This window comes from Paenibacillus wynnii, assembly GCF_030812855.1.
GTDB classification, from domain to species: Bacteria; Bacillota; Bacilli; order Paenibacillales; family Paenibacillaceae; genus Paenibacillus_AQ; species Paenibacillus_AQ wynnii_A.
Genome location: NZ_JAUSTK010000015.1, coordinates 1 through 115,343, shown reverse-complemented (window position 1 = coordinate 115,343; position 115,343 = coordinate 1). Strand labels below are relative to the sequence as shown.

General features: G+C 44.3%; 104 protein-coding genes and 3 pseudogenes. 76 read left to right on the top strand and 31 right to left on the bottom strand.

What is annotated here, in order from left to right:
• Window positions 1-81: 81 nt before the first annotated feature.
• The 4 genes from J2T20_RS15675 to lexA form a co-directional block, all read right to left on the bottom strand.
• Entirely contained in the window at window positions 82-705 is a 624-nt protein-coding gene (locus J2T20_RS15675) for a hypothetical protein (protein ID WP_307589847.1), read from the bottom strand.
• Between the two features lie 139 nt (window positions 706-844).
• A complete protein-coding gene (locus J2T20_RS15670; protein WP_307589846.1) occupies window positions 845-1,084 on the bottom strand; it encodes a hypothetical protein in 240 nt (79 codons plus the stop codon).
• Window positions 1,085-1,188: 104 nt separating this feature from the next.
• Window positions 1,189-1,527 (bottom strand): L,D-transpeptidase, encoded by a 339-nt coding sequence (locus J2T20_RS15665; protein ID WP_307589844.1) that lies wholly within the window; start codon window positions 1,525-1,527, stop codon window positions 1,189-1,191.
• 166 nt (window positions 1,528-1,693) lie between these two features.
• Window positions 1,694-2,320 (bottom strand): transcriptional repressor LexA, encoded by a 627-nt coding sequence (gene lexA, locus J2T20_RS15660; protein WP_307589842.1) that lies wholly within the window; start codon window positions 2,318-2,320, stop codon window positions 1,694-1,696.
• Window positions 2,321-2,500: 180 nt separating this feature from the next.
• On the opposite strand from lexA, the gene J2T20_RS15655 reads away from it, so the two are divergent.
• The 17 genes from J2T20_RS15655 to J2T20_RS15575 all read left to right on the top strand — a co-directional run bounded on the left by J2T20_RS15655 (window position 2,501) and on the right by J2T20_RS15575 (window position 20,403).
• The gene (locus J2T20_RS15655; RefSeq protein WP_307589840.1) at window positions 2,501-2,893 is read left to right on the top strand and encodes a LysM peptidoglycan-binding domain-containing protein; all 393 of its coding nucleotides are present in this window, start codon (window positions 2,501-2,503) and stop codon (window positions 2,891-2,893) included.
• A gap of 109 nt (window positions 2,894-3,002) precedes the next feature.
• Window positions 3,003-3,212, top strand: a complete 210-nt coding sequence (locus tag J2T20_RS15650) for a DUF896 domain-containing protein (RefSeq protein WP_307589839.1) — start codon at window positions 3,003-3,005, stop codon at window positions 3,210-3,212.
• 49 nt (window positions 3,213-3,261) lie between these two features.
• The gene (locus J2T20_RS15645) at window positions 3,262-3,783 is read left to right on the top strand and encodes a hypothetical protein (protein WP_307589838.1); all 522 of its coding nucleotides are present in this window, start codon (window positions 3,262-3,264) and stop codon (window positions 3,781-3,783) included.
• 40 nt (window positions 3,784-3,823) lie between these two features.
• Entirely contained in the window at window positions 3,824-4,609 is a 786-nt protein-coding gene (locus J2T20_RS15640) for an HAD family hydrolase (RefSeq protein WP_307589837.1), read from the top strand.
• Between the two features lie 410 nt (window positions 4,610-5,019).
• Window positions 5,020-8,457, top strand: a complete 3,438-nt coding sequence (gene metH, locus J2T20_RS15635; RefSeq protein WP_307589836.1) for a methionine synthase — start codon at window positions 5,020-5,022, stop codon at window positions 8,455-8,457.
• Window positions 8,458-8,588: 131 nt separating this feature from the next.
• A complete protein-coding gene (rnz, locus tag J2T20_RS15630; protein WP_307589835.1) occupies window positions 8,589-9,515 on the top strand; it encodes a ribonuclease Z in 927 nt (308 codons plus the stop codon).
• A gap of 183 nt (window positions 9,516-9,698) precedes the next feature.
• Window positions 9,699-10,487: an HAD-IIA family hydrolase gene (locus tag J2T20_RS15625; RefSeq protein ID WP_307589834.1), complete on the top strand. Its 789-nt coding sequence runs from the start codon at window positions 9,699-9,701 to the stop codon at window positions 10,485-10,487.
• A 45-nt stretch (window positions 10,488-10,532) separates the two neighbouring features.
• Window positions 10,533-11,348, top strand: a complete 816-nt coding sequence (locus J2T20_RS15620) for an Fpg/Nei family DNA glycosylase (protein ID WP_307589833.1) — start codon at window positions 10,533-10,535, stop codon at window positions 11,346-11,348.
• Window positions 11,338-12,174 carry a deoxyribonuclease IV gene (locus J2T20_RS15615; protein WP_307589831.1) on the top strand — a complete coding sequence of 279 codons (837 nt, stop codon included), beginning with the start codon at window positions 11,338-11,340 and terminating at the stop codon, window positions 12,172-12,174. The genes J2T20_RS15620 and J2T20_RS15615 overlap by 11 nt, the downstream gene beginning before the upstream one ends.
• 19 nt (window positions 12,175-12,193) lie before the next feature.
• Window positions 12,194-12,538 carry a cyclic-phosphate processing receiver domain-containing protein gene (locus J2T20_RS15610; protein ID WP_307589829.1) on the top strand — a complete coding sequence of 115 codons (345 nt, stop codon included), beginning with the start codon at window positions 12,194-12,196 and terminating at the stop codon, window positions 12,536-12,538.
• On the top strand, window positions 12,535-12,858 hold the full coding sequence (locus J2T20_RS15605; protein ID WP_307589827.1) for a thioredoxin family protein: 324 nt from the start codon (window positions 12,535-12,537) through the stop codon (window positions 12,856-12,858). Before J2T20_RS15610 ends, J2T20_RS15605 begins: the two co-directional genes overlap by 4 nt.
• Window positions 12,858-13,640: an ABC transporter ATP-binding protein gene (locus J2T20_RS15600; protein ID WP_307589825.1), complete on the top strand. Its 783-nt coding sequence runs from the start codon at window positions 12,858-12,860 to the stop codon at window positions 13,638-13,640. Before J2T20_RS15605 ends, J2T20_RS15600 begins: the two co-directional genes overlap by 1 nt.
• On the top strand, window positions 13,637-14,704 hold the full coding sequence (locus J2T20_RS15595; protein ID WP_307589824.1) for an SAM-dependent methyltransferase: 1,068 nt from the start codon (window positions 13,637-13,639) through the stop codon (window positions 14,702-14,704). Before J2T20_RS15600 ends, J2T20_RS15595 begins: the two co-directional genes overlap by 4 nt.
• A gap of 527 nt (window positions 14,705-15,231) precedes the next feature.
• Complete coding sequence (locus J2T20_RS15590) at window positions 15,232-16,722, top strand: serine/threonine protein kinase (protein ID WP_307589823.1); 1,491 nt, start codon at window positions 15,232-15,234, stop codon at window positions 16,720-16,722.
• A 126-nt stretch (window positions 16,723-16,848) separates the two neighbouring features.
• Entirely contained in the window at window positions 16,849-18,402 is a 1,554-nt protein-coding gene (locus tag J2T20_RS15585) for an ABC-F family ATP-binding cassette domain-containing protein (protein ID WP_307589822.1), read from the top strand.
• A 72-nt stretch (window positions 18,403-18,474) separates the two neighbouring features.
• Window positions 18,475-19,560, top strand: coding sequence for a ThiF family adenylyltransferase (locus J2T20_RS15580; RefSeq protein WP_307589820.1), 1,086 nt, complete (start codon window positions 18,475-18,477; stop codon window positions 19,558-19,560).
• A gap of 123 nt (window positions 19,561-19,683) precedes the next feature.
• Entirely contained in the window at window positions 19,684-20,403 is a 720-nt protein-coding gene (locus J2T20_RS15575) for a response regulator transcription factor (RefSeq protein WP_307589819.1), read from the top strand.
• A gap of 43 nt (window positions 20,404-20,446) precedes the next feature.
• On the opposite strand, the gene J2T20_RS15570 is transcribed toward J2T20_RS15575, so the two are convergent.
• Window positions 20,447-20,956: a C40 family peptidase gene (locus J2T20_RS15570; RefSeq protein ID WP_307589818.1), complete on the bottom strand. Its 510-nt coding sequence runs from the start codon at window positions 20,954-20,956 to the stop codon at window positions 20,447-20,449.
• A gap of 286 nt (window positions 20,957-21,242) precedes the next feature.
• Complete coding sequence (locus J2T20_RS15565; RefSeq protein WP_307589817.1) at window positions 21,243-21,884, bottom strand: thiamine diphosphokinase; 642 nt, start codon at window positions 21,882-21,884, stop codon at window positions 21,243-21,245.
• 166 nt (window positions 21,885-22,050) lie between these two features.
• On the opposite strand from J2T20_RS15565, the gene J2T20_RS15560 reads away from it, so the two are divergent.
• Window positions 22,051-22,515 carry a low molecular weight protein-tyrosine-phosphatase gene (locus J2T20_RS15560; RefSeq protein WP_307589855.1) on the top strand — a complete coding sequence of 155 codons (465 nt, stop codon included), beginning with the start codon at window positions 22,051-22,053 and terminating at the stop codon, window positions 22,513-22,515.
• 175 nt (window positions 22,516-22,690) lie between these two features.
• Here the strand turns inward: J2T20_RS15560 and J2T20_RS15555 are convergent, their stop codons facing one another.
• Entirely contained in the window at window positions 22,691-23,422 is a 732-nt protein-coding gene (locus J2T20_RS15555; protein ID WP_307589816.1) for an alpha/beta hydrolase, read from the bottom strand.
• Between the two features lie 265 nt (window positions 23,423-23,687).
• Here J2T20_RS15555 and pdhA point away from each other — a divergent pair, with 265 nt between their 5' ends.
• The 4 genes from pdhA to lpdA are packed head-to-tail and all read left to right on the top strand — an operon-like array spanning window position 23,688 to window position 28,546.
• On the top strand, window positions 23,688-24,755 hold the full coding sequence (gene pdhA, locus J2T20_RS15550; RefSeq protein WP_036656023.1) for a pyruvate dehydrogenase (acetyl-transferring) E1 component subunit alpha: 1,068 nt from the start codon (window positions 23,688-23,690) through the stop codon (window positions 24,753-24,755).
• Between the two features lie 15 nt (window positions 24,756-24,770).
• Window positions 24,771-25,748 carry an alpha-ketoacid dehydrogenase subunit beta gene (locus J2T20_RS15545; RefSeq protein WP_307589814.1) on the top strand — a complete coding sequence of 326 codons (978 nt, stop codon included), beginning with the start codon at window positions 24,771-24,773 and terminating at the stop codon, window positions 25,746-25,748.
• A gap of 41 nt (window positions 25,749-25,789) precedes the next feature.
• Window positions 25,790-27,130 (top strand): dihydrolipoamide acetyltransferase family protein, encoded by a 1,341-nt coding sequence (locus J2T20_RS15540; RefSeq protein ID WP_307589812.1) that lies wholly within the window; start codon window positions 25,790-25,792, stop codon window positions 27,128-27,130.
• Between the two features lie 3 nt (window positions 27,131-27,133).
• A complete protein-coding gene (gene lpdA, locus J2T20_RS15535; RefSeq protein ID WP_307589811.1) occupies window positions 27,134-28,546 on the top strand; it encodes a dihydrolipoyl dehydrogenase in 1,413 nt (470 codons plus the stop codon).
• A gap of 187 nt (window positions 28,547-28,733) precedes the next feature.
• On the opposite strand, the gene J2T20_RS15530 is transcribed toward lpdA, so the two are convergent.
• The 3 genes from J2T20_RS15530 to J2T20_RS15520 are packed head-to-tail and all read right to left on the bottom strand — an operon-like array spanning window position 28,734 to window position 33,742.
• On the bottom strand, window positions 28,734-30,251 hold the full coding sequence (locus J2T20_RS15530; protein ID WP_307589809.1) for a glycosyltransferase: 1,518 nt from the start codon (window positions 30,249-30,251) through the stop codon (window positions 28,734-28,736).
• Complete coding sequence (locus J2T20_RS15525; protein ID WP_307589807.1) at window positions 30,244-31,794, bottom strand: glycosyltransferase; 1,551 nt, start codon at window positions 31,792-31,794, stop codon at window positions 30,244-30,246. Before J2T20_RS15525 ends, J2T20_RS15530 begins: the two co-directional genes overlap by 8 nt.
• On the bottom strand, window positions 31,784-33,742 hold the full coding sequence (locus J2T20_RS15520; RefSeq protein ID WP_307589806.1) for a TPR domain-containing glycosyltransferase: 1,959 nt from the start codon (window positions 33,740-33,742) through the stop codon (window positions 31,784-31,786). The genes J2T20_RS15525 and J2T20_RS15520 overlap by 11 nt, the downstream gene beginning before the upstream one ends.
• 193 nt (window positions 33,743-33,935) lie before the next feature.
• Here J2T20_RS15520 and J2T20_RS15515 point away from each other — a divergent pair, with 193 nt between their 5' ends.
• Window positions 33,936-34,634 carry a DUF6385 domain-containing protein gene (locus J2T20_RS15515; protein ID WP_307589854.1) on the top strand — a complete coding sequence of 233 codons (699 nt, stop codon included), beginning with the start codon at window positions 33,936-33,938 and terminating at the stop codon, window positions 34,632-34,634.
• A 172-nt stretch (window positions 34,635-34,806) separates the two neighbouring features.
• Here J2T20_RS15515 and J2T20_RS15510 read toward each other — a convergent pair whose 3' ends face one another.
• The 12 genes from J2T20_RS15510 to J2T20_RS15455 are packed head-to-tail and all read right to left on the bottom strand — an operon-like array spanning window position 34,807 to window position 46,069.
• Entirely contained in the window at window positions 34,807-35,634 is an 828-nt protein-coding gene (locus tag J2T20_RS15510; RefSeq protein ID WP_307589804.1) for a tetratricopeptide repeat protein, read from the bottom strand.
• Entirely contained in the window at window positions 35,631-37,529 is a 1,899-nt protein-coding gene (locus J2T20_RS15505) for a motility associated factor glycosyltransferase family protein (protein ID WP_307589802.1), read from the bottom strand. Before J2T20_RS15505 ends, J2T20_RS15510 begins: the two co-directional genes overlap by 4 nt.
• A complete protein-coding gene (locus J2T20_RS15500) occupies window positions 37,513-37,848 on the bottom strand; it encodes a hypothetical protein (RefSeq protein ID WP_307589801.1) in 336 nt (111 codons plus the stop codon). The genes J2T20_RS15505 and J2T20_RS15500 overlap by 17 nt, the downstream gene beginning before the upstream one ends.
• A complete protein-coding gene (locus J2T20_RS15495; RefSeq protein WP_307589800.1) occupies window positions 37,845-38,168 on the bottom strand; it encodes a hypothetical protein in 324 nt (107 codons plus the stop codon). Before J2T20_RS15495 ends, J2T20_RS15500 begins: the two co-directional genes overlap by 4 nt.
• Window positions 38,162-38,992 carry an SDR family oxidoreductase gene (locus J2T20_RS15490; RefSeq protein WP_307589799.1) on the bottom strand — a complete coding sequence of 277 codons (831 nt, stop codon included), beginning with the start codon at window positions 38,990-38,992 and terminating at the stop codon, window positions 38,162-38,164. The genes J2T20_RS15495 and J2T20_RS15490 overlap by 7 nt, the downstream gene beginning before the upstream one ends.
• Window positions 38,985-39,692: an acylneuraminate cytidylyltransferase family protein gene (locus tag J2T20_RS15485; protein WP_307589797.1), complete on the bottom strand. Its 708-nt coding sequence runs from the start codon at window positions 39,690-39,692 to the stop codon at window positions 38,985-38,987. Before J2T20_RS15485 ends, J2T20_RS15490 begins: the two co-directional genes overlap by 8 nt.
• Window positions 39,689-40,600 (bottom strand): Gfo/Idh/MocA family protein, encoded by a 912-nt coding sequence (locus J2T20_RS15480; protein ID WP_307589795.1) that lies wholly within the window; start codon window positions 40,598-40,600, stop codon window positions 39,689-39,691. Before J2T20_RS15480 ends, J2T20_RS15485 begins: the two co-directional genes overlap by 4 nt.
• A complete protein-coding gene (locus J2T20_RS15475) occupies window positions 40,597-41,625 on the bottom strand; it encodes a nucleotidyltransferase family protein (protein WP_307589792.1) in 1,029 nt (342 codons plus the stop codon). Before J2T20_RS15475 ends, J2T20_RS15480 begins: the two co-directional genes overlap by 4 nt.
• 26 nt (window positions 41,626-41,651) lie before the next feature.
• Window positions 41,652-42,731: an N-acetylneuraminate synthase gene (gene neuB, locus J2T20_RS15470; RefSeq protein WP_307589791.1), complete on the bottom strand. Its 1,080-nt coding sequence runs from the start codon at window positions 42,729-42,731 to the stop codon at window positions 41,652-41,654.
• Window positions 42,728-43,888 carry a UDP-N-acetylglucosamine 2-epimerase gene (gene neuC / locus J2T20_RS15465; RefSeq protein ID WP_307589790.1) on the bottom strand — a complete coding sequence of 387 codons (1,161 nt, stop codon included), beginning with the start codon at window positions 43,886-43,888 and terminating at the stop codon, window positions 42,728-42,730. Before neuC ends, neuB begins: the two co-directional genes overlap by 4 nt.
• Window positions 43,881-45,062, bottom strand: coding sequence for a LegC family aminotransferase (locus tag J2T20_RS15460; RefSeq protein WP_307589789.1), 1,182 nt, complete (start codon window positions 45,060-45,062; stop codon window positions 43,881-43,883). The genes neuC and J2T20_RS15460 overlap by 8 nt, the downstream gene beginning before the upstream one ends.
• Window positions 45,059-46,069: an NAD-dependent 4,6-dehydratase LegB gene (locus tag J2T20_RS15455; protein WP_307589787.1), complete on the bottom strand. Its 1,011-nt coding sequence runs from the start codon at window positions 46,067-46,069 to the stop codon at window positions 45,059-45,061. Before J2T20_RS15455 ends, J2T20_RS15460 begins: the two co-directional genes overlap by 4 nt.
• Window positions 46,070-46,257: 188 nt before the next feature.
• Between J2T20_RS15455 and J2T20_RS15450 the strand changes: the two genes are divergently transcribed.
• The 7 genes from J2T20_RS15450 to J2T20_RS15420 all read left to right on the top strand — a co-directional run bounded on the left by J2T20_RS15450 (window position 46,258) and on the right by J2T20_RS15420 (window position 55,765).
• Window positions 46,258-46,806 carry a DUF6385 domain-containing protein gene (locus tag J2T20_RS15450; RefSeq protein ID WP_307589785.1) on the top strand — a complete coding sequence of 183 codons (549 nt, stop codon included), beginning with the start codon at window positions 46,258-46,260 and terminating at the stop codon, window positions 46,804-46,806.
• Window positions 46,807-47,104: 298 nt separating this feature from the next.
• Entirely contained in the window at window positions 47,105-50,563 is a 3,459-nt protein-coding gene (locus J2T20_RS15445; protein WP_307589784.1) for a BadF/BadG/BcrA/BcrD ATPase family protein, read from the top strand.
• A 29-nt stretch (window positions 50,564-50,592) separates the two neighbouring features.
• Window positions 50,593-52,182 (top strand): 2-hydroxyglutaryl-CoA dehydratase, encoded by a 1,590-nt coding sequence (locus J2T20_RS15440; protein ID WP_307589782.1) that lies wholly within the window; start codon window positions 50,593-50,595, stop codon window positions 52,180-52,182.
• Window positions 52,183-52,298: 116 nt separating this feature from the next.
• Window positions 52,299-52,607 carry a PadR family transcriptional regulator gene (locus J2T20_RS15435; RefSeq protein ID WP_307589780.1) on the top strand — a complete coding sequence of 103 codons (309 nt, stop codon included), beginning with the start codon at window positions 52,299-52,301 and terminating at the stop codon, window positions 52,605-52,607.
• A 27-nt stretch (window positions 52,608-52,634) separates the two neighbouring features.
• On the top strand, window positions 52,635-53,291 hold the full coding sequence (locus J2T20_RS15430; RefSeq protein ID WP_307589779.1) for an ABC transporter ATP-binding protein: 657 nt from the start codon (window positions 52,635-52,637) through the stop codon (window positions 53,289-53,291).
• Window positions 53,275-54,078 (top strand): ABC transporter permease, encoded by an 804-nt coding sequence (locus J2T20_RS15425; protein WP_307589777.1) that lies wholly within the window; start codon window positions 53,275-53,277, stop codon window positions 54,076-54,078. The genes J2T20_RS15430 and J2T20_RS15425 overlap by 17 nt, the downstream gene beginning before the upstream one ends.
• 91 nt (window positions 54,079-54,169) lie before the next feature.
• Complete coding sequence (locus J2T20_RS15420) at window positions 54,170-55,765, top strand: alkaline phosphatase family protein (RefSeq protein ID WP_307589775.1); 1,596 nt, start codon at window positions 54,170-54,172, stop codon at window positions 55,763-55,765.
• A gap of 13 nt (window positions 55,766-55,778) precedes the next feature.
• Here the strand turns inward: J2T20_RS15420 and J2T20_RS15415 are convergent, their stop codons facing one another.
• A complete protein-coding gene (locus J2T20_RS15415; RefSeq protein WP_307589774.1) occupies window positions 55,779-56,555 on the bottom strand; it encodes an alpha/beta fold hydrolase in 777 nt (258 codons plus the stop codon).
• A gap of 58 nt (window positions 56,556-56,613) precedes the next feature.
• A complete protein-coding gene (locus J2T20_RS15410; protein ID WP_307589853.1) occupies window positions 56,614-56,727 on the bottom strand; it encodes a DUF3918 family protein in 114 nt (37 codons plus the stop codon).
• Window positions 56,728-56,972: 245 nt separating this feature from the next.
• Between J2T20_RS15410 and J2T20_RS15405 the strand changes: the two genes are divergently transcribed.
• From J2T20_RS15405 to J2T20_RS15365, 9 genes are all read left to right on the top strand, one after another.
• On the top strand, window positions 56,973-57,656 hold the full coding sequence (locus tag J2T20_RS15405; RefSeq protein ID WP_307589773.1) for a response regulator transcription factor: 684 nt from the start codon (window positions 56,973-56,975) through the stop codon (window positions 57,654-57,656).
• Between the two features lie 2 nt (window positions 57,657-57,658).
• Window positions 57,659-58,927, top strand: coding sequence for a HAMP domain-containing sensor histidine kinase (locus tag J2T20_RS15400; protein WP_307589771.1), 1,269 nt, complete (start codon window positions 57,659-57,661; stop codon window positions 58,925-58,927).
• Between the two features lie 143 nt (window positions 58,928-59,070).
• Entirely contained in the window at window positions 59,071-59,844 is a 774-nt protein-coding gene (locus J2T20_RS15395; protein ID WP_307589770.1) for an ABC transporter ATP-binding protein, read from the top strand.
• Window positions 59,845-59,846: 2 nt separating this feature from the next.
• A complete protein-coding gene (locus J2T20_RS15390) occupies window positions 59,847-62,189 on the top strand; it encodes an ABC transporter permease (protein ID WP_307589768.1) in 2,343 nt (780 codons plus the stop codon).
• 176 nt (window positions 62,190-62,365) lie between these two features.
• Window positions 62,366-63,160: a thymidylate synthase gene (gene thyA, locus J2T20_RS15385; RefSeq protein WP_307589765.1), complete on the top strand. Its 795-nt coding sequence runs from the start codon at window positions 62,366-62,368 to the stop codon at window positions 63,158-63,160.
• A 51-nt stretch (window positions 63,161-63,211) separates the two neighbouring features.
• On the top strand, window positions 63,212-63,703 hold the full coding sequence (locus J2T20_RS15380) for a dihydrofolate reductase (protein WP_307589764.1): 492 nt from the start codon (window positions 63,212-63,214) through the stop codon (window positions 63,701-63,703).
• A 233-nt stretch (window positions 63,704-63,936) separates the two neighbouring features.
• Window positions 63,937-65,424 (top strand): glutamate synthase subunit beta, encoded by a 1,488-nt coding sequence (locus tag J2T20_RS15375; RefSeq protein ID WP_307589762.1) that lies wholly within the window; start codon window positions 63,937-63,939, stop codon window positions 65,422-65,424.
• 417 nt (window positions 65,425-65,841) lie between these two features.
• The gene (locus J2T20_RS15370) at window positions 65,842-67,560 is read left to right on the top strand and encodes a proline--tRNA ligase (protein WP_307589761.1); all 1,719 of its coding nucleotides are present in this window, start codon (window positions 65,842-65,844) and stop codon (window positions 67,558-67,560) included.
• Window positions 67,561-68,178: 618 nt separating this feature from the next.
• On the top strand, window positions 68,179-70,476 hold the full coding sequence (locus tag J2T20_RS15365; protein ID WP_307589759.1) for a type IA DNA topoisomerase: 2,298 nt from the start codon (window positions 68,179-68,181) through the stop codon (window positions 70,474-70,476).
• 120 nt (window positions 70,477-70,596) lie between these two features.
• On the opposite strand, the gene J2T20_RS15360 is transcribed toward J2T20_RS15365, so the two are convergent.
• Window positions 70,597-71,730 carry an NADH-dependent flavin oxidoreductase gene (locus J2T20_RS15360; protein WP_307589757.1) on the bottom strand — a complete coding sequence of 378 codons (1,134 nt, stop codon included), beginning with the start codon at window positions 71,728-71,730 and terminating at the stop codon, window positions 70,597-70,599.
• Window positions 71,731-71,822: 92 nt separating this feature from the next.
• Here J2T20_RS15360 and J2T20_RS15355 point away from each other — a divergent pair, with 92 nt between their 5' ends.
• From J2T20_RS15355 to J2T20_RS15340, 4 genes and pseudogenes are all read left to right on the top strand, one after another.
• Complete coding sequence (locus J2T20_RS15355; RefSeq protein WP_307589755.1) at window positions 71,823-72,311, top strand: MerR family transcriptional regulator; 489 nt, start codon at window positions 71,823-71,825, stop codon at window positions 72,309-72,311.
• 97 nt (window positions 72,312-72,408) lie between these two features.
• Window positions 72,409-72,633 (top strand): annotated as a pseudogene (locus tag J2T20_RS15350) (chromosome condensation regulator); the annotation flags it as partial.
• Between the two features lie 220 nt (window positions 72,634-72,853).
• Window positions 72,854-73,204, top strand: coding sequence for a hypothetical protein (locus J2T20_RS15345; RefSeq protein WP_307589753.1), 351 nt, complete (start codon window positions 72,854-72,856; stop codon window positions 73,202-73,204).
• 31 nt (window positions 73,205-73,235) lie between these two features.
• Complete coding sequence (locus tag J2T20_RS15340) at window positions 73,236-73,991, top strand: class I SAM-dependent methyltransferase (protein WP_307589752.1); 756 nt, start codon at window positions 73,236-73,238, stop codon at window positions 73,989-73,991.
• Here J2T20_RS15340 and J2T20_RS15335 read toward each other — a convergent pair.
• Window positions 73,950-75,293: an MATE family efflux transporter gene (locus J2T20_RS15335; RefSeq protein WP_307589852.1), complete on the bottom strand. Its 1,344-nt coding sequence runs from the start codon at window positions 75,291-75,293 to the stop codon at window positions 73,950-73,952. The two genes, J2T20_RS15340 and J2T20_RS15335, sit on opposite strands and share 42 nt — an antisense overlap.
• Before the next feature lie 157 nt (window positions 75,294-75,450).
• Here J2T20_RS15335 and J2T20_RS15330 point away from each other — a divergent pair, with 157 nt between their 5' ends.
• Together J2T20_RS15330 and J2T20_RS15325 are read left to right on the top strand one after the other, a co-directional pair.
• A complete protein-coding gene (locus tag J2T20_RS15330) occupies window positions 75,451-76,131 on the top strand; it encodes a TetR/AcrR family transcriptional regulator (RefSeq protein ID WP_307589851.1) in 681 nt (226 codons plus the stop codon).
• A 79-nt stretch (window positions 76,132-76,210) separates the two neighbouring features.
• Complete coding sequence (locus J2T20_RS15325; protein ID WP_307589750.1) at window positions 76,211-76,534, top strand: DUF4180 domain-containing protein; 324 nt, start codon at window positions 76,211-76,213, stop codon at window positions 76,532-76,534.
• A gap of 6 nt (window positions 76,535-76,540) precedes the next feature.
• On the opposite strand, the gene J2T20_RS15320 is transcribed toward J2T20_RS15325, so the two are convergent.
• Window positions 76,541-77,353 carry a class I SAM-dependent methyltransferase gene (locus J2T20_RS15320; RefSeq protein ID WP_307589748.1) on the bottom strand — a complete coding sequence of 271 codons (813 nt, stop codon included), beginning with the start codon at window positions 77,351-77,353 and terminating at the stop codon, window positions 76,541-76,543.
• Window positions 77,354-77,664: 311 nt separating this feature from the next.
• On the opposite strand from J2T20_RS15320, the gene J2T20_RS15315 reads away from it, so the two are divergent.
• The 22 genes and pseudogenes from J2T20_RS15315 (at window position 77,665) to moaA (ending at window position 98,568) form a co-directional block, all read left to right on the top strand.
• Window positions 77,665-78,087, top strand: coding sequence for a GNAT family N-acetyltransferase (locus tag J2T20_RS15315; protein WP_307589747.1), 423 nt, complete (start codon window positions 77,665-77,667; stop codon window positions 78,085-78,087).
• Window positions 78,088-78,245: 158 nt separating this feature from the next.
• The gene (locus J2T20_RS15310; protein ID WP_307589745.1) at window positions 78,246-78,698 is read left to right on the top strand and encodes a MarR family winged helix-turn-helix transcriptional regulator; all 453 of its coding nucleotides are present in this window, start codon (window positions 78,246-78,248) and stop codon (window positions 78,696-78,698) included.
• A 24-nt stretch (window positions 78,699-78,722) separates the two neighbouring features.
• Window positions 78,723-79,186 (top strand): annotated as a pseudogene (locus J2T20_RS15305) (GNAT family N-acetyltransferase).
• 32 nt (window positions 79,187-79,218) lie between these two features.
• A pseudogene (locus J2T20_RS15300) lies at window positions 79,219-80,112 on the top strand (dihydrodipicolinate synthase family protein).
• 247 nt (window positions 80,113-80,359) lie between these two features.
• Window positions 80,360-80,863, top strand: a complete 504-nt coding sequence (locus tag J2T20_RS15295) for an RNA polymerase sigma factor (protein ID WP_307589743.1) — start codon at window positions 80,360-80,362, stop codon at window positions 80,861-80,863.
• On the top strand, window positions 80,856-81,884 hold the full coding sequence (locus J2T20_RS15290; protein ID WP_307589742.1) for a hypothetical protein: 1,029 nt from the start codon (window positions 80,856-80,858) through the stop codon (window positions 81,882-81,884). The genes J2T20_RS15295 and J2T20_RS15290 overlap by 8 nt, the downstream gene beginning before the upstream one ends.
• Window positions 81,885-82,430: 546 nt before the next feature.
• Window positions 82,431-82,736 (top strand): PadR family transcriptional regulator, encoded by a 306-nt coding sequence (locus tag J2T20_RS15285; RefSeq protein WP_307589850.1) that lies wholly within the window; start codon window positions 82,431-82,433, stop codon window positions 82,734-82,736.
• Entirely contained in the window at window positions 82,736-83,083 is a 348-nt protein-coding gene (locus tag J2T20_RS15280) for a DUF1048 domain-containing protein (protein ID WP_307589740.1), read from the top strand. The genes J2T20_RS15285 and J2T20_RS15280 overlap by 1 nt, the downstream gene beginning before the upstream one ends.
• 12 nt (window positions 83,084-83,095) lie before the next feature.
• Window positions 83,096-83,419: a DUF1048 domain-containing protein gene (locus tag J2T20_RS15275; protein WP_307589739.1), complete on the top strand. Its 324-nt coding sequence runs from the start codon at window positions 83,096-83,098 to the stop codon at window positions 83,417-83,419.
• Window positions 83,420-83,458: 39 nt separating this feature from the next.
• On the top strand, window positions 83,459-84,217 hold the full coding sequence (locus J2T20_RS15270) for an ABC transporter ATP-binding protein (protein WP_307589738.1): 759 nt from the start codon (window positions 83,459-83,461) through the stop codon (window positions 84,215-84,217).
• A 2-nt stretch (window positions 84,218-84,219) separates the two neighbouring features.
• Complete coding sequence (locus J2T20_RS15265) at window positions 84,220-84,981, top strand: ABC transporter permease (protein ID WP_307589736.1); 762 nt, start codon at window positions 84,220-84,222, stop codon at window positions 84,979-84,981.
• Between the two features lie 371 nt (window positions 84,982-85,352).
• Window positions 85,353-86,069, top strand: a complete 717-nt coding sequence (locus J2T20_RS15260; protein WP_307589734.1) for a M24 family metallopeptidase — start codon at window positions 85,353-85,355, stop codon at window positions 86,067-86,069.
• Window positions 86,070-86,270: 201 nt separating this feature from the next.
• On the top strand, window positions 86,271-87,002 hold the full coding sequence (locus J2T20_RS15255; RefSeq protein WP_307589732.1) for a YwiC-like family protein: 732 nt from the start codon (window positions 86,271-86,273) through the stop codon (window positions 87,000-87,002).
• Between the two features lie 181 nt (window positions 87,003-87,183).
• Window positions 87,184-90,858 (top strand): nitrate reductase subunit alpha, encoded by a 3,675-nt coding sequence (locus J2T20_RS15250; RefSeq protein ID WP_307589731.1) that lies wholly within the window; start codon window positions 87,184-87,186, stop codon window positions 90,856-90,858.
• Window positions 90,848-92,386 carry a nitrate reductase subunit beta gene (narH, locus tag J2T20_RS15245; RefSeq protein ID WP_307589729.1) on the top strand — a complete coding sequence of 513 codons (1,539 nt, stop codon included), beginning with the start codon at window positions 90,848-90,850 and terminating at the stop codon, window positions 92,384-92,386. The genes J2T20_RS15250 and narH overlap by 11 nt, the downstream gene beginning before the upstream one ends.
• Entirely contained in the window at window positions 92,379-92,954 is a 576-nt protein-coding gene (gene narJ / locus J2T20_RS15240) for a nitrate reductase molybdenum cofactor assembly chaperone (RefSeq protein ID WP_307589728.1), read from the top strand. Before narH ends, narJ begins: the two co-directional genes overlap by 8 nt.
• Window positions 92,941-93,630, top strand: a complete 690-nt coding sequence (narI, locus tag J2T20_RS15235) for a respiratory nitrate reductase subunit gamma (RefSeq protein WP_307589726.1) — start codon at window positions 92,941-92,943, stop codon at window positions 93,628-93,630. Before narJ ends, narI begins: the two co-directional genes overlap by 14 nt.
• A 57-nt stretch (window positions 93,631-93,687) precedes the next feature.
• Entirely contained in the window at window positions 93,688-94,152 is a 465-nt protein-coding gene (locus tag J2T20_RS15230; RefSeq protein WP_307589724.1) for a GAF domain-containing protein, read from the top strand.
• Entirely contained in the window at window positions 94,149-95,228 is a 1,080-nt protein-coding gene (locus J2T20_RS15225; protein WP_307589721.1) for a PAS domain-containing sensor histidine kinase, read from the top strand. Before J2T20_RS15230 ends, J2T20_RS15225 begins: the two co-directional genes overlap by 4 nt.
• Window positions 95,225-95,872: a response regulator transcription factor gene (locus J2T20_RS15220; RefSeq protein WP_307589719.1), complete on the top strand. Its 648-nt coding sequence runs from the start codon at window positions 95,225-95,227 to the stop codon at window positions 95,870-95,872. The genes J2T20_RS15225 and J2T20_RS15220 overlap by 4 nt, the downstream gene beginning before the upstream one ends.
• A gap of 129 nt (window positions 95,873-96,001) precedes the next feature.
• Window positions 96,002-97,504, top strand: coding sequence for a nitrate/nitrite transporter (locus J2T20_RS15215; RefSeq protein ID WP_307589717.1), 1,503 nt, complete (start codon window positions 96,002-96,004; stop codon window positions 97,502-97,504).
• Between the two features lie 47 nt (window positions 97,505-97,551).
• Window positions 97,552-98,568 (top strand): GTP 3',8-cyclase MoaA, encoded by a 1,017-nt coding sequence (moaA, locus tag J2T20_RS15210; RefSeq protein WP_373457809.1) that lies wholly within the window; start codon window positions 97,552-97,554, stop codon window positions 98,566-98,568.
• 883 nt (window positions 98,569-99,451) lie between these two features.
• On the opposite strand, the gene J2T20_RS15205 is transcribed toward moaA, so the two are convergent.
• The 3 genes from J2T20_RS15205 to J2T20_RS15195 all read right to left on the bottom strand — a co-directional run bounded on the left by J2T20_RS15205 (window position 99,452) and on the right by J2T20_RS15195 (window position 102,014).
• Window positions 99,452-100,189, bottom strand: a complete 738-nt coding sequence (locus tag J2T20_RS15205) for a DsbA family protein (RefSeq protein ID WP_307589716.1) — start codon at window positions 100,187-100,189, stop codon at window positions 99,452-99,454.
• Between the two features lie 99 nt (window positions 100,190-100,288).
• Window positions 100,289-101,047 (bottom strand): HAD family hydrolase, encoded by a 759-nt coding sequence (locus J2T20_RS15200; RefSeq protein WP_307589715.1) that lies wholly within the window; start codon window positions 101,045-101,047, stop codon window positions 100,289-100,291.
• 49 nt (window positions 101,048-101,096) lie between these two features.
• Complete coding sequence (locus tag J2T20_RS15195; protein WP_307589714.1) at window positions 101,097-102,014, bottom strand: ArsR/SmtB family transcription factor; 918 nt, start codon at window positions 102,012-102,014, stop codon at window positions 101,097-101,099.
• A 141-nt stretch (window positions 102,015-102,155) separates the two neighbouring features.
• Between J2T20_RS15195 and J2T20_RS15190 the strand changes: the two genes are divergently transcribed.
• The 6 genes from J2T20_RS15190 (at window position 102,156) to J2T20_RS15165 (ending at window position 108,696) form a co-directional block, all read left to right on the top strand.
• Window positions 102,156-103,334, top strand: a complete 1,179-nt coding sequence (locus tag J2T20_RS15190; RefSeq protein WP_307589712.1) for an MFS transporter — start codon at window positions 102,156-102,158, stop codon at window positions 103,332-103,334.
• A gap of 89 nt (window positions 103,335-103,423) precedes the next feature.
• Entirely contained in the window at window positions 103,424-104,149 is a 726-nt protein-coding gene (locus J2T20_RS15185) for a phosphonate ABC transporter ATP-binding protein (protein ID WP_307589710.1), read from the top strand.
• Between the two features lie 20 nt (window positions 104,150-104,169).
• On the top strand, window positions 104,170-105,474 hold the full coding sequence (locus tag J2T20_RS15180; protein WP_373457810.1) for a hypothetical protein: 1,305 nt from the start codon (window positions 104,170-104,172) through the stop codon (window positions 105,472-105,474).
• Window positions 105,467-106,165, top strand: a complete 699-nt coding sequence (locus J2T20_RS15175; RefSeq protein ID WP_307589706.1) for a response regulator transcription factor — start codon at window positions 105,467-105,469, stop codon at window positions 106,163-106,165. Before J2T20_RS15180 ends, J2T20_RS15175 begins: the two co-directional genes overlap by 8 nt.
• Window positions 106,162-107,577: a sensor histidine kinase gene (locus J2T20_RS15170; RefSeq protein WP_307589704.1), complete on the top strand. Its 1,416-nt coding sequence runs from the start codon at window positions 106,162-106,164 to the stop codon at window positions 107,575-107,577. Before J2T20_RS15175 ends, J2T20_RS15170 begins: the two co-directional genes overlap by 4 nt.
• Before the next feature lie 33 nt (window positions 107,578-107,610).
• Window positions 107,611-108,696, top strand: a complete 1,086-nt coding sequence (locus tag J2T20_RS15165; RefSeq protein ID WP_307589702.1) for a GNAT family N-acetyltransferase — start codon at window positions 107,611-107,613, stop codon at window positions 108,694-108,696.
• 183 nt (window positions 108,697-108,879) lie between these two features.
• Here J2T20_RS15165 and J2T20_RS15160 read toward each other — a convergent pair whose 3' ends face one another.
• The gene (locus tag J2T20_RS15160) at window positions 108,880-110,106 is read right to left on the bottom strand and encodes a glucose-1-phosphate adenylyltransferase (RefSeq protein WP_307589700.1); all 1,227 of its coding nucleotides are present in this window, start codon (window positions 110,104-110,106) and stop codon (window positions 108,880-108,882) included.
• Window positions 110,107-110,321: 215 nt separating this feature from the next.
• On the opposite strand from J2T20_RS15160, the gene glgB reads away from it, so the two are divergent.
• From glgB to J2T20_RS15145, 3 genes are all read left to right on the top strand, one after another.
• Window positions 110,322-112,259: a 1,4-alpha-glucan branching protein GlgB gene (glgB, locus tag J2T20_RS15155; RefSeq protein WP_307589698.1), complete on the top strand. Its 1,938-nt coding sequence runs from the start codon at window positions 110,322-110,324 to the stop codon at window positions 112,257-112,259.
• A 31-nt stretch (window positions 112,260-112,290) separates the two neighbouring features.
• The gene (gene glgA, locus J2T20_RS15150; RefSeq protein WP_307589697.1) at window positions 112,291-113,718 is read left to right on the top strand and encodes a glycogen synthase GlgA; all 1,428 of its coding nucleotides are present in this window, start codon (window positions 112,291-112,293) and stop codon (window positions 113,716-113,718) included.
• A gap of 721 nt (window positions 113,719-114,439) precedes the next feature.
• Window positions 114,440-114,901: a DIP1984 family protein gene (locus J2T20_RS15145; RefSeq protein ID WP_307589695.1), complete on the top strand. Its 462-nt coding sequence runs from the start codon at window positions 114,440-114,442 to the stop codon at window positions 114,899-114,901.
• The last annotated feature ends 442 nt before the right edge of the window (window positions 114,902-115,343 follow it).

Sequence of the window (115,343 nt, the reverse complement as noted above, 5' to 3'; positions counted from 1 at the left end):
AGATTTCCAGTATACGAAAATAGAAGGTCAGGAATTTTTCCTGCCTTCTGTTTTTATTAACGGCTGTATTTATTTAATAAATCAGTATATAAATCTTTTCAATTTAATCTTAGACTCAGAGTCGTCACTAAATTCAGTAAATGAAACGATCGATTTTAACGTTTGATACAGAAGAAGTGCTTCCGAATAGATTTGGGTATAACGGGAGTCCGATGGTTTGAGGGGTAACTGTTGTGGTAGGAGAGAGATTTGAAGTGGCTGTACGGTTAAGGCTTGGATGTAAATAATAAGTGTTAGCTCAGTTATATCTCCGGTATGAATTGTTGCTGGTTTAACCTCTGCACGATCTATAGCTCTACGGTTGATTAGACTTGTTTTAGACACCTTAGTAAGAGTTAAAGCGTTTTCAATAATTTCACAGCCAACAATCTGATCGAAAGAATAGAGGTTTGCTATGGCCTTTTTTTGCGAGCTGGAAAGAATGGTTCCAATGGCCACTTTTCTGGAATTCTCATTATATGCAACGATACAAGATTTGTTGGAAGCAATAAGTTGTCTAGGAAATTTCATTCTAAAAGATGAGACTGCAGCAATTAACTTATGGTGGTCAGTTAGCGGAAACATTAAGGTAAGCTTAATCATAGCGGCAATCATTAACAAAGAAGCTCCGATGAAAGTAAATAGGTACACTAGAAATATGAGCATATAATACCCTCCTAAATACTATTTTCAAAAGGAAACTCTGATCATAAGCTCACTATTAAAAGATATGTAACGCTTTCTTGAAAGATACACTATAAATAGAAAAAAACTCCCCTCAAGATAAGGAGAGTCTCAGAAGGCACTAGATTAAAGCAATGGCTAACAAAGTGAACAGGCTTAGCGTTAGAATTTGGTTACTATAAGGATTGCCATAGGGATAGGGATAAAAGGCCGAGGTCTGAACATTTCTGCCTTGCTCCGGTTTTAGATAAACATTATACCTGTCTACATCCATAATTACTCCTACATGATGATGGCCATCCACAGTTAAAATACGGACTTTTTTGTTCTTACAGTGTAAGCAATTGTAATAGGCTTCCATAAATTTAATCCGCCTCCTTTTCCTTATTAACTTATGGAGAATCAGATTGATGGTAACGGCAGAGTTACTCAAATTTAATTTAATGACTTTTAAGTCTAATTTCGTCAGTTCCTTATCGTAACTCTTGTACCTACATTTACCTTGCTTGCCAGTTCGAGCACGTCCACATTATACATACGAATACAACCTTGAGACACCCTTTTGCCGATAGAAGAGGGGTTATTAGTCCCGTGAATGCCGTAGTGCGGTTTGGATAGCCCCATCCAGAAAGCACCGAAAGGTCCGCCGGGATTAGCTTGTTTGTTGATAATTGTGTATTCACCTTCGGGAGATCGATTCAGTATAGTTCCAATTCCGACAGGGAATCCTCGAACGACTATATTATCTTCTAAAAGGTACAGCATACGTTGAGATAAATCGACGATGATACGGATAGTAGGCATAATCATCAGCACTCCTTTAGAAGTAGGATATGTTCCAACAGCCTAGGATGTTCAGCGATGAATACCGCAGCGAACAATGTAATATGGTTGTACATAAAAAAGGCTGACTTCGCAAAACGATGCGAATCAGCCTTTTTTGGGTAGTCTGAATTAATAAATAAGGGATTTAATGAATATCTCGGAACAATCCGATAACTCTGCCCAAAATCGTTACGCGGTTAAGGCGTAAGGGTTCATAGGCCGGGTTCTCAGGCTGCAGGCGAATATGATCGCGTTCTTTATAGAATGTCTTAACGGTTGCTTCATCTTCATCTGTCATGGCAACTACGATATCTCCGTTGTCAGCCGTTTGCTGCTGCCGAACGATAACATAGTCCCCATTCATAATGCCTGCTTCGACCATACTATCTCCGAGAACGGACAGCATAAATACTTTGTTATCCCCTACATAGTGTGAGGGAAGCGGAAAGTAATCCTCAATATTCTCTGTTGCTGTGATCGGTAGACCTGCAGTTACCTTACCTACAACCGGAACACGGGTGATCGTCTGTGCAAATTGATGAACGTTATCAGAATCTTCTTGACCCAGAAGTTCAATCGCGCGTGGCTTCGTGGGGTCACGGCGGATAAGTCCCTTCTTCTCAAGGCGGTCTAGATGACCATGAACCGTGGAACTGGATGCAAGTCCTACAGCTTCACCTATTTCACGAACGGAAGGTGGGTAACCCTTGCTGCGGACTTCGCTACGTATAAATTCCAGAATCGCCAATTGACGACTTGAAATCTTGGACATCGGAATCAACCCCATATAGTAATGTTTGGGAAAATTATAACATAGAACTGCCGTTCGTACAAACATAAGTTCTAAAACTTATAAAAAGGGAACAATTGTTCGAAAATAGTATTGATTCAAACACATGTTCGTGTTATATTATTTTTGGAAGTAAGAACAAGTGTTTGGAGGCTGATGAACATGTTAAAGTACAGTACATACCGCAGCATTTATGAAAAGACACCGAAGGTTGACCCTATAGAAAATCGTTATTCACCTGTTCGTATGATATCGTCCTTATTTACTAGCAAACGGTTCCGGCAGGCAAATCTGATTAAGCTCCTGATGATTCTTATGCTCGTAGTTTCCGGTTTTACAGTAGTAGGTAATGTCTTCGCCAGTTCTATTTCTCAAGTTAAACATCAGGAGAAAAGAGTTGTCGTTGTACGTGGTGATACGCTTTGGAGTATTGCAATGAAGAATAAGCCGTCTGACATGAGAACCGTCGTATATATAGAAGGAATTAAACAATACAGTGGATTAGAGAACAGTAGTATCCAGGCAGGAGATATCTTATCCCTTCCTATTTATTAAGATTTAATGAAGTGTGAATTACTTACCGAAGAGCTTGCAGGGGGCAGACCTTGACAAGCTCTTTTTCTCATGGCAAAGTTAGTATGAATTTATAAGGGAGGGAACAGCAGTGGATATCGATAAACTGGTCGCGCGGATTAACGAATTAGCACGCAAACAGAAGACCGTTGGCCTGAATGAAGAAGAACTTACAGAACGAGCAAAGCTTCGTGAAATCTATCTAAACAACATACGGAATAATTTCCGGGCTCAGTTGAACACTATTGAGATCGTTGATAATGATAAGCATGATGAAGGCAACAAGGGGCTGCTCCATTAATACCTGTTTCCTTTTCATAGATATTACAGAACGACTAGGGGGAAATCACATGGCCCGTTCTTGGGAAAGAATGGTTCAACGCAACTCGCAAAAAGTTAATCAGCAAAGAAAGAAAGCGGGCAAGGATTCCATTCATGCTTCCACTGTTTCTACAAAAAGCGGAGATGTGTATAGAGGACGTAATATTGTTCTGCCTGTAGTCCTGATAGGACTGGGAATTATGTACTGGATGGTAGGAACCTTAGATGAAGTAAAGGGCAACGGTTCTCTGATGAATTGGCTCGGAATCGTTCTTTATTTTGCTTTGGCAGCACTTCTTTTTTTCCGTCGTCCTTACCTCAAGGTGGAACGAGCAAGACTCTCGACCTTCAAGTTTAACCGTGAACGCTTTTTGGGGGCGGCAGATATTGAAAAAATCATTCTTTCCCGCGGTTCTGTAGTTATTAAGCATAAAGGCAAGCGGATGAAATGGATTTTCTCAAGATTAATTAACCGTTATGATACTGCAGTTATGGGAGAACGTTTGGAACAGTTTGCCAAAGCCAATAGCATTGTAGTGGAACACGAGTAGAATTGCTCATCACGATTATTGAGGAAGAGGGAGAAATCTAATGCCGATTACCGCCGTACTGTTTGATCTAGACGACACGCTGCTCTGGGATGAACGCAGCATTGAGGAAGCATTTGAATTTACTTGTAAAGCAGCTGGAGAATCCGTTAACCCTCAGGAACTGGAGGAAGCGGTGCGCAGGGAAGCAAGAGGTCTATACGAATCCTACGAGACCTTCCCTTTTACTCAGATGATCGGGATTAATCCTTTCGAAGCACTTTGGGGTAATTTTACCGCAGGAGAGCAAAATGAATTTCGTCAAATGGAAAAGCTGGCCCCACTGTACCGCAAGGAATCATGGCGCCGGGGACTCGCTGCTCTTGGCATCAATGATGAGGATCTGGCTCAGTCACTGTCTGAGACGTTTGCAGCCGAACGAAGAAGCAGACCTTATATTTATGAAGAGACCTTCCAGATTCTTGATCAACTTCGTGGAAAAGTAAAGCTGCTGCTTCTGACGAATGGCTGTCCGGCTCTTCAACAAGAAAAACTTGATGGAGTACCAGATTTAATACCCTATTTTGATCATGTAGTCATTTCGGGAAGTTTTGGCAAAGGGAAGCCGGATAAGGATATATTTTTACATGCTCTTAATCTGCTGGAAATTACTCCGGAACAGGGGGTAATGGTTGGAGACAAATTAACGACAGATATCCGCGGTGGACTCGCTGCCGGCCTTACCACGGTTTGGATTAACCGTACCGGCAAAGAACCAAATCCCGAGATACAGCCACATTTTGAAATAGAGCATCTGGCAGATCTTATTCCATTAGTAGAGTCCTTATAAGTTCTAAAAAGATAGAGGTGTCCTATCAACCATGAAGATGGTTGTTGGGGCATTTTTTTTAAATATAAGGAAGTACAAGTTTTCAGTATACTTTGCTTATATTTCTACGAGAAACGGATACCTGAAAGCGATACGGAGTATCGCTGCTTCGGAAGCATGGGCTCCAGTTCGGGACGGCAAAGCCGTTTCTTCTTGGATTTTGGACTAAAATGTGATATATGTCACAAAATTGTGAACATCATTCGACAAGTGGGGCGTAATGAAAGAATGTTTGTGTGTATAATAAGACTTATAGATATAAAAAACCTTACTATAAATGAATACTTATAATGCAGAGTGGAAAGGAAGGCTTTTCGAATTCCCTATATTCTGCTAAACTTACTCTAATGTTTTACTGGGGGGATTCTAAATTGGCTAAAATCACACTTGCTGAAAGCTTACAAAAACGAATATTAATTCTTGATGGCGCGATGGGTACTATGATCCAACAGGTCCCACTTACGGATGCAGATTTTGGCGGAGAGGAACTCGACGGATGTAATGAAATGTTGGTTCTAACTCGACCAGAGGTTATTCAGACCATACACGAGCAGTATCTCGAAGCAGGTGCTGATCTGATTGAGACCAATACATTTGGTGCAACCTCGGTTGTACTGGCGGAATATGATATACCTGAAAAAGCGCGCGAAATTAATCTGGTAGCCGCTGAGCTTGCCCGTAAAGCGGCAGACAAATATGATACGCCTGATCATCCACGTTATGTTGTAGGTGCAATGGGCCCGACGACAAAGACTTTATCAGTCACCGGGGGTGTAACGTTCAAGGGGCTTGTTGAGAGTTATGAAGAGCAGGCTATTGCTCTAATTGAAGGACATGTGGATGCACTGCTGCTTGAGACATCCCAGGACACTCTGAATGTTAAAGCTGGAAGTATTGGGATACGAAATGCTTTTGAGAAGACAGGGATTACTCTTCCGGTAATGATCTCAGGTACAATTGAGCCCATGGGAACAACACTCGCCGGACAGAATATCGAAGCCTTCTATATTTCGTTAGAGCATCTGAACCCGGTCTCGATTGGTTTGAACTGTGCGACTGGGCCGGAATTTATGCGGGATCATATTCGATCATTGTCAGCGATTTCCTCGGCGGCTGTAAGCTGCTATCCAAATGCCGGACTGCCTGATGAGAACGGCAACTATCACGAATCACCGGATTCATTAGCCCGCAAGATCGGTGCTTTTGCCGAAAAGGGCTGGTTGAATATCGCAGGGGGCTGCTGCGGTACCACACCTGAGCACATTCGTGCGATGGCTGCTGAATTGGCACAGTATCCACCGCGTCCATTAGAAGGAAATCATCCTCCGGCACTATCCGGAATTGAACCCATTTACATTGAGAATGAAAATCGTCCATACATGGTTGGGGAGCGGACGAATGTACTGGGCTCCCGGAAATTTAAGCGTCTAATAGTTGAAGGTAAATATGAGGAAGCCTCAGAAATCGCCCGTGCACAGGTCAAGAGTGGTGCTCAGGTCATCGATGTCTGCGTACAGGATCCTGATCGGGATGAGAGTGAGGATATCAAGCTTTTCCTGGAGCTGGTTGGCAAGAAGGTTAAAGTTCCCTTGATGATTGATACCACGGACCCTAAGGTTATAGATTTGGCACTTCAATACTGCCAGGGCAAGGCGATTATTAACTCCATTAATCTTGAAGATGGTGAAGAGAAATTCGAGCAGGTAACGCCGCTGATTCATAAGTATGGAGCTGCAATAGTGGTAGGAACTATTGATGAGACCGGACAGGCTATCCTTGCTTCCGATAAACTTGAGGTTGCCAAACGCTCCTATGATCTGCTCGTGAACAAGTACGGCCTGAACCCGGAGGATCTTATTTTTGATACATTAGTGTTTCCTGTGGGTACCGGAGATGAACAGTATATCGGCTCTGCCAAGGAAACCATTGACGGCATCCGTTTGATAAAAGAAGCACTTCCTGCGGTTCACACGATCCTGGGAATCAGTAATGTCTCTTTTGGACTTCCTGAAGCGGGACGTGAAGTGCTGAACTCCGTCTTTTTATATGAGTGTACAAAGGCCGGGCTAGATTATGCTATCGTTAACACAGAGAAGGTAGAGCGTTATGCTTCTATTCCCGAAGAAGAGCGGCACCTTGCCATGGAACTGATCTACAACACAAATGATGCGACGCTTTCCGCATTTGTTGCTGCCTTCCGAGAAAAGAAAGTAGAGAAGAAAGAGAAAATCTCCAATCTTTCGCTCGAAGAACGATTGGCTTCTTATGTGGTGGAAGGAACGAAGGAAGGCTTAATCCCCGATTTGAACGAAGCATTAACCAAAAGTGGTCCGCTTGAAATTATCAATGGACCTCTTATGGCAGGAATGTCAGAAGTCGGCCGGTTATTTAATAATAATGAACTGATTGTTGCGGAGGTTCTCCAAAGCGCCGAAGTGATGAAAGCCTCGGTAAATCATTTGGAGCAGTTTATGAAAAAGGATGAGACCTCTGTTAAGGGTAAAATCATGCTCGCTACCGTTAAAGGGGATGTGCATGACATCGGTAAAAACTTGGTGGAGATCATCCTGTCCAATAATGGTTACCAAATTATAAATTTGGGTATAAAAGTACCACCAGAGAACATTATTGAAGCGTTCCGCCGTGAAAAAGCGGATGCGATCGGACTGTCCGGGCTGCTCGTCAAATCTGCTCAGCAGATGGTTCTGACCGCACAAGATCTGCGTACGGCAGGAATCGATGTACCGATTCTAGTCGGAGGAGCTGCGTTGACACGCAAGTTCACCAAAACTCGTATCCGTCCTGAATATGACGGGATGGTGCTCTATGCCAAGGATGCGATGGATGGTTTGGATATCGCCAACCGGTTGATGAATCCGAATGAACGGGCTAAAATGCAGGAAGAAATCCGCACCGAAGCAGAAGCGGCAGTTGCTGTTGCTCCATCACCGGAGCTACCTAAGCTGACAAGAGCAGTCCGATCCCATATTTCACCGGATGCTCCAGTCTTTCTTCCTCCGGATTTGGACCGTCACGTCATTCGCAACTATCCGTTAGGTCATGTAATTCCTTATGTGAATATGCAAATGCTGTTAGGCCATCACTTAGGTCTGAAGGGTTCAGTCGAGGCTCAGCTTGCTGCGCGCGATCCGCGGACAGTAGAACTAAAAGAAACAGTGGACGATATCCTGCAGCAGGCGATTATGGATGGTACGATTACACCGCATGCCATTTATCAATTTTTCCCTGCTCAATCCCGCGGGAATGATATTCTCGTATATGATCCGCAGGATGTGAACAAGGTACTGCATACCTTTACCTTCCCCCGTCAGGCAGTTGAACCTTATCTGTGTCTAGCTGATTTTCTGAAGCCTGTAGACAGCGGGATAATGGATTATGTAGGTTTCTTGGTGGTAACTGCGGGACATGGCGTTAGAGAGCTCTCCACAGAGCTTAAAGATAAAGGTGATTATTTACGCTCACATGCACTTCAGGCGGTTGCGCTCGAGATTGCAGAAGGTCTGGCTGAGCGTGTTCATCATATGATGCGTGATATTTGGGGTTTTCCCGATAACGCAGATATGACGATGAAGCAAAGACATGGTGCCCGTTATCAGGGGATCCGAGTATCGTTTGGTTATCCTGCTTGCCCCGATCTGGAGGATCAAGGACCACTCTTCAAGCTGTTGCTGCCGGAGGACATCGGTGTTCACTTGACAGAAGGTTTCATGATGGAGCCTGAAGCCTCTGTATCCGCAATGGTATTTGCTCATCCTGAGGCACAGTATTTCAATGTTGAGAAGGCATAAAATTTTCATTTCAGCGGAACCTCCCGGTTACGGGAGGTTTTTTGCTGGGAATACTAGAACGATAAAACTCACAAAGAACGGCGCAGCTGTTTTGATTTTGAATACAGTATAGAAAAGATAGGAGGGCAGCTATGGAATTATATTTTTTAGGGACAAATGCCGGAATCCCCACATTACAGCGGAATGTAACTTCAATAGTCTTGCGTTTGCTTGAGGAACGCCGCAGCTACTGGATGTTTGATTGCGGGGAAGGTACTCAACACCAGGTGCTGAAGTCTCCGCTGCGGCTTGGTAAATTAGAGAAGTTATTTATTACCCATATGCATGGTGATCATCTGTTCGGCCTGCCAGGGCTTATTTCCAGTCGGGGTTATCAGGGAGGAACAAGTCCCCTTACGGTCTATGGACCTCCAGGTATCAAGGCTTATCTGGAAACCTCGCTTTCGCTGAGCCAGTCCCGTATCCCTTACAAGCTTGAAATCATAGAGCATACCGGGGGACTGATCTTTGAGGATGAAGGCTTTAGGGTGGAGGCCGGATTATTGGAGCACCGTATTGACAGTTATGGATACCGCATCGTTGAAAAAGACAGTCCAGGCAGTCTCGATACGGAGCTGCTTAAGGCCAAAGGACTGAAGCCGGGACCGTTATACGGAAAACTCAAAAAGGGTTTCGATGTTATGACGGAGGACGGTGAGACCATTCACGCTGTAGATGTACTGAGCCAGCCTAAGCGAGGTCGTGTCATCACTATTTTGGGCGATACAAGACCTTGTCCAGGAGCACTCCCCCTTTCCTTGGATGCCGATTTATTGCTGCATGAAGCTACCTTTGCTCAAGATCTGACGGATATGGCCCACCAGTATTATCACAGTACGGCACTTCAAGCTGCTGAGTGTGCCAAGGAAGCAGGAGCACACAAGCTTTTACTGACCCATTTCAGCTCCCGCTATAGCTCTTTTGACGAGCTCGTTCCACTGCTGGAGGAAGCGCGGTCGGTATTTCCGGAGACACAGCTTGCGGAGGAATTTACAGCCTTTCCGATCTATCGAAGGTAAGCGGGAAATAGATTATTTTCCGGGAAAGCGCAGGAAATGACAGGGCTGTGGCAAAAATCGCGGAAACTGCATCATCTTCGATTCTGTTCGACTTTCTTATAGAATTTAGAAGGATATCTTAAGTTTTATAGCATTAACTATTAATGATGTTAATTAATTATAAATGCCAAAAGAGGAGCCTATATGGACAATATAGAAGGAATTTTAATAGATCTGGATGGAACGCTGTATCATGGCCGACACAGGATTCCGGGCGCCGACGTTCTAATAAAGGGCTTGCGGGATGCGGAGATCCCTTTTCTATTCGTCACGAATAATTCTTCTCGGACACCAGAAAGTGTAGCTGAGCATCTTCGTGGTATGGGGATAGAAGCTAAGGCAGAAGAGGTATGCACTTCCTCTCTTGCAGCAGCGAGATATATTTCTGAAGAATCACCGGGAGCAACTGTAGCCATATTGGGGGAAGAAGGTTTACACCAGGCATGCATGGATGCTGGGCTTACACCTGTATCCGAAGCTCCGCAATATGTTGTCCAAGGGATAGATCGCTCTTTTACATATAACTCTTTGGCGCAAGCTTCTCGATGGATTATGGAAGGTGCCGTCTCCGTACTCACTAATCCTGACCTTATGTTACCGTCAGATGACGGTGTGATGCCTGGCGCGGGTACGATTGGTGCTGCTATTGAAGCTGCAAGCGGAGTTGCTCCGATTGTTATCGGCAAGCCGGAGAGACACTTGATGACTTACGCAACCTCATTACTTAACATTAATCCAAAGAATGCGATTGTAGTAGGTGACAATATGAGGACAGACATCGCTGCTGGTGCAGGGGCGGGTTGTCGTACGGTTCTTGTGCTGACAGGTTTAACTACAGAAGAAAACTTAGAGCACTATAAGACCGTTACCGGAATAACTCCGGATTATATTTGTGCTGATTTAACTGAACTAATGGCATTGCTCGGGTTATAATAGCAGAATCGCTATATTTCACCAACGTAGAAGGGAAGATGAGACATGCCGGAATTACCGGAAATGGAGAATTACAGGAGGCTGCTGAGCCAGCATATTATAAATGTGCCAATTACGGGAGTAACCGTGAACAGAGAAAAAACCATCAATGTAGAAACGAATGTCTTTACCGAAGCTTTGCTCGGGGCTCGGGTTGTCTTTGTTGAACGGAGAGCCAAATATATTTTGTTCCATCTTTACGATGGTCGACGTCTCTTGCTGCATCTGATGCTGGGCGGAATGCTGTTCTATGGTACAGAGGAGGAAAGACCAGAACGCAGTACGCAGGTGGAGCTGGCCTTTGGGGATCATATTTTGTATTTCATCGGATTGCGTCTTGGATATTTGCATCTGGTATCCGTCAAGGAAGGTGAAGCACTAATGGGTAAGCTTGGGCCCGAACTGTTGGATCGCCGGATGACTTTGGAACGCTTTGAGGGTTTGCTGAAAAAAAGACGCGGAGCACTTAAAACAACACTCGTGAATCAACAAGTCTTTGCAGGGATCGGTAATTGTTACGCGGATGAAATTGCCTATGAGGCAAAATTATTGCCAACGGTTCTAATTCAGACATTAACTAAGGACTCCATCGCCCGTCTGTATAAGGCAGTTCGTAAGGTTCTTACAGAGGCTACGGAGATCGGCGGATATATGGAAATCCCCTTTATGACGGGTGACATGGTGACCGGTTCCTACAATGATCAATGCAAGGTGTATGACCGGGAAGGCGAACCTTGCCTTCGGGGTGGGGGAACCATTGTGAAAGTAGAGCTGTCCGGGCGTAAAGTGTTCTATTGCCCAGACTGCCAACTTGAGCAGTAAACCTGCAATCGGAAGTCATGTCAGCATCCGTGGCGGTTTCGGGAAAGCAGCCCGGTACGCCTGGGAGAGCGGTGCGACAGGATTTCAGTATTTCCCTAAAAATCCGCGAAGCCTAAAAATCAAACCAGTGAATATGCGGGATGCAGAGGATTGCGCATATTTTTGCCGGGAAAAGGGGATGAAGTCCATTGCACACACCCCGTATCCGACCAATATGGGGGCGAATAGCAATAGCAGATCCATCACCGTATTATCACTGAGGAATGATCTTGAAATTGCGGAAGCGTGCGGTTCGCTTGGAATTGTAGTTCACTTTGGACATTTTCAGGGTACAGAGCCGTTACAAGGGTACCAAAATATTATACAATGTATGAATGAAACTCTAGATTCCTGGGAAGGCCGAGCGAAGCTGCTCATCGAGAATCAGGCTGGCACTAGCGGAGCGACAGGAACAACGCTGGAAGAACTGGTAAAGGTGCGTGAGCTTAGCCGTTATCCTGATAAAATCGGGTTTTGTTTCGATACTTGTCATGCATTTGCTGCAGGGATTTGGAATCCATCGGATACCGGGGAATTAATTAAGCGGGGACTGGCACTGGGCTACTGGGATGATCTTGAGGCTGTTCATTTGAATGATTCACTGCATCCGTTCGCCTCAGGGCGGGATCGCCATGCTGTAATCGGTAAGGGTTATATTGGTAATGAGGGATTGAGAAGTCTGTTGACCGCAGAACAGCTTCATCCTGAAATTATGGTTATGGAGACCGAAACAGGAGTGGATGGAACTTATCGCAACGAAATGGATACCGTGAATTCCTGGTATTGATTGATCGGAGGTTAGGATCATGATTAACGTTTATATGGATGATTTTAGGAAGGTGCCGCAAGGTTTCATGCTGGCTCGTACTACGGAGGAATGCCTTTTGCTGCTGCGTAATTATGAGGTTGGAGTTCTGTCACTCGACCATGATATGGGACCTGTTGACGATACTGGCAGCGAAGTAGCAAGGCTTATTGTACTGGAAGGACTTTTCCCGCAAGAAGTTTATTTTCATACCTCGAGCCTATGGGGCAGGAAAGAGATGTACGAGATGCTCTACGCCGCCAAACCGGAAGGGATGCTGCTGCACAACGGACCTATGCCTCAAGACAAGCTGCTGGCTATTGCTTCGGGAGACTCCAACGAATGATGGAAATGAAGGAAGAACAACTGCTGGAGGTATTGGAACAGCAAGGCAGACCTTTGGCTGTGTTTTTCTACACACCTCTTTGTGGAACGTGCAATGCCGCCCGGCGTATGCTGGAGGTTGCGGAACATATGCTCCCCCCCGATCTTATCGTGGCTTCCGCTAATGTTAATATGATGCCTGGCTTGGTCACCCAATATCGTATTTCCAGTGTGCCTGCCTTAATGGTGGCTTCTGCGGACCGAAACACAGACCCGGAAATTTATTATGCTATGGTCTCTGTAGAAAGAGTACTGGAGTACATAAGGAGTGTGACCTCATAATGATTTCATTACAGCATCTTACCCATCGCAGGGAAGAAAGTTTAATTCTCGATGACGTTTCACTTGAGATCGGACCCGGTGAGAATTGGGTTATACTCGGTCGTAATGGCTCCGGTAAAACAACCTTACTGGAGATGATGACCGGTTATCTTTTTCCAAGCAGTGGATCGATAGAGGTACTAGGCTATAAATATGGACAATGTGATGTGCGTGAGGTCCGTAAGGAAATCGGTTATATCAGCCCGAACTTGATGGAGAAGTTGTCACTTTCAGACCCGGTATGGGAAGTTGTAGCGACAGGGGCGTACGCTTATTTACGGTTCTATCAAACGATCCCCAATTCTGTGAAAGAGCGAGCCATTGAACTACTGGAGGAAATGAATCTGGGTTCACTGGCTTTTCATCCGCTGGGAACTTTATCGCAAGGTGAACGTAAAAAAGCGCTACTCGCCCGTTGCTTAATGGCTGATCCCAAGCTTCTCATCTTGGACGAGCCATGTGCGGGTCTTGATTTGTATGAACGGGAAAAGATGTTGGCAGAAGTGGATAGGCTGCGTCAACGAAACGTTGCGGTTGTGTATGTCACTCATCATGTCGAGGAAATTGTTCCACTGTTCACACATGTTGCTCTGATTCGCGGAGGAAAGCTTGCGGGCTCCGGCCGCAAGGAAGAAGTATTAACCAAGGAAATGCTTCTGGCTACCTACGATATTCCTATTGATGTTGAATGGGATGGAGGACGGCCTTGGATTAAAATAAGATCTGGAGGCTCAACCATTTGAACGATTTCATAGAAGACCCTGAGGGGCAAACTCCCCAAACGGAAGAACCAGTTAGTTCGCGTTATATATGTACGGCTAATCACGGCTTTGCACCCTTTGCACAAGAGGAGCTTCGCCGTCTGTTTGGCGCAGTAAAAAGCTCACTACTGGTGCCGGGAGAGATATTTCTAGCTACGCTGCAAGTCGAACCGGAAGAGGTGACACGACTTCTCTTGGGGAATTTGCCTATCTTTTTGCGTCACATTCAACCTGTACAGTTCCAGGATGAAGCTGGAATACCAGCACTTGGACGGTTGGCAACCTATTTAAATAGTCTGAGCCATCTTCAAGGACAAACTATTGCGTTGCATGTTCGTAAGGGTGGGAATTCATTCTGGCAGGAAAGCCCCGGAGAACTCAGGGAGTGGCTGCAGGAGGAATTAAAAGGTCTTGGAGCCGAATTCTCCGTGCATGAACCCGCTTGGGTAATCTCAGTTTACGCAGATGATAATGCACTATATGCAGGTGTATGCCGTCCGGAAGAGAACCTGTCCAGTTGGAACGGAGGAGCGATTCGCTTCCGTAAGGAAGACGGTCAAATTTCCAGGGCCAAATTCAAGCTTATCGAAGCGGAAAAAGAGTTCGGTATTCCCTTTAACAGCTTCCGACGGGGACTGGATATTGGGGCTGCACCGGGTGGGTGGACTTCATTTTTGCTGGAGAATGGTGTACAGGTGACAGCAGTTGATCCGGCCCACATGCATGAGTCACTTAAGAACTATCCGGGACTCAAGATCTTACGCAAGAACGCCAATGAGCTGAAATTCCGTGAAAATGAATTTGATGTAATTGTCTGTGATATGAGCTGGAGCCCTAAACTGATGGCGAAAATGGTTACAGGTTTACTGCACAGTCTTGTTCCGGGAGGAACTGCTGTTGTAACAGTGAAGCTGATGCACAAGAAACCGCTAGCCATGATAAAGGAGATTATTGAAATTTTCGAAGCGGAGCGGATGCAGGTCCAACGTGCCAAGCAATTGTTCCATAATCGTGATGAAATCACGCTGTATATGATAAAATACTAAACAAGCAGCAAGATAATGGCTCAACACTAATATCAGTTCTTGACAGGTGACGAGAAAGACAGAAATCCGTTACGCCCAATAGAGGCGTTTTCTCCCTCTATTTCTGCACCCGCTACCCCGTTTGGGCAATTAGAGGGAATTTCGCCCGCTAATTTTGAGGATATACCTCTTTGGGACGGTATGGGTAAGATTATAGGGATATTTTCCCTTTAATCTCATATTCATGGCGTTTCGGTCGGTATTAGCGGGCATTTTCCCCTCTAATTCACCGAAGGACGGGTCCGCAACCCGGATTCGCTACCTGTAAGACGTAGTTACCCCAAACCCGGTGAAACATCAGGCGAAGTTAAATCGAAATCGTTCCCGGCACAGTGACGTAAACGGAAAATCAAGCACTGATTTCGAGAAAGAGCCAAGATAATTATACGAAAAGTAGGGAAAGCATCCCGTTTTCAATGACCGGTAAGAGCCGGAGCGTTGAACGGGTATGCTTTCCTTTTTTTATATACATAAAGGAGGAGAATGGAATGCGTTATCAATCTAAACTGTCAGCCGGACAAATATGGGATGGACGGTATGCCATTTCACAGATTATCGGCTCCGGGGGTATGAGTCACGTTCATTTGGCTGAAGATTTGCGCCTGCCTGGAAAAAAATGGGCGATCAAAGAATGTGTTACCACGGGACTGACCTACGGCAGTTTGCAGGCTGAGGCTGAGTTGTTAATTTCATTGAACCACCGCAGATTGCCGCGGATTGTTGATTTTTACCCTCCGGACAATGACGGATATTCTTACCTGGTGATGGATTACATAGAAGGTATAACTCTGGGGAGTTACATGACTTCAAATGCAGGAGTGATATCGGGTACAACGATCTTAAGGTTTGCCAGACAACTGCTCGAAGTTCTGCAGTATTTACACGGTCATAATCCGCCTATTGTATATCGTGATCTGAAGCCGTCCAATATTATGGTCACTGCACAAAATGAATTAATGCTGATTGACTTCGGTATTGCCCGCAGCTATAGAAGCGGTGGGACAGAGGATACAGTGAAGCTGGGAACTGTTGGTTTTGCCGCCCCGGAGCAATACGGAGAAGGGCAGAGTGGACCGTTGTCTGACTTGTATGGACTGGGTGCTCTATTACTCTATATGGCAACCGGGGGTCGATATAGTCAATGGCAGGGTGGGATGGATCGTCATTTAAGCGGCGGTATTCCGACAGAACTAATTCCTGTGATTCAACGTTTGCTTCGTCAACATCCAGAGGATCGCTATCGTGATGCCCAGTCTGTATGGAGAGCACTAGAAGGTATTGATGATGATAGTAGAGTAACCAACATTAAGCTGGCATCCGACCGGAATAAACCTTGTGTAGTGACCGTATTGGGAGTAGCTAATGGGCTGGGAACCACCCATACATCCCTTGCCGTAAGCGGATATTTGTCTCGGCTTGGAGCAACAGCCTGGGTAGACTTAAGTGCGGAAGATTCTCCTGTGTATCATCGGATCCGCAGTATGGTAGAGGTAGATGAGGAATATGTACCGGGCCGGGAATCCGGGCCTATTTTTCAATGGAATGGAGTGGATTATGGAAAGCGTCCCGATCGCGGTGCTCTTGATAGGTTTCTTGATGGGGATTACCGTTATGTAGTCATGGATTTAGGAGTCGGACGTTTCGAGGGGGCAATGGAAGAGTTTGCTCGGAGTGATATTCCCATATTGATTGCTTCGGGAGCGGATTGGCGATTGGAGGAATTGGTGCTGTGGTTGCGCCGCAGTGGACTGCAGAACCAAGCGAAATGGAAGGTTGGCCTACCAATGGCAAGCAGAACTGCTGTGAAATTAGTTCAAAGCGTTTTTACAGAGGGTATGGTATATGGACTGCCATTGCAGTGCAATCCTTTTAAGCTTACAGGGGAATTTAAAGCTCTATTCGAGGATTGGGTTCATGGAATTCCCGAGAACGGCAGCAACTCAAAAAGTAAGAAATTTTTTCAAAAGAAAAAATCTTAGAATCTTTAATTTAATTTTTATAATAATATATTTCTGTGTGGCCTCTACTTGTGTTAAAATAAATTGTTGTAGGTTATCTTCAGATTTTAATGTTTTTATATATAGATAGGAGCTTGCGGAGAATTTATGAGTTTACTTACTGTAGAAGACGTTTCCCACAATTTTGGGGATCGGTTGTTGTTTAAGAACGTATCTTTCAGGCTGCTTGCCGGTGAACATGTGGGATTCGTAGGCGCAAACGGAGTCGGCAAATCGACATTAATGAATATTTTGACCGGAAAATTGCTTAAGGATAGCGGTAAAGTGGAGTGGACGCCAAGAGTTCGTTACGGCTATTTGGATCAGCACACGAAGCTTATTCCAGGCATGACCGTACGTGATGTATTGAAGGATGCCTTTCTTCCGCTGTTAGAGCTGGAGAAGGAAATGATGGGAATTACCGATAAAATGGGTGATGCAACACCGGAGGAACTTGAACTTCTGCTGGAGCAAATGGGTGATATCCAAGAACAGCTTGATATCGGCGACTTCTATTTGATTGATGTAAAAGTGGAGGAGATGAGCAACGGTCTGGGTTTGTCTGCGATTGGGCTGGATCGTGATGTAGCCAGTCTGAGCGGAGGTCAGCGGACCAAGATTCTGCTTGCGAAGCTGCTGCTAGAGAAACCCAACGTTCTGCTGTTGGATGAGCCTACCAACTATTTGGATGTAGAGCATATCGACTGGCTCACCAATTACTTAAAGCAGTATCCGTATGCGTTCATGCTGATTTCACATGATACGGAGTTCATGAACAATGTTGTTGATATTGTGTATCACTTGGAATTCGCGAAGCTTACCCGTTATACAGCGAACTACGAGAAATTCCTTGATATGGCTGACATGAATAAGAATCAGCATATTGATGCCTATGAGAAGCAGCAGGAATTCATCAAAAAGCAAGAAGACTTCATTCAACGCAATAAAGCACGTTATTCTACTTCAAGCCGCGCAAAAAGCCGGGAGAAGCAGCTTGACCGCATGGAACGTATCGATCGTCCTGAGGAAGCTGCTAAACCGACCTTCCAATTCAAAGAGAGTCGTGCAAGCGGTAAGACGGTATTCGAGGGAATCGATTTTGAAATCGGTTATGATCGTCCGCTCCTGCCCAAGCTGAACATGACGATTGAACGCGGGGATAAGATCGCGATTGTGGGTTGCAACGGTGTGGGTAAATCGACACTATTGAAGACCATCCTCGGTGTTATTCCTCCTTACAGCGGCAAGACCTATAAGGGTGATTTCTTGAATAGTGCCTATTTCCAACAGGAAATGAAGGGTGCTAAAATCACTCCAATCGACGATGTTTGGAATGAGTTCTCCAACCTTACACAAAATGAAGTACGGGGTCATCTGGCTCGTTGCGGCCTGAAGAATGATCATATCACTCGTCCGCTGAGCATGTTGAGCGGCGGTGAGCAAGCCAAGGTACGTTTGTGTAAGCTAATGATGCGTGAAAGTAACTGGATTCTGTTCGATGAGCCTACGAACCATCTGGATATTGTCGCTAAGGCTGAGCTCAAGCGTGCACTTCAGGAATATAAAGGTACAATTTTACTTGTCTCTCACGAACCGGATTTTTATGAAGATTGGGTTACGAAAACTTGGGATGTTGAGCAATGGTCAGGTCAAACCGTATAGTTGAATAACAGGACCGGGGATGAGTGGCTAAGCTGCTTGCTCCCGGCTTTTGAATATGGAGGACTGTTCAGGATGAGCCATAACGATAAAGGTAAGGACAAAGATCGTGTAATTACTGTTAACTCTGCGGAAGGGCGTGAGGGTCGCTACTCGCGTCAGGTTCGATTTGCGCCGTTCGGTGAGGAAGGCCAGATGCAGCTTGCCAAATCCAATGTATTGATTATTGGTGCCGGTGCTCTGGGCACTGGAATCGCGGAGACATTGACACGCTGCGGGGTAGGCCGAATTGTTATTGTAGATCGCGACTATGTAGAGTGGAGCAATCTGCAACGTCAGCAGCTTTATACCGAGTCGGACGCTGAGCAGCGTATGCCTAAGGCTGCCGCAGCCAAGGTCAGGCTGCAGCAGATTAACTCCGGGGTGACTGTAGAGGCTCACGTTATGGATGTCCGGGCCGAAGAGTTGGAAAGCTTGCTTCCAGGTATTGAACTCATTATGGATGGTACCGATAATTTTGATACCCGGTTGATTATCAATGACATGGCCCAAAAGCACGGTATTCCTTGGATTTATGGAGCCTGTGTGGGCAGCTATGGAATTACCTACACCATTCTGCCGGGTGAAACACCCTGTCTGAATTGTCTGATAGGATCAGTGCCGTTAGGCGGGGATACCTGCGACACAGCGGGTATACTTCCGCAAGCTGTTCAGTTGGTTACAGCAAACGCTACGGCGGAGGCACTGAAGCTACTTGGCGGACGGAGACAACATTTAAGAGGCAAGCTCCTAACCTTTGACGTGTGGCGTAATGAACATCAGGAAATTGGAGTTAAAGCGGCCAAAAAAGAGAATTGTCCTTCTTGTGGTACTCATCCCATATATCCCTATCTTACCGCGGCTAACACGGAGCGCAGTGATGTGCTGTGCGGCAGAGACACTGTACAGATCCGTCCGGCGCAGAGACAAAAACTTAATTTGGAGGAGACTGCCAATCGCTTATCGAGGCTTGGAAGCGGGAAGGTGGATCTGAATCCATATCTGGTGTCCTTTACAGAAGGTCCTTATCGTATGGTTGTCTTTGCAGATGGCCGGGCTTTAATTCACGGGACCAACGATATTGCTGCTGCCCGGAGCTTTTACCATCGGTATTTCGGTTAATAGCAGTTCATAAAGTGAAAGACCATTCCTGAATCAGGAATGGTCTTTTTGTATTGAGGGAATCCTAGGGTTACTCTGCGGCGGTTCTGCCGACGCAAGGCTAACTGGATGCGGGTGGTATGCGTGAATGAGCGATTAGTTTGGTTTACTCCCGGTTTAATGAAGAGGGATGAAGAAGAGAACAGAAATCAAATTCAGGTAGTGTTTGATATCGGACTTACAATTACGACATGTGAAAACATTGAGGATCTTCACGAGATACTATCACGTATTAAGCCGATATTGTTATTAGTTGAAGTGAATAATCCCAAAGGATGGACCGGATGGAACGTAATTTCTTCCTTGAGAAAACAAGGTGAAATTATTCCTGTAATGGTAATATCCGATGAAGGTTCCAGTATTAAAGCCGTTTGGACCTTTGAATCCGGGGGAAATGAATATATGTCAAAACCTCTGCATGTTGGCGAATTCAAGTGTAGAATACTTAACTTATTGGAGCTATCAGGGAAGCGTCGCGGCCTAGGAAATCTGCTTAAAATCGATAGTTTAATTCTCGATCCCAACCACCGGCACGTAAGCCGGGAAGGGAAGGAACTAAAAATGACACCCAAAGAATTTGAACTTCTCTATTACCTCGCTGTGAATCAAGAAAATATTTGTCCTCGTGACGAAATATTGAAGAAGGTTTGGGGTTACCATTTTGATACGAATACCAATGTTGTTGATGTATACATCAGGCATATACGAGCAAAAGTTGATAAAGGATATAGGAACAAGCTGATTCATACGGTACGGGGTACCGGTTATGTATTGAGGGCGCCGGTTAACGACGCCACATGCTGATCCCAATTCTCTATTATAGCTTAAACTCTATTGTTTAGAGCTGTTACAGTACACGGCGGGCTTTCAAATAAGTTCTGTTCCAGTTACCGGAGGTGAGACTAGAAATCGTTACTCCCGGTGATCCATAAGTGTGCAGAATTTTTCCATTACCAGCATAAACAGCTACGTGAGTTACATTACGACCAGTAGCTCTACTGCCGCTGGAGAAGAATACAAGATCGCCAGGACGAAGATTGGCTCTCGATACCGCTACACCTACTTTGGATTGTGCCACAGAAGTACGCGGCAGATATTTACCGTATTTACCGAAAATATATTTCGTGAATGATGAGCAGTCAAAATATCTGGTAGTAGAAGTCGAAGCTCCGAATACATATCTTACGCCCATATATTTTTTACCGAAGTTTACGATATTTTGACCTTTCGAGGTAGCGGATACGGATGCTGCTGCAACGGGTGATGTTCCTGCTCCAGTTGCCATAAGTGTGGTAAGTCCAATCGTGGTGCTCATTCCTATAATAATCGCTTGTTTGAACCACTGATGCTTTTTCATGTTGTAAAATACCTCCATGGTTTGTTTGTTAATCATGTTTGTTTGCTTGCCTGATTCGTAGTATAGCAGAATAACTATGCCCTAAATTTTGGTTGAGAGAGTTCAAATTCAGGCGCAGCAAGGGATGAAAGCGTTTTATTAAAAGTTCATTAAAAGTTACAAAAAATTAATATTTACAGATTGATATAAACTAAAAAAGGCCGAGAAACCCTCTAACATCAAGGGGTTTCCGGCATTTTTCTTCTGAATCAAAAGTTACAACCATGTCTTTAAATGACTATGTAATTTAGTCTTTACTCTGAATTATGAGCAGTAATCCACTCTCAATAGTGACCGTACCTATTGGAGCAGCCAGCCTATTACTAACACCTAGAGATTGTCCAAGTTTCAATGTGGCATTGGTTAGTGGGTATTGAAATCCCTCAAGTGTGATCCCGGTTACTTCAGGAGTCAAAGGCAGTAAAGATACATAAGTATAACCTCGTTCTTCTACAATGGCTTGAGATCCTGTGAGTGTAACATAGTTATTGCAATCCATAACGGAACAGCTGACCTGACGTTGAAGCGCTCTTGTCATCATTTGAATGCTGGCTAAAGTATGATCGATCCGTGTGCCAGTGACTCCCAATAACAAAATGTGCTCGGGTTGTGTGTTCAGGGCAAGATCGAGAGCCATTTCACTATCTGTCAAATCCTTATTGACGGCGTCACAAGTGATCGTTTCCTTGCTTCCTGCTTCAACCAGTTCCAGTGCCCCGGCAGGAATAGAATCGAAATCACCTACTGAGATATCGGGGGTTACCCCGTTGGTTATCAGGAAGAGAGCTCCGCTATCGGCGCCTATAATAAAATCTTCTTCATCTAATACACTTAAATATTCAGAGGAAAGCACTCCACCTGCAAATATTACGACTCTTTTGGATGGCATCAGAAGCCTCCCTTTCATTGAGGATTAAAGTTTGTAATCTTGTCCTAGTATAATGTCTTTTGAAAAGTTGTACAATTGCCTTGGACAGCGCTAAAATAAGAAGTGTGCGTCTCATCGTCGAGATTGCTGAATTAGATCAGGAAGTTACCCCTTGGAGGTGGAAGAGATCGTAAACGTTCTTTTTGTCTGTCTAGGAAATATTTGCCGTTCACCTATGGCTGAAGCTGTATTGCGTCATAAGGTCAGCGAGCAGGGTCTTTCCCAAAAAATTGTAGTTGATTCTGCAGGAACTGGAGATTGGCATATTGGTAAGGCTCCTCATGAGGGTACCCGCCAAATTCTAGATCAAAATGGAATCGGGTATGAGGGGATTGCAGCCCGTTTGGTAGACAATGATGATTTTGACAAGTTTGATTATATAGTTTGTATGGACAAGTCTAATGGAAGCAATGTTCGTAAGCTGCCCGGTGGGGAAGATGCAGAGTTGCTGTTTTTTATGGATCTCCTGCCTGAAGAGGAATTGAGAGAAGTGCCTGACCCTTATTTTACCGGTAATTTTGAGCAGGTTTATGATTTGATCGATGCTGGCTGTACCGTTTTGCTTAACAATATCATTAGGGAAAAGCTATAGCTTCTATAAAGGCTCCTTAAAAATAAAAGAAAGTATAAGCATTCACTCATACTTTCTTTTATTTACGGGAAAATGGGCTAGGTAGTGTTTTTCTAGACTCAGGCTGTAAACTCCTATCCATTATTACATACATAAAGTTCCTGAGTTGTTCACTTATTTTAAGTTCAAAGACGTTTTATTGGTTTAAAAAGTAGAGTAGTGATTCCGGAAGCTCCAGCTGCCAGAATCCCCAGAGATGCTTACCGTCTTTTTCACGGTAGGATACGGTTGCACCCCGCTGATCCAGCAATGCTTTGGTTTCCCTGTTCATTTCAACAAAGTCATAAACTCCTGTATCGGTCTTGAAGTCCGTTTCCTGGAGTCCTACTACCATGTTGATATTCAGCCATGACAGGTCTGTTTCTCCGGCTAGTATTTCCTGAGTCTCAGGGTAGAATGCACCGGAGAGACTGATTACTCGATGAAAGAGGGCTGGATAAGCAAGGGCTAGATGAAGTGATACACTACCGCCTAGGGAGTCACCTGCAATGATGCGTTCACTAGGTGTCCGGCGTACTGGATAATTGTGTTCAATGTAGGGAATAATCTCTTCGGCAAAGCAAGACAGATACTGCCTGAACCTGTTGCCAAATGGAGCATATTCTTGTGTTCTCACGGCGACATCAACTTCCACACCGACGATGATAAACGGCTCGACATCTTCTTCCAGGATTAGTCGTCCTGCCAGAGTGGCAATACGTCCGAAGTTAAAGAACTCCTCACCATCCTGGCAATAGATTACGGGGTAGCTGAGAATCTCATTGTATCCCGGAGGCAGATATATACGGAGCTTTCGGTTCTCCTGCAAATGCTCGCTCCAAAGGGTTTGCTTCATTATTGTACGTTTCAGAAAAACAGGTTCACTCAAAGTCGTCACGTCACCTTTCTTGTCGTATTTTGCAATAGTTACGGCATTACGTTAAAATTACCCATGAAGCAAATGTGCTAAATATCATTTACTTTTGGGAAAATGCCACATCTGTTATACAAATATATTAAACCTGTTATACATACAAAATTTATGAAAGTATAAATTTTATGCGTATTTCTTTGACGAAAGAGATAAAACAGGTGTATAATAATTCTATAACAGAGGCAGCTGATATTCAAATTTTTTTATTGAGGTGAAGATAATGAGTAAAGTTCCTTATGAAGTGTATACAGAGGACGTGGAGGCTCTTTCGGTACTTTCCCCGGATGGAGAAGTTATCAATAAAGATAAAATGCCAACACTTACCGACGATCAATTGAAAGAAATTATGTACCGCATGGTATTTACCCGTACTTGGGATGACCGTGCTGTAAATCTAGGCCGTCAAGGCCGTCTGGGCTTCTATGCACCGGTATCCGGTCAAGAAGCAACAATGATAGGCAGTGAATTTGCTCTTGAGAAAGAAGATTTCGTATGCCCGGGCTATCGTGATATTCCACAGCTAGTATGGCATGGGCTTCCTTTATACCAAGCATTTCTATATTCCCGTGGACACCAACATGGTGGACAAATTCCTGACGGTGTAAACGTATTGATGCCGCAGATCATCATTGGCGCTCAAATTCTACATGCCACTGGTATCGCGATGGGCTTCAAACTTAAAAAACAAAAGAGTGTTGCAATTACTTATACAGGTGACGGAGGTTCCTCCGAAGGAGACTTCTATGAAGGCTTGAACTTTGCAGGCCGCTTCAAACTGCCGGTTATATTCTTTGTACAAAACAACGGTTATGCGATCACAACTCCGTTTGCGAAGCAGACTGCAGCTAAATCGATTGCTCACAAAGCCATTGCAGCCGGTATCCCTGGGGTCAAGGTTGACGGAATGGACATCTTTGCTGTAATCCGCGCTGTACAAGAAGCCGCTGAACGCGGACGTAACGGCGAAGGCGCAACACTGATTGAAGCTGTAACTTATCGTTTCCGTCCACATTCCCTTTCAGACGATGCCAGTAAATATCGCTCTAAGGAAGAAGAAGGACAATGGAATGAGAAGGATCCAATCGCTCGTCTTGCCAAGTATTTGGAGAAGAAAGGCCTTTGGACCGAAGAAGATACACTGCGCGTGAGAGAAGAAGCGAAAGCTACAGTTAACGAGCAGATCAAAAAAGCAGAACAAACCGAAAAAATGACTATTTCAGGATTAATCGATACTATGTTTGAAGTAACACCTAAGCATTTGGAAGAGCAAAAAGCCGATTTTGAATAAGGGGGATAACAGGCAATGGCACAAATGAACATGAAAGAAGCGATCCGCGACGCCATGCGCGTCGAACTGAATCGTGATCCTAACGTCCTTATCTTCGGAGAGGATGTTGGTAATGTTGGCGGTGTTTTCCGTGTAACGGAAGGGCTGCAGAAGGATTTTGGCGAAGATCGTGTATTTGATACACCGCTGGCAGAATCCGCAATCGGCGGTTTGGCAGTAGGACTTGGTGTACAAGGCTTCCGTCCAATCGCAGAGATCCAATTCATTGGATTTATCTTTGAAGCACTAGATCAAATCGTTATTCAAGCCGCACGTCTTCGCTGGCGTTCAGGCGGTAAATATAATGCACCAATCGTTTTCCGTACTCCATTCGGCGGCGGCGTTAAAGCAGCTGAGCTTCACACTGATTCATTAGAAGGCTTGATCGCTCAAAGCCCTGGTATAAAAGTAGTCATCCCATCCAATCCTTACGATGCTAAAGGACTTCTTATTGCATCAATCCGTGATAACGATCCTGTATTTTTCATGGAGCATTTGAATCTGTACCATGCATTCCGTGCAGAAGTGCCGGAAGGTGAGTACACGGTTGAGCTGGGTAAAGCAAACGTGGTTCGTGAAGGTTCTGACGTAACCATCGTAACTTACGGCCTGATGGTACATACTGCTGTCAAAGCGGCCGAACAGCTTGAGAAGGAAGGCATTCAAGTAGAGGTCATCGATCTGCGTACAGTAAGTCCAATTGACATCGATACCGTTATGGAATCCGTGAAGAAGACCAATCGTGTTATCGTTTTGCAAGAAGCACAGAAGAGTGCGGGCGTAGCCGCTGAAGTTATCGCACAAATTAACGAAAAAGGCATTCTCCATCTGGAAGCGCCGGTGCTTCGTATTGCAGGTCCTGATACTGTATATCCATACGCTCAAATCGAAGATACATGGCTTCCTAACCCTGCACGTATTATTGCAGGCGTGAAGAAAGTTCTGGATTTTTAAATAGCTCTAGAGTATTAATTTCCAAATAGGAGGTTTTCGAAGTGGTAAAATTCGAGTACCGGTTCCCTGAACTGGGCGAAGGCCTGCATGAAGGCGAAATTATCAAAATGCATATTAAGGCCGGCGACAAAGTAACCGATGACGATATTGTTATGGAAGTACAGAATGACAAGGCAGTGGTAGAAGTACCATGTCCTGTTAATGGTACTGTTCTTGAAGTATTTACAAAAGATGGCCAGGTTTGCCGTGTTGGCGAAGTTGTAGCTATTATTGATGCAGAAGGAGACGTTCCTGAACAGGAAGGTCACGCTGAAGCACATGGATCCCAAGAGGCGGATGCAGCTAAGGGTAGTGCAGATACAACAACTTCCCCTGCAGCAACTAGTCCGGTGGCAGCTGGCGAAGGCGGAGGAGTAGCTGCAGTACCAGCTCCAGACCGTGATGTTTTGGCTACACCTAGTGTTCGTAAATTTGCCCGTGAGCAAAATGTGGACATCTCCAAGGTCAACGGTAGCGGCAAGGGCGGCAAGATTACTCGTGAAGACGTTGAAGCCTTCGTGAGTGGTGGTTCCGTAACCGCAGTAGCTCCAGCAACAACTGAAGTGGCAGCACCAGCAGCAACTGAAGCAGCAGCTCCAGCAGCGAAAGCAGCAGCAACTCCTGTAGCAGGCAACGTAAGCCTTGAAGAAGAACGCGTACCTTTCAAAGGTATCCGTAAAGCGATTGCTAATGCGATGGTTAAATCGGCTTACACTGCACCGCATGTAACGATTATGGATGAGGTTGACGTAACTGAGCTGGTAGCATTCCGCGCTCGTATGAAACCTGTCGCTGAGAAAAAAGGCGTGAAGGTAACTTACCTTCCGTTCATCGTCAAAGCACTGGTTGCGGCTTCCCGTCAATTCCCTGCTCTTAACGCCATGATTGATGAAGAAACTAACGAAATTGTATACAAGAAGTATTACAATATCGGTATTGCAACAGATACAGACAACGGCTTGATCGTTCCTGTTATCAAAGATGCAGACCGTAAGAGCATCTGGATGATCGCTAGCAGCATCAGCGACCTCGCATTGCGTGGACGCGAAGGTAAACTTGCTCCGAACGAAATGAAAGGCAGCACGATATCCATCAGTAACATTGGTTCTGCTGGCGGTATGTTCTTCACTCCAATCATTAACTTCCCTGAAGTGGCTATCCTCGGAACAGGCCGCATCACTGAGAAACCAGTAGTTAAGAATGGTGAAATCGTAGCAGCTCCAGTAATGGCTCTGTCCCTAAGTTTTGATCACCGTATTATTGATGGAGCAACAGCACAGAACTTCATGAATTACATTAAAATGCTGCTTGCTAACCCTGATATGCTAGTTATGGAGGTGTAATTAATGGTAGTGGGAGATGCTTCACTCGATATTGATACATTGGTAATTGGTGCTGGTCCCGGCGGATATGTAGCGGCCATTCGTGCCGCCCAGCTGGGCCAGAAGGTTTTGATCGTAGATAAATCGGAATTGGGAGGCGTATGTCTCAATCGCGGCTGTATTCCTTCCAAGGCGTTGATCGCTGCAGCTCATCAATATGAATCCGCACAGCATGGTGAAGCTTTCGGTGTTACCGCCGAAAACGTCAAGGTAGATTTCGCCAAAACTCAAGAGTTCAAAAACAGCGTAGTCAAGAAAATGACCAGCGGTGTGACGAGTCTCATGAAAGGCAACAAAATAGAAGTATTTAACGGTGAATGCATGTTCATAAGCGACACGGAAGCACGTGTGTTCAATGATCATGAATCTCCGCGTTACCGTTTCAAACACTGCATCATTGCAACAGGTTCCCGCCCGATTGAGCTGAAGCCTTTCCCATTCGGTGGACGTATTCTGTCCTCAACCGAAGCGCTTGAGCTTCCGGAAATTCCGAAGAGCATGATCGTTATCGGCGGTGGATATATTGGTGCTGAGCTAGGTCAAATGTATTCCAAATTCGGTACTAAAGTTACCATCATTGAAGGAATGGATACTGTTCTGCCTGGTTTTGACAAGGATATGACTCGTCTGGTTGCCAAGAATATGGCGAAGACAGGCATCGAAATCGTAACCAATGCAAAAGCGGAGAGCGCTGTTCAGAATGACAAGGAAGTTACGGTGAAGTACTCTGTTGGCGGAGAAGCCAAAGAAGTTACAGCGGAATACCTGCTTGTTACCGTAGGACGTCGTCCGAATACGGATGGTGAGTTGGGTCTGGATCTGATCGGTCTGGAGCTTGACGAACGTGGTTTGGTTAAGGTTGACCATCAAGGTCGTACGAATATCCCTAACATTTTCGCTATCGGCGATATCGTACCTGGTCTAGCATTGGCTCACAAAGCATCCTATGAAGGCAAAATCGCGGCCGAAGCGATCGCAGGACACAAATCCGTTGTTGACTACAAAGTCATTCCGGCTGTCGTGTTCACCGATCCTGAATGCTCCAGCGTTGGCTTGACGGAAAAAGAAGCGAAGGACAAAGGCTACAAAGTGAAGAGCGGTAAATTCCCGTTCGCCGGCAATGGCCGTGCGGTTTCTTTGAACAACGCGGAAGGTTTTGTCCGAATTGTAGCTAACGAAGAGAACAATCTCGTTCTCGGCGCACAAATCGTAGGTATTGAAGCTTCCAACTTGATTGCTGAGCTTGGTCTTGCAATTGAAATGGGTGCTACCCTTGAGGATATCGCTTTGACCATTCATGCACATCCAACTCTGGGTGAAATCGTCATGGAAGCGGCTGAGCTGGTAGAAGGTCATCCAATTCACGTGTTGAAATAATAATTAAATTACAGCTTGCTTAGGCAAGCTGTAAAAGAGGCCTCCCAAAGTCATTGACTAGGGGAAGGCCTCTTTGTTTTGTACAAATATAAAAAAGTGTAAGCTCAATTTATACTTTGCCCGATTATCGGTAGCCTCGAAAAGCGCGCTCCCTCTGGGGATGGCTTAGCCTATTCTACTTAGGTCATCAAATAAAAAGACGTTCGTTTTTTTGGTTTTGCAGCCTGTGCTGGGCGAGGTCTTTTCTTTCTCTTAATAGGAGGGATGAAGGATATTTTTCATTTCCTTCTGTTAACTTGGTGTACCTTTCATTCCATAAGTGGAGGATCAGTCCTTCCAATAGATTACAGTTAATAGCTTTATTATCCATGGAATATAAACGGGTCAAGGCTTTTTTAATTCCTCCTTCTAAATAGCTGCAATGAACCTCCGCCATCTTTACAGCTGAAATTGAAGCACCTTGTTTTAACGCAAGCTTTCGATAATAACGACTTAGGGTGAATTCACGCTTCTCAGCAAGTATGCTGGCTAAAGTCAACCAGGCTATCGGATGTTTAATAGCGGGGGATGTTACAATGGCTTGAATAGCTGAACGGATATCTGTTTGCTCGTTAATGACGGTTACCATCCATCTACGTCCTGCTTCTACATGAGCCGGATTCCATTGAAAAGTATTCTGGTAGCATAGCTGTGATCGTGTTTTTTCACCCAAAGCTTCGTAGATGCTGCCGAGTGCAAAATAAGCCTTATCCGTCCCCATTCCTTTTTCGGCCAAATAGCCAGAAGAAATGGCGTCTCCTAGAGCAAGACAATGATAGAAAGGAAGAAGGGCTTCCTTGTATTTATTTTGAGCGGTGAAAAGCATCCCTTTTAAATAATACAAATCAGTGTAATCCGGAAAATCTCCTATGCCTTTTTCCAGAATGGAATGGGCTTGTTCCCAATGCTCTATTTTCAAATAACAATATACCAATATTTTATAGAGACGGGCTACCCAGGGTTGTTTATCCCTAATTAAACTTCTAGCGCGTTCAAAGGGGATAATGGCTTCTTTGTATTGAAGCAGGACAGTATATTCCACTCCCAAGTTATACAAGTTGAACTCATCGTCAGGCCGTTGCTCTGCTTCTTTGAGTAAAATACGTATATTACGGATACTTCGGTTTCTTATCTTATCCATGTCTCCTTCATTTCCATGATGGATGAACCGGATATCGGAGGTGGCTAAATTACCGGCGGATATGCTGCGAATTTGCTCGTGAATGGCACCCGTAAATCGATAAGCGGGATCATTTCGAAACAAGCGAACTGCTGGGAAATGTTCCTCCTGACTTCCTGATGAAGATGCAATCTGATTTACGATTTCCACAAAATATCCATCAGCTTCCGCTTCGCCAATCATCTTCAACAATCGAGGCCCATCGTCCGGATGTAGTGTTTCGTCGGCATCCATAACTAAGATCCAGTCCCCGGTTGCTTCTTCCAACGAAAGATTGCGAGCTTCCGAGAAATGATCGTTCCAGCGAATCTGTACCAATAGGGTAGACAGCTCTTTAGCCAGCGTTATTGTATGGTCGGTAGATCCCGTATCGACGATTACGATCTCATCGACAATGCCTCTAACACTGAGAATAGCTCTACTTAATTGATCCTGCTCATTTCTGACAATCATGCATAAACTCAGACGCGGGCAAGTTTTATCCATAATGGGGAACCTGCTTTAAGCGTGTACTTTCAGGATATTGCTCTAAGCCACCCCTAATCGTTAATTCTCTTTCGCTAATCCGAATTTCTATTAGCTTTAGTAAGCTCGGACCCGGATCGTCCAATGCGTCCAGCATCTTTTTTGCCGGCTCCGTATGTTCTTCAGCCCACAACATTGCCATCAGGTAAGCGGAAGCTTCTACATAATGCGGATGGTTCAACGGAACGTTGGCGAGCAGGGGAGCAGCTTGTTCCCAATGGTCTAAATGATAGTAACAGATGCCTCGTATCCAATCGGTTTGGTCTGCCCAAAGGGGGTCGGTGAAGTGATCCAGAAGGGATACAACCGTTGAATAAGTCCCCAGCTCATAATAATGCTTCGCATATTGGAATCTAAGCTGCTCATTCTCAGCTCCCAGGAATACATGTTCTTCCAGAAATCGAATCAGCTGTGATAATTCCTTGGAAAAACGTTGTTGAATTACCTGCATGACTTCTGGATATAAAGGTTTGCAACGTAAAGAACGGCCGTATGCTGTGAAGGCTTCCTGATGTTTTCCGAGCTTCTCATATACGCGTCCCAAAGCAAAATACGCTTTATAACTGGTGATCCCTTCCTCTTTGACATAGATATCGGGCACGTTCTCGAGGCGGTGATCCATTACTAGACAATGGATGAAGTCGGCCACTGCTTGGGGATAAATGCCTAATTTCTCGAAATAGAGGCCCCTCATGTAATATAAATCCGGATAATCGGGAAAATACTGAACACCTTGTTGGAGTGTGGAAAGATGTTTTGGGTTAGGCTCTAAGTGAAGATAGCAAAGGGTCATCAGCTTATACATCCGCGCTTCATAACCGGTCTCTTGATCTAATAGATCCAAGGATGTTGTATAATGCTTCAAAGCTGTGGAATATTGCTTTAACCTAACATATTCGGTACCCAAGTTATAATAGACAAAGGCACTGTTCGGATTTTTAACCTTTTCCTTCATTAAAATTTCCAAATTTCTGATGTGCTTTTCTTTGGCCAAGGTGACCGAGGGCATATAGCCGAAATGATGAATAATCAGGCCGCTCAGAGCAACATTTGCATCTTGCAGGGGCAGTTGTTCATGTAACGCTCCAAAATAACGAAATCGGGGCTGGTTTCTGAACAACCGGAGACCGACACTTTGTTCGATCAAGGATTTGGCATCATCACTGTAATTACAGATGTTCATCAGAAAGCCTTCAATATCCTTCTCTGCATCAGTGACCATTTGCCGAATCGTAACAGAAGCTTCCAGAGTCTCATCAGCGTCTAGAATAAGTATCCACTGCCCCTTGGCACGGTCAATGCCAAAGTTTCTGGGTGCGGCAAAATCCTGCTCCCAAGGACGATGATAGATTTTCGCTCCAAAGCTGAGTGCAATCTCACAGGTGCGATCCGTTGAACCTGTATCTACGATTATGATTTCATCGATTGCATCTTTTACACTGTTTAAGCAGTCCATCAGAAATCGCTCTTCATTTTTGGTGATCATACACAGACTAATGCTCATGGTGAATCATCTCCATCCAATCGGACAATTTCTGCTTCGTGGCCTGATCAATCTTACGGCTGCGTCTACCTTGCTTTAAAATTTTTTTGGTTTTAATCCGCCACAGGCGGTCCCACAATAAATAACCCCAGACCCCCAATTCTTCCGTTTGGCCCATGCCTACAATCCGTTCCGCTAGTTCGAACTGCCCGGAGACCCAGACTTTTCTGCACATCGCTTCTTTATATTCAAACTTTATTCGTTCATTCTTAAGGCGAAGAAAGATAGCTTCAAGCTTGTCGAAATCATGATTGTCCACCAGTAATTCCGCTGGTTTTGTCCATAAGTGCTCCATTTCAGACTGCAGCAGCCATTCCAGCAAGGGCTCGGCTACAGCAGTTTGCTTCAACCAAAGCAGATGCTCGATCAACTTGGCCAATGCTTCCATCCCGTTTTGTGTCAAAGGAGCTTTTAGAGGCTCTTCTCCACAGATCATTCGATGGACCGTTAAGTACATAATCCGAACGGATTCGGAAATACTACTGGATTGTTGCAAGCGTTCCACTAACGTTTCCGCCTTGTTCAGTTGTCCTTGGAACCAATAATTTTGAATTCGCCGCTGTAGAACAGGGTCAAAATAAGGATGTATTTCATCAATTTTCACAAAAGTGCGCTCCGCTTGATCTCCATCTCCAAGCATCATGCAGCATATACCTTTTACGAACCAAAGCTCTTCCTGGGTAGATCCCAGCTTCTTCACCTCATCCAGATGTGAAAGTGCCTGGTTATATTTCCTTTGCAAACATAAGATATCGATGATGCTCATCCTTTGCTGCAGATCGTTCCGGTCAATGGTTGTCAGTAACAATTCTTCCAGATCTCCAAGTTCGGAATGGTTGTCAATTAACGCCCCCATAGCATACAAGGAATCATCAAATGAAGGCTGCATATGATATGCCTTTCGATAGAAATCTAGTGCTAAGCTAGTGTTAGCCAATTCTTCATGAATTTGACCCAGCAAAAAGTAGGCTTTAAAGGTGCCTACGCCAGTATCGGAAACCATAGATACCGGGGCTTCACCGATTTTCAAGCATAACTCTAAGGCACCTATGGCCTTGCCGTATTGCTTCAATTGTTTGTGGCACTGTCCTTGCAAATAGTATAAATCTGTATATTGCGGAAAGTGGCGCTGCCCTTGGGCGATGATACGCAGGGCATCCTCTTCTTTTTCTAATTGAAAATAGGCCCAAGCCAAGCATTTATACAAATGTGAATGGAATATATGATACGAACTGGCTCTCTGCAACGATTGTTGAAAATGCTCTATGCTTTGTTCAGCCTGATTGGAATTCAAGAGCTCTATTCCATATACATAATGAAGATAGGGATCGTTTGGATTCTCCTCTATGTCCATTGAGAGAAGTCGCATCTTTAATTGATAAATTGAAGATTTCCGCTCGGGATCGGGTTGATGAAGGATGGTGATCGGCTCTTCTTTGACGTTGGTGAGTTTTTCTTCGTGGATCCGTTCGAACACCCGATTCTGATAACGGTACTCTTCCCGGTTTCGAAATAGGCGAAGTGCTTGAGTGGACGAGAATGCGGCTTGGCTCTGCCACTGTGTAGAAATATAAAAGAGGTACCCCTCAACTAATGGATTTTCAAGGAGAGGTTTGATTCGTATGAGGTCGGAGGGAGATACCGTTTCATCCGCATCCAGGAATAATATCCATTTGCCGCTGGAATGTTCAATTGCATAATTCCTGACATCACTAAAGCTGTCATTCCAAGTTCTCTCGAATACTTTTGCTCCCGCATGTTTGGCAAATTCCAGTGTACGGTCCTTTGAGCCCGTATCGACTACAATGACTTCATCCGCTATTTCCTCTATCGAGGCCAGACAAAAAGGTAATGCTTGTTCTTCATCCTTCGTGATAATACAGACGCTTAAGAGGTTGGGCTTATTCATGTCCGGTTTCACCTTTCTGTGCCATTTCTCTTTCTAATGTATGTTTATTTCTAGATAGACGTTCGAATAAAAAAATGGAGCAATAGGCTGGTAGATAAAAGGGCTCCTGACGAACTGAAAGTCCAAACAAGTGCTTACTCCAAGCATATAAATACGGTATGACGGAAGAAGAGAGGAATTGATAGATGTGAGTATGAAAGTTTTTACAGATACACAGACTCAGTTTTTTTCCACAGTATTCCAGCCGACTGCATCAAATCTGAAGGTTGAACCCGTGCAAACCACCGCCTCCAATTTGCAAACTATGGTGAGCCAAAGTTCCGCTTCAAACCTGAATGCAAGAGTTAGCCAAAGCGCCGCATCACTCTTGAATGCCAGAGTCAGACAAACCGCTGCATCACTCTTGAATGCCAGAGTCAGACAAACCGCTGCATCACTCTTGAATGCCAGAGTCAGACAAACCGCTGCATCACTCTTGAATGCTCGAGTCAGACAAACTGCTGCATCACTCTTGAATGCTACAGTCAGACAAAGCGCCGCTTCACTCCTGCAAACTACATTGGGGGATCGCAAAGTTATTACTGCCGACCTTGCAGGATCCGTTACAACAACAGGGACATACTCAAGTACGTCCTCGATTAACGTTGTCTCGTTAAGCCAGTTCAGCTTTATGATCAAAGGCGGAACTGCTACCACAAATCTGAAACTCCAGTTAAGCCCTAACGGAACAACGGATTGGCTGGACGATGATACGGTTACTCGTACATTGGCTGCTGGAGCATTAACGATCTATACAGCTACACGCTACAGCCGTTTTGCAAGACTTGCTTATAAAAGAGGAACAGCTGCCGGAACTTCAACTATTAGCATCTTCTATCAAGGACAGGTTTAATTAGCTAGGCTCCGAACGGACCGTTTCGCTTTTCCGCAATCGTTCCGTCCTCTCCGTTACTATCAGCGGAGAACATTGAAATCTTCTCTAAAAACAGCAAAAAAACCTCTCTTTGGTAAAATGGAAGTACGACCCGCCATTTCAAAAGGAGAGGTTTCTTTGTGCATTCAATCTACTTTTGAGAAACCCCCTGTTTGACATTTCGTACGATGCAAGTGACGGTAAAAGGGAAGGTGTCCGTCGGATCCTCCTGATCGGGCTGCAACTCTTCACCATAATGAATATGAATCAGCAGCCCGGAGTCCGTTCGTAAGCTATTCGAAACAGCCAACTGCTGTTGGATATCCGTTGCATCATTCTGGCCTGAGAATGTCTCTGTGATAATCAAATCGAAACGGTTATTTTCATATAAAAAGGGGTGTGTTCCCCAAAGTCTTCCATCAGTAATTATGGTAATCAGTGAGGCAGAGGCCCCCCAGTTCAAAAGCTTTCTCATTATTTTTCCGCTGCTGTTTGAGACGACCAGAACGCTTGATGAGTCCAAAGAACGGATGCGGTACTGACAAAGTGCCTGCCAAACCGCTAGTTCCAGCCTTTGTTCCTGCTGCAATGCTCGAGCAGTCGAAGGGAAGAGGGGCGTACGCAGATCGTTCCACTCCTCGGTATACATATGCAGAGCTTGATCATAACGGCTGAGCATAAAATGGCAATCTCCCAGCCAGTGTCTGATGGATTCATTATCTGGTTTGAATTTATTGATGGTTTTAAGCAAAAATGCTGCAGCCTCCCATTGACGGCTACGATACATATCCAAGGCCATTTTCTGTAATAACTCTTCCTCTTTGTGATCTAATTGATGAGCTCTATCCATAAATTTACGCGCCATAGTCAAGTCTTTCATGTGATAGAGTAGAGTTCCAACCTTCAGAAGTAGTGCCGGATTGAACGGGTCAGTATCCAATTTGTTCAATGCCCTCTCTAATTCCTCTATTTGAGTCATTCTTTCAACCCCTTATTCCATTCGGAAGTCAATCTTTCAGCCGCCATCTCAAAATTGACGACCATGCTTTGACAGATCAGACTAATGTTGTGGAACAGGTCAAGGTGGATTTGAAACACTTTTTCGGTTTTTACTTTGGAGTCAATTAAACCAAGTTGATTCATTTGATGGAATCCACCGACCAGAACCTGCTGAACAAAACATAATACTATGTTATCCTTTATGATTTCATGAATCAGATTAAAATTTTTATCGTACTGCTGCTCCATTATTTCAATTTGATCAGTTTCAGTCTCCCTTTGAGACAACTCTATCATCTCTTTACAAATAACGATTCGCTTTAGTGTTTCTTGGCACAATCGGCGAAAAATATGGGTATATGTTTCAATCTCTGCGATAAAAAGGGTTAGCCTTTGAAGTCTTTCTTGTATATCAATGCCCTCATTTGCTTGGAGGAGCCATTCATTGATCCGGCGTTCGAGCGGCTGTGTGCAGTATTGCTGGATCGCTTCCGACAGGGGCATATATGTCGTTCCTTGAATTTTGGCTCCGCCTTCAGTTGCATTGATCACAGTAATGGTGGGTACTGCAGCTATTTTTTGCTCCATACCTTGCTTGAAATCAGCCCAGAGCCGGTTGGAAGGGATCATCGTCCCCTCATTGCTCTCCACTTGAACCACTTTCATGGCTTTTATGCGATCCCCTGATGCTTTCCCTTTTTCATCTAAATAAATCGCATCTTTACTGTGAGTAACCCCGCCTGGACCGAAAGCAAAGTCCTGCCCGACAAGAATAATAGGGTTTGCCCCCAATTCCACAGCCACTTGAAAAGCTAAATGTGAGGTGCTGGCACCTGCGTTAATTCCTATACCGTCTCCTAGCCAGTAATTGAACCAATTATTTATAGTTTCCGTATTTCGGAATATGGGGACACCCGGGCCGGGAAATGCAGGAAATATACGTTTGTCTATGACAGCCAAGGATAATAAGGCAATCTGATCAGAATATGAACGATTTTCAAAGTGATATTCATAGGAGAGTGGAGTGCGTTCGATAATACAAATGGCATCGGGTATAATTTCCTGTTTCATAAGAGGGAGGGTGGCCGACTCTGTACTGAGGATTAATCCTTTGCCCTGGATTTTTTTTAAATCCGCGATATTATTGTCGAGTGACGGGCCATTGGAGATAATAAAGGCGGGAACATTGATATACTTATTCGTTACGCTGCTTAAATAAGGGTTTCGGACGACTTCCAGTGCATTGGCAATCAAATTATGAAACCCTAATAATGAATCATTATGGTCGTTACCGATATAAAAGATATTCAAGCTCATCGTTTCGAAAATGTATTTGTGTATATTCAAATACTCTTGTTTCATTTGCCTTTGTGCAATTGGCGTAAAGGCAACCGAAGGAGCTGTGCAATATAAAAACACGTCCGTCCATAACAAACGATCAAATTCAGCGCTGAAATCCTCAGTATTTCCGATGAAAAATGTGAACTTTTGCGTTGCAAACAACGGTTCAAAATCAAAGTAATGCAGCATTGCGGCAAAAATATAAATATTTTGCTCGAACACCATCACAATCGTATTCGTTTGCTTTCGTTTAAACAGCTCCAATAAGGCATATCCCGACCCGCAGCCATAAACCATTAGGCAACCTGCTTGTTCAAGCTGTAATTGCCCGCACCACTCTTCAGCCTCTTTAACTGGATTCATACTGGTTAATTGATAGCTTTTATCGTGTTCGGCCCAATGGAATATCGGATTTCCATCCGTGGAATGCTCCAGCTTTATTTTTCCCCAAAGCTCATCTTCCGTTATATTCAGCAGCGTGGTTCTTAGATTTGGAGATAAAAATCGTATGTTATTTTCAAATTGTGGATTCAATTGGATTCACCCTATTCTTCATATCCCCATAGAAAGGGAGGATCTTCGATTCAATTAAGTCTGTTATGGCAATTACATCGGTATTCAACAGATGTTGATGTAAATCACGCAGTATGGATAAGAAAATGGTAATCTCATTTCCGTTGCCCGCGTCTTTTTGATCCAATTGAATGTCAGACCATTGTTCCAACTGTGATAGAGCGATTTGCAAAGAGGCTAACCCCACTAGATCATCTCCTTGCCGCCAAGCAGTTGAAGCTTTCTTCAGTGCTTGTATCCATGGCTCCCAAGAGGGTTCAGACCAGAAGTGGTTGATCATATGGAATCGCCCCCTTCTCCTTTAAAGTCCTTCCATCCCTCTTGACCATACCATTCCAGGTTAGCTAAGGTGCAGCGAATCATGTTCTGGATTCGGTACTCATAGAAGTCCTTTACATACTGCAACTCCTCCAACTCCTCTTTAGTCCAGAACATTGCCCGAAGAGATTCAGACGCCAGCAGCATCTCTTTCGTCAGCCGTTTCATTTCTCTTAAATCCCTAAATCTGCTTTCCCGTTCTACGTTATTTGCATTATTCTCCATAGATCGTTCTAACGCTCGAAGTAACCTTTGCTCCAATTCAACTGAATAATTCACCATACACTAAGACCTCCATCAATGATCAGACTTTGTCCCGTGACATAACTGGATGCATCGGAGGCCAAGTAAATCAGAGCTCCGACCATTTCATCCGGCTGACCCATCCTGCCCATCGGTACACGGGCTGAATAACGGGTTATAAACTGGTCATTTTGGCCGCTTTCATTCCCTCCAGGTATCAAATTGTTGACCCGAATTCCATAATGGGCCCAATAAGCTGATAAATGTCGGGTCAACCCAATAATGGCAGCTTTGGAAGCAGAATAAACTGCCGGTGTGTTAATTGGCCGCCCCATGTATTTAGACCCTTCATATATTCGTTGATCGGGACCGACAATTCCGTAAATCGAGGAGGTTTGAATTATGCTACCGCCACTTCCCTGGGCAATCATTTGCTTGCCAGCAGCCTGTGCAACCAGGAACATACCATCCAAATTCACAGCCATAATTTCTCTCCATTGCTCTAACGAATAGTCTTCAAAGGGAGCAAAGAATGCTTCCAAATTCTCCGATTTACTCGCAGCATTATTGTGTAGAATATGCACCCCGCCCAGACCGTCAACCACTTTACGAATCATGGTTTGAACCTGCGTAAGGGAAGACACATCACAACCAACCCCTAATGCTTTAACACCATACATCTTCTGTAGCTCTGCGGCAAAACCGGAAACTGCCTGCTCATCCAGATCGACAACGGCCACTTGGGCACCAAACTCAGCCAGGCCACTGCAGAAGCGTCTGCCGAGAATTCCGACACCACCGGTAACGATAGCCGTTTTTCCATGTAAACTAAACTTATCTGTAAAGGGGTGGTGGTTAACCATGCTTTTCACCCGTTTTCGCCAAGAGCAAAGAAACCAATTCCAGGTCAAATTCTGAATCAATATCGATAGATCGTTCCATGGGCATCGTATATAGGAGGGTTTGTGGGTGGAAAAGACTGTCGCTATCAAGCAGGCAGTCACGCCTCCATACATAAACGGAAGCGTTAAGATCGAAGCAGAGGGGGGTATCCTGCCGGCGGACGAATGGACGATCTAGCGGCTTGCATACTTGCACTTCACCGTTTTCGTGAACCTCCACCATATTGAAATAAGGAGATCGGCGAGAGGGGGTACCCGTGATTACATTGGGAGCCTGATGATCTATCAACAGCCGGATTGCGCCTTGAATATCCTGCGCTTCCCGTAAAGGAGATGTAACATCTAAATCTGCAATGACATCAAACTTGATGTTGGTTGTCTGTTCAGCAATTTCTAAGCAATGCCGGATGGCAGGGATTTTGGGAGCGTTGTCCGAGGATAGAGCAGGGGGGCGGTTAATGGAAATATCTGCTCCCCAGCGCAGGCCGGTATCCAGAATCTCAGAAGAGTCACTGCTTACTGCGATACAGTCGAACATGCCTGAGGCCTTCGCCTGAATAATACTATAGGCTAAAAGAGGTTTATCCCCTATTACACGGATATTCTTATTCAGAACTCCCTTAGAATGACCTCTGGCGCAAATCGTACATAATCGTTTCATCGATCCACCCACACCTTCCGCTGTGCGGACATTTCAACGGCCTCTATCAAATGGAGCACATCCAAGCCTTCCTTAGCCGTGCAAGCCACATCATGTTTACCCTGCAGCAGCGAACGATGTAAGGTCCGATACGTATAATCGCGCTCCATCTCAAAGCTGTAAATGTCCTTATTCATTTCAAGGGTATTTAGAATGAGATCTGCTTTTATTGTCGCATTATTGGTATTGATAATGAGTTCTCTCCGCGACTTCCGATCCAGGTAGTTGAGTTGAATATTAACGACCGGACAATGATCGGTTTGCAGCATAATTCCGAACACATCGTCACTGTCTATTTCCAGCCTACTGTAGTGGCCACCTACCGCAACGGTACTTTTCCAGCCACCCAGAATCCAGGTTATATAATCCAGTTCATGGCTTAAATCCCGCAACACGCCCCCACCGGCGAATTTGCTTGCCGAGTAGCTCTGGCGGTAATCGTTCAGCGGACGCCATTCGGGCAAGTACTGCCCCACATAAACCTGAACCGACAACACCTTTTCATTTTCCAGCAATTCACGAAGCTTTAGGACGATGGGATGGAAGCGAAGATTGTAGGCGACAAAAACCGACTGAAAAGCATGCTCCGGCAACGATTTTACAGTATGGAATAAAGGTTTCTCTACTAAAAGAATTCCGTTAAATTCGTGTAAGGCCAGCGTATTTACGGACATGTAATGATCAGACGTAGATGTGGCAATGACGGTGTAATCGTAGGGTCCGCCTTGGCACGCAGCTTCAATAGACGGATATACAGGATACGGAACTTGATCGCGACCGCTGACAACCGATACTTGGCAGCCTAAATCAGAGAGCCAATCTGCATGCCTGGAGCCTATTGATCCGCAGCCGATTACCAACGCCTTCATACAAACACCTTGAAATATTCCTCATCAGCTCGCTGTAAATCCTCCAGTTTCCCTACATCTATCCAGTATTCCCGGATGGGGAACACAGCAATTTCTTGTTCTGTTTCAATTAATTGTTGGAATAATTCTGGCATATCAAAGAAACTGTCATCAGGAAGATAATTCATCACGTCCGGCTCCAGTACGTAAATACCTGCGCTAACGAAAAACTGATGCAGCGGTTTTTCGATAATATCCACCAGCCGATGCTCATTAACCCTGACGACACCGTATGGAATCTGCAGCTCATAGGGTCTCACGCACAGGGTTGCCTGCATCTGAAGTTCTGAATGAAATTGTACCAACTGACAGAAATTTACCTTGGTTAACAGATCGCCATTCATGACGATTATAGGCTGAGTAAGTTTCTCCGTAATCAGTTTCAGACCTCCGGCGGTACCCATTCTTTTGCTTTCATGAATATACCGTATCTCGACTCCCCATTTACTACCGTCACCAAAATAATCAATAATCATCTCAGCTTTATAATTGACTATAAAGTAAAACCGATGAAAGCCATGCTCAATGAACTGCTGAATGATGGTTTCAAGAATGGGTTTGGCACCCACTTTAATAAGAGGTTTAGGGCAATTTAATGTTAAATCCCCTAAACGTCTACCTAGTCCTCCTGCCATCAACACAACCCAATTATCCTTCAACGATGGTTTTACTAATTCTTCGAGGTAGTAAATGCCTTGAATTTCCGAATTTTCGTCCACAACAGGTATATGACGCACCCGGTTCCGTTTCATTAATTGCAACGCTTGATCCGAGTGCATGGTTGACAGAATGGTTATCGGTTGAACATTCATGATTTGATCAATGGTCTCTTGAAGAGAGATATTTTTAAGTAACGCGCGCCGAATATCTCCATCAGTGACTATGCCTAGTAACCGATTCTGTTCATTGACCACTAGAGCAATTTGAGATGAACCGGACTCTATAATGGCAAGGGTCTCTTGAATGGTGGCTTTCGGTGGGGTCATAAGTTTTTTCCATGGGTTCATGTCCATTATTCAATCACATCGTCTTTGCGGTAGTCTCTCTCCGCAGGCTTGCCCAGCCAATCCCAGAGATAAAAAGGGGAGATGCCTATACCCGGACGCTTGCATGTCAAATTAACCTCTGTGAAAAGCGTTCCAGCAGCTATATCAACGGAAGCTATCAGGCTTTTTCTAGCTATAGATTTATTACGACCCTCAGAGGGTGTTGTGGTTTTGATCTTTGAACCTAATGCTTCTTCCACTTCACGAATCGAAGTAATCATGAGTTTAAGCTCACAGGGCTCCACAGAAGCAGCGTGGTCTGGTCCTTGTAGAGTCCGGTCTAGAGTAAAGTGTTTCTCCAGTATTACTGCACCTCGCGCAGCGGCGGCAATTGAAACCGCAATCCCAGTCGTATGATCCGAGTAACCAACGGGCAGCGAAAAAGCCTCTCGCATAACATCTATCGCACGAAGATGGACTTCCCCGAAAGGGGCAGGGTATTCGGTAGTACAGTGTAGCAGCCGTACGTTCTCTTGTAAAATCCTTTGACCTGTGTTTGAAGAATAAGCCTGTTCAAAAGCGGCCAGAGAGGGGGGGGACTCCATATGAAGATAACCGAAAGCCAATACTCCGAGTGCCTTCTCGATATCTCCGAGATTGGACATTCCAGTTGAAAGAATAACCGGCTTTCCTGTACGGGAGGCTTGCAGCAGCAGGGGGGCATTAGTAATTTCCCCTGATGGAATTTTCATCCATGGGAAATCCAGGCGTAAAGCCAATTCGACACTTTCCAGATCAAAAAGCGATGAAAAAAAATCGATCTTTTTTGTTTTTGCATGGGCTGCTAGTTCTGAAGTGGCTTTCACATCGAGCTCCAAACGCTTCAACATTGCCAGTTGGGACTCAGACTCCCTTGTCCGTTTATTTTGATAATCAGCTTTGGGTGCATAGGCAGTTACTAATTGCTCTGCTTTGAAGGATTGGAACTTTACAGCATCGGCCCCCGATTCCGCGGCGGCGTCAATCAGTTGTTTGGCTAAGGACAGGGAGCCATTATGATTTACTCCAGCTTCTGCAATGACATAGACGCGGTCCAACGGTGTCATTTTGTATCCACCTCGAAAAAATGTTTTTTTAGCAATGTTCTGTAGTTTGATATTTGCTTCAGTTGCGCTACGATTTTTTTGCAGCTGTCGCCAGAACCGTAAGGATTAGTCGTTTCAGAACAGTCTAATTCAAATGCCCTCAAGATAGCTTTTGTAATGTCGTCCGCTTGAGCGGCGCATTGGATTACAGAGGTAGCGGATATTCTACCTTTTTGACGGTCTCCGATATTTACACTGGGTTTATGGAAGGACGGAGCTTCATATAACCCGCTTGAGGAATTGCCGACTACGGCATCAACGATAGAAATGGCACTCAAATATCGAAGCTGGCCTAATGAAGTATATGCCTTCGCATTGGGATGTGTGTTGACGTAATCATCTGTCATCTGTGCCAGTCGACGTCCTTCCGGATCGGAATTAGGCTTTGTAAACAAAATCCCAAGCTCAGGTCCCAAACGGTCTAATGCCTGTAAAAGCTCATTGAATTGCAGCGTGGACGAGAACTCCTCCATCGTTACCGGATGAAACGTTACCAGGATGTTCCTAGCCCTCCACTCGAAGTCGAGACTTTGCTGAAGCTCGTCAGGGGTTAACAGCTTTAAGCTTTTAATTTGATCTATCCCTGGACTTCCGACCGTGAAAATGAAGTTTGGATTTTCACCCATTTGGCGCACTCTTGCCGCAGAGCCAGCATGACTTACAAAATGAATATGCGACATTTTAGTTAAGCTATGGCGGATAGATTCGTCAAATGCACCCTCTGTCGAATCACCGCCACCGATGTGGGCAATCGGGATTTTAGCAACTAGTGCGGCTTGGGCTGCAGCTAGTATTTCATAACGATCTCCGAACAAAATAACCAGATCCGGCCGTAAATGGTCGAAGGCGTCGGCAAATCCAATGACACCTAAGCCTATTGATTTGGCAACACCTACCGGAGTATCACTGGACAGGAGCATTTCTACTTTAGCCTGAATGGAAAAACCGTCGGATTCGATGACCTGAGCAGTCATGCCGAATTCAGGTGACAAATGCATACAAGTAGCAATAAGCTGCAGTTGAAAGGTGGGGTCCTGTTCAATCTCTTTTAAAAGACCATACAGTAACCCATATTCCGCTCTAGTCCCAGTAACAACACATAATTTACGTTCACTCATGAGACCCTCCTTGAACCGGTGTACTCGGCAGAGTAATGATTTGTCGTTCCAATTGCTCTGCTACAGTTAGATCTGAACGGGGGCAGTGCAGATATGGTTTGAGAGAATGAAGCAACCTCCAGGCAGGACGAGCTAAATACCCATGATTGTGCAGGGCGTCTAGTATTTCGTCTCGGCGAGTCTCAAAGCTGTTGTCCAACAGCAGCACATTTAGCCAATAGTTGCTGCGGGCTGAAGCAGGTTCAGCGAACCATTGTACAGCCTTAATTTGCTTGAAAGCTGTGCTGTACTGATTAGCCAGATTGCGTTTCTGTTCAATACGTTCTTCAATTTGTTCCATTTGGGCGCATCCCAGTGCTGCGTTAATATTCGGCAATCGATAATTGTATCCCACTTGATCATGTTCAAAAGCCCAACGGTGTGGAAGTTTCGCAGTTGTTGTCAGATGTTTGGCCATTTGAGCCATTTTTGGGTCATTTGTAAGTATGGCTCCGCCTCCACCTGTAGTGATCACTTTATTTCCATTGAAACTAACCGCTGCTGCCATCCCCCAGCTACCTGTATGTCGTCCTTTATAATAAGAACCGAGTGATTCGGCGGCGTCTTCCACCAAGGCTAATTGATATTGGATGCTCAGCTGTTCCAATGGTTCTATATCTACAGGGTGGCCGAAGGTGTGCATAGGAAGGAGGGCTTTGATTCTTCTCCCCGTTTGCTTATTGAAGCAGCCTCGAACCTTGACCTCCGTTATTTCCTTTAGATAGTCCCCTAGCTTGTATGGATCCAGTCCCAAGGTTGTTCGCTCATTGTCAACAAAGTGGGGGACTGCACCGCAATAACGAACTGCATTCGCAGTGGCGACAAAAGTTAATGAAGGAATCAATACCTCATCACCAGGTTCGACTCCAGCGAGCAATAAGCATATATGAAGCGCAGCTGTTCCGTTCACCACTGCTACTGCATGCTTGATTCCAGTATAAGTAATCAAATGTTGTTCAAATTGGTCTACGAAAGGACCTGCAGAGGAAACCCAATTTGTATTTAAGCATTCTTTTAAATATTCCCACTCATTTCCTGCAAATAATGGCTCATGTAATGGATAAGGCTTATTCTTAACCGGAAAAAACTGCTGTAAGGCTTCTATTATGGAGTCAATTTCCTGATTTCGGTTCATATATTGTAGATCCCCGCTTTATAAGCCTCCAGATTCCGGGGCTGAAGGAACCATTCTACCGTTTCTATAAGTCCACTTCGTAAACCATCATGCCCGTGATACTGCGGCTTCCAGACCAATCTGTCTTTTGCTTTTGTATGATCAGCGCATAAACGGTCAACCTCACTTTTCTCCGGCCGGACTCGGGTGGTGTCGGTTTCGATTTTCACAGAGACCCCCATAATCTCTGAAATCATGGATATAACATCTTGAATGGATATTTCATAGCTGCTGCCAATATTTATAACCTCTCCGACAGATCGCTCCGATTCAGCCATGGCAATAAATCCGGCAACAGTATCCGCAACGTAATTAAAGTCTCTTGTCGGATGGAGAGCACCCAACTTTAGAGTCTGCTGTCCTTTGGCAATTTGCGTAATAATGGAAGGGATAACGGCGCGCGCCGATTGTCTGGGACCGTACGTATTAAAGGGGCGGATTACACTTACGGGTGTGCCAAATGAATAAAAAAATGACAGGGCTATTTGATCCGCAGCAATTTTGGATGCAGCATAAGGGGATTGAGGAGTTAGCGGATGCTCTTCAGACATGGGAACAAACCGGGCCGTTCCGTACACCTCGCTTGTGGAGGTATGAATCACCTTCTCAACCTGGAGCTCCTTAGCCGCTTGAACAATATTCAAGGTTCCTTTGACATTGGTATCCACATAGGTATCCGGTGAATGATAAGAATACGGAATTGCGATTAGAGCCGCTAAATGAAAAACGACATCACATCCGTTCATGGCTTTCTTCACGCCATATGGATCTCTGATATCACCGGAAAAGACGTCCAAATGTTGTCTGATCTCGCTTGGTGAATGATCAAGCCACCCCCAAGAATTAAAGGAATTATAAGCAACAAATGCCTTTACATCAAACCCGAGTCGGATCAGTTCTTCAGTAAGATGGGAACCTATAAAGCCATCCGCACCGGTAACCAGAATTTTTTTATTTTGTAGATTCACAGCATTTTCCTCCAGTAGTCTATTAATCGATATCCTACAAGTTGAGCGTGACTACAGCATATGTTGATGTAAGAGGAATAGTGAGTGTTTCTGATTTCGCCCAGAAAATGGTATTTTTTTCGAATGCTCGATCACAATTCATCTCTTCTGAATAAAATAGGGTAATGTAAGCAATGGGAGGTATAAGAATGTCCTCGTGTTATAAAAGAAAGAACAAATGCAACAGTAAAAATACAAAGAGAACACGCCCCCGCAAAAAGAAGGGGCTTCAAAAGTCGCGACACGCCACTAAAACGCAAATTTGGGGTAAATACAAACGCACAATAAAACCTATTCTTACCGATCGTAAGGGAAGATTAATTACGATAGATCGAGTGGTTTGGTTCCGTGAGCAAAAAGAAAATGTAGTTACAGGAGCTGATTTCACAGCGCTCCCTTTGCAAAATATAAGCTTGTCCAATCAATATGTATACTCCGTTCAGAATACAGGCGATTACGACGCAGAGGTCAGAATTGAAATGGGTCCTGATGCTTCGGCACTTACCGATGATATTGGTCTTGAAATCATTCCGGCCAAACAAACAAAGATTGTAACACCTTTGCGGTTCTCAAAGTTCATAAGGATTCTATATCGTTCTGCTATTCCCGGTACATCTACACATCTATCCATTGTCTTCCAGGCCCAAGACCATTATTGGCAAAAAGTTGCGCGAAGAAAAATCACGGCAGGGGTATAGACAATTCTGAGCAATTATTGTACATAGAAAAAAATCTCTTTAGAAGAGTGGAGGTATCGAGCATCCATTTTACCAAAGGAGACTTTTTTTTGTGCATTCAATATATAAAATCCATGGTTAAGAATCCCCATATAAACCGCTCACGTCATTACCTGAGGAATATTAGACCGGTGTAACTTTACTTGCCCATAACCCCGATCTTTCCGTCGATAATCCCTCCTCCAAAAACCAATTTTAATAAAAAATACAATTTATGTATAAGCTAAGTGGTACTTGAATTGGAATAAGGAGTAATGTTATGCGTCAAATAATCCAAAGTCAGGATTGTCTAGTTATTGGTATTGATGTAGGCTCAACGACCGTCAAGGTTACAGCAGTGAATCCTGAAAGCAGGCAAATCCTTTGGTCGGACTATCAACGCCATCATACGAAGCAGGCGGAGAAGGTATTGGAAATGTTAACTGCCGTTGCGGACGAATTTCCGGGTATCCATCAAGAAAATGTCCGTGTGTTTGCGACGGGCTCAGGCAGCGGTCCTATTGCTCCACATATCGGAGCGAAATTTATACAGGAAGTCAATGCAGTTACGATGGCCGTTGAGCATCTTCATGCTGATGTTGGTAGTGTAATTGAACTTGGAGGACAGGATGCCAAGATTATTATATTTAAGGAAAATGAGGAAACAGGACAAAAGCAAATCCTTACCTCCATGAATGACAAATGTGCGTCAGGTACCGGGGCCATGATCGACAAGTGTATGATCAAAGTGGGTATACCTGCTGATCATGCGGGAGAGCTTCACTTTGACGATTCGAAATTACATCATGTGGCTGCAAAGTGCGGGGTATTTGCTGAGACGGATATTGTGAATCTCGTTAAAAGCGGAGTGCCATCTACAGAAATCATATGCTCGCTGGCAGATGCTATCGTTATGCAGAATCTTTCCGTTCTTACTCGAGGGAATACGCTTCGGCACAGTGTTCTCTTGCTGGGCGGTCCGAATACCTATTTGACCGTCCTTCAGGAATGCTGGAGGAAGCGGATCCCACAGACTTGGCAGGAACGCGGATACGATTATCCGAAAGATAAGTCCTTCGAGGAACTGATTTTTGTTCCAGACCATTCGCAGTATTACGCAGCCTACGGAGCAGTCCTTTATGGACTACATGAATCCAAAGATGTCGGTTTATATCTGGGATTACAGGGTCTGAAGGAATTTATCATTGGCGGACGGAAAGCTAAACTGAGTGAGAAAGCGGGCCCGCCTTTAGTTGTTAATGAGGATGAACTGGTGCAATTTCGGCGGAATTATACCATCCCTAGTTACAAGCCGACATGCTTCACTCCAGGGCAGAAGTTGAGAGCGGTAATCGGTCTTGACGGTGGATCTACTTCATCTAAAGCCGTGCTGATGGATGATCGAGGAGAGATCCTTTTGAAAGAATATCAACTTTCCAAAGGGAATCCTATTGAAGATACTAAAGAAATATTATCGCGGATGCGAGATAAATTGCAGGACGCTAATGTGGAAATAATCGGCTTTGGAGCTACGGGGTATGCCGCAGATGTTTTAGAGAAGACGCTAAAGGCAGATGTTAACATCGTGGAGACCGTTGCGCATATGATGAGTGCCGTTCAACAATTCGGTAACATCGATGTGATCTGTGACATTGGGGGGCAGGACATTAAGGTCCTGTTTCTGAAAAACAGGGATATTCGTAACTTCAAGCTGTCCAATCAATGTTCTGCCGGGAACGGGATGCTGCTGCAGGCGATGGCCGATCAGTTCGGTATTCCGGTTCAAGAGTATGCGGATACAGCCTTCAGTGCGGAGTTGAGCCCTAATTTTTCCTATGGATGTGCCGTATTCCTGGACGCGGATCGGGTAAATTTTCAGAAAGAAGGTTATTCCAAGGAGGAATTACTCGCTGGGATCGCCCACGTTCTGCCGAAAAACGTATGGCAATATGTAGTGCAGATTCCGCGTATGGCTGAATTTGGCCGCAAGTTTGTTCTGCAGGGAGGAACCCAGTATAACTTGGCTGCGGTGAAGGCACAGGTCGATTATATCAAACAGCGGGTTCCTGACGCTGAAGTTTATGTCCATCCCCATTCGGGAGAAGCGGGTGCGATCGGCACGGCCTTGGAGACGTTACGCGTAGTGAATCGACGAGGGTACTCCACCTTTTTAGGGCTGGATGCCGCTATAGATCTTCGTTATATAAGCCGTAACGACGAGTCGACCCGATGCCAGTTCTGTCCCAACCACTGCAGCCGTACCTTTGTTGATTCTGAAACGCCGGACGGCCAAACCGTTCGATACATTTCCGGGTTCTCTTGCGAAAAGGGAACGGTTGACGACAAGGCGTTGGTCGTTAAAATAACAAAGCAGCGCCAGCAATTGAAAAAAAACTATCCCAATCTAGTTGAATATGAGGCTCGCCGCATGTTTCAACATTTTTATGATGTAGAACCTTTTCCCAAACGGGAGCAGTTAATGAATGATGTCAGACTTAAAAATGGTTGGCTTGGGCTAGGCAGTCGGCGAAATCAGAGACAGTTTGAACATTCTTCCGCGGAGGCAAGAAAGCGGCGCAGTCGAATTCGTATCGGGATTCCCCGGGTACTTAACATGTGGTCGACAGCACCCTTTTGGCGGACCTATTTTGAAACATTGGGTATCGATGAGCGAAATATCGTGTTTAGCGATCATACGAGTGAGGAAATGTGGCAGGAAGGTGGTAAATACGGCTCTATTGATCCTTGTTACCCCTCCAAAGTGGCCCAGGCTCATGTGCACAACTTGTTGTTTAAGTGTCATGAGAAAGAATTGCTGGATTACATTTTCTTTCCGTGCATCACTCATATTCCGACCTATTTGAACAATGTAAGTGATTCAACCAGTTGTCCTATTGTGGCCGGTGCTCCAAATGTGATCAAAGCAGCCTTTACCAAAGAAGTGGATTTCTTTAAGGCGAGAGGAATCGTCTATCTGGATCCAGCTGTTACATTCACGGAATCGAACTTGATGAAGCAGCAATTGTATGAAGCCTTTGTCGAACAGTTACAGATTACAGAGGATGAAAGCGACTTTGCCATAGAGCAGGGCTGGAAGGCATTGAACTTGTTTGATAAGGAGATGCAAGAGAAAGGGCGCGTAATTTTGGAGCAGGTTGAGCAGGAAAATCGCCTCGCCATTCTGATGATCGGACGTCCCTACCATTCAGATCCGGGGTTGAATCACGGCGTGCTTGAAGAATTTCAGGTGCTGGGCTACCCCATTTTGTCCATACGTTCCATTCCCAAGGACGAGGCGTGGCTGCTCCGGTTTTTTAGTGAAGATCTAAAGAGCGGACGAGTGAAGCACGTACATGAAATTGGAGATGTCTGGCCGGAAAATTTCAGTTCCAACAGCGCTCAGAAAGTTTGGGCGGCCAAGTTCGCTGCACGCCATCCTAATGTGGCGGTGCTGGACTTGTCCAGCTTCAAATGTGGACATGATGCCCCTACCTATGGATTGATCGACTCGATTATCTCAGCCGTTGGCACCCCATACTCGACGTTACATGATATTGATGCTAATAAGCCAAGTGGTTCGATCAAAATCCGTGTCAAAACGTATGCACACAGTCTGGGGCTTCATGAAGAACGTCTGCAGGATTTGGCTCGTAAAAAAGTGGAGTTACAGCAACGCCTGGAGGAAAAATGCGCTGAATTGCTAGGCAGTAAACAAAGTGAACAAGCTGGAGCTGTTTAACCTATTAAACTGAACGAAGGAGTAAATCAATGGTTGTTGTCAAAAGAAAAAATAGTACCGAAGCCGTTTCCTCTCTCGATGATATTCTATTGAACTTTCAGAAGGAGCAGGAAATAGCTTTAGGCTTAGATCAAGATAAGAAGACCCAGTGGTTCGATCCAGTTCCGCGTCCGTTTTTAGCCAAAGACAAACCCAATATAACTCTTCTGTTTGGGGGATTGTCGATGAGTCACGATTATTTGGTAGAGGCAGCATTAAAAGGTTTAGGGTATCGGGTACAGCATATGGAATGCCCAGATAATGAGTCACTTCGCTATGGTAAAGAATTCGGCAACCGTGGGCAGTGTAACCCGACCTACTTTACGGTAGGCAATTTAATTAAATATTTGATATACCTTCGTGATGAGGAAGGCATATCAAAGGAAGAGATCATCGGGAATTACTTGTTTATGACTAGCGGTTCCTGCGGTCCCTGCCGTTTCGGTGCTTATGCCACAGAGTACCGTAAGGCACTGCGCGATGCAGGATTTGAAGGTTTTCGAGTGCTTTTGTTTCAACAAACGGATGGACTAAAACAGGCATCTGGCGGGGAATCGGCGCTTAAGTTGGACACGTCGTTTTTTATTAGCATTCTGAAAGCCGTTGTTTTGGGAGACATCTTAAATGCCTTGGCTTACCGTATCCGTCCCTATGAGGTAGAAGCCGGGTCAACTGACGCCGCACTGGAGCGGAGCAAGCAGCATATCTATGAAGCCCTGAGTGAGCGCAAACGACTTAGACCCTCGTTGATCAGATGCCGTAGGGAACTGGAGAGCGTTCAGGTGGATCGTACCAGAGTCAAACCTAAGGTAAGTATCATAGGAGAGTTTTGGGCGATGACAACCGAGGGAGACGGCAACTATCAGTTACAGCGCTTTTTAGAGAACGAGGGAGCCGAAGTGGAAGTGCAGTCCGTGACGGCTTGGATTTTGTTCCTTATCTGGGCAGGTCGCTTCGACACCATAAAGAGAATGCAACTACGGGAAGCGGATTCCGGAAAAAACGGTCTGAAAGGGAAGAATACGTTCCTGCGTCTGCGTATGTTAGGATTGGCTGATCGAACCCTCCGAATGATTTTTCAATCGTATGCCAAAACCATCGGTCTGTATCATTACCATCTGCCCGATATGGATGAGATAGCCCGTGTCGCACATGAACACTATAATAATCATTTGCGCGGCGGAGAGGGGCATATGGAAGTAGGAAAGTTGATCCTGAACGTAGTCAAGCAGAAAGTAAACATGACTGTTTCTGTAAAGCCTTTCGGATGCATGCCTTCTTCCGGTGTTTCCGATGGTGTGCAATCCCTGATCATCGAAAAATACCCCAATGCCATATTTCTGCCCATTGAAACGACAGGAGATGGAGCGATTAACGTCTACAGTCGAGTGCAAATGATGCTGTATAAGGCGAAACAGGCTGCGCAGCGGGAATTTGAGTTAGCCTTATTAGAAAAAGGCTTAACCGTTGGTCAACTACAGAATAAGCAATGTTCTAAGCAATTTGCCCGACCGCTACAAACAAGTCGTCATGTGGTCGCTTGCACGGCGGCCAATGGGGTATATGGCTTACGTCGGTAAGATGAGTTAGTTTCACAATGCTGGCTTTGTTTCAAAATTAGTTGAACACTCACAGTTATTAAGGTATCATCAATATTGAATTTCGATATCGACAATCGATGGCGGTGAGCAACTTTTTGAAAGAACAAATCTACAGAAAATTATTTCTTGGGTTCATTCAAATTCATATCCTCCATCACGCTGCAAAGGAGCCGATTTTTGGCTCGTGGATGTTGGACGAATTGCAAGAACACGGATATAAAATGAGTGCTGGAACTCTTTATCCTTTGCTGCGAACCATGGAGACAAGTGGTCTGTTGGAAAGAGAGGATCGGAATGTCGGTGGGAAAATCCGCAAATATTACCGGACAACTGAAAGTGGCAATCAAGTCCTTGCTGAAGCGCGTAGCAAAGCATATGAGCTGTTTAAGGAGATAGAGAACTAATCAGCTGATCGAAAGGAGTGATTGACGATGTTTCGATTAAAGGGTGTAAAAGTAAAAGGGATTTTGTCTGTCCCGGAATTAACTATAATTAGGAATACAATAACCTGCATTGTAGGAGAAAGCGGCAGCGGAAAGACATCCTTACTTAGATTGTTAAACCAATTGGACAGCCCGGACGAGGGCGAAATTTGGTTTGATCAGTGTCCTCTGAGCGAAACCGATCCTATTGAATGGAGGCGAAATGTGGTGATGGTGCCGCAAGCTCCAATCGTGTTCAAAGGAACAGTGGGAGATAACCTGCAAATCGGACTATCTTTTTCGGATAAACCTGCAGCATCGGATGAACGGTTGATGCAAGCGCTTCATCTTGTTTGTCTGGAGAAAGGTTTGGCTCAAGACGCAGAGAATCTCTCCGGTGGAGAAAAGCAGCGGTTGTCTCTTGCAAGGGCTGTTTTGATGAATCCTATGGCGCTGCTTCTGGATGAACCGACATCTGCGCTGGATGAAGATACTGCAAATAAGGTGTTTCAGCGACTGACAGCATTTATTCGAGAGAACGGTAAAACACTGGTCATAATCACTCATTCCCGTAGCATCGCCGATACATACGCTGATTTGATCATTGAAATAAAGGATGGAATGCCGCAAGTGGACGGGAGGGTTTATAGTGAACGGAACGATTGATTTGTTATTTTGGCAACTGTTCGCAGCATACTTGTTCGTGCTTATATTGGTTGTGATCGTTCGAATTAGAGGTATCCCGCGCGAAAAGGAAATATTCATTGCTTCTATTCGGATGACCCTACAATTAATTCTGGTTGGATATTTACTGGTTTATGTTTTTAAATACACGCATCCTGTTTATACTTTGCTGCTTGTGGCAACGATGCTTGCTTTCTCCATCCGCACGATCATCAAACGAGCAAAAGGGAATTTGTCCTATGCTATGAAACGAATTATTGCTTTTTCGATGACTTCAGGCATTTTGGTCAGCCTCATCTTTTTTATATTCATTGTATTGCAACTTGAACCTTGGTACGAACCCCGATATGTCATCCCAATTGCCGGTATGATCGTTGGCAATTCGATGACAGGAATTGCCCTAGGTGTGAATTCCCTGATCGAAGGTATGCACATTCAAAAGGATAAAGTGGAAGCTGCACTCATGCTCGGCGCAAAGCCGAAAGCAGCGGCACGGAATATTGTGAATCAGGCATTTGATTCTGCCATGCTGCCCACTATTAATTCAATGGTTGGTATGGGTATCGTGTTTTTACCAGGAATGATGACGGGACAAATTTTGTCAGGGACATCTCCAATCGTAGCTGTGGAATATCAAATTGCCATCATGCTGGGAATTGTCGGGAGTGTTTCACTTTCCGTGATCCTCTTCGTGCAGCTAGGGTATCGGACATTCTTTAACCACCGAAGTCAGCTTGATTTAGAGGGATCAGGAAAAATTCAACGCTGAGTGGAATCATGGGTCGGATTTTTTACAAATAATCCCTTGGATAACATTTGTATTTCCGCGACAAAATGTATATAAAAGAAGGTGAACTGTCATGCGGAAAAAAGGGAATCGAATTTTACCGGCGATCTTTACATTGATTCTGATTTGTGGATGCCAGAATCAGAAACCTAGAGAACAAGATTTGCTGCAAATAAAATCCGCTAACGGAGAGAATAGAAAAAAAGTAATTTTATTGGTGGCAGATTCTTTAATGTCTCAGGCAATCGACCAAGGAATTAAGGAGCAAAAACTTCCCGCTTTTCAATTCCTAATCCAACATGGGCAATATTATAAAGACCTAGTCAGTTCTTTTCCCACGATGTCCGTCACAATCGACAGCTCACTGCTTACCGGTAAATACCCGGATGTTCACCATGTTCCAGGTCTGACCTGGTATTCTGCAGAGAACAAGAAAATAATCAATTACGGAACAGGACCAATGGAAGTGCTTAGACACGGTATTAGTCCGGTTCTAGCCAATGCACTGATCCATTTGAATGGGAGTCACTTAAACCCGAATTTGCCCACGATCTATGAGGATTTAGCGCGGCATGGGTTAAAGTCTGGTTCAATTAACGGCTTGATTTACAGAGGGGCATCCGATCATACGTTGTCGATTCCTGAATGGATTCAAGGGCCTACTACCTTACCGAAAAAATTACAAGTGAAAGGACCGGATTTATTGTCCTTAGGTTCATTATCTAATCCGTTTGAAGGGATTGAAAATTTACGCGATGGTCCTACGAACCGATTGGGAATTAATAATAGCTTCGCTTTAGAGGCCGTTAAATATTTGATTAAAGCTAAAAAATTGCCGGATTTTTTGTATGTGTATCTACCCGATTTAGATAAAAAGTTACACAAGAAAGGCCCCACCGAAATGAATGGGGTCAAAGAATTAGATAAGCAGCTTCAAGCTTTGTTGCAAACATTTGGTTCTCCGGAAAAAGCAATAAAAGACGCGATTATTATCATTGTAGGGGACAGTGGAATGACCAAAGTCCTGCCTGCTGGACAAAATCCGGTTATTGATCTGCCCTCTATGTTGGGAGCTGACCGAGTTTTACGACCCGGTGAAAATGTATCCAAGGAAACTGAAATCATTCTCGCCGTCAATGAAACATTGGCCTATGTGTACACATTAAAAGCGGATCGTTCGCTTAAAGATGTGGCAAATGTATTGAAAAAAGATCCGAGGATTGATTTTATCGCATGGAAAGAAAAGGAATGGATATACGCAATCCAAGGATCAACAGCCAAGCAGCTCAAGTATAAAGCGTCGGGAAATCTTACCGATTCTTACAAACAATCGTGGACGGTTGAACAGGACAGCGAAGTGTTGGATATCAAGGTCAATGCTGCTGCTCATTTGTTGGATTACGGTCAGTATCCCGATGTATTGCAGCGATTGTCAGGGGCACTTCATTCGCACCAAGGTAAATTTTTGGTAGTCACGGCAAAACCAGGATATGAATTAGTGGATAGAAGCTCCCCCACCCATATAAACGGTGGTGCTCACGGTTCCATTCGTAAAACAGAATCACTTGTTCCCCTAATCATTAGCGGAACGAATCAAAAACCAAAATATTTAAGGATTGTTGATTTAAAAGCTTATTTGCTTGACCTTTTGACAATGAAAGCTCAATAAAGGGTTTCTTATATTATTGGCTGCAGCTATGAACAAACTGCTCAATCAGTTCGTTTAATTTGGCTGAAGCTTTCGTCGGTATCTGATGTTTGGTATTTTTGACAAAAACAAGTTCACTCTTAGGCAGTCGTTGATGCAGTAGCTGGGCGTATGGATGAAACAGTGTGTCCTTCTCTCCGTAAACCAGCAAGACGGGTAGATGTATATTGCCCAAATGTGCGGTACAGTTGTAATGCAAACTATATTGATAATACTGCTCGGCGTTTTTGGTGTTTCCTTTTTTGGCATCGTTAAACAATGACCGAAACAAGGACAGCTTTTTATTCGCTTGGGACCAAGCAACGGATAGGGCAATCGTACCGACTGCGCCAAATTTGGATAAGATGCGCCCGAGCAATATTTTATTTCTTAACCTACTGTTGCTTACTTCCGACATGCCACCGATCACAATACCTCCTGATGCCCGATCGGGATAAGTTAACAAAAACTCGAGTACAACCGATCCGCCAGTCGAGTAACCGCACAAAAATACTTTTTCGATCTTCAACTCATCCATCAACTGACGGATATCCTCAACAATTAGCGGATAGGTAATTTCTTTTTTTGAAGCTTCGCTTCTACCATGGCCTCGTATATCAAAAGAAACCGTTCGAAATTTCCCAGACAGTTCCTGAATCTGATATTGAAAATTCAAGCTTGTTAACACAGGAGGATGGATGAAAAGGATCGCAGTTCCTTGCCCGCGATCCGTGTAATACATGCTGTATCCATTTATATAGATTTGGGACATTTGATCCCTCACCTTCTTCACCTTAACCCTATTTATTCCAATCAAACCAAATGTGTATTTAGAAGATTCTTCGGATAGGCTGCATCATCTGACGCCGGATCTTTCCGTTGAAATTACGCCGCCGTGACATGCTATAGGCAGCTGTTCCAACTCCTAAGGCCAATATAGACATAACAGTTCTTCGATTAGTTAAACCTCTCATTAAGAATCGCATCCATTGCATACTTACTCACCACCTTTTCAACTGAATTTGTTCGAATACGATACGATCTTTATTTTGCTTATGATCTGATCTCTTCATTCATGAAAGGCTGCTCCATAATCATCCAAAGAGGATAGAGGACAGCCTTTTTAATTTGCTGTAGAATGGTCCTCATAGTAGAGAGATCACATTAACCCTTGAAGTGGAGACAATAAATGAGATATGACTGTTTGATTGTGGATGATGAAATCGAGCTGGCGGAGACGACCTGTGAATATTTCAATCTGTTTGATGTTAAGTCGGCTTTTGTTACAAGCGCTGAGGCATGTCGGGAATTTTTGCGGGAGAATACTGTGTCTATGCTCCTGCTTGACATCAATCTGGGCGGAGAATCGGGCTTTCAGTTATGCAAGGAGCTTCGGCAAACTACAGGTATTCCTATTTTGTTCATAAGTGCTCGCTCCAGTGAGGATGACGTTCTCATTGCTCTTGATATTGGTGGAGATGACTATATTAATAAGCCCTACACACTTAGGGTGTTGCTTGCTAAAGTCAAGGCTGTACTGAAACGTTGCGGCAATGAAGCCTTGACCGAGCCCGCACTCATTCAAGGTGGCCCTGTACAGATTAATCCGGACCTGCGAAGAGCAAGTCTGAACGGTGTGCCTCTCAAGCTGAAAACAATGGAATATAAATTAATCAATTATTTCATCCTCAACAAAAATAGGGTGATTCCCAAAGAAGAGTTATTTACTGCGGTATGGGGTGATGTATTCGCAGGAGACGGCACATTAAACGTACATATCCGGCATCTGCGTGAAAAGATCGAGCACAATCCCAACGATCCCCAATACATAAAAACGATATGGGGCATCGGCTATGCCTTTGAGGATAAATAACGATGCTGAAGAAACTGCTGATTGTTCTGCTAATTGCGGTTCTGGCTACAAGTACTGCCTATTTGCTCCTGCTTTTGAATGTGAAGGAAGGGGCCTCAACCGATAGGATTGCTATCAATGGTATTGTAAAGCTTACAGTGCAGAACTGGGGAGCTTTGAAAGGGAATGAATATGGTAATACCCCTTATGATTTCGCAATCATTGATGCATCAGGAACCCTTTTGTATCAAACGAAGACTGGAATTGCTGTCACAGTCAATGAGGCGATTAATAATCGTGATACCTTGATCGACATAGTCGTGGATGATCAGCACGTAGGGAAAGTGATTATAAATAATGATTATAACAACGTTTTTTTGAAGTTGAAGCAGCAATTTTCGCTTGTTTTTGCGGCATCCATCGCAATGTTGTTCCTGCTCTGTCTCGTTTTTATTCTATATTTGGATCGAACCATCTTCCGGCCGTTTCGTAAAATGCAGCTATTCGCAAGACATATTGCTAAGGGAGATCTAAATATCCCCCTTGAGATGGATCACAATCATATGTTTGGTGCATTTACCGAGAGTTTTGACATGATGAGAGAAGAATTGGCAGCAGCGCGGCACAACGAATATTTGGCTAACAAGAGCAAGAAGGAGCTAGTCGCCACCCTTAGCCATGATATCAGAACGCCGGTGTCCTCAATCAAGGCCATCACAGAGCTGATGCTCCTTAAGACTACGGATGAGAAGAACAGCCGTCAGTTGAACACGCTCTATTCCAAAGCCGATCAGATTGATCATTTAGTGACGGACATGTTCCACGCCACCATGGAGGAACTGAATGAATTGCAGGTAAATGTAACAGATGAGTTAAGTAGTCTACTGGACGCTGTTATTAGCAATGCCAATTATTATGAACATATTAAGGTTGGAACCATACCGGAGTGCATTATATCTGTAGATTCCTTACGCCTGCAGCAGGTTATCGATAACGTAGTGAATAATTCATTGAAATACGCCAGAACCTCCATCGATATCATCTCTGAGATTAGAGAGGGTTTTCTAGAGGTAGATATTATGGATTATGGACCCGGAGTTCCTGATGAAGAGTTGCCGCTGCTGTTCAATAAGTTTTTTAGGGGAAGTAGGGTTGGAGCCCAGAGCGGTTCGGGACTTGGACTCTATATTTCGCGGTACATGCTGCGGAAGATGCAAGGTGATATGATAGGCATTAACCGTCAGGATGGTTTTACAATGAAACTGTTGATCCCGCTCGCCGGTAAAAGTTAAGAAATCGTTAAGGATCGCACAAAGACACGTTAAGAACATTCGTCGTACGATAGGATTGCAATCGCAAGTATCGGTTGCATCCATTATTAAACTGGCAGAATGGTTGCCGAATAATGAGAATGACGTAAATGGAGTGTTCTTCTATGAATGATTCAAATAAAGAAGTGCTGATGCAAACCAATAAGCTCGGAAAAACCTTCTCGCATGGAGGTGTTCAGCAGCATGTGCTGAAGAATCTGGATATGACTCTTTACAAAGGAGATTTCACTGTCATCATGGGCAGCTCCGGTTCAGGTAAATCCACTCTGCTTTACGCGATTTCCGGTATGGATAAACCGACACTAGGAGATATTTTTTTTGAGGGACAGGAGATCACCGGATTAAGCAATGATCAGCTAGCCATATTTCGGCGGAAAAATTGTGGGTTCGTTTTTCAACAAATCCATCTGCTTGACACTATGAGTGTTCTCGACAATGTGTTATCCAGTGCATATCTGGTGCAAAAGGATAGGACTCAGGCGATCGCAAAGGCCAAGAAGTTACTAAGCGAGGTAGGACTGGATGCATCCCTATGGGGTAAGTTCCCGGCTCAAATCTCAGGGGGAGAGGCCCAGCGTGCAGGAATTGTCCGAGCATTAATTAACAGCCCTAAAGCAGTGTTCGCTGATGAGCCAACGGGAGCACTCAACAGTGCCTCGGGAGCAAGTGTACTTGGTGTCCTAACAGAGGTGAATAAGCGTGGACAGAGCATCATATTAGTGACTCATGATGTAAAAACTGCTTTAAGAGGCAACCGAATTCTCTATCTACGGGATGGCGTTATGGTAGGAGAGCTTCATCTCACCCCGTATAGTGAGGATAGCGGGCCGGAGCGGCAGAAGCAGTTACAATCCTTTTTAGCAGAGTTGGGGTGGTAGGAATGAGCAGCGTTCAGGGTAAACTCGCCTGGTCCAACATCCGTAAAAGAAAAAGCTCCACAGCTACTCTGTCACTTTTGATCCTGCTGGCTGTATTGCTGCTGAATATTGGGTTGTCGGTTACCTTAAAGCTTAATTCCTTTCAGGAAGACAAAATGACTGAGCTGCAAACACCGGATTTGATCTCCTACTTTGCAACTGACGAGCATCTGAAGGAGTATGAATCTCTTATAGAAAGCTATCCGTATACTGACAAATGGGAGAATGAACCCGTACTTCTGCTGTCCGAGGCTAAGATGAAGTACGGACTGAGCGACACATCCTCTACGATTCTGATTCTAAATGTGGATCAGCAAAGGAATATGGCTCCTTTTAAAACAACCGTTCAGCTAGAAAGTATAACTCCAGATATGATTTTTTTGCCGTATATGTTCCACATTAGCGCAGGCTACAATCTTGGTGATAGCTATTCATTTTCCTATGAGAAAAAAGATTATGCCTATAAAATCGGAGGCTTTATTGAGGAGCCGATATTAGGAACCTTTAATAACGGGTCATTAAAGGTGTTTTTGCCGGATAAGGCGTATAAGGAATTAGATGAACAGATTGGAAAAGAGGCCCATTACAATCTTTTATCAGTGAATTTGACCGACAGCACCCAAGTTGAAAAGTTGAGCCAATCGCTGGGAGATCAACTTTCCGCTTCAGGTACCCGTAGTATGTTTTCAGTGATGAGTGCGGAATCTGGCATTACAGGTAATCGTATATTTGTCAGTATTTTGACAGCTGTCCTTATTGCCTTCGCCCTGATTATGGTCGTGATCTCGCTCATAGTCATCCGCTTTCAGGTCTTGGACCATATTGAAGATAATCTGCTTAATATTGGTGTATTAAAGGCGAACGGATATACATCATTGCAGATTATAGGTGCGCTATTACTGCAATTCACCTCCATTTCTTTAGCTGCTGTAATACCGGGGATCGCTGTATCCGCTTTGGTAATGCCATTTGCCGGCAATCTGATTTCCGCTTCTGTAGGTTTGATATGGCCGGCTTCATTTGGAATGTTGAGTGCACTGCTTAGCTTGTCGATCATCATGGGAATGGTTCTACTTATAGTTCATCTTTCAAGTAAGCGGATTCGGACAATCACACCGATTGCGGCTCTGCAGAGTGGAATATTGACTCATAATTTTACAAGAAATCGGATTCCTCTGGAACATTCGCGTCTTAGCCTTCAGTTTGCCTTAAGCTTGAAATCATTAATTAGGCAGACGAAACAGAATATAATGATTGTGATTATTGTAGCGGGACTGACCTTTTCCTGTATTTCCTGCTCCATCCTCAATTTTAACTTCTCTGGAGATACCAAAGCTATTCTAAGACTTGTAGGTTTAGAGCAGAGCAGCTTGATGCTAATATTGAAAAGCGGTATGGTGAAGCCGGATTTGATTGCTGAAGTGGAAAGCATGGAGGGGGTTAAGAAGACGTCTCTGCTCGATAGCAAGGTCGCTTCCATTCAGGATACCAGCTTTTTGCTAAAAGTTTCGGATGATTTTGACAAGATGGAGACTCAGACTGTTTATAAAGGCAGGCAGCCAAAGTATGAGAACGAAATCGCCATTTCGGGGATTATTTCAAAGCTAGTAGGTAAAAATATCGGTGACGAGGTTATGATTACCACTAATAATGTTACTGAAAGCTACCTGATATCAGGACTGAGCCAACAGATCAATCAGCTTGGAATGGTGGCAACAATGACCGAAGAGGGTGTGAAAAGGATGGTCCCTGATTTCGCACCTAGTTCGCTCAACGTATATATGAAAGAAGGGGCAGATCTAAATGCATTTATTCAGGAGCTAGAGAAGAGGTTTCCTGGACAATGGGATGTAACGAACATTCAAGAAATGCTGGAAAGTACGCTCAGCACCTTCAGTTCAGCCGTATCTTCCATGACAGCAGTTATTACGGTGGTGACGATGATTGTGGTCAGTTTGATTCTATACCTGGTAATCAAAACCTTAATTCTAAAGCGGAAAAAAGAATTCGGCATTCTCAAGGGAATGGGTTATACCACCTTCAATTTGATGACTCAGATTACGTTCAGTCTTCTGCCTGTTATAACTGTTGGGGTAATGGCAGGAAGTTTGCTTGGATACTTTTACTCGGATACGGTGTTTGTACTTCTGCTTTCCAGTCTAGGTATTTATAATATTGAGCTTGCTGTCAGCTTACCTCAGGTACTGCTGTTGTGTGTTGCGATCATCGTGGTTGCTTATGTGGTTTCTATGTTTGTAGCCCGCCGAATAAAGAAGATTAGTGTTTACGGCCTAATTATGGATTAAAAGCAAACCCGATTGACGACACTTTTTCTAAAAGGTGCTAGTCTTCGGGTTTTTCTATAAGCTGGTTGTATGCCCATAGATGGCTCGATTTGCTGTTTTCTACAGTTTGGGAAGTTACAAGGCAGCAAGGTCATGGTAAACTAGTAGAAGAAAAAAGGATAGAGGGGCGTTGTCTGTTGCGCAAATATTTAGAATTACTTCAGGATGTACTGGATCACGGCACTGCAAAAAGCGACCGTACAGGAACAGGTACAATATCCGTGTTCGGCCGCCAGCTAAGGTTTGACCTGGCTAAGGGTTTTCCGCTCATGACAACCAAGCGTATTCATCTGAAATCAGTTATTCACGAGTTGTTATGGTTCCTGAAGGGTGAGACCAATACTGCTTATCTCAAGGCTAACGGTGTTTCCATTTGGGATGAATGGGCCGATGAGAACGGGGAGCTTGGACCGGTATATGGTTCACAGTGGCGGGCTTGGGAAAGCGCAGATGGACGCCATATTGATCAAATCTCGAATGTGATTGAATCCATTAAAAATAACCCCGATTCACGCCGACATATCGTCAGTGCTTGGAATGTGGGTGAAATTGAGAATATGAAGCTGCCGCCTTGTCACTTTGTATTTCAATTTTATGTAGCGGACGGCAAGCTATCCTGCATGTTAACAATGCGTTCGGTAGATACCTTTTTGGGGCTACCCTTCAATATTGCCAGCTATGCCCTCCTAACTCATATGGTTGCTCAGCAAACAGGACTTGAGGTAGGTGAGTTTGTATGGTCTGGCGGAGATGTGCACATTTATACAAATCATCTGGAACAGGTAGCTACTCAGTTGAGCAGAGAGCCGTACGAGTTGCCAAAGCTGAATATTATTAGAAAACCTGATAGTATTTTTGACTATACATTTGATGACTTTGAATTCGCAGATTATGTTTATCATCCGGGAATCAAGGCGCCGGTGGCGATTTAATAAGTCTAAATAATGTGCATTCGTTAAGGATAATGGAAAGGAAGGTGTTGTATGAGCATTAGTCTGATTTGGGCCATGGGCTCGAATGGTGTGATTGGCAAGGACAATGACATGCCTTGGCATCTCCCAAGGGATTTTGCTTTCTTCAAAGCGGAGACGCTGGGCAAAAGAATGCTATTGGGTCGCAAAACCTGGGACTCACTCGGAGGTAAACCGCTGAAAGACAGAACTAGTCTGGTCATGACCCGGGATACCAGCTTTAACCCTGAGGGTGCCGAGGTTGTACACACGGTAGAGGAAGCTCTGAACGAAGGACGAAAAACGGATGAATTGATGGTTATCGGGGGTTCGGAGATTTACCGAATGATGCTGCCTTACGCGGACAAGCTGATCGTTACACGGATTGATGAGGATTTTGAAGGGGACACCTATTTTCCGAATGTTGACTGGAGTCTTTGGAAAGAAGTTTCCAATACCAAGGGGATTCGTGACGATAAAAATCCGTATGATTACCATTTTCTTGTATATGAACGTACGGATTAGAGAATAAAACGCTTTTTCTAACACAACGTGTGAAATAGTACAAATAATCAGCAAATTAATCCATTACTGTGCAAAAGTGATGAATGCTACTATAATTAAAATTAGAAGTATGTGTCGCCATACAACAGAATGTACAGGACAACACTTGCGTTATTCATGATCTAACAAATATCGCAACAGGTTACAATGTACTATAAACTAACGTGAAGAGAACGGATGGGGGAAGCGTAAATATGTCTACACCAACAGGGTTTATGGAGTATAAACGTCAGCTCCCGGGTGACCGCGAGCCTGAACAACGGGTTAAGGATTGGGAAGAGTTCCATCATCATTTGTCTGAAGAAGAGCTTCGTACGCAAGGTGCTCGCTGTATGGATTGCGGAACACCGTACTGCCACACTGGTATTGATATGGATGGAGGAACCTCCGGGTGTCCGGTACACAATCTGATTCCTGAATGGAATAACTTGGTATACCGTGGATTATGGAAAGAAGCTCTTGAGCGCTTGCATAAGACGAATAACTTCCCTGAGTTTACGGGTAGTATTTGCCCGGCACCTTGTGAAGGTTCTTGTACTGTAGGTTTAATTGGTCAGCCCGTTACCATTAAGACTATCGAGCTGGCAATTATTGATAAAGGTTTTGAAGAAGGCTGGGTTGTCCCTAACCCTCCTGAGAAGCGTACCGGGAAAACGGTTGCCATCGTAGGCTCCGGTCCCGCTGGTCTGGCGGCTGCCGCACAATTAAATAAAGCTGGACATACCGTAACTGTGTTTGAACGCAGTGACCGCATCGGCGGATTGTTGACCTACGGAATTCCAACAATGAAGCTGGACAAGCGAGTAGTTCAGCGCCGAGTAGATTTACTGGCTGCGGAAGGTGTTAATTTTGTAGTGAACACAGAGATCGGTAAGGATATACTTGCACAACAATTAGTGGATGAATATGATGCTGTTGTTCTGTGTGGTGGAGCTACTAAAGCACGCCGCTTTAATATTGAAGGCAGTGAGCTTAAAGGTGTAATGTACGCCATGGATTACCTGAACGGAACCATCAAAAGTTATTTGAACTCCAATCTCGAAGATGGCAATTATGTATCCGCTGGGGATAAGGATGTCATTGTTTTGGGCGGCGGCGATACAGGTTCTGACTGTGTGGCAACAGCACTGCGCCATGGCTGCAACAGTATTACCCAGTTTGGTACACATGACAAAGCACCTATTGAGCGTGATCCTATCGCAAACCCTTGGCCGCAATTCCCGAACGTGTATACACTTGATTATGCACAGCAGGAAGCCAAAGCGCTGTTCGGCGATGATCCTCGTGAGTTCTCCATCATGACGACTAAATTCGTTGGTGATGAAGAAGGTAACCTGAAAGAGCTTCATACGGTGCAAATCCACCGGATGGTGGATGAGACAGGTCGTAAAATTTATCAGCCGGTTCCGGGTACTGAAGCAATTTACCCTGCACAACTGGCATTGATTGCTATAGGTTTTGACGGACCTGAGCAGGATATTATTGAAGAGCTGAACTTGGCTACAGATCGCCGTACTAATGTGAAAGCCCGTTATGGCAAGTTCAATACTAACGTGGACAAAGTATTTGCTGCCGGTGATATGCGCCGTGGGCAGAGCCTCGTGGTATGGGCAATTAACGAAGGTCGCGAAGCAGCCCGTGAAGTGGATAAATTCCTGATGGGCTCTACGGTACTTGTATAAATAATACGAATGACATAATAACAACCGTCATCACAGCGAATTTGTTGTGGTGACGGTTGTTTTGTTGCATATAAGTGTGTCGGCTTGACGTAATCGTTATAATCAGGTAAATTATAAAACATCTGGATAAGACAAAAGCTTTGACCATGGATTTACAGTCCTAGTCTCGTTAGAACAGAGAGGGAATTCACTGGCTGAAAGGTTCCCCGTACGAATGAATTGTATCCTGCCACTGGTAGCTGCAGCGATAGAAGTTAAATTCGCTGCCGGAAACGGCCGTTATCCGTATTGAGGACTGCCTAGGCTCTAATATAGGTGGTTAAATAAGGGTGGTATCACGACACATTCGTCCCTGGCGAATGTGTCTTTTTGTGTTTTTTAGGCTTAAAAGCTCTTAATAATTAGGGGGTTATCCTTATGAGACAAAGTAAGCTGTTATTATCAACACTGCGAGAAGCACCATCTGAAGCGGAGACTATGAGCCATCAACTGCTGCTTCGGGCAGGTTTTATACGACAGTTGGCCGCAGGAATATATACATATTTGCCTCTAGGAAGACGAGTTCTTCATAAAATTGAGAACATCGTGCGGGAAGAGATGGATGTAACAGGTGCCCAAGAGGTATTAATGCCTTCGATGCAGCCTGCAGAGCTGTGGAAAGAATCCGAGCGTTATGACCTTTACGGTAAGGAGCTGATGAAGCTGCAGGACCGGCATGAGCGGGATTTTGTAATGGGCCCAACACACGAAGAAGTTGTGACTACACTCGTTCGTAACGAGATCAGCACTTATCGGAGGCTTCCCCTTACCGTATATCAGATTCAAACCAAATTCCGTGACGAACGCCGTCCGCGCTCAGGCTTGCTGCGGGGCCGGGAGTTTTTGATGAAAGATGCTTACTCGTTTGATACGGGCTATGATGTTCTAGACCAATCGTATTGGAACATGTTCAATGCATATCATCGGATCTTCAGTCGCTGTGCCCTACAATTTCGAGCAGTCCATGCAGACTCTGGCACCATAGGCGGGGAAGGCGGCAGCCATGAATTTATGGCTCTGGCGGATATTGGAGAGGATACCATTGCTGCGTGTTCTGCCTGTGACTATGCAGCCAACTTGGAACAGGCTGAAGTGCGCATGGAAGAAGCTACATTAGATCGAGAAATCAATGCACAAGCTATAGAAAAGTTTCATACACCAGGGATCCGCACGATTGACCAACTGGTGCAAACGTTGGATATTATGCCGGAGCATATTATTAAAACACTCATCTATCAGGGTGATGGTAAACTGCTTGCAGTTTTGGTAAGAGGGGATCATGAGGTAAATGAAATTAAGGTAAGAAAGCATATTGGGGCTGCTGAGATCAGTCTGGCAGACCCTGAAAGTGTGCAGAATGTGGCTGGGGTAGAGAGCGGGTTTGTGGGTCCAATCGGGCTTGACATAACCGTACTGGTAGATTCGGCAGTTGCTGAAATGGCACTGGGTATCGCTGGTGCAGGAGAGTCAGATTATCATGTGCGAAATGTTGTTCCCGGCAGAGACTTTCCATTAACTACTGTTGGCGACTTCCGTAATGTTACAGAAGGAGAAGCTTGCCCGCACTGTGGAGAAGGAACGCTTCAATTTCATCTGGGGATTGAGATTGGACATGTATTTAAGCTTGGAACCCGATATAGTAAGAAGCTTGGAGCCACCTATCTAGATACAACGGGACGGAACCAGCACATGATCATGGGTTGTTATGGCATCGGGATTTCAAGAATGCTTGCTGCTATTGTAGAACAAAATTACGATGAGCATGGCATCATTTGGCCAGCGGCTGTTGCTCCTTATCAGGTCCATATTTTACTTATGTCAGGCAAAGATAATGATCAGGTGGAGCTGGCCGAAGCCCTCTATAAGCAGCTTAACCAGTTGGGAATTGAGACGCTGTTAGATGAGCGGGACGAGCGCCCGGGTGTCAAATTTAAGGATTCCAGCCTGATCGGGATCCCTGTAGCCATTGTGGTAGGTAAGGATGCTGCAGAAGGACAGGTAGAAATTATCGAACGGAGAACGAACGTTAAAGCAAGCGTTGGAATTGCTGAGGCCATAGCACGTATAAAAGTACAAGCACAACCCTCCTCGCTATAAGCGTTGAGAGTTGTGCTTGTTATGAAGTAACTTAACAGGAGCCGATTAAGTATGACGGTTATGCTTTATGAGGCGGCGAACATGCGGCATTCTTGAGCACAATGAAAGCAAACTCTGCTGCAATGTTGCGATTCCGGATCAGGAAATTTTGCACACTCTTTCCCGCATACATCACACACACATGCGCAGAAGTTGGCAAGTGACTTTGCAAACGGGCTATGTCTCGCTAAATAACAGACCATTGTATCGCAAATGGTAACGCAATCTCTTAAAAGCTGAATCTGCATCACCCGGTTGTGAACATCTGACATGTGAAGCAGATGTGTCACCATTTGTTCGCAGGTTACCGCGCAATTTTGAACAGTCTGTATAAGGCCTGGAGTTGCAACATGACTAGGATTCATTTGATAAGACATAAGATATTAGTACCTCCCAAGAGGTTTATAACAGTAACATATGCCCATGTCTTATGTCCTGTGTTCTTGATCCGATGTAATTTTTATAGATAAGCAAATCCGAACCTTCCAAGGAATACGTTAAAAAAACTAGAGTTGATGGTATAATAGACTACTGGACGTATTTTGGAGTAGAGAACGTAAAGGTAAGGAGCGATTGTTTTTGAAGACACTCATTATTGCGGAAAAACCGGATATGGGGCGGAATATCGCCGCCGCAATAGAACCGAAGGCTAAAAATCACCGTTCCTATTTAGAAGGGGAGCAGTATATTATTACATGGGCTATTGGCCATTTAATTGGACTGGCAGAGCCGGAAGCTTACGATACTAAATACAAGAAATGGAATATCAATGATTTGCCGATTATTCCCGACGCTTTTAAGCTGATACCGAATGCCAGAACTATCGATCAGCTAAAAGTCATAGGTGAGTTAGCCAAGCGCAGTGATTTGTTGGTCAACTCCTGCGATGCCGGACGGGAAGGGCAGCATATTTTTTCACTGATTCAGCGGTATTTGCAACTGGAGCAACCCGTTAAGCGTTTGTGGATTTCTGATCTGACGCCGGAGACCATTCGTAAAGGTTTTGAGGAGCTGAAGGACGGTTCGGAATACGAGAATCTGACCAAAGCAGCCAAAGCACGAAGTGAAGCCGACTGGCTGATCGGAATGAACGGTTCCCGTGCTTTTACAACCAAACATAATGTGCTGTTGTCTGTGGGCAGAGTGCAGACCCCGGTGCTTGCTCTGATCTATGACCGCCAGAAGATTATCGAAGCCTTCTCGTCGCTCAAGTTCTTTGAAGTGGAAGGCCATTTTACACAGAGTGAGACCACCTATAAGGGCATGTGGCAGGGTGACCGGCTAACCGATGGCGACAAAGCTGAAGCTATATCTGCGAAAGTAAAAGGAAAACCTGGAAGAATAGACTCCTATGAGGTTAAGGATACGAAGGAGTATCCAACCAAGTTATATGATTTGACACTTTTGCAGCGGGAAGCCAATGGTAAATATGCTTTTTCAGCAAAAAAAACCTTGGACATCGCACAAGCGTTATATGAAAAGCACAAAGTGATCTCGTATCCGCGGACGAATTCAAACTATGTTACAGAGCAAAATATTCCTGAAATGCATAAAACACTTTCTGCGCTTCAAGGCACTGCATACGACGAGTGGGTAAAGGGTGCGAACCGAAATCTGGTGCATAAAGGGAACAAGTTTATCTGTAATCCCTCTAAGGTAGAGGATCACCATGCGATTTTGCCTACATATCGGAAAGCCTCGGGTTTAAGTACGGATGAGCAGAAGCTGTATGATCTGATCGTACGTCGCTTTTTGTCTCAGTTCTATCCGGCTGCAGAGTATAAGGTCCATACAGTAATTACTGAGGTCGAGGACGAGAAGTTCAAAACCACGGTTAAAGAATTGCTGAGTCTCGGCTGGAAGGTCGTGTATGCGGATCAGAAGAAGGACAAGTCTAAGCCAGCCAAGGGCAAGTCCAAAGAGGACGAAGAGGAAGAGGAGATTGAGGTTAATGAGCCTTTTTCGATCCTTCCCTCGGAGGAAGTGATTTGCAGTGATGCTATTGTAAAAGAGAAGGACACTCAACCTCCAAAACACTTTACAGAAGGTACTCTTCTGAAAGCGATGGAGAGTGCCGGTAAACAGATTGAGGACGAGGAGCTTCGGGATGCGATGAAGGATTCCGGTCTAGGTACCCCGGCAACACGTGCAGCGACGATTGAACGCCTTAAGAACGTGGGTTATATCGAAATGCAGGGTAAAAAAATCGCGCTCACTCAAAAGGGACGAATGGTTATCGAGCTGATTCGCGGGGCAGGTATAGAGCTGTTGACTTCCCCCGAAATGACCGGCCAATGGGAACGCCGCTTGACTGAAATCTCCAGAGGAACGGCATCCGATGGACAGTTTATGGAGAATGTGAAAAAGTTCGCCTCCATGATTGTTCAGAAGGTTCGAGTGCAGTCCCGAGCTGATAAAACCTCCTTTGAGGGCGAGACACCCACGACAAAGACCGGAGGCAAAGGAGGCAGTGCTGCTACCCGTAAAGCTGCGGATAAAACGGCAGCGCCAAGAAAGCGAAAAGCGGAGGGCGAAGCTGGCGGAGCATCACCGAGAGCTGCTACCCAGCAGGGAAGCAGCACCGACTCTTCAGACCAAGGTCCAACCATCATCGGTAATTGTCCCCGTCCCGGCTGTGGTGGAATGATCTTCATGGGCAGAAAAGGTTATGGATGCTCTCATTACAAGGAAGGCTGTAAGTTTGTGATCTGGAAAGAGAATCACGGACGTACGTTGACGGATGCCCAAGTGAAGACCTTAATTTCTAAGGGCCGAACGGGTAAACTCAAGTTTACGAGGGAGGATGGCACAACTCCAATCGAAGCCAAGCTTGTGCTAAAAAGTGCAGATACAGGAGAACTTGAAATCGAAGAGTGATTCCATCTTGTGTTTTTACAAGATCCAATAGAGTTATAAAGATAGCCCACTTCAGGCAGAGTCCTGAGGTGGGCTTTTTAAGTCTATTTGTTAAAAGTTAAAACAAGCAATACGGCAATGTTATTCTTCGATTGTAAACCATGGTCCTGAAGCTTGAATGACATTCCAAAGTTTATCGGGAAGCTCAAGCTCGCTTACTTTAGAAGTCTTAATTGCTATCTCTATTTCAGCTTCTTTTCCATTCTGAACCTTTTCTACCCAGTCTGGGTTCATGACCAACGCATGACCAACCGCTGCTAGGGATATACCCTTATCTATTGTTGTTGCAACATCATCCGGAGTTACCATAGAACCAGCAGCCATAACAGGGATTCTTACGTTTACATGTTCCAAGATTAATTCAACATATGTTTTTTCATCTTGACTATCGACTGGTTTTGAGGAGAGAGTATCAGTCAATGAAGCATGCACATAATCAATATCCGCTTCAATCAGGTGGTCAATCAATGCATAGGTATCCTTCATTCGCAGACCTCCTTCTTCATGTTCGTCAGGAGAAAACCGGTAACCGAAAATAAATGGTTTTGTTGTATGTTTTTTAATGACATTCTTCATTTCCTGAACGACTGCCAGAGGGAAACGCAGGCGGTTTTCAATTGAGCCTCCCCATTGATCCTCACGTCTGTTGAAGAAAGGAGAAAAGAAGTTTTGAAGTAAAAATCCATGCGCACCATGAATTTCAACGCCATCAAACCCTGCCTCAATGGCTCGTCTTGTTGTTTCGCCAAACGCATGAATCACGTCCACTATTTCATTATGTGAAAGTTCTCTTGGCAATAGGGAAGGAGCAAATGCCGTAGCTTCAGTCTCAACAGCGCTGGAACTAACCACATCACCATTTGGAGTTAAAGTCTGTAGTGCTTTGTTACCTGCGTGAAAAATTTGAAGTAATGCAGGAGCTCCTCCACTTGTCGCCGCATCAGCCAATTTTCGCAAACTTGGTATGAACTTATCGTCATAGGCTGCAAATTCATGCGTAAAACCTATTCCGTTTGGTTGGACATGCGTACATCCTGTTATAACTAGGCCAACGCCATTTACTCTTTTTTTGTAATATTTCACTTCTTCATCTGAAATCGTGTAATCGTCATTACTGGCCCAAGTGGTCATAGGTGACATAACGACACGATTTCTAAGGGTGATTCCATTTTTGAATGTGAAGGATTCAAGCAAGTTGGTGTATTTTGGGTGCATTTTCTAACCTCTTTCTAATTTTTCTCAACATTGATACAATGACATCATAAAGTATTCGAGTAACTCGAAGTCAATAACAAGGAGGTTCAACTTTGGATCAGACATTTCATGAACCTAAGTATTCGGTAAAGGATGTATCTGAAATAACTGGCCTTACAAAACATACGATCCGTTACTATGATGACCAACAATTAATACCTTTCGTTTCAAGAGACGCCAGAATAAATCGCTTATTCTCTGACCATGATCTCGATTGGTTGCGAATGGTGCACTCCTTTCGTATTTCAGGATTGCCGATTTCAGAAGTCAAACATTACATTGCTATGTGTTTGCAAGGTGATGAGACGATTCCTGAAAGGGCTGAGCTTATTGCAAAACAAGAAAAAGAACTCGAAGCGAAGATCCGTGAGTACAACCTTCAACTAATGCACATTAAAAAGAAGAAGGCTTACTACGAAAGTGTCTCGACTGGTCAATTGGACGACACCTGGAATCCTGTTAACAATAATCCAGAATGTGGAGAAAAGTACGATATACCGGAACATATCAAATCAGCGCCAAAAGTTCATGTTCGAGCATAGAATATAGTTTAGGGCTTCGAGTACACTCGAAGTCAATTTTTTTTGTGTCATCAATATGAGCGGATGGTAAGAAAAGAATACGAGGAGGAATAACAAGGTGAAAAGGTGGCCTAAAGATACCATAGCGGCGGGTCGTCGTCATACCGTTGGGCTTAAATCTGACGGAACGGTGACGGCTGTGGGTGATAATAAATATGGCCAATGTGATGTAAGCGGCTGGCGCGATATTGTGGCGGTCGCGGCTGGTAATGTTCATATGGCGACGAACACGGGTAATGCTCATACAATCGGGCTTAAATCGGACGGTACGGTGGCGGCTGTAGAATCCATCAATCTAAAACCTTCTATTAGAAGCAATCTAGAATTAATTGCTCGAATAGGAGGTTTTTATCCTGATTTTAAGCGAATCATTTAGAGTTCATTCCCCATTAACCCTTACAAATGAGGATATATGAGTAGAAGTCAGCTAGCAAGGCTTTGAACTAACAGACAGAATAGTTGAATAATCCCTCGAAAGCATGCTGTGGTAAAATATACTAAAAATGGTAGTAATAATCGAAAAACAGCGATTTTCAGTTATTGGTAAAATGGGGAAAGGTTTTTCGTCTGAGGGTTCAATATGGATACCACCATTATGGCAAGAAGCAAATAAAAACTTTGTAGAGATCAGCAATCTTGCAAAGTTAGATGCCGAAGGAAACATTGTTGGGAATTGGGGAGCAATGAGTGATGTCAGTGGGAATTTTGAAAGATGGAAAGAAGAAGGAAAATATTTAGCAGGATGCGAAGTTACAGACAATGCAACTCCTCAAAACAATTATCAAATTGTCGGAGCATTTCAAGAATTTTATAATCCAAGTTTAATAATCAAAAAACAATACTTCACTAAATGAAACTAATGAAATACTGGGAGAGTGACGAGAGATGGACAGTAGAGAAAAGTTTTCGAACCGGGTCGATTCATATTTGAAGTACCGCCCGAGCTATCCGAGAGAGGCTGTTGATTATTTGTATGACTTCGTCGGTTTGCGTTCGAACAGTAAAATAGCAGACATCGGTTCAGGTACAGGGATCTTTTCAAAGCTACTTCTGGAACGCGGAAGCTATGTGATCGCGGTCGAGCCGAATCAGGCAATGCGGGTAGCCGCCGAGCAAATGTTAGAAAGCAATCCGAACTTTCAGACTATATCAGGTTCTGCAGAATCTACAGGATTACCTAATCAGTCGGTTGAGTTTATTGTCTGTGCACAAGCGTTTCACTGGTTTGATCGCTCAGCAGCGCAAACCGAGTTCCGTAGAATTCTACAGCCGGGTGGGAGAGTAATACTAATCTGGAATTCCCGTCTAACAAACGGTACATCATTTCGTGAAGAGTACGATCAACTGCTTTATACATACGGAACCGACTACGAAAAAGTCAATCATAAAAATATTTCTCAGACGATGCTTCTCTCTTTTTTCAAGGAAGGTACGATGAATGAAGTGAGATTCAGAATGAGTCAGGAGTTCGATTTCGAGGGCTTGAGAGGCCGGTTGCTATCATCTTCCTACAGCCCTGTACCCGGGGATCCGAATTACAATCCGATGATGACGGAACTACGAAATCTATTTGATAGGAATAATCAGGATGGTATTGTTCTATTCGATTATGAAACTGAGATATTTTGGGGAGAAGTATAACAGCATGATGGCTCCAACAAGGAATGCCACGGCATCTGCAATGACGAGCGACCAGACCACCCCGTGGAATCCGTTCATTCGATTGGCGATAAACAACACAGGAATCAGAGTCATTCCTTGAATGATTGACATAATAAACGCGGCGGTTCCTTGCGCTGTTGCTTGGAAGATCCCCATAAACAACGTGGTCGTTCCTGAAATGAACAGGGATAAGAACGTCACATGTAGAATGTAGTTGCCCATTTCAATTAATTGCGGGTCATTCGTAAATAAACCAATTAATTGGTCGGAAGTCAGATAGACGATGACACCGAACACGACTGCTAACGCCACAATCGCTTTGATCGTGAATCCAATGGTTTGCTTCATTCGTAATTTATTCGCTGTAAAAGAAAAGGCAATCAACGGGACGACTCCCTCGCATAAGCCCATGATAATAAACTCAGGAAATTGCAATAAACGTGATGAAACTCCGTAAGCCGCTATGGCCTGGTCCCCATATTCGACAAGGAAATGGTTAAAGATAAGAGACATTGCACCCAAGAAGATACTCATAACAAAGACGGGAACTCCGATTTTGAATACATTGCTTAGAATGTCCTTAGTAGCCTTGAACCGCTTTACGGAGACGCTTAAGAATTGGCTCTTATATCCCATATGGAATACGTAGAATGCACTCGCAACCAAGTTAGAAATGACCGTAGCAGATGCAACGCCGATCACGCCCCAATGGAAGACGAAGATGACTAGCGCATCGAGAATAATATTCACGACAACACTGAGAATCATACCGATCATCGACGTGATTGCTGCACCCTCCGAGCGCACGATATTCTCCAGCGTGAAGAATAATACGACAAATGGTGAACCAATTAGCATAACTGTGACATAGTCCTTCGTGAATCCGAAGGAGTCAGACGTTGCCCCCAGGCCATGAACGATTGGATCGATCAACGGGAGGCCCACGGCCATCACGATAAGTCCGAGAGCTAAACTGCTGTAAAAGGCGAAAGAAGACACATGCTTTACATCATCATATTTTTTCTCTCCAAGCAAGCGGGAGATGAACGTACCGCTACCCATGCCAATCAAGTTGCCTAGCGCCATAATGGCCGCGAATAACGGCAAGGTTAGTGCAAGTGCGGTTAACATGAGAGTATTGCCCAGTGTGCCTAGGAAATAGGCATTCAAGATTGAGTATATGACACTCATTGACATGCCTAGCATCATCGGTACAGCGAAGTGTGCTACGGCTTTTGCGACCGGTGCTTTTTCAAAATAATGGAGGTTTTCTGCATCCATGCGGGTCACCACTTTCTTCATTTATTTGGGTCTTCAAATTACCTGGACTTCTATCGTCTAACAGTGTTAGATTGAACCTTACAGTGTTAGATGATATCATGTAACTATGAACCTGTAAAGCATAAACTTACACTGTTAGATAAAAGGGCGGATAATGATGAAAAAGCAGCAGCCTCAGATTTCGGAGGATAAGATTTTGGAAACCTCGTGGGAGCTTCTTGGAGAGGGGGGCATCGAGAAATTCAGCATGAGACGCTTGGCCGATAGGATAGGTATTCAGGCTCCTTCTCTGTACTGGTACTTTAAGAGCAAACAAAATCTCTACCAGCGTCTGGCCAACCAGGTATCAAAAATTATCTTGGAGGAGTTCCACTCTGAGGGGGATTGGAAGGAACAGCTGATGGGGCTTGCGGTAACGGTACGGAGCGTCCTCAGCCGATATCCCTGCTCCACACAACTCATGATGATGACGCTGCCCCACGAACCGGACATCATCCGGTTCACCAACCGTATGCTGCTCTGCGTCGAATCGACGCCGCTTGAGCAAGAGCAGAAGATGCAAGTGGTTACTACACTTGTGAACTATGTCTTCTACTTCGTTCTAGATGATTATCAGCATGAGCGCAATGTCTCCGCTATCCATAAGGACCAGGAAGCGCTTCCGGGTGAGGAGATGATTCGACTTCTGGACTCCATGAGCGACACGGATGTGGGACTGTTTCGGAGGATGTTTACGAACGGGCTGTTCGAGTTGATGGGGACCGACAGGGCTTTTGAGTTTGGCCTGAAGCTGATTCTGTTGGGGATTGAGCAGGTGATAAAGGAGGAGGAGAAGTAGTATGTAAAAACCGCTCATCCGGTTATCAGATGGGCGGTTTCAATGATAATAGCATTATATTTAACAGGAGGCACACAAGATGAATATAAGAATTGATCAGAAAAATGCTTCAAAGGTAGCCATTATAGAAAGTTCCGAGATTAAACATATTCATGATAGCCATAAAATTGTTATTCGAAAGTCTAACATTACGGAGGAATTTTTTGAATTAAAGACAAGATTAGCGGGTGATATTCTACAGAAATACGTGAACTATCATACTAAGTTGGCTATTCTGGGTAATTTCGAAGTGTATAATAGTAAGAGTCTTAAAGATTTTATTTACGAATGCAACAAAGGGGAGCAGGTTTTCTTTCTTGAAGATGAACAGTCAGCTATTCAAGTTCTACACTCGTTACACTAACGGATACTATAGTTTTCTTGCTTTGATTACAAAAGTTACAGGAAGCATCTTTGCTTTTTTTGCAAAATCATCGTTATCGTCCCGCGATTGCATCATTTCATCATCAGATTGCTCAATCATTTGCTCAATTACAAATCCCGCTTTTGAGAGCGCGTTCACATAGGTTGATAGTTTACGGTCTGATAATGTTAGCGTACCTTCATCAAGGGATACCGAATACCAAGATTCATCAAAATAACTTTTTTTAAAAGCAAGCATATCATTTTCTGCAACAACACATTTGTGTATAGGATGAGACCAACTGAAAATAAATACACCGTCTTTTTTTAGGTAAGAAGCGATCCGGCGAAAAGTACCCTCAAGGTCGGTAGTCCATCCTATGGCATAAATCGAATAAACAAAGTCAAAATAATCCTCCGGTATACCACATTCTTCTTCCATGGGAGAACAGATCAATGTTGCGGAAAGACCGCATGAAGTCAAAAGTTGCTTTGTCTTTTCGATTTGTTTTTCTGATATATCTGTACCCCAGAGTTCAGATGCTTTGTGTTCCCCTACATATTGCAAGGATTGACCACTTCCACAGCCTATTTCCAGCATCTTTTTTCCTGAGATATCACCAAAAAGTTGGCATTTTTCTTCTGAGACAAATGCTCCATAGAGAGGAAGAGCGGTTGCTCCTAAGACTTCATTTCCTTTTGTATCCCAAAAGATGCTGTTTGTTTTATGTATAGAATTCTTATCCATGTCGGCTGAGATGGCGACGCCAACCTCGCCAGCACCTATAATGTTTGTTCTATAAACAGAATTCTTGTCCATTCCGGTACCATCCCCCAATATAATTATATGAGCCTAAACGTATATCACGACTGCGCGTAACCCCAATAACACATATCAAACACGAACACTCTGCGCTATTGATCCCTTAATAATGTACCATTTTCCTATGATCAAATGCACCTAAAATCTTCCATCCTGCATCCATATGATCTCGCGGATATGACCGACCTATCCTGTGGCAATGGTAACGGCCTGCATTATGATATCAGTAAAGCACACCTATCGACCATGCTGAATTGGGTTCGATTAGAGTAATATTAGTTATTATTTGACACAAAGGGGAAATAAAAATGAACATTGTTTTTGCAAATGAGTCAGACTATGAATACATAAGAGCCCACGACTTTCATATTTCAGAGAGCCTCATACTCACAAAAATAAAGGAAAATGAAATATATATACTGCGGAACCAAGATGAAAGTAATGTCGGATGGATGAGATTTGGTTACTTTTGGGATAACATCCCTTTTATGAACATGATTTGGGTAGATGAACAATTTCGAGGCAAGGGTACAGGTGGAAAAATTGTCCTCTTCTGGGAGGAACAAATGAAACAAAAGGGTTTCAAAATGGCTATGACATCCACTCAGGCTGATGAAGGAGCCCAACATTTTTACAGAAAACTAGGCTATAAAGATGCAGGGTGCTTACTGCTTGATACACAACCATTGGAAATACTGCTAACCAAGAAGTTAAGCGAAAGGACAGGATAGCATAAAAAGAAGACTGCTAATGCAATCTGCTTTTTTCATTGAACTAACAGGAAGGCTAGTATAGAGAATTATGCCAACGTTTTGTTGCAAATACAACAAAAATAATGTACTATTTTTTTACTGCGTTTGAAAAATAAAATAGTAGTGGAGTTGCAATTATGAAGGAAATTTTACGTGAGGTTGGAATGATTGCCAGGGCTTTAGATTCTGTAAGTAATATAGAATTTAAAAAATATGATCTTACAAAAGGACAGTATCTATATCTCGTGCGAATATGTGAAAATCCAGGAATTATTCAAGAAAAGTTGGCTGAAATGATAAAGGTAGACCGAACAACAGCTGCTCGTGCTATAAAAAAACTAGAGATTAATGGATTTATAGAAAAGAATGATGATCAATATAACCAGAAAATTAAAAAACTATTTCCTACAGAGAAAGGGATGACTGTTTACCCTTTTATAAAAAGAGAAAACGATTATTCTAATAGGGTCGCACTATCTGGATTCTCCGAGAATGAAGTAGAAACCATTTTTAACCTGCTGCAAAGAGTCAGAAAAAATGTAGAAAAAGACTGGGAGTTTGTGAAAAAGGGAAACAAGAGAAATTATTGATTTATTAAATGGAGGACAAATAAAATGACTATAAATATAAAAAAGTGCACATTTGAAGATCTAGAATTACTTCAAGAAATTAAGCCTACTTGGAAAAAGCATTTAATTTACAACAATTAGAAAAAGAATTATCAAATACCTCTTCGGAATTCTATTTTATTTATTCATATTCGGAAATTGCTGGGTATTTAAAGCTAAACGCTAATGAAGTTCAAACTGAAATAATGGATAATGATTCGCTTGAAATCGAGAGGATTTATATAAAGAAAAAATTTCATAAACAGGGGCTTGGTAAATATCTAATACATAAAGCTATAGAAATAGCGATAGAACGGAATAAAGAGAAGATCTGGCTAGGGGTTTGGGAAAAAAACGAAAGCGCAATTACCTTTTATAAAAAAATGGACTTTGTTCAAACAGGAGCCCACTCTTTTTATATGGGTGATGAAGAACAAATAGATTTTATAATGACCAAAACACTCATATAACATTTTCTCTTAATTGAAAGGATGTTTTTATTATGTTTACAGGCTTATCTGCATTTCCTCTAACTCCAATGAATGAGTCCGGGATAGATGAAAAGGCTTTTATACGACTGCTCAAACGTTTAACCTCAGCAAGAGTAGATTCGATCGGTGTTTTAGGATCGACTTGAAGTTATGTTTATCTCAATCGGGAAGAACGCCTGCGTGTTATTCAGCTCGCAATTGAGCACGCCGAGGGGATTCCTGTAATGATTGGAATTAGTGCTTTGCGTACTCGCGATGTGCTCCATTTAGCAGAAGATGCCCAAAAAGCAGGAGCAAATGGTGTTCTTCTAGCACCTGTTTCATATCAGCAATTAACTGAGGATGAGGTATTTTCACTATATGAAACGGTAACAAATTCTCTTACCGTACCTTTGTGTGTATATGATAATCCAAGTACCACTCACTTTCGATTCAGTAATGAATTGCATGGAAAAATCGCAAGGTTACAAAATGTTCGTTCGATTAAGATCCCCGGGGTTCCAGAGGATTTGGTTTCAGCTAAGGAAAGAGTGGAACAGTTGCGTGCGAATATTCCGTCTGATGTCACTATAGGGGTTAGTGGCGACGCGTATGCTGCAGCTGGCTTAAATGCAGGATTCGATGCTTGGTACTCAGTACTTGGTGGGTTGTATCCAGATATATGTATAAAAATAACGCGTTCTGCTCTTTCTGGGCGTTCTGTCGAAGCTGAAAGTCTATCCGCCCGACTTGATCCTCTTTGGGAGATGTTTCAAAAGTATGGTAGTCTGCGCGTAGTTGCTGCCGTAGCGGAAATACAGGGGTTGATTGACAGTCCGAGTCTACCGCTACCCTTGCAAAGATTAAATGAGACAGCTCGTCTAGCTCTATCAAAAATGCTTACCCATATAGGGCTTGTTATTTAACTAACGGGGAAGTATAGCTCAATCAAGACACGATGGCAGCCGGCCAGACGATCGGCTGCCTTTTCATAACGCTAACGCCAGCTTAATAAAACAGCAGAAGGATCCGCCTTGGCGGGTCCTTTGTCTTGAAAATCAAAAGCATAAGGAGATCGTCCAAGTGTTCACAATCTGTCTCATGTAAAAAAATAAAACTGGTTAATGAGATATTTTGGAATTATCAATCGTGTTGAATGTAGGAGGCGAAAAAATGGAATGCAATTCTTTATTAAGTACGGATAAAGAATTGGCTGAACTATATCAACGGCGTGCAGATCTAGTCTACAGACTTTGCTTTATATACTTGAAAAATCCCGTTGATGTTGAAGACGCTGTTCAATCTGTATTTCTAAAACTAATTAAATCTCCAATGCCTTTTAATGACCACGAGCATGAAAAAGCATGGCTGATGGTAACCACTCGAAATTACTGTAAAGACATTCTTAAAAATTGGTGGACAACCCGTCGTGTGGCATTAGACGCTTTGCCAGAAGTTGTTTCTTGGAATGGTGATCAACCATCCGGCAAGGTGGTTACAAAACTGCTTTCACTTCCCGAAAAATACAAAACTGTTTTATATCTATACTATTTTGAGGAGTACACGGTAAAAGAAATAGCAGAGATGTTAGGACGCAAAGAAAGCACGATCCAAACGCAACTATTCAGAGGCCGCAAACGCCTCAAGATGGATTTGGGAGGGGATTATATTGAGTAACAAAAATATTAATCAGATTTTTGAAGCTCTTACTCCAAGAACTGAACAAAAAGAAAAAATGTTTCAAAACATTTTAATGCAAAGCCAGGTTGAGCATAAAAGGCAAAGAAGATTTCCTCCTGTGAAACTTGTAAGATATGCCGTACTGGCTGCCGTACTAATGGCTTCTTTAACCACAACGGCTTTTGCAGCGGTATATATGGGATTAGATGAAGCATTTATAAAATTTCTTAAACCGTCAAATAACTATCAGGCTGCATATTTGTCCAATGGCGCTTATGTAGTGGACAAAACTATGAAAAATGAGTATGGATCGCTAACCATTAAGCAAGTGATCGGCGACAGCAATCTAACCTATATTTTAATGGACTTTACTGCCCCAGAAGGCACTGTTCTAAATGCGGAGCGATACCGTTTTCATACCATGATTACGACAAATCAAAGCAGTAACAGTACAGGATTTGAGGTGCTCGACGATGAAAATCCTAATGACCATAAAATAAGCTTGGTCATGAATATAATGACTGACAGTTCCTTAGCAGGTCAAACTGTTGATTTGAAACTCTATGATTTACAAGCTGCAGATCCGTTTCCTGGCATTTTTGAAACCATCATTCCGGGTTCATGGGAAACCGCTTTAAAGCTAGATTTCAAGGAGTACTCGACCCTTTATCAGATCGATCAAACCGTTAAGCTGTTTGGTTATACGGCAATTTTAAAAACGATCTCTGTCTCGCCAATTTCAATTACTTTGAAGATTGATAGCGGATCATTAAAGGAGATTAACAAAGCCGCCGGCAGATTAAAGGAGGTTGGTCCAAATGAATATTTAGATAACTTCCCTATCAAGATAAACTATAAAGAAGGGACCTCAGAAACGACCAGCATTTTTTCCGGATTAGCTGTAAGCGATTTTTTGAGTAACCAACTGCTTACAATTAAAACGTTTGAAAATATTATAAATGATAAGGAAATCGCGTCTTTCGTATTCTTTGACAAAGAAATTCCGATGAAAAACTGAATCTCTACTACATTACTAATAATCTTATTACAGTAAGCTTCAAATGCTCCTCATTGTGCCTAGTTTTGATAGGCTCAATGGGGCTATTTGTAGTTTGCGTCAAAGATGGTTCCGAGTCACTAAGCTAAAGGGGAACGATAGTTAAATCAAGACACGATCGCAATCGGCCAGACGATCGGCTACCTTTTCATAACGCTATACCAGCTAATAATAAGCATGTCAAAATAGATTGAATGAATCCAGTTATCGGTTTAGATATATCTAAAGAAGAAAGCCATGGACAAGCCTTTTAAGAGTGTGGAAAACCTGTTATACACGATCTTTGTCCCAACCAGCCTCAATCATGGTCATGACAAGTAGGGGTGAACATTATAGCGCTCGGGATCAAGTCCCACGGGCAGGATAGTTGAAAATATAAAATCCGTTTCAGAGTAAACGCTATTGACAATTAGACTACTACGTGTTACTTTATAGCAGTAGTAAGTATCACTACATACCAGTGATACAGAATAGCAAGGGGTGATAGTGCTGGAAAACTTAACGGAAATGCTCAAAGGGGCGCTTGAGGGCTGTGTCCTTGAAATTATAAGCCGCAAAGAAACCTACGGCTATGAAATCACGCGGCGGCTGAACGCCCTCGGCTTCACAGATATTGTGGAGGGAACGGTGTACACCATCCTGATCCGGCTTGAAAAAAACAAGTTGGTGGAGATCACCAAGAAGCCCTCCGACATGGGACCGCCGCGAAAGTTTTTCGCGATCAACGACGCGGGGCGCGAGGAGCTGCGGAGGTTCTGGGAAAAATGGGAGTTTGTATCATCAAAAATTAATGAGCTAAAGGAGAAAAAATAATGAATTTTTGGGAAAAGATCACCGGCAGCGATATGACTAAAGAATTTAAAGTTTTTGAATCGCGAGCCCAAAAGCTGCCCGCTGATTATCAAGCCGCATGGGAAAAAATTAAAGCCAATCTTTGGACGCACTCCGATTTTACCGGTCGCAACCTCATGCCCATACTTGACGGTGTGCTTGGCCTGCTGGAAGAAACGGCGGCGGACGGGCAGAGTGTCCAAGAAGCTCTGGGTGACGATATCAAAGGCTTCTGTTCAGCGCTTGCCGGCGAAGAAGGGGCAAAGTCTTACCGCGACAAGTGGCGCCAGCAGCTCAATAATAATATCGCCAAAAAATTAGGTAAATAGAAGGAGGATACAATGAATATACGGGATATCATCGAAGGCAAAAAAGAGTGGCGAGCGCACGTGGCGCGTGTCAAAGGACTCCCGCAAGATTATCAGATTGTTTATAAAGAGATTCAAAAATATCTCTTTAAGGTCGGCCCTGCCCAGCTAACCGACGGGACGGGGTTGCTTTCGGGGATTGTCGACCTTTTTGAAGAAGGCGCGGCTTTGGGGAAAGGCGTGCTCGAAGTGACGGGCAGTGACGTAGCGGCTTTCTGCGACGATCTAATCAAAGATTCAAAAACTTACGCTGACATCTATCAAGAATCTGTTGCCAAGAAAGAAAGAAGACCATGAAAAAGGTTGTGGATAAAAAATGAAAAGGGGGATATCGGGATGGAAAAAGCAATTGAAGTGAAAGGTCTGCGAAAGTCTTTCAAGGACACAGAAGTCCTAAAGGGCGTCGATTTTGAAGTGAAGCGAGGTGAGATTTTCGCCCTGCTTGGCTCCAACGGCGCGGGCAAGACGACGATTGTCAGAATCCTCACCACACTGCTTAAACAGGACGGAGGCACCGCAACCGTAAACGGATTTGACGTCGCGTCAAAACCTGAGAATGTGCGGCATGCGATCAGTCTGACCGGGCAATTTGCTGCCGTGGACGAGATATTGACCGGGCGGGAAAATCTTATCATGATTGCCAAACTGCGACACCTTAACAATCCGCGTCATGTCGCGGATGATTTACTGAATCGCTTCGGCTTGAACGACGCCGCCGACCGCAAGGTGTCCACCTATTCGGGCGGTATGCGCCGCAGGCTCGACATTGCCATGAGCCTGATCGGAGAACCGCAGCTCATTTTCCTCGACGAGCCGACCACAGGCCTTGACCCCGAGGCACGCATGGAGGCTTGGAAGATTGTCAAGGAGCTTGCCGACGGTGGAACAACGGTATTCTTGACCACTCAGTATTTGGATGAGGCCGAACAACTTGCCGATAGAATTGCCATTTTGCATAAGGGCAGGATTATTGCCAATGGCACGCTTGAGGAACTGAAAATGCTGTTCCCGCCCGCAAAGACGGAGTATGTGGAAAAACAACCTTCATTGGAGGAGATATTCCTCGCAATCATTGGTAAAAAGGAGAGTGAGTAACAATGAATGAGCATTTTTTCAGCGACATTAGCGTGATGCTTGGACGTTCCATGCGCCATATTTTGCGAAGCATGGACACCATCTTCACGGTTTGTATCACTCCGATTGCAATGATGTTAATGTTCGTCTATGTGTTTGGCGGCGCAATCCAAAGCGGTATGGATAACTATGTGAACTACCTGTTGCCCGGTATCCTGCTGATTGCGATTGCAAGCGGTATATCCTATACGGCTTACCGCCTGTTTTTAGATAAGCAACGGGGCATCATTGAGCGGTTCCACTCCATGCCGATTTCGCGTTCTGCCCTGCTGTGGGGGCACGTGCTGACCTCGTTGGTATCCAACGCCATATCGGTTGTCCTCATCATTCTCGTAGCGCTCATTATGGGCTTTCGCTCGTCGGCAGGGGTACTATCTTGGCTTGCCGTAGCCGGCATACTCGTGCTGTTTACGCTGGCTTTGACTTGGGTCGCGGCGATTGCCGGACTGTCCGCAAAATCGGTGGAAGGTGCTAGCGTGTTTTCCTATCCGCTGATCTTCCTGCCGTTTATCAGTTCGGCCTTTGTGCCGACCGAAACGATGCCGTCAGTCGTACGCGCCTTTGCCGAAAACCAGCCGGTGACCTCTATCGTAGAAACCATCCGTGCTCTATTGTCAAGTCAACCGGTAGGAAATGATATCTGGGTCGCTCTTGCGTGGTGCTTAGGGATACTGATCGTCGCATATCTATTTGCGGTGCGCGCATACAAACGGACAGCAGCTTAATGTTTGCAGGCATTATAATGATAGTGGTCAACAAAAACATCAAGTAAAGGCCCCTCCACCAACGACGGCGTTACTATTTGTCAAAGCGCTCGCTTCACCAGTTTCGAGTCCATCGCAGTGAAGTGATGTTCTATTACTCCTTTTATGTCAAAGTAATGGGGAATAAAGATAACCAGGGAGCAGACAGCCACGGGTGCCTGTTCCCTTTTTTTATTGAAGTAGACGTCAAATCTTGGATGCCGTTAAGCTAAAGGGCAGTTTACTTTAGTGAGCCGATTGAAGGAATACATACGTTGATTCCGAATCTATTTAAGAAGATAACGCAAGAGATATGTGAAGTCGCATTATTGAACCTAGGTGGAGGTAACTTTATGAAGCACTTATTGGACTATCTTCATGTTCAATCGATAGCCAAATCTGCGATGGAAGAAATAAGGACTATCATTACAGAGGGGATTTCTGAACGTGAAGTCGTTATTAAAGCGGAGGATATTTTAAGGCACTACGGAGTAGAACGGTTTTGGTACTACAATATCGGGGCTTTCGTTCATGTGGGAACGAGAACAATCATCTCTGAATCAGGGCGGAATTACCGTCCGTCGAAGCAAACGGTAGGCAAGAACGATATTGTGACGGTCGATCTGAGCCCGGAGATCAATGCGTTCTGGGGAGACTATGCCCGTACCTTTATCGTGATCGATGGAAGTGCGGTCGATGTAAAGCAGCTTCAATGCCAACCAAACTCTATTACAGATGAATTTGAGCATGGGATACATGCGGAAAAACAACTCCACCGTATGTTTAAAGCGTATGTCGAGCCAGAAATGACCTTTGAAGAAGTCTATCTCCATATGAACAAGGTGATCCAACAACTCGGTTACGTGAACCTCGATTTCGCAGGAAACCTCGGTCATACCATTGAATTTCATAAAGAGGCCAGAATTTATTTTGAACGAGGAAATACGAGAAAGATTAGAGAGGTGGATTTCTTTACATTTGAACCGCACATTAAGCATGCGAACGGAGCGTACGGCTTCAAAAGAGAGGATATTTATTACTTCCAGAACGACGAGTTAAAGGTCTTATAAACGAGAAAGGCAGTCCGGATATTAGTTTATTAGATTCGTGCAGCCTAAAACTTCTTTCAACACTACCGGTTTACAACTTTACTTTCTTTGAGCCTACAATTTTTTGTAAATAAATGTGCGTAGGCTCATAAGGGTCTGAAATTTGGTGGTTTATGCTATTTCTAGCAAACTCATTTTAGGCCTTGAGGAGGTAGTGATGCTATGAAAACCAAAGGGATTGTGATCCCGCATGAACACGGCGCGTGGGCGATGGTCAGTGTTCCTTTTCTATTCGGGATGATGGCTGGGCAACCGCAATGGCTGCATCTGCCGTTATTTATGGGGTGGTTGTTTCTATATTTATCCTCTTATCCATTTCTTCAATTCCTCAAAAGAACAAATAACCGTGAGCATTGGTTGAAATGGGGGTTGATTTACGGAGCCATTTCTCTTCTTTGCCTGATTCCGACAGTAATCTTTTACCCATCGTTATTTTATTTCGGCCCATTACTGTTAGGACTACTGATGGTCAATATTTGGCATACCAAACATAAGTCTGAGCGGGCTATGCTTAATAATATTTGTGCCATACTGATCTTCTCTGTTGGAGGACCGGCAGCCTACTTACTAAGCGGAGGCGGTTGGGACCGAACGATGGCTTTGATCATGTTGTTCAGCTTCTTACACTTCATGGGCAGTGTGTTTTTTGTGAAATCCGTATTTCGTGAACGGAAGAATCTGCGTTGGATTAACTATTCACGAATATATCATGTTGTTGTGCTCATCATCCCTTTTATAGTGGGACTTCCATGGTTGTTCATTGCATTTATGTTCTCAACGGTACGATCTTTCATTTTCGCAGGTAAAATCGTGAGGCCTTGGAAAGTGGGGATCATTGAAATTATCGGTGCTGTACAGTTTTTATTGCTTTCTGTTGCAATCATTCAACATTGATAGAATTACATACATATATTTTGATGGGCCCGTGCATTTGAGCATGGGTCTTTCTGCTGTATATATAGGACTTTCCCTAATAGGAACACTCTGTGCTCTAATCGATAATGGATGTATAAGAATAGACAATTATTTGATCCCCCAAATCCTTGTCATTCTACCGAAGGAGTGGTCATGTCCAATGAAGGGAAAGTTTGGACTAAAGTTCTTTAAACCTGTAGAAAGCTATTCGGATAACTGGTCTGTGCTAGAAGAGAAAAGCAGAGATTGGGAGGATATGTACCGAAAGCGCTGGTCTCACGATAAAGTGGTGCGAACGACTCACGGAGTAAACTGCACAGGCTCTTGCAGCTGGAAGGTATTCGTGAAGAATGGAATTATAACCTGGGAAAATCAACAGATTGATTATCCCTCCTGTGGACCGGATATGCCTGAATTTGAACCTCGCGGCTGTCCGCGCGGCGCTTCATTTTCCTGGTATGAATATAGCCCTCTTCGTGTGAAATATCCTTATATGCGGGGGCGGTTATGGCGGTTATGGAAACAGGCCTTAAGCGAAACCGCAGATCCTATTGCAGCTTGGGCAAGTATTGTTGAAGATCCTGAGAAAGCGACTTCCTATAAAAAAGCACGCGGCAAAGGCGGTCATGTACGCGTATCCTGGCAGGATGCAAATGCATTAATTGCAGCTCAATTAATCTATACGATTCGCAAATATGGACCTGATCGGATTGCCGGTTTCACACCAATTCCTGCCATGTCTATGATTAGCTACGCGTCAGGTGCACGTTTTTTAACTCTATTAGGCGGACAGATGCTCAGTTTCTATGATTGGTATGCGGATTTACCGCCAGCCTCCCCGCAAATTTGGGGCGAGCAAACGGATGTGCCCGAATCCAGTGACTGGTATAACGCCGGTTATATCATGATGTGGGGCTCAAATGTCCCGCTAACACGTACACCGGATGCGCACTTTATGACTGAGGTTCGCTATAAGGGGACAAAGGTCGTCTCCATTGCACCGGATTATGCCGAAAACGTTAAGTTCGCGGACAATTGGCTGGCCCCGAATCCAGGGACGGATGCAGCGATTGCCCAGGCGATGACGCATGTCATTCTTAATGAATTCTATAAAGAGCGTCAGGAGCCTATGTTCCTGAACTACGCAAAACAATATACAGATATGCCTTTTCTTATCTTGTTGGAGGAGTATGAGGGAGATTACAAGGCCGGTCGCTTCTTACGGGCAAGTGATCTTGGAGATACCTCGCAGCATGCAGAGTGGAAGCCGGTCATTTTTGATGAAGCAACGAGTGAGATCACAATTCCGAACGGAACGGTCGGCCAACGCTGGGAAAAGGATAAGAAATGGAATCTCATCTTGGAGCGTGAGGATGGCTCATTAATCCAACCAGCCTTATCTGTTGAGGCTCACGATTCCGATTGGCAGACCATCATCTTCCCATTCTTTGATAACTCCGCTAACGGAACCTTCAAACGGCCCATTCCAGCTAAAAAGGTAGTCATGGCGGACGGTTCAGAGCGACTAGCTGCCACCGTCTTTGATCTCATGATGAGCCAGTACGGAGTGGTACGGACGGGTAGTGATCTGGAGGCAAAAGGTTATCAAGATGAAGCCTCTTTCTACACTCCAGCTTGGCAAGAAAAAATAACAGGTGTCAAGCAATCTATAGTCGTACAAATCGCCCGTGAATTTGCCCAAAATGCGCTGGATACCGGCGGTCGCTCGATGATCATCATGGGTGCTGGGATCAACCACTGGTTCAACAGTGACACCATCTATCGCTCGATCCTTAACTTGGTTATCCTTACAGCTTCACAAGGGGTTAATGGCGGCGGATGGGCGCATTATGTGGGCCAAGAAAAATGCCGTCCGATTGAAGGCTGGTCCACAGTAGCCTTTGCCAAAGACTGGCAGGGACCGCCGCGTCAGCAGAATGCCACTTCGTTTTTCTACTTTGCTACGGATCAATGGAAGTATGAAGAGATGGGTGCAGATTCTTTGAAATCGCCAACGGGCGGAGACATCCGGTACCAGCATCCGGCAGATTATAATGTGCTTGCTGCACGCTTGGGTTGGCTTCCGTCCTATCCGCAATTTAATAAGAATAGTCTCGTATTTGCAGAGGAAGCTGCGCAGCAAGGGAAGACGACCAATGAGGAGATTGTAAAACATACGTTGGAGCAAATCACCTCCGGTGAAACCCACTTCGCCGTTGAAGATCCGGATGCACCGGACAACTTCCCGCGTTCCCTGTTTGTATGGCGTTCGAATCTCATATCAAGCTCTGCCAAAGGACAGGAATATTTCATGAAGCATTTGCTGGGTGCGGCAGATGGATTGTTGTCTATGCCAAATGAGGATGAAAAACCGGAGGAAATCTTCTGGCGGGAGAATGTTGAAGGGAAGCTGGATCTGCTGGTTGCGTTGGATTTCCGAATGACTTCCACACCGATGTACGCAGATATAGTTTTACCTGCGGCTACCTGGTATGAGAAAACAGATCTGTCTTCAACGGATATGCATCCCTTTGTGCATCCTTTTAATCCGGCAATAGATCCTCTGTGGGAGTCGCGTTCGGACTGGGATATTTATCGCGGTCTTTCACAAACCTTTTCAGAACTAGCTAAAACCTATCTTCCAGGCATTTATAAGGATCTAGTTACTACACCCTTAGGACATGACTCTGTGAGTGAAATTTCTCAACCCTACGGCGAAGTTAAGGATTGGCGGAAGGGTGAAATTGAAGCCATCCCAGGAAAAACTATGCCCCATATGTCGATTGTGGAACGAGATTATACGAAAATTCACGATAAATATGTAACACTTGGCCCTCTTCTTGCTACAGGCAAAGTGGGTGCTCACGGGGTTAGCTTTTCGGTAGCAGAGGAGTATGAGGAGTTAAAGAGAATTAACGGCACCTATTTCGATGAAACGATCAAAAATGGGCTGCCTAAGCTTCATACGGCCCGGCAGGTTGCCGATGCTATATTGAACATATCATCAGCTACGAACGGAAAGGTATCCCAACGAGCATGGGAATCAGCAGAACAGGATACTGGCGTAACTCTTAAGGATATTTCAGCAGACCGTGTTGCAGAGCGGATTACATTCCAAAGTATCACCGCTCAACCGCGTGAAGTCATACCTACACCTGTCTTTAGCGGCTCCAATAAGATGGGCAGACGATATTCACCTTTTACCACGAATATTGAAAGGCTGGTACCTTTCCGAACCTTAACAGGCAGACAACATTTTTATGTAGATCATGAGATTTTTCTGCAATTTGGAGAAGCATTACCTGTGTACAAACCGACACTTCCACCTATGGTCTTCGGGCCGCGGGACAAACAGATTACCGGAGGTAAAGATGCCCTTGTCCTTCGTTATTTAACTCCGCATGGCAAGTGGAATATTCATAGTACGTATCAGGATAACCTGCATATGCTTACTCTTTTCCGTGGAGGACCAACGGTCTGGATCAATAATGAGGATGCAGCAGCCCATGCCATTGAGGATAATGATTGGCTTGAGGTATACAACCGGAATGGAGTGGTTACCGCGCGTGCGGTAGTGAGCCATAGAATGCCAAAGGGAACCATGTTCATGTATCATGCGCAGGATAAGCATATTAACGTACCGGGGTCCGAGATTACGAATGATCGCGGGGGAAGCCATAACGCACCGACGAAAATCCATGTCAAACCTACTCAGATGGTAGGGGGATATGCACAGCTTAGCTATGGATTTAACTATTACGGTCCGATCGGGAATCAACGGGATGTTTATGTAGCTGTCCGCAAAATGAAGGAGGTGAACTGGCTTGAAGATTAAAGCACAAATAGCTATGGTAATGAATCTGGATAAATGCATCGGCTGCCATACGTGTAGTGTGACCTGTAAAAGCACTTGGACTAATCGTTCGGGTGCCGAGTATATGTGGTTCAATAACGTAGAGACCAAACCGGGTATAGGATATCCAGTTCGCTGGGAGGACCAGGAGAAGTATAAAGGCGGATGGACGCTCAAAAAAGGCAAGCTGGAGTTGAAGTCGGGAACTAAGTTATCAAAAATCGCATTGGGTAAAATATTTCATAACCCGGATATGCCGGAAATGAAGGACTATTATGAGCCTTGGACTTATAACTATGAACATCTAACCCAATCCGGTGAGAAAAAACATCAGCCGGTGGCTCGTCCCAAGTCTGTCATTACCGGAGATAACATGGATCTAAAATGGGGGCCTAACTGGGAGGACGATCTGGCGGGTGGTCACGTAACCGGACCGAAGGACCCGAACATCGAGAAGATCGAAGAGGAAATCGTCTTTAATTTTGAACAGACTTTTATGATGTATTTACCGCGTCTTTGTGAGCATTGCTTAAATCCAAGTTGTGTAGCTTCATGTCCATCGGGTGCCATGTACAAGCGCGATGAAGACGGAATTGTTTTAGTTGATCAAGAGGCGTGCCGGGGCTGGCGCTACTGTATGACAGGATGTCCTTACAAAAAAGTCTATTTCAACTGGCAAACCAATAAGGCGGAGAAATGTACCTTCTGTTTCCCGCGGATTGAGGCAGGACTTCCTACCGTATGCTCCGAGACCTGTACAGGACGCATCCGTTATCTCGGTGTGCTTTTATACGATGCTGATAAAGTATTAGAAGCTGCATCAACGCCGGATGAAAAAGATTTATATCAGGCCCAGCTAGACCTGTTCCTTGATCCGAGTGATCCTGCTGTCATCGAGCAAGCCCGTAAGGATGGAATATCGGAGGAGTGGATTGAATCCGCCCAGAACTCACCCGTCTATAAATTGGCAATAGAATACAAGCTAGCTTTCCCGCTTCATCCTGAATATCGCACACTGCCTATGGTCTGGTATGTGCCGCCGCTTAGCCCGATCATGAATTATTTCGAAGGCAAGGATTCGATTGAGAATCCGGATATGATCTTCCCGGCGATAGAAGAGATGCGTCTGCCGGTTCAATATTTAGCCAATTTACTGACCGCTGGAGATACCATTACGGTGAAGGAAGCCCTTCAAAAAATGGCTATGATGCGTTCTTATATGCGTGCCAAGTCTTCCGGGAAACCCTTTGATGCAAATCGTTTGGAAAGAGTAGGTTTAACTGCACATCAGATTGAGCAAATGTACCGTCTGCTGGCCATTGCTAAATATGAGGACCGATTTGTCATTCCAACCGCACACAAAGAAAATCATATGGATGTTTACCGTGCACAAGGCTCGGAAGGCTTTGGACTGGAATGTAACGGCTGTGGGCCTGTAAGTCCGACGGTTGGCAAAAGCGGTCAAGAGCTTTATGAAGAAAACTTCTATGGGGGAATATGGCGTGATTAATCTCGAGAAGCTGTTTGAGCGTAAACGTGTGTTCGGATTCTTCGTGCAGCACTTAACCTATCCCGACAAGCTTGACTATCACCCCTCTGTTCTGGAGGAGTATATAGATTCTTCTAATCCTGTATATGAACATATAAAAAGGTTTTGGGACCGCATGCATCAATACAGCTTGGAGGAAATCGAAGAAATGTATGTGCAAACCTTTGATTTTCAGAAGAAATCAACCTTGTATATGACCTATTCTAAACTGGAAGAAGCTAAGGAACGTGGACAAATGCTTGCGAATATCAAATCAGTATACCAAACCTATGGGCTTCATATGGCGAATGATGAGCTATCCGATTATCTGCCGTTGATGTGCGAGTTTCTATACGCTGTGGATTGGAGAGGTGACCCGCGGGCGCAGGAAAGTCTTGGACTTATCCTTGCAGTCATGGAGGACGGGACCTATCATCTCCTTAATGCTCTGCAGCAGTTTGATAATCCTTATTATGATTTGATAAAAGCACTTCGTGAAACTTTCAAGGCTTGTGTGAGGCAGGAGGCATCGATTCATGAGCATGGTTGATCAATTCCTGTGGGTGATATTCCCCTATATGTGTATGGTTGTATTTGTGGTCGGCCATATCTATCGGTATCGTGTAGATCAATTCAGCTGGACGGCCAAATCTAGCGAATTCATAGAGAAAAAACAGTTAAAGATAGGTAGCATGATGTTTCATCTAGGGGTTATGCCGGTCATCGCCGGCCATATCGTCGGGCTGGGGATTCCAAAGTCGTGGATGCATGCGATGGGTGTAACGGATCATATGTATCATTTTGGAGCCCAATATATTGGAGCAATATTTGGTTTTCTAACGCTTGGTGGTATGGTCATTCTTACGTCCCGCCGTTTCACCCATAAAGGGGTGCGCAGGTTAAGCTCAGTCTCGGATCGGCTCGTGAATGTACTGCTGCTCTTCATCGTCCTGATGGGCTTGTACAGTACAATGTTCGCCGGTAAAAGTGTGGAACCCGCTTTTGATTATCGCTCCACCATATCGATCTGGTTCCGTGACTTATTGATTCTACGTCCTGACCCCGCAGATATGCTGCAGGTGCCGATAACTTTCAAGATTCATATTTTGTCGGGTTTTATGATTTTTGCCCTGTGGCCTTTCACTAGACTCGTACATGTATGGAGTGTTCCATTGAATTATGTGGGTAGAAGTTATATTCTGTATAGAAAGAATCGTAAACATTAAAGGTAGAAGAAGAAGGCGATGGCTGCCTTCTTTTCTTCATCCAAGGGAGTCCAGGATATGAATGATAAGCCGAGGTATAATTACCAGAAGGAGATCGATAACCTTCGAAGCCGATTTGGTTTGGACTTTGTGTCAGTTGCGTTAGTACAGCCTGCTGAGGATCGGTTTGTCCTAACTTGGCAATTCGTTTCCGGAAATATTAACAATCGGTATAAACGGATTGCGCTGCAATCAGGCAAAGGGATCGCCGGTGTAGTATTCAAAACGGGGAAACCCCTGCTTATGAAAAATGTAAATATGGATATCGGAGCCAAAGATTTATTTAATTACCCCATTATTGTGGCGGAACGCCTTCAAAGCTTGGGAGCACTCCCCCTATGGAGCTATAACCGTGTAATGGGTGTACTTTTATTCGGCTTTCGCCAGGAAAATGCCTTAACCGAGGCTTTGTTTCATTTGATCCAAGAGGAGATTGGCCCTGAATTTGGTTCCCTGTATGCAAAGGAGAGGGTAATAGAATGATCCCACTCACCGGTGATAGCTTGACTTTATTGTTAGGTAAAATGTATGAAAATAGCATTGAAGCAATCTTTTTTATTGATAGGGATGGTAAGGTTCTGGCTATGAATCCGGCTGCTGAGAATATACTCGATACCGATGTTATCGAAAGGATGTACAGAAACGAAGAAAACTCTCTTTGTCAGTCCTGCCAAGGCTATATGAGCGAACAGGAGGCAATATCCTGCTGCAATTGTTATTTGGTAAGCCCCAAAGAAGACTTCTCCTCATTCCAGGTTTATTTAAAGACGCGGAATCAAGGGATTGTTCCTTATGCAGCCAGCTATCATTTGATTGATGAGACTAGCGGAACACGTATTTTCATGCTGCTTAATCTAACAAAGCAATTTCAGACACAGGAAAAGTTATACCAGTCGAAGATGCTGAAATATATTATTAAGGCTCAGGAAGATGAACGCAAACGCATCTCTCGGGAGCTGCATGATAGTGTGGCTCAAGAATTGCTTAGTTCACTGGTTGATTTGCGTGTCATTAAATATATGAACGTCAATGAGGATGTTCTGCGGAAAATACAGCAAACCGAGATTTCCATTACAAGGCTGCTCGATGATATCCGCCATTTATCTGTTGAGCTGCGCCCGGCTTCGTTAGATGATCTCGGTCTAGAGGCAGCCTTCCGCTCACACTTCAAAGGTATCGAAAAGAATTACGGAGTACTCATTGATTTCTCGGCAGAGTTATCAGCTGCCCGTTATAGCAACGAAATTGAAACGGTGGTGTACCGAGTCTGTCAGGAAGCCGTGTTGAATGCGCTTAAGTATGCAGACACAGATCAGGTCTATGTTAAATTATTTGAACAGAATGGTTATTTACAGCTAATCGTAAGGGATGAGGGGGTAGGCTTTATTCTGGATTCTGGTGAAGTTAAAGGCACCGGGCTGGGTCTATATGGAATGCGGGAACGGTCGGAATTAGTGAATGGCCAGTTGACTCTGACGTCGGATATCGGGAAGGGAACTACCATTCAACTATACATTCCGCTGGCAGAGGTTAGAATCGAGGAGGAAGCCCTTCAATGAGAATCGTTATTGTGGATGATCATGCTGTTGTTCGGAGCGGATTTTCAATGATACTGAACTATCAGGCGGATATGGAGGTTGTGGCGACTGCTGCGGACGGCAGGGAAGCCTACCTGATGGTAGGAAAGCACCATCCAGATATCCTGTTAATGGATTTAAGTATGCCTCCTGGTGAGAGCGGACTGATCGCTACAGGAAAAATAAGCAGCGATTATCCCGATACCAAAATCATCGTTCTAACGATGTATGATGATGAAGAGTATTTATTTCATGTCCTTAAGAGCGGCGCTTCAGGGTATGTATTGAAAAATGCACCTGACGAGGAGCTGTTGTCTGCTATACGCATGGTCTATAAAGGAGGGACATATATTCATCCGCAAATGGCAACCTCATTGGTCAGAGATTATATCAAGAAGGATCAGGGTAGCAACGAGAACGATCCTTATAAAATACTATCCACGCGCGAAACGGAAATTCTGCCTCTGATCGCAAAAGGCTATGGTAATAAGGAAATCGCTGAAAAGCTGTTTGTATCCGTAAAAACGGTTGAAGCACACAAAGCAAAAATAATGGAGAAGCTCCAATTGAAAAGCCGTCCTGAACTTGTAGAATATGCCCTTCGAAAAAAGCTGTTTGATTTCTAAATGTGATATAGGGATTCCCTCATCAGAATCAAGGGGGAATCCCTATTATTTTTTGGGAAGATTCATCTAAAATAGAGTTGGGGGATCCACATAGTTGTCATTCACAATACTTGGAAAAGGTGATTCTGGATGATAAGGAAGCTACAATTATCGCTTCAAACGTTGAATCTAATCGTAGGTTTTATGGTATGGGTTATTATTTCAGCGCTGCTCCCGTTTATTCGGGAGGATATCCAAATTCCGGCGGAGAAGCTTGCGATGGTTACAGCTATTCCTGTCGTCTTGGGATCGATTTTAAGAATACCGCTTGGTTATTACGCTAATATTTTAGGGGCACGGATTATTTTTTCAGCAAGCTTTATTCTTCTTCTATTTCCGGTGTTTTACATTAGCGTAGCTTCTTCCTATATGGACTTAGTGATTGGCGGATTGTTTCTGGGAATTGGTGGTGCCGTATTTTCCGTTGGTGTAACTTCTCTGCCCAAATATTACCCCAAGGAAAAGCTCGGTTTAGTGAACGGGATTTATGGTATAGGCAACATTGGAACTGCTATTACCACCTTTTCTGCACCGCTTATTGCTACACAAATAGGGTGGTCTATGACCGTAAAACTTTATCTAGTACTGCTGCTTATTTTTGCGGGCTTGAACATCTTTTTGGGTGATAAGCAAGAAACGAAAGTAACAACACCTATCATTGAACAAATGAAAGCCGTTTATAAAAATGATAAGCTGTGGTTTTTATCGATATTCTATTTTATTACGTTCGGATCGTTCGTAGCTTTTACTGTATATTTACCGAACTTCCTGGTCTCCCATTTTGAACTTGAAAAAGTAGACGCAGGTATTCGGACGGCTGGCTTTATAGCAGTAGCTACCTTCCTGAGGCCGATTGGCGGCTGGCTTGCCGATAAGTTGAAACCGTTATTTTTACTGATGGGTGTATTTATGGGTCTTACATTCGCGGGAATTGTGCTGGCTTTCTCACCTTCCATTGGACTGTATACGGTTGGCAGCTTAACTATTGCCATGTGTGCGGGCTTAGGTAACGGGATTATTTTCAAACTTGTTCCTCTGTATTTGAATAAACAGGCAGGGATCGCGAATGGAATTGTCTCGATGATGGGCGGCTTGGGCGGATTTTTCCCACCACTGATGCTGGCTATGATTTATTCTATAACAGGCCAATATTCCATCGGCTTCATGGCATTGTCCCAAGTCTCGTTCGCCAGCTTTGTGCTTGTGGTATGGCTGTATTATCATGAGAAATTAGCTCTTTCCTCCGAAGTCTTCCGTTCTACGGGACAAGGGATTTTGGTGACGGATGTGAACGGGAGAATTCATGCGGTCAATCCGGCTTTTACACAGCTAACTGGGTATTCTGAGCAAGAGATCCTCGGGCAAAATCCGAGCGTTCTTCAATCTGGGAAACAAGCTCAGGCCTTTTATGAAGAGATGTGGAAGGACATTACACAACAAGGGAGTTGGCAGGGGGAGATCTGGAACCGTAGAAAAAGCGGGGAAGAGTACTTGGAGCTAATAACCATAAATGTTGTGAAGGATGCTACAGGAGAAGTGATACGATATGTAGGAACGTTTAGCGATATCACCTTCCAAAGGAGTGGAGCATAGAATCTATAAGATGCTGCAGCGTAATACCAACTGGAGGGATCAGGGTCGTGGGAACAGAGATATTGATGGATCAGCTACAGCGTCCGATTCGTGATTTGCGTATTTCAGTCACAGACCGCTGTAATTTACGCTGCCAATACTGTATGCCTAAGGAAATATTCGGGGATGATTATGCTTTTTTACCTGAAAAGGAGCAGCTGACCTTTGATGAGATTATGCGGCTGGCAGATTTATTTGCTTCACTCGGGGTGAAGAAGATTCGTCTGACTGGCGGTGAACCTCTAATGCGTCGCAATCTGGCAGAGCTGGTGCAAAGGCTAGTTCAATTAGAGGGAGTAGACGACATTGGATTAACGACCAATGGGATGCTGTTGAATGCACAAGCATATGATTTATATAATGCAGGCTTGCGCCGGCTTAACATTAGTTTGGATGCACTGGATGCCAAAGTTTTAGCGGCAATCAATGGGCGAGGAGTAAAGCCTTCGGTAATTCTGGCTAATATCGAATATGCGCGAAGCATTGGGTTTCAAATTAAAGTGAATATGGTGGTGCGAAGGGGGATGAACGAGCAAGAAATCCTGCCGATGGCTACCTTTTTTAAGGAGTATGGAGTCACACTCTGTTTTATAGAATTCATGGATGTTGGGAATGACAATGGATGGAATCTGGAGAGTGTGGTTTCGAAACAAGAGATCTTTGATCATTTGCAAGCGGAATACACCCTAGAACCTGTAGAGCAGAATTATTATGGGGAAGTGGCAAAACGTTACCGCTACAAAGGCAGTAAGTCTGAGATAGGCTTCATTACGTCGGTATCGGAGTCGTTTTGTTCAACGTGTACGCGTGCTAGGTTGTCCTCTGATGGTAAAATGTTTACTTGTTTATTTGCAGAACAGGGCTTTGATTTGCGTGATTTAATTCGAGGTGGAGCCTCTGACGCGGAGTTGCTGGCAACCATTCGCCAGGTTTGGGAACAACGCGCAGACCGATATTCGGATGAGCGGGCGACACACATGGATAAATCTCGCAGTAAGATAGGAATGTCTTATATCGGGGGTTAACAACATAGATCTTCTTTTGAGTAAGACTTAGTTGTTGTGAATGGACGCTCCGCGAACGGATCGTTGCTCCAATCGCTGTTGTCTTCAGATGTATTTGAATTACACTTAGCAGTGTACATCCGAAGACAAAGGCGACCGCTGCCGCTTTTCCGCAATCGTTCCGTCCTCTCCGCTGCTATCAGGTAGCTTTTTTTAAATTCATTCATTAAGAAATGGAGGCTGTCCCATAAGGTTTAAGATTGTATCTGAAATTGTAACGGAATTCACTTATCGACTGAATGGCCTTCAATTTTGGATACAATTTTCTTGAAGTAGACTTTTTACGTATGAGACAGCCATTCTCATTTTTCAATTGTCGAATACACACTCCAATTCAGGCATCCGGATTTTTTCGTGCAAGCGGATTCAGCGGACAGTCTTCGTAGCTGGGGCCATGATAGTGTGCTTAAGTTTTCGTAAAAAACTTCCGTTTTTTTTGCTCTCGTAGCGACACTGGAGTGTTCCTGTAAATCTATTGGTTAGCAAAGTTGTCCATGGTATATCCCAATTTAGAATGAAAGATCTTCTTAAATAATGTTATGTGAAACTTCCTTTTTACCACAAAAGGTTTATTTGTATTTCAAGGAGAGATTTTGATTCGGGTCTACGCTGAAGCCAGCAGAGAGGACGGAATGATTGCGGAAAAGCGTTAGCGGTCGCCTTTGTCTTCAGATGTACACTGCTAAGTGTAATTCAAATACATCTGAAGACAACAGCGATTGGAGCAACGTTCCGTTATCGGAGCGTCCTTTTAAAAAGCAACGTAATTTTACTCAAAGAAAGGGGTGTCTCAGCTACCATTTTGCATGGTTTTCTGGGACACCCCACTGTTGCTAATAATTGATTAATTGCTGGCATCAGACAGCTGTGCATCAATAGCATCCGTTAGGCTCTCATAGGAAGAGTCCTTCAGAAGAACGCCATTCACCATGAACTGTGGAGTACCGTTAACTCCAAATGAACCGGCAATTTTGAAATCTTCTTTTACATCGAACATATAGGTCTGGTTCTTAAGGTCCTTCTCAAACTGAGCATAGTCGATGCCATCGATATTTTTCTTAACGAATTTCAGGATGAATTTTTCAGTAGCCCAAATTTCACTCTCATCACCCTGATTGGCATACAGCTTATGAACATAATCCCAGAACTTCTCATTACTTTGTTTATAAATGGCCTCACCCGCACTGGCAGCCAGATAGGAGTCACGATCCAGAAAGGCGAAGTTCATGAAGAAAAACTCCACTTTACCTGTGTCTACATAATCTTTGATAAATTGATCCAGGTACTGCTCTGTCCATTTCTTGCAGGAAGGGCATTTGAAATCGGCAAACTCAATAACTTTTATAGTGGCGGTACTGCTGCCGAGATGAGGTTGTTTCTCATATTTCAGACCATCTACAACAATCTTACCTTCCACCTCGGTGTAATTCGGTAAATTGTCCAGGTCAGAAGTATCACTACCCGTTCTGTCTTTGATGAGCACAAGTGCACCAATCAGAATAACGACGGTCAATGCGGCAATAAGCATCGGAATGGCATATTTATTTTTGGGACTTGACTTCGGATTAGAGCTTCTCTTCATAGTATTTCCTCCTGCGCAAGATGATATCTACTGAACTCAAACAGTATAATCATTCCTACGCAAGATGAATATGTCATTTCTAACAGAAGTCTAAAAAAATTATCCGTGGTGCTTGTGCTGCTGCTGTGCAGATGATCGGATAACAGGTGGAACCTCGCTGATGGAAGAAATCGTTAATACTGACTGCTGCATTTCGCGCTGCAATTCGATTAAATTGTAAAGCCATTCATTTTGCTGCTTCAGATAAATACTGTTAATTCCTGCGGTAACAGCAGGCAGTACATCCGTACGCAGGGAGTTGCCGATCATCCAAGTGCGTTTGCGGTCAAAATTATGACGTGACAAAATCTCCTCGAGGGATTCCACATTCTTATGTTGGCGGATAAAAATACGATCGTCAAAATAGGCGTCCAACTTCATTTGTTTAATTTTGCGCTGTTGGATCGTATCGTCTCCACCCGTGTATAAAAATAGGTGATGACCTTCTTGCTTCAGGGTATCCAAGGTTTCTACCATACCGGGATACGCCTCAATTTCCTGATCGTATACACTGAGTCCCAGCTTCATCAACTGCTGCTCCTGGAAAGAATCTGCAGGACGATTATATTTATTACTGAAAAAGCGATATGTCGCGATTAGAGATTTGGGGAAATTGTCACTTGCCAAGCCGCTTGAGCTAACTGTTTCTACATCAATTTCCACTTGCTTGCTACGGAGTTCTGCGGTGGTCGGACCAAAATCCGCGAACCAATCGGTCATCATCTCGAAATATTGGCCCAGAATGAGGTCAAAATATTTGTTGCAGTGGACCAGTGTGTCGTCCAGATCGAAGATTACTTGTTGAGTCAAATATTTCATATCGCTCACTCCTTATCCTTATCTATATCTATATCTGTTCTTATCATTATTATAAACGAATATACGATTCGAGGAACATTTGCAACTCCGACGCCCCGTCTGGGCGGATGCTGAAACGTTCATTTTGTTCATCGCGTAAATGGATACGCAGCAACCCGGCTACCCGCAGCATCATCAGATGATGCATTAGCATATCACCGGATTGATTCAGTTCCGATTGCATTTCCCATAGCGATTTAGGTTCATGGGCTACATACCGAAGTAACTTCAGTCGGTTAGGATCGGACAACGCCTTGGTCATTCGCAGCAGCACAGTTGGAGGCTCGTCCTCATTTTCAACGGGGACATCAACAGGATACTGGATCAGCATCAGTGTCTTGTAGAAGCAGTAGGTATTAATAGGGCGGTTATGTACGGTAGGCAGCAGTACAATGGTCTGCAAGTCCGGAATTTCTTCAATTACAACACCGCCTGAGGCATACTCTATTAAGGCTATAGGGTCCATCTTACTTTGAAGCATCTTTTTCTCGGCTGCGTCCTCAATTAATAAGGGTAGAATCTGATTCTCTACGTGTCGGAAATATTGTTCATGCCACAGTCGCAGCAGCGGGCTGTAGCTGCTCTTGATTCGGTAGCATTCCTCCAAAGTGAAGTCAGGCAGAAAGGGTACTAATCTCTGATACCATTCATCTATAGAAGCCGACTCCAGCTCATCCAGGAATTCAAGCACGTTCGATGCAGGTCCGCCACTGTATGCACAGGCATACAACACATCGTAATCATTGAAGGGCCAATCTGCTGCTTGAAGCAGTGTGGCAACCTTTTGAGGGGGGATTCGGCTCTCTACGTCACGGACCCAATCGGGTCCAATATCGAGATTAGAGATCCATTTCCTTGTTACGTATAACATGAAGCTGTCAATCAGCTCATACACCGGTGAGACGTCGATTTTCAATTCGTATTTCATGAAGCATACATTCCTCCCAGGAAATCTGTCACTTCTATATATTATCACTTGTTTTGAAGGAGGTTGTCCACTATAATGTTGGGTGTTTGCCAATAGATGCTAGAGAATCTAACCATTGTAAACCATAGGGGGATACCATTCGTGTCAGGTCTTACTTCTTCAACCGCGAACCAGAATAGCAAGACGCATTATCTTATTCTTATCACTGTTATTGTATCGGCAGGACTCAGTCAAGGACTGTTACTTCCGGTTCTGTCTATTCTTTTGGAGCAGCAAGGGGTTTCATCCTCCCTCAACGGCCTGAACGCCGCTTCCTTATATATTGGTTCTTTCGCCATGACTCTGATTGCAGAGCGTTTACTGGGTGCAATTGGTTTTAAAAAACTGATTGCAGCCGGGATCAGCCTTGTATTGGTCTGTTTACTGCTATTTCCGGTACTGTCCGGGATCAAAGTCTGGTTTATCCTTCGACTGTTGGTAGGTGTTGGGGACGCGGCAATCAACTATGCTGCTCAGTTATGGGTACTGCTAATGACACCTCCGGAGCATCGTGGACGTAATCTTTCTTTGTATGGGATGTCTTACGGACTTGGATTCAGTCTTGGACCGGTCGGAATTAGTCTGCTGCGATTTGGTCAGTCGGTTCCGTTTATCGCCTTAGCTTTTTTATTTCTATTAGTACTCGTGCTTACTGCAACTAAACTGCCTAATTCCCGTCCGGATAAAGTAGAAGGCGGGGAGGGGCAAGCGAAACGCTTTGGGAGAAGCTACAGTCTAGCTTGGTATGCCTTAATTCCAGCACTCTTATACGGATATATGGAAGCAACCTTGAACAGTAACTTTCCTGTGTACGGACTGCGAATCGGTTATAGTGAAAATCAGATCGCAGCGCTGCTGCCTTTTGCGGGAATCGGAGGATTAATGCTGCAGCTTCCGCTTGGCTTGTGGAGTGATCGATTCGGTCGCAAAAAAATACTGATGTTGTGCGGTATTGTCGGCGGTCTCGCCTTTACACTGCTGCCTCTGGCTAAGGATAGATTTTCGTTAACGTTTCTGCTCCTTATGGTTGCTGGGGGATTTGTAGGCTCTTTCTTCTCATTGGGTCTGGCCTATGCAGCCGATATTTTACCGCGTAACCTGCTTCCGGCAGCTAATGTGGTGTCTTCCTTTCATTATAGCGCCGGAAGTATTGTGGGTCCTGGTATCGGTGGTTTTCTGCTGGAATATGGCTGGGGCGGCGGTGTTTTTGGACTCATGGGTGTCTTATACATTATGTTCGGCTTAATGGGGTTATTATTCTCGCCACGCCTAAAGATTTGAGGTAAGATAAGAACGAGTGCTCGCATGGAATTTGATCTCACTTTCCAATACACTATATAAGTAGAGATAAGGATAGGGGAGACTAAGTAATGATTAAAGTTGAACATCTAGCAAAAGCCGTAGGAGAAGATAAAAACCCAGTTTTGAAGGATATTAGCTTTCAACTGGAAGAAGGAGAGCTAGTTGCCTTAATAGGGGGGAGCGGCAGCGGTAAGACAACGTTGCTCCGTTGTTTGGCCCTTCGGGAGAAATGGGATAGCGGAACCTTTAAGGTGGGTGGCGTAAATATTCTGGGTAAAATCTTTGGAGGCAAGCGAAAGATACGCCGTGAATGGGCATATTTAGAGCAGAATGCCGAACTGAATCCTAACCGTACTGCGCTCAAAAATGTGTTGGTCGGCCAATCCGCACAGACGCCGATATGGCGTATGGTTACCGGTATGGTTCGCTCAGATGATTATATGGGTGCCATGGATGAGCTTGATGCACTTGGCCTGCTGGACAAGGCCAAGCTGAAAACAAGCCAGCTGAGCGGTGGTGAGCGGCAGCGTGTAGCCATTGCCCGTGCATTGACACATGGTGCAAAAGTGATTTTGGCGGATGAACCGGTGACGGGTCTTGACCCGAAATCGGCTGAAAAAGTCATGGATACTCTACGCAATCTATGTAGGGAAACGGGATTGACTATTGTGACCGTGCTGCCCTTGGAACTTGCTGAACGTTATGCTTCACGCCTTTGGGTGTTGGAAGACGGTAAAATCAAGCATGATGTTAAAGGCCGCCGTCTAACTTCTCAGGAACGGGTTAACCTTTGAATCTCGAACCATGGAAAAGAGTGATCAAATTGAAATTACGAGGTCTGCGGCATTTACTGACTGTACTACTCGCAATGTCTGTGCTATCAGGCTGCACTTCCTTTATAAGTGATCCTGTTTCCCGAATGACAATGCCGGAGCTTTCCGAGGATAAGGCAACACTTATGACCGCAATTAATACTCTGAAGCCGGCAGGCTCCTTATTGATACGACCTACTAATGATGATGACAGTTCCATTTTTACCGAGGACTTGAATAACGATGGAATACCGGAAACGATAGTCTTTTATCAGACCCCCGGGGAAGCGGTACAGATACATGGAATGATCCTTGAGAATCAGGGAAGTTCCTGGGTGAAGAAGCTCGTATTCGACGGTGAGGGAACGGTTCTGGAGTCAGTTGTGTTGAAGGATGTTACTAATGATGGCAAGCTGGATATTGTGGCGGGCTTCTCACGGGGAGATGAAGGACTTCAGAAGGGCCTTGTCGTCTACAGCTATTCGGGTTCTTCGCTTGGTGAGGTATTGCAATTGTCTTACACGAAGTATGTCATAGATGATCTGAATGGGGACGGCATTGAGGATATTACTGCAGTTTCACTGAAGCGTAATGAGATTGCTACGGTTACGACTTATCAATATGCTGACGGGTTTCAACAGCTTGATAAGCTGGATACACTAGATCCGTATATTAATAATTATTACAACATTGTCGCAGGAAAAGTAGCTGAAGATAAAGAAGGTATCGTTCTGGATGCTGCTGTCAATGCACATTCCGCTTCAAGCTATATTGTAGTGATGGAGAATAACAAGCTGCGCGTAGTTGTTGGCGGGAATGATCGAACCTTCAGGGATCGCCGGATTCTAAGTCAGGACATTGACGGTGACGGAATTATAGAGATCGGTATTCTGGAGGCACCCAAAGGCTGGGAATATTTCGATCCGAACGCAATTCCTTACTTTACTTCGTATTACAAGTGGGATGGAAAGACCGATATCATATTTGCAAAGCAGCAGTATCGCGATCCATCTGACCGCTTTTATATTGATTTCCCTCCGGAATGGTATGGAAAGGTTACATTAGATACGAAATCCATCCAGGATGAATACCTCAAATTCATGATGTCCGATTCAGGTGAGACGGTTGCGGAGGTGTCCTTCTTCTCGTTGAATGAATGGGAACGGGTGAAGGATAACGGCTGGGAACTATGGGGTAAAGACACCGACAAGGTTATCGGTTATCGCGGAAAGCTTGAGCAGACTATTACCGGGGAGAAAAAAGCAAAAAATGCTGCCCCCATGGAGAGGAAGGGAATAGATGAGTAAAGTATTAATCCTGGAGGATGAGGATTCCATCCGCAGTTTTATTGTGATTAATCTAAAGCGCAACGGGTTCGAGGTGCTGGAGGCTGCTGACGGAAATGAAGCCTTGCACAAGCTTACAACAGTGCCTGATATTGATATTGCACTATTGGATGTTATGGTTCCTGGAATCGATGGCTTCGAAGTGTGCAGACGCATTCGGGAGACGAACGAACGCCTAGGTATTATTTTTCTGACAGCCAAAGTACAGGAGCAGGATAAGGTATACGCCCTTTCTGTGGGAGCTGACGATCATATCAGTAAACCGTTCAGTCCTACAGAACTTATCGCACGTATCCAATCCCTGCTGCGCCGGGTGAATGTTCATCGAGAGCAATCGGCTAAGGTATCCTTTCAATCAGGACCGTACACTCTTGACCTTATTTCCAAGCAGTTTAAACGAAACGGGGAAGCCATAGAGCTTACACCTACTGAATTTTCATTGGTTCAATATTTTCTTGAGAAAGAAAATACTCCGTTGAGCCGAGACTTGCTTCTGGATCATGTATGGGGCAAAGAATATATGGGGGATCCGAAGATCGTTGATGTGAACATTCGCCGACTGCGTCAGAAAATAGAGAACAATCCTTCAGATCCGGAGTTTTTACAAACCGTATGGGGGCACGGTTATAAGTGGAAAGGCCAAGGACAATGATTAAGAAGGGGATGCGCAGACAAATCGTCCTGCACTACATTCTTGTAGTCTTCTTAGCGCTTCTCCTGGTGGAAGTTATTTTTTTGCTGGCTATCCGTACCTATTATTACGAAAGCATTTACTCTACAATCACTACCCATATCAGTACAGCAGAGGGATATTTCCAGAAATATCAGCTCTCTGGGGAGAACGTTCCCTTACAAGAGGTGCTTGATAGCTTTACACTTTACAATACTGAACTGCAAGTGCTGACACTGGATGGGGATATGATTACCAGTTCAACAGGCTTTCAGCCTGATCGGATAATTACTACGAGTGATGTGCCCGAAGCAGCAGGGGGCGGCATAGGTCGATGGGTGGGAAGACAGCCTGGAACCAACGAGAGTGTCATGGCGGTTTCTAAAGTTCTCCAAATTCACGGTAAGGACACCTTCGTGCTAAGATACTTAACCTCTGTGGCGGGAATTAACGCTGATTTATTAAATCTCTCCTTACTGTCGGTGGGAATTGGTGCAGCTGTTCTCGCGATCGTAGTTATTTTCAGCTTTGGCTTGGCAAATTCTATCGTAAAACCGCTTAATAACATTACTGCCGTATCTGCACAGATGGCTAAAGGCAGGTTCAATACAAGAATTAAGGGGAATTACAAATACGAGATTGGGGATTTGGCTTCGACGCTCAATTACATGGCCCAAGAAATTGTTCGCAGCAACCAAATCAAAGATGATTTCATCTCGTCCATATCACATGAGCTTCGAACGCCTCTTACCAGTATAAAAGGATGGAGTGAAACGTTAATCTCCGGAGGTTATGATCCCGAGGAAACGAAGCTTGGGATGGGTATTATCTCTAAAGAGAGCGACCGGCTAATTGGCTTGGTGGAAGAGATTCTTGATTTCGCCAAGCTGCAGCAAAATGAGATGAAGCTGTCTATGGGTACTGTTAACGTCAAGGAGTTACTGCAGGAGACAATTCTTAACGTTTGGGCGAAGGCCGAGAAGAAAAGGATCCAGCTGCGGTTGGAAAGTGAAGAGAGCATCATGGTAAAAGGTGATGCCAATCGGTTGAAGCAGGTTTTTCTTAATCTGGTCGACAATGCCGTGAAGTTCTCTCATGAGGATTCAATTATAGGTCTATCAGCAAAGCGATTATCAGAGACTGAAGCCATTATGAAGGTGCGCGATGCCGGAATAGGTATCAGTGAAGAGCATCTGTTGAGAGTACGGGATCGTTTTTTTCAGGTCGATGCGCTGAATGGAGGAACCGGATTGGGTTTGGCAATTTCGCAGCAGTTGGTTGAGCTCCATAACGGCCGCCTTGAATTGAACAGCGAACTCGGAAAAGGAACAGAGGTCACTGTTATTCTCCCATTGATGGATGTCCTACCAGTGCTAACTCAAACTGAAGATTAAATGATATCTACAACAAAAAGAGGAGGCAGTGCTATGGAGGGAAATACTGCTGCTGAACTTAATCATCTCTCTCAGTGCCCGATAACTATTGTTCGCGGTGAACCTAGCCGTGCGGGTGAAATTTTATTGCTGCTGCAGGATGCAGCGAGATGGATGGAAAGCAAAGGAATCAAACAATGGACACCCGGTCAGTTTAACGAAGCGGACATCGTCGGTTATTTCGAGGATAGAGAGGTCTACTTTGCCTTAGAGAAAGATGAGATTATCGGACTCTTTACTCTGCAGTTCACGGATCCCCAGTATTGGGGACCAAGGAATGATGATTCGTATGCCTATTTGCATCGGTTGACCGTTGCAAGATCCTATCGGGGATCCGGCCTGGGTAGTAGAATGCTTTATTTTGCCGCTGAACTGGCGATCGAAAGGGGCCTTAAAGGTCTGAGATTTGATACCGTGGCCCATAACGTGAAGCTTAACCGGTATTATCAAAGTCTGGGTTTTCATTTTATGGGTTCTAATGATATGGGTGGAGGGCGACTGGTAAACCTGTATGAGAAGTTTAAGGATACCGGTGATGCAGATGAGATCATACTTCGCTATTTCGGTGAGGCTGATTTTGAGTATTTAAAAAGCTGGGCGGATTCACCGGAGTTCTTGAAGCAGTGGGCCGGCCCGTCCTTAACATTCCCGATCGAGGACCAAGAGCTGTTAAAGTACATCACTAACGCTAACCACTCAGTAGATTCTAACCTCTTAATCTATAGCGCCGTACATAAAACTTCTGGTCAAGTTATAGGCCATATCAGTCTCGCCAATATTGACAGAGACAACCGTTCCGCTAGGGTGGGGAGGGTTGTCATCGATCCGGATTATCGGGGCCGGGGTATCGGTCTTAGAATGATGCAGGAGATGCTGCGTATTGCATTTCAAGCGTTGGAGTTGCACCGGGTATCACTCGGCGTGTTCGACTTCAATACTTCGGCACTGAAATCCTATGAAGCAGCAGGGTTTCGCCGTGAGGGCAGCCAGCGTGAAGCGGCAAGGTTCACCGATGGTTATGTGGATTGCATTGAAATGAGTATGCTGGATAGAGAATGGGAACAAAAATATAAATTCTAACTAACCAGAAGAAGTCAGGCTTTCTCCAAAAAAAAGCAAAAAGAATTGAAAACTAGCCAGTCTCCAATAACCCGGAGACTGGCTAGATTTTTAGCTTTTACATGCTTTGAAGTGCAAAAGGCTGTCTTATTCGTGAAAAATATCTGCTTTTGAGACAGCCCCTTATTTATTCAAGGCCTACTGTTATGAAGGAAGTCCTTCAGCACGCAGACGTTCGGCTTTCTCATAGATATCCTGTAATAGACGCGAAGGCTGCGTCCGAATAACAGGTTTGGCGGCAACAATCTCATGAGGTCCAACAACCACGATCTGATCTTCACTTCCCTTGATTACAGCACCGTCCTTAATCACTGCACCTTCACCGATAATGGCATTCTCGATCTGAACCCCGCGTCCAATGCGTACTCCCGGCATAACTACACTATGTTTGATTATGGACATTTTACCGATCTCTACGCCTCCGAATACAACAGAATGCTGTAGGCTGCCCTCCGAAATACAATGTTCGTTCACCAATGAACTAGCAGTTGGGTTCTGCGCTCTCGGTTTGTGAACAGTCAGCTTAGTTCTCCGGGCACGACTATACATCGGCCAGCGTGCGTTATCCAGCTGCCAGCCATTATCTGATTGCAATAAATCCATATGTGCTTCCCATAAGCTGCTAACGGTACCCACATCACGCCAGTAGCCCTTAAAACGGTAAGCAAATAGGGCATCTTTACCATTAAGCATGTAGGGAATAACATCCTTGCCGAAATCATGGCTTGACATTGGATTAGCGGCGTCTCTTAACAAATGTTCCTTCAAGTATTCCCAGCGGAACATGTATATTCCCATGGAAGCCAGGTTGCTCTTCGGCACTTTAGGTTTCTCGGCGAAGTCTGAAATCTTTAGATCATCGTCCACATTCATGACACCGAAGCGGCTGGCTTCTTCCCATGGCACTTCCAAGACGGAGATGGTGGCTTTAGCATTTTTATGAATATGGTAATCCAGCATTTGGCGATAATCCATATGATAGATGTGATCAGCAGACAATATAAGTACATGCTCTGGATTGCGGCTGTCAATAAATTGAATATTCTTATAAATAGCATCGGCAGTTCCAGAATAGGTTTCTTTACCTTCAATTCCGGCAGGAAGAAGGGTTACTCCTTTATTGGGATTTCCATTGTGGAGACCCCAAGGCTCACCTTCACCTATATGACTATGAAGTGAGTCTGCTTTGTATTGAGTTAGAACGCCTACAGTGTCAATCTTTGAATTGACACAATTGCTGAGAGGAAAATCAATAATTCTATATTGACCTCCGAATGGGACTGCAGGCTTTGCCATGTTGGAAGTTAAGGGAGCTAATCTCCGTCCTTCTCCCCCTGCCAAAAGCATGGCGATGCAATCTTGTTTACTCATTTGTTGTCCCTCCCATTTTTTGTTAATACTTGTGAAATAACCTTAATCCAGCCACTTGAAACGACATAAGTGAAATATATTGTTGTACACCAAGAAAAATTACATTAATTATTTTCTTAATGCAAAAAAAAATTTCTTTCACGTCAAATCATTTTCAAATGGGACTGTTTGGGGTAATGTAATAGGTGCATCCTATATATTAAGGTGGTGATGAATTGGCAGAGCGACCAAGTACAGGAACTATTCCGTCCCCTGATGATATTTACTTATTTCATGAGGGTACCCATTATCGTAGCTACAACCTTCTGGGAGCGCACATAGCCGTGGAAGAAAGCATTTCCGGTGTGCGCTTTACCGTGTGGGCTCCTCAGGCGACATATGTAGGACTAGCTGGTAATCATAATGGCTGGGACGGAAGTCATGAAGTGGATTCATTATATAAGATACCCGAATCAGGATTTTGGAGTCGTTTTTTTCCGGGCATGGATGTGGGAATTTTTTACAAGTATAGAATAATTGCAGCAGACGGTTCCAGTTTTTTAAAAGCAGATCCTTATGCATTCAAGTCAGAAGTTCGTCCGGCTACTGCGTCGGTTGTGGCAAATATAAATGGGTATCGCTGGGGTGACGGGGCATGGCGTCGCAAGAGCAAATCTCCGTATAACAAACCCCTCAACATTTACGAAATGCATTTTGGAACATGGCGTCAAAAAGAGGACGGAGAGTATTATACGTATAAGGAAATGAGTGAATTGCTAATTCCTTATTTACTTGAGATGAATTATACACATGTGGAATTCATGCCTCTTGCTGAGCATCCTTATGATTTATCATGGGGTTATCAGGGAACGGGCTATTACGCTGCGACCAGTCGTTTCGGTGAACCACAGGAACTTATGTATTTAATTGACTGCTGTCACCAGGCAGGAATCGGCGTTATTCTGGATTGGGTTCCGGCCCATTTTGCCAAGGATGCTCATGGGCTTCGGATGTTTGATGGATCTCCATTATACGAATATGCTGATCCGATGCTGGCCGAGAGACCGGGATGGGGAACACTGTCGTTTGATTTCAGTAAACCTGAGATTGCATCTTTCTTAATTTCCAATGCCCTATTCTGGTTCGATTTGTTCCACATTGACGGAATGCGGGTGGATGCAGTCACAAGTATGCTGAGACTAGACTTTGAGAAAAATGAACATCAGTACCGGCGTAACAATAACGGTGGGCTCGAGAATCTGGAAGCCATTAAATTTCTGCAGAACCTCAACAAGACCATCTTCGAAAACTATCCGCAGGCCTTGATGATGGCTGAAGAATCCAGTGCTTGGCCAGGAGTAACCTCTCCGGTATATGAGGGTGGGCTCGGGTTCAATTACAAATGGAACATGGGCTGGATGAACGACACCCTGGGGTACATAGAACATGATTTCGCGGCGAGACCCTACCATCACAACTTGCTAACTTTCCCTATTTGCTATGCCTATTCAGAGAATTACACCCTGCCCTTGTCGCATGATGAGGTAGTTCATGGCAAACTGTCTTTACTGAATAAGATGCCGGGGAATTACGAGCAGAAATTTGCGGGTCTTCGTCAACTGCTAGGATATCAAATCACACATCCCGGCAAAAAGCTGCTCTTTATGGGTGGTGAATTTGGTCAATTTATCGAATGGAAAGATCAGGAGGGGTTAGACTGGCTTCTCTTGGATTATGAGAGTCACCGCCAAATGCGGGCTTTTACGGCAAACCTGAATAAGCTGTATTTATCCGAAAAAGCTTTATGGGAACTGGATCATGACTTGGGTGGTTATCAATGGATTAACGCGGATGACAATGGACAAAGTGTAGTTTCTTTTATACGTAAAGGTAAAAAGCCTGTTGATACCTTGTTGATTATTATTAATTTCCAGCCCATAGAACATCCTCAATATCGTATTGGAGTTCCAACTGCGGGAACCTATGAAGAGATTTTCACTTCTGAAACCACCGCTTTTGGCGGTTCAGGAATTCACAATGCGCCCCGAAAGAGCGAAAAGTCGGAGTGGCACAATCAACTGAACAGTTTGGAGATTACTCTACCGCCGCTTAGCTTTGTGGTACTGAAAAAAATTGGGCGCAAGCGGAAAAACGAAGTTACGGAGCCGATTTAAATCAAATCTTTATAGACATGGGGGAATTTAAATGAAGGTTTTATTCGCCGCAGCTGAAGCACATCCGTTTATCAAAACGGGCGGGTTAGCGGACGTAATTGGAGCGTTGCCGAAAGCCCTGAAAAGCGCGGGAGTAGATGTAAGAGTAATTTTACCGAAATTCCGGGGAATTCCTGAAAAATTCAAATCGCAAATGGAGCCTGTAGCCGTTGTGGATGTACTGGTAGGCTGGCGCAACCAATATTGTGGAATTGAGCGTATCATCTTAGACGGGATTCCCGTTTATTTTATCGATAATGAGTATTATTTTGGCGCCCGCGATGGAATTTACGGATACATGGATGACGGTGAGAGGTTTGCTTTCTACAACCGCGCTGTTCTGGAATGTCTGCCTGCTATTGATTTCCAACCTGATGTACTGCATTGCCATGACTGGCATGCTGCGGTTATCCCTATGCTGTTACAAGGTCATTACCGTCATAACCCTTTCTACACGAACATGCGAACCGTATTCACCATCCATAATTTGCTATACCAAGGTGTGTTTCCTTATGAAGTGCTGGACGGGCTGCTTGGCTTGGATAGCAGTTATTTTGGCGGGGTTGAATATTACGGTAATGTGAATTATATGAAAGGCGGTATCGTCTACAGCGATCACGTCACTACGGTTAGTCCAACCTATGCTGAAGAAATACGCACCCCTTATTATGGTTATGGACTCGAGGGTTTGCTTAGTTCTCGGTCTGAGCATTTGAGCGGGATTGTGAATGGGATCGATACCAAGAGCTATAATCCGGCGAATGATTCTCAAATTTTCAGCAAATATCGTTCCAATCTGGCGAAGAAAACAGAAAACAAAATTGGTTTACAGAAGGAATTAGGACTTCCTATTGCCCCGCATATCCCCATGATAGCTATGGTTACTCGACTAGTGGATTCCAAAGGCCTTGATCTGATCACCCGTATCCTGGACGAACTGTTGTATTACGACGACATACAGTTTGTGTTGCTTGGAACCGGAGATGAGATTTATGAGCGTTGGTTCCGTGAAGCGGCTTGGCGTTATCCGACAAAGCTTTCTTCCCAAATTTTGTTCAATGATGCCTTGTCACGCAAAATGTATGCTGCCAGCGATCTGTTCTTAATGCCTTCCAAGTTTGAGCCTTGCGGGATTAGCCAACTGTTAGCCCTGCGTTATGGCAGCATACCTGTTGTACGAGAAACAGGAGGTTTGAATGATACCGTACAGGCCTATGACGAGCTGACAGGCGAGGGAAATGGTTTTACCTTTACCGACTATAATGCGCATGACATGATGTTTACACTACGCCGTGCGGTTTCGTACTACCATAAGCCGGAACATTGGAAGCAAGTGACCAAGAACGCTTTCTCCGGTGATTACAGCTGGAACGTATCTGCACAGCAGTATATTGATATTTACAAAAAGATTACGAGTTAATTCTGCTGTGAACGGACGCTTCGCAAACGGAACGTTGCGTAAGTAGCTTGTTGTCTCCAGATGTATTGAATTACACTTTTAGCAGTGCACATCCGGAGACAGCTTATACTTTCGAAGCTAGTTTTCCTTAGGAAAACTTTCGGGCGACCGCTAACGCTTTTCCACAATCGTTCCGTCCTTCCGCTGAGTTCAGCGGAATCCATTCCAAAATCATCTCCCAAAAAAGCATAGAAACCTCTCTTTTGTAGAATGGAAGTACGGGTAACCATTCAAAAGGAGAGGTTTCTTTGTGTATTTCTATATCTGGTTTTCCGGAAAATATCTCATTCGCGTCGTGAATACCATTGCAATAAACAGGAAAGGCGCCTAATCTTATATCAACTGAGGATAACCGGAGATTCCGGCATTTCTGGTTTTTGCTATTATTAAACAAAGTGGAGGGGATGAACGTGCATAAGAAAAAGTATTATATTCTAATGCCACCAATGATAATAATTGGGCTATTTTTATTTTTCTTTCTTCCAGCAAATCAGAGACCCTATGTGTTTTTAGTTCCTGTTGTATTTTGGTTGATGTATTACACTTGGATATTTATTGAAAGAACACAAAAGAAAAAATTATAATTGTATGGTCAACTTAAAAAACAATTGGAAAATATAATATGATTTGGTATATTTAGATTACTGTGTTTGTGTTCTGAAGATATCGGAGGGGATTAGCGATGAGACTAGCGGAAGCGCTTGTAATGCGAGCGGACTGCCAACGGAAGGTAGCGCAGATCAAGCAGCGTCTTGGGAGAGTCATAAAGGTACAAGAGGGAGAGAAGCCTTCGGAATCGCCAACTGAGCTGCTAGATGAATTAAGGTGGACGCTGGATGATTTGGCTGTCTGGGTGAAGAAGATTAATAAGACGAACTCTTTAAGCGAGTTCGATACGGGCATAAGCTTGGCAGAAGCATTGGCGGAACGTGATCGCATCATGAAGTATCGCAATATCCTGAATGAATTGCTTAACGAGGCTTCCATCAAGCAAGAACGATATAGCCGGCAAGAAGTGAAATTTTATACGACTATTGAGATCGCAGATCTTCAAAAAGAAGTCGATGAGTTGTCTAGGAAATACCGCGAGTTGGACTTCAAGATCCAGGAGAAAAATTGGAGCACGGATTTACTAGATAACTAAACAAGTTGGTAACCGAGATCATACAGGCGAGCACAACCCACCAACGGGTAGTTGGACCTATGATGTAGATGCAGGGCCATATCTACAAAACACAACTAATTAGCCCAATAATGTAACAAGAGTGCGAGATAGCATGTAACTAGGCTGTATATTGTTTAATGTAACTACCACGTGCTGATGTATGGTTAGGTGAGGGCGGGTTCGGGGACTTGTTCAATTTGTAGTCAGTGAGACAGTTGGCATATTGCTGTACTGTCTATTTTTGTATGGATGACGAAGGAGAGGGACACGATAGTTGGACGAACAAGGGGCAGTTTGCTGCGATAGCTACTTCTATTTTCATTGAACTAACGGGCAGCATTCCTATTATGAAGAAATATTGGGTTTGAGAAACAAAAAGACTCCTTGGTAAGATGTAAGAGGATCTCAGTTGCTGGCCAGC

Coding starts and splice junctions, on each gene's coding strand:
- J2T20_RS15675 (WP_307589847.1), bottom strand. CDS start 705: ATGCTCATATTTCTAGTGTACCTATTTACTTTCATCGGAGCTTCTTTG.
- J2T20_RS15670 (WP_307589846.1), bottom strand. CDS start 1,084: ATGGAAGCCTATTACAATTGCTTACACTGTAAGAACAAAAAAGTCCGT.
- J2T20_RS15665 (WP_307589844.1), bottom strand. CDS start 1,527: ATGCCTACTATCCGTATCATCGTCGATTTATCTCAACGTATGCTGTAC.
- lexA (WP_307589842.1), bottom strand. CDS start 2,320: ATGTCCAAGATTTCAAGTCGTCAATTGGCGATTCTGGAATTTATACGT.
- J2T20_RS15655 (WP_307589840.1), top strand. CDS start 2,501: ATGTTAAAGTACAGTACATACCGCAGCATTTATGAAAAGACACCGAAG.
- J2T20_RS15645 (WP_307589838.1), top strand. CDS start 3,262: ATGGCCCGTTCTTGGGAAAGAATGGTTCAACGCAACTCGCAAAAAGTT.
- J2T20_RS15640 (WP_307589837.1), top strand. CDS start 3,824: ATGCCGATTACCGCCGTACTGTTTGATCTAGACGACACGCTGCTCTGG.
- rnz (WP_307589835.1), top strand. CDS start 8,589: ATGGAATTATATTTTTTAGGGACAAATGCCGGAATCCCCACATTACAG.
- J2T20_RS15625 (WP_307589834.1), top strand. CDS start 9,699: ATGGACAATATAGAAGGAATTTTAATAGATCTGGATGGAACGCTGTAT.
- J2T20_RS15620 (WP_307589833.1), top strand. CDS start 10,533: ATGCCGGAATTACCGGAAATGGAGAATTACAGGAGGCTGCTGAGCCAG.
- J2T20_RS15610 (WP_307589829.1), top strand. CDS start 12,194: ATGATTAACGTTTATATGGATGATTTTAGGAAGGTGCCGCAAGGTTTC.
- J2T20_RS15605 (WP_307589827.1), top strand. CDS start 12,535: ATGATGGAAATGAAGGAAGAACAACTGCTGGAGGTATTGGAACAGCAA.
- J2T20_RS15600 (WP_307589825.1), top strand. CDS start 12,858: ATGATTTCATTACAGCATCTTACCCATCGCAGGGAAGAAAGTTTAATT.
- J2T20_RS15590 (WP_307589823.1), top strand. CDS start 15,232: ATGCGTTATCAATCTAAACTGTCAGCCGGACAAATATGGGATGGACGG.
- J2T20_RS15585 (WP_307589822.1), top strand. CDS start 16,849: ATGAGTTTACTTACTGTAGAAGACGTTTCCCACAATTTTGGGGATCGG.
- J2T20_RS15580 (WP_307589820.1), top strand. CDS start 18,475: ATGAGCCATAACGATAAAGGTAAGGACAAAGATCGTGTAATTACTGTT.
- J2T20_RS15570 (WP_307589818.1), bottom strand. CDS start 20,956: ATGAAAAAGCATCAGTGGTTCAAACAAGCGATTATTATAGGAATGAGC.
- J2T20_RS15565 (WP_307589817.1), bottom strand. CDS start 21,884: ATGCCATCCAAAAGAGTCGTAATATTTGCAGGTGGAGTGCTTTCCTCT.
- pdhA (WP_036656023.1), top strand. CDS start 23,688: ATGAGTAAAGTTCCTTATGAAGTGTATACAGAGGACGTGGAGGCTCTT.
- J2T20_RS15545 (WP_307589814.1), top strand. CDS start 24,771: ATGGCACAAATGAACATGAAAGAAGCGATCCGCGACGCCATGCGCGTC.
- lpdA (WP_307589811.1), top strand. CDS start 27,134: ATGGTAGTGGGAGATGCTTCACTCGATATTGATACATTGGTAATTGGT.
- J2T20_RS15530 (WP_307589809.1), bottom strand. CDS start 30,251: ATGGATAAAACTTGCCCGCGTCTGAGTTTATGCATGATTGTCAGAAAT.
- J2T20_RS15525 (WP_307589807.1), bottom strand. CDS start 31,794: ATGAGCATTAGTCTGTGTATGATCACCAAAAATGAAGAGCGATTTCTG.
- J2T20_RS15520 (WP_307589806.1), bottom strand. CDS start 33,742: ATGAATAAGCCCAACCTCTTAAGCGTCTGTATTATCACGAAGGATGAA.
- J2T20_RS15515 (WP_307589854.1), top strand. CDS start 33,936: ATGAAAGTTTTTACAGATACACAGACTCAGTTTTTTTCCACAGTATTC.
- J2T20_RS15510 (WP_307589804.1), bottom strand. CDS start 35,634: ATGACTCAAATAGAGGAATTAGAGAGGGCATTGAACAAATTGGATACT.
- J2T20_RS15500 (WP_307589801.1), bottom strand. CDS start 37,848: ATGATCAACCACTTCTGGTCTGAACCCTCTTGGGAGCCATGGATACAA.
- J2T20_RS15495 (WP_307589800.1), bottom strand. CDS start 38,168: ATGGTGAATTATTCAGTTGAATTGGAGCAAAGGTTACTTCGAGCGTTA.
- J2T20_RS15490 (WP_307589799.1), bottom strand. CDS start 38,992: ATGGTTAACCACCACCCCTTTACAGATAAGTTTAGTTTACATGGAAAA.
- J2T20_RS15485 (WP_307589797.1), bottom strand. CDS start 39,692: ATGAAACGATTATGTACGATTTGCGCCAGAGGTCATTCTAAGGGAGTT.
- J2T20_RS15480 (WP_307589795.1), bottom strand. CDS start 40,600: ATGAAGGCGTTGGTAATCGGCTGCGGATCAATAGGCTCCAGGCATGCA.
- J2T20_RS15475 (WP_307589792.1), bottom strand. CDS start 41,625: ATGACCCCACCGAAAGCCACCATTCAAGAGACCCTTGCCATTATAGAG.
- neuB (WP_307589791.1), bottom strand. CDS start 42,731: ATGACACCGTTGGACCGCGTCTATGTCATTGCAGAAGCTGGAGTAAAT.
- neuC (WP_307589790.1), bottom strand. CDS start 43,888: ATGAGTGAACGTAAATTATGTGTTGTTACTGGGACTAGAGCGGAATAT.
- J2T20_RS15460 (WP_307589789.1), bottom strand. CDS start 45,062: ATGAACCGAAATCAGGAAATTGACTCCATAATAGAAGCCTTACAGCAG.
- J2T20_RS15450 (WP_307589785.1), top strand. CDS start 46,258: ATGTCCTCGTGTTATAAAAGAAAGAACAAATGCAACAGTAAAAATACA.
- J2T20_RS15445 (WP_307589784.1), top strand. CDS start 47,105: ATGCGTCAAATAATCCAAAGTCAGGATTGTCTAGTTATTGGTATTGAT.
- J2T20_RS15440 (WP_307589782.1), top strand. CDS start 50,593: ATGGTTGTTGTCAAAAGAAAAAATAGTACCGAAGCCGTTTCCTCTCTC.
- J2T20_RS15430 (WP_307589779.1), top strand. CDS start 52,635: ATGTTTCGATTAAAGGGTGTAAAAGTAAAAGGGATTTTGTCTGTCCCG.
- J2T20_RS15420 (WP_307589775.1), top strand. CDS start 54,170: ATGCGGAAAAAAGGGAATCGAATTTTACCGGCGATCTTTACATTGATT.
- J2T20_RS15415 (WP_307589774.1), bottom strand. CDS start 56,555: ATGTCCCAAATCTATATAAATGGATACAGCATGTATTACACGGATCGC.
- J2T20_RS15410 (WP_307589853.1), bottom strand. CDS start 56,727: ATGTCTATATTGGCCTTAGGAGTTGGAACAGCTGCCTATAGCATGTCA.
- J2T20_RS15405 (WP_307589773.1), top strand. CDS start 56,973: ATGAGATATGACTGTTTGATTGTGGATGATGAAATCGAGCTGGCGGAG.
- J2T20_RS15400 (WP_307589771.1), top strand. CDS start 57,659: ATGCTGAAGAAACTGCTGATTGTTCTGCTAATTGCGGTTCTGGCTACA.
- J2T20_RS15395 (WP_307589770.1), top strand. CDS start 59,071: ATGAATGATTCAAATAAAGAAGTGCTGATGCAAACCAATAAGCTCGGA.
- J2T20_RS15390 (WP_307589768.1), top strand. CDS start 59,847: ATGAGCAGCGTTCAGGGTAAACTCGCCTGGTCCAACATCCGTAAAAGA.
- J2T20_RS15380 (WP_307589764.1), top strand. CDS start 63,212: ATGAGCATTAGTCTGATTTGGGCCATGGGCTCGAATGGTGTGATTGGC.
- J2T20_RS15375 (WP_307589762.1), top strand. CDS start 63,937: ATGTCTACACCAACAGGGTTTATGGAGTATAAACGTCAGCTCCCGGGT.
- J2T20_RS15370 (WP_307589761.1), top strand. CDS start 65,842: ATGAGACAAAGTAAGCTGTTATTATCAACACTGCGAGAAGCACCATCT.
- J2T20_RS15360 (WP_307589757.1), bottom strand. CDS start 71,730: ATGCACCCAAAATACACCAACTTGCTTGAATCCTTCACATTCAAAAAT.
- J2T20_RS15345 (WP_307589753.1), top strand. CDS start 72,854: ATGGTAGTAATAATCGAAAAACAGCGATTTTCAGTTATTGGTAAAATG.
- J2T20_RS15340 (WP_307589752.1), top strand. CDS start 73,236: ATGGACAGTAGAGAAAAGTTTTCGAACCGGGTCGATTCATATTTGAAG.
- J2T20_RS15335 (WP_307589852.1), bottom strand. CDS start 75,293: ATGGATGCAGAAAACCTCCATTATTTTGAAAAAGCACCGGTCGCAAAA.
- J2T20_RS15330 (WP_307589851.1), top strand. CDS start 75,451: ATGAAAAAGCAGCAGCCTCAGATTTCGGAGGATAAGATTTTGGAAACC.
- J2T20_RS15325 (WP_307589750.1), top strand. CDS start 76,211: ATGAATATAAGAATTGATCAGAAAAATGCTTCAAAGGTAGCCATTATA.
- J2T20_RS15320 (WP_307589748.1), bottom strand. CDS start 77,353: ATGGACAAGAATTCTGTTTATAGAACAAACATTATAGGTGCTGGCGAG.
- J2T20_RS15315 (WP_307589747.1), top strand. CDS start 77,665: ATGAACATTGTTTTTGCAAATGAGTCAGACTATGAATACATAAGAGCC.
- J2T20_RS15310 (WP_307589745.1), top strand. CDS start 78,246: ATGAAGGAAATTTTACGTGAGGTTGGAATGATTGCCAGGGCTTTAGAT.
- J2T20_RS15295 (WP_307589743.1), top strand. CDS start 80,360: ATGGAATGCAATTCTTTATTAAGTACGGATAAAGAATTGGCTGAACTA.
- J2T20_RS15285 (WP_307589850.1), top strand. CDS start 82,431: ATGCTCAAAGGGGCGCTTGAGGGCTGTGTCCTTGAAATTATAAGCCGC.
- J2T20_RS15280 (WP_307589740.1), top strand. CDS start 82,736: ATGAATTTTTGGGAAAAGATCACCGGCAGCGATATGACTAAAGAATTT.
- J2T20_RS15275 (WP_307589739.1), top strand. CDS start 83,096: ATGAATATACGGGATATCATCGAAGGCAAAAAAGAGTGGCGAGCGCAC.
- J2T20_RS15270 (WP_307589738.1), top strand. CDS start 83,459: ATGGAAAAAGCAATTGAAGTGAAAGGTCTGCGAAAGTCTTTCAAGGAC.
- J2T20_RS15265 (WP_307589736.1), top strand. CDS start 84,220: ATGAATGAGCATTTTTTCAGCGACATTAGCGTGATGCTTGGACGTTCC.
- J2T20_RS15260 (WP_307589734.1), top strand. CDS start 85,353: ATGAAGCACTTATTGGACTATCTTCATGTTCAATCGATAGCCAAATCT.
- J2T20_RS15255 (WP_307589732.1), top strand. CDS start 86,271: ATGAAAACCAAAGGGATTGTGATCCCGCATGAACACGGCGCGTGGGCG.
- J2T20_RS15250 (WP_307589731.1), top strand. CDS start 87,184: ATGAAGGGAAAGTTTGGACTAAAGTTCTTTAAACCTGTAGAAAGCTAT.
- narI (WP_307589726.1), top strand. CDS start 92,941: ATGAGCATGGTTGATCAATTCCTGTGGGTGATATTCCCCTATATGTGT.
- J2T20_RS15230 (WP_307589724.1), top strand. CDS start 93,688: ATGAATGATAAGCCGAGGTATAATTACCAGAAGGAGATCGATAACCTT.
- J2T20_RS15225 (WP_307589721.1), top strand. CDS start 94,149: ATGATCCCACTCACCGGTGATAGCTTGACTTTATTGTTAGGTAAAATG.
- J2T20_RS15220 (WP_307589719.1), top strand. CDS start 95,225: ATGAGAATCGTTATTGTGGATGATCATGCTGTTGTTCGGAGCGGATTT.
- J2T20_RS15215 (WP_307589717.1), top strand. CDS start 96,002: ATGATAAGGAAGCTACAATTATCGCTTCAAACGTTGAATCTAATCGTA.
- J2T20_RS15205 (WP_307589716.1), bottom strand. CDS start 100,189: ATGAAGAGAAGCTCTAATCCGAAGTCAAGTCCCAAAAATAAATATGCC.
- J2T20_RS15200 (WP_307589715.1), bottom strand. CDS start 101,047: ATGAAATATTTGACTCAACAAGTAATCTTCGATCTGGACGACACACTG.
- J2T20_RS15195 (WP_307589714.1), bottom strand. CDS start 102,014: ATGAAATACGAATTGAAAATCGACGTCTCACCGGTGTATGAGCTGATT.
- J2T20_RS15185 (WP_307589710.1), top strand. CDS start 103,424: ATGATTAAAGTTGAACATCTAGCAAAAGCCGTAGGAGAAGATAAAAAC.
- J2T20_RS15175 (WP_307589706.1), top strand. CDS start 105,467: ATGAGTAAAGTATTAATCCTGGAGGATGAGGATTCCATCCGCAGTTTT.
- J2T20_RS15170 (WP_307589704.1), top strand. CDS start 106,162: ATGATTAAGAAGGGGATGCGCAGACAAATCGTCCTGCACTACATTCTT.
- J2T20_RS15165 (WP_307589702.1), top strand. CDS start 107,611: ATGGAGGGAAATACTGCTGCTGAACTTAATCATCTCTCTCAGTGCCCG.
- J2T20_RS15160 (WP_307589700.1), bottom strand. CDS start 110,106: ATGAGTAAACAAGATTGCATCGCCATGCTTTTGGCAGGGGGAGAAGGA.
- glgA (WP_307589697.1), top strand. CDS start 112,291: ATGAAGGTTTTATTCGCCGCAGCTGAAGCACATCCGTTTATCAAAACG.
- J2T20_RS15145 (WP_307589695.1), top strand. CDS start 114,440: ATGAGACTAGCGGAAGCGCTTGTAATGCGAGCGGACTGCCAACGGAAG.